Consider the following 113,235-nt stretch of genomic DNA (forward strand, 5'->3'; position numbering starts at 1 on the left):
GGCCGCCCGCAGATGATCGCCTGCCGCGGCTTGACGGCGCGCAAGGCCAACGGGTGCAGCGGGTTGTCCGGAACCGGTGCGGTCGGCTCGGCGACGGTCGGCAGTCCGGCCAGTTCCGGGTTGGCCCCGGCGCCGTGGCCCGCGATGACCACGGTGTCGAGACTCAGATCGATCGGCACCGGGATGTCGAGCCGGCCGGCCGGGGCGTAGGTCCACGGCTGGCCGTCGGGGCGGCCGGCGAAGGCGCCCAGATCGGCGTCGGACGGGTCCTGCGGGTCGGGGACGAGCGGTTCGCGCAGCGGGATGTCGAACTGAACGGGGCCGGCGTTGCCGGTGCGCGCGCCGCGGGCCGCGGCCAGAACCCGGCCGACCGCCGAGCGCCACTGACTGTTGGTGTCGACGCCGTCCTCGGCGAGTCCGATGCTGATCGCCGCGCGCACCTGGGTGCCGAACAGCCCGAACTGCTCCACCGTCTGATTGGCCCCGGAACCGAGCAGTTCATACGGACGGTTCGCGCTGACGACGACGAGCGGGACCCGGGCGTAGTTCGCCTCGAAGACCGCGGGGCTCACGTTGGCGACTGCGGTTCCGCTGGTCAGCACGATGGGCACCGGTCGACGTGAGGACACCGCGAGGCCCAGTGCGAGGTATCCGGCGGATCGCTCGTCGATGCGCACGTGCAGCCGGATCCGCCCGGCGGCGTCGGCGGCGTGCAGCGCGAAGGCCAGGGGCGCGTTGCGCGAACCGGGGCACAGGACCGCGTCGGTCACGCCACCGCGGATCATCTCGTCGACGATGACCCGGCCCTGCAACGTCGACGGGTTGATCGGCATGGCGTCCAGTCTGGCACGCGCCGGGACTAGGGTTGCGGCGTGGTTTCCGCTCTTCTCTCGATCACCTTCGCCTGCGGCTTGTTCATCGCCGCGGCCCACGTGATCAACCGGCGATTCGTCGCGCCCGTCTACGACGTGCTCGCCAACCTCACCGCCTTCGCGTGCGCATCGGCCGCCTCCGCCCTGCTCCGGCACTGGGTGCCGGCGGCCCTGTCGGCCTTCGCCTTCCTCTGCTGGGTGGCCTTGGCCGTCCGAACCTTCACCCACCTGCGCGGTAGTCGATCGATCTGAGGTGGTCGATCCGGGGTGGTCGAGATCTCGATACGACCGCTCCTTCGTCGCGGTCACTCGATCCGGCGGTGGATCCGAGGCGCCAGCCGAGGAACCGTATCGAGACCCCGCCAGCCGAGGAACCCGGAATCCCCGGACCGCAGGGGCCCGGGCGCCCACAATCAGAGCATGGGTTACTACGAGGACCACATCCTGCCGCACGTCGTCCAACTCACCTGCGGGATGCCGGCGATGCGCAAGATCCGCCGCAAGGCGACCGTCGGGATGAGCGGCGACATCATCGAGATCGGTTTCGGCGCGGGCAACAACGTCGGTTGCTATCCCGACGAGGTGACGTCGGTGACGGCGATCGAGCCGTCGGACACCGCGTGGGAGATGGCTGCCGACGCGGTGAAATCCAGTTCCGTGCCCATCAGGCGTGGCGGGCTCGACGGCCAACGACTGCCCTTCGACGACGACGTGTTCGACGCCGCGCTGTCGACCTACACCATGTGCACGATCCCCGACCTGCCCACCGCCCTGGCCGAGTTGCGCCGCGTCGTCAAACCGGGCGGCTCGCTGTATTTCCTGGAACACGGCCGTGCCCCCGACGAGAAGGTGCGGCGCTGGCAGCGCCGACTGGAGCCGCTGCAGAAACGTCTGGGCGGCGGCTGCCATTTGACCCGCGACATCCCGGCCCTGCTCGCCGACGCCGGATGGGAGCCGGTCAACCTGGAGCAGTTCTACGCGACCAAGACGCCGAAGACTTTCGGCGCGTTGTCGCTCGGCGTGGCATCGGCCGCCTGACCCGGGCGCACCCGGATCTCCGCCCCGGGTAGGACGCGCCCCACCGACGCGGCCGATAGGGTGACGGCCATGAGTCGCGAATTCGACATCGTTGTCTATGGCGTCACCGGCTTCGTCGGTGAGCTGACCGCCCGCTATCTGGCCGGGGCCGCCCCGGCGGGAACCCGGATCGCCCTGGCCGGGCGTTCGGAGGAGAAGTTGGCCGCCGTCCGGGAGCGGCTCGGCGCCGCCGCCGCGCAGTGGCCGCTCATCGTCGCCGACTCCGACCGGCCCTCGACGCTCGACGCGATGGTGGCCCGCACCCAGGTGATCTGCACGACCGTCGGCCCCTACCTGCGCTACGGCGAGGCGCTGGTCACCGCCGCCGCGTCGGCCGGCACCGACTACGTCGACCTCACCGGCGAAGTCCCGTTCGTGCGCTACTCCATCGACAAGGCCGGCGAGACCGCCGCGGCCACCGGCGCCCGGATCGTGCACGCCTGCGGCTTCGACTCCATCCCCTCCGACCTCGGCACCTATCTGCTGCACCGCCAGGCGCAGGCCGACGGCGCGGGCACGCTGGGCGATACGACGATGGTCGTAACCTCGATGCGCGGCATGGCGTCGGGCGGCACCATCGACTCGGTCCGCGTCATCGCCGAGCAGGCCCGCGACGCCGCGACGCGCAATCTGCTGCTCAACCCGCAGGCCCTCTCGTCGGGACCCGGCGAGATCCCGCGCGCCGACCGCCGCTCCGAGCCGAGCGACGCGGCGCTGGTGCGGGCGTCGACCATCGATTCGTCGCTGCGCGGGACCTGTGCGCCGTTCTTCATGGCCTCGTTCAACACCCGGATCGTGCGGCGCTCCGGCAGCCTGCTCGATTACGGCCCCGACTTCCACTACGGCGAGGTCATGTCCACCGGTCGCCTACCCGTGGTGTCGACGATCGCGTCGGCGGCCGTCGCCGCCGGCCTGGGCGTCGGACTCGGCGCGATGTCCTTCCGGCCAACCCGTGCCCTCCTCGACAAGGTGCTGCCCAAGCCGGGCGAGGGACCCGACGAGAAGTCCCGCGACAAGGGCCATTTCGCGGTGCAGACCTTCACCACGACGTCGAGCGGGCGCCGCTATCGCAGCGAGATGGTGGCCCAGGGCGATCCCGGGTACAAGGCGACGTCGGTGATGCTGGGCGAGTCGGCGCTGGCGTTGGCCCTCGACCGCGACAAGCTGCCCGAGCGTTCCGGGGTCCTCACCCCGGCCGTCGCGATGGGCGATGTCCTCGCCGATCGGCTCCAGGCGGCCGGCTTCACCATCGGCGTGCGCGAACTCTGACTTCCTCCCGCACTTTTCGCTTCCTCCCGCAGAAGTTTCGTCGGGAAGAACGGAAAAGTGCGGGGGGAACGCGACCTTACGGCTGACCCGGCCGCAGGGCGATGAACAAGGACTCGAGGTCGGCGCACAGGCGGTCGCCGTCGTGCAGCGTCCCGGCGATGAACAGCTTGCGGTCGTCGCGCTTATCCACCCAGGTGCGCATCGTCAGCTTGGTGTCGAGCGGGGTGAGCGAGCGGTAGTTCACCTTCAGGTACGCGGTGCGGCAGACGCCGTTGACGGCGAGGGCGCCGGCCATCCCGCCGAGATCGTCGAAGGCGAGGGCGACCTGACCGCCGTGCGCGACGCCGTTGCCGCCGAGGTGGTAGGGCCGGAACCACACCGTCGCCTCCACGCCGTCGGGGCTGGCAGCGGTGACCTCGTACGGCGGGAGCGTGATGTTGCCGCGCGCGGGCAGGTCGATGCGAGTGCCCGCCGGGCTGGTCCATTCGTCGACGAGGTGCTCGTCGAGTTTGGCGTTCAGATCGCGCAGCGTGGCGACGGCCTCGACCGCCAGCTCGTCGGTCGGGCAGGCATAGCGCACCTTGTCCATGAGGGTGCGGACCTGCTCGCTGAACTCGGCGTAGTGCGGCCCGCCGCGCTCGGTGGAGACGTCGAGCACGGCCCGGAAACCGCCCTCGTGGGGGGTTTGTGGCGACGTGTCACTCATTTCCCCACGTTAACGCCACGGCTCGACGGCTCCCACCCAGGCCCCCGGTCATTGCCCGATAGGCTGGGCGCATGAGCGATTCCAACCCGTTCGATCCGTCCCAGTGGCAGCCGGTCGACGGCTTCGAGAACCTGACCGACATCACCTACCACCGCCACGTCGGGGAGGGCCGGGCCAACGGGATCGTGCGCATCGCCTTCGACCGGCCGGAGGTCCGCAACGCCTTCCGACCGCATACCGTCGACGAGCTGCACCGCACCCTCGACCATGCGCGCCGCACGCCGTATGTCGGGACGGTGCTGCTCACCGGCAACGGGCCGTCACCGAAGGACGGCGGCTGGGCGTTCTGCAGCGGCGGCGACCAGCGGATCCGCGGCCGCTCGGGATACCAGTACGCGACGAGCCACGACGACGACGTGGCGGCGGCGGGCAGCGATACCGTCGACCAGGCGCGCGTGAAGGCCGAGGGCGGGCGGCTGCACATCCTCGAGGTGCAGCGCCTGATCCGCACCATGCCCAAGGTCGTGATCGCCGTCGTCAACGGATGGGCGGCCGGCGGCGGGCACTCACTGCACGTCGTCTGCGACCTCACGCTCGCCTCGCGGGAGCACGCCCGCTTCAAGCAGACCGACGCCGACGTTGGTTCGTTCGACGCCGGGTACGGCAGCGCCTATCTGGCCAAACAGGTGGGACAGAAATTCGCCCGCGAGATCTTCTTCCTCGGCGAGTCCTACGACGCGGAGACCATGCACCGGATGGGGGCGGTCAACCGCGTCGCGGACCACGCCGAGTTGGAGAACACCGCCATCGAGTGGGCGCGGGCGATCAACTCGAAGTCGCCGACGGCGCAGCGCATGTTGAAGTTCGCCTTCAACCTGGCCGACGACGGGCTGATGGGCCAGCAGGTCTTCGCCGGGGAGGCGACCCGCCTGGCCTACATGACCGACGAGGCCGTCGAGGGCCGCGACGCCTTCCTGGAGAAGCGGCCGCCCAACTGGGACGAGTACCCCTACTACTACTGAGTTCCACTGTTCGAGCCGCTGCTGCCGGAGTTGAGACCGAACCCACAATTGGCAGGTCGGAACGGTTAGGTTAGCCTGACCGACATGACTTCGCATCTGAATCGCGCATCCGCGGCAGCACTCGCCCTCGCCGCGACCCTGTCCCTCGGCTCCATCGCCGCCCCGGTTGCCGACGCTGCGCCCGCACCGGCCCGTCCCGGACCCGCGGTGCCGCAACCGGCCGGCTACACCATCAACGGCTACAGCGTTGGCGTCGGCAACGAGCGCGGCGGCAACTACCGCGGTGCCATCGACCAGCAGACCGGCGACCTGTGGATGACCCAGGTCGAGCCGATGAGCGGTCCCACCCGGTCGAGCCTGTTGAGGATCAACCCCAACACGATGGCCGTCAAACAGCGGTTCAACGTGCTGGAGCCCGCCAACACCGGCGGTCATGGCAAGTACGGCGTCCAGTACGAGATCAACGTGCCCAAGACCGGCAACGTCGTCTGGACCACCGCCGCCGCCGCCAACCGCGGTGAAGCCAACGTGTGGGACAAGACCACCGGCAAGCGGGTCGCCCGCCTGACGAACCTGCCGCACGCACACTGGGTGGAGTTCGCTGAAGGGCTTCGCGTCGCCATCATCTCCACGACCACCGGCCTGGCGTTCTTCGACATGGACACCTACCAGCGCATCGGCGACTGGGCGTTCCCGGGCAGCGGCAAGAAGCTTGGCGCCGGTCTGGCCGTGACCAACGCCGACGCCAATGACGCCACCATTTCGGTCACCTCGTACTACCGCGATCTCGCCCAGCTGCGCATCACCCGCAGCGGCGGCAGGGTGGAAACCAAGCTCAATTGGAATACTCGGCAGGCCATCGCCCAAGGCCACGGCAGCGTTGTCGCCGACACCAAGACCAACCGGCTGTACGTGAACAACCTGATGGCCCCGGTCGGCGGCCTGTCGGTGTACAACCTGGCCACCGGTCAGCACATCACCGACGTGAACACCGGCATCGGCACCAACTCGATGCTCATCTTCAAAGGCAAGGTGTACGTCGCGAACTACTTCCTCAGCTTCCTCTCGGTGGTCGACCAGAAGACCTTTGCCGTCCAGCAGGTGATGACCACCGGTCTGCTGCCGAACCAGCTGTTGGCGTGGAAGAAGGACACCTTCCTGGTGATCAACAAGAGCTCGGCCATCTCCGAGCTTCCGACCAGCATGGTCGGCGTCAAGCTGCCTCCACTGGCCAGCGGCGACTACGTCTACAAGGTCCGCCGCGTCGGCTAGCCTCGCACCACAACTGTGCGGACGTTTGTGACCACATACCGGTCACAAACGTCCGCACAGTTCGTTTGTAGTGGCCTGAGTCAGCCGATGATGTCGGCTAGGGCTTCCATCGTTTCGACGCGCTCGGTGTGGGAGCCGGCCACCGGGGAGGCCAGGATGACGCCCACCCCGGCGCGGGCGAATGCCTCGAGGCGCTCGGCGACGACGGAGCGCGGGCCGATGAGGCTCATCGCCCGCACCAGCTCGTCGGGGACCGCCATCGCGGCCTCCTGCTTCTTCCCGTCGAGGTACAGGTCCTGGATGAGCTTGGCCTCCTCGACGTAGCCGTAGCGCTGGACGAGCGAGTTGTAGAAGTTCTTCCCCCGCGCGCCCATCCCGCCGATGTAGAGCGCGGCGTGGTGCCGCACACCGGCCAGCGCGTTGTCGATCGCGTCAGCGTCCTCGGTGATCAGCGCCGCCGCCTGCACGACGATCTTCAGATCGCCCAGCGACGGGTCGCGGCGCGCCTTGCCCGCGGCCAACGCTTCGCCGAAAGCGGCGTCGACGTACTCGGGGTGGAACAGGAAGGGCTGGAACTCTTCGAACAGCTCGGCCGCGAGTTCGACGTTCTTCGGGCCGATGGCGGCCAACAGCATCGGGATCCGCTCGCGCACCGGATGGTTGATGATCTTCAGCGCCTTGCCCAACCCGCTGCCGCCGTGCTCCGCGTCGAGCGGAAGGGTGTAGTGCTTGCCGTGGAACTCGACCTTCTCGCGGCGCCACACCTTGCGGCAGATCTCCGCGTGCTCGCGGGCCCGGCCGAGCGGGTAGTCGTATTTCACGCCGTGGAATCCTTCGATGACCTGCGGTCCCGACGCCCCGATGCCCAGGATCGCGCGGCCGCCGGAGATGTAGTCGAGTCCCGCCGCGGTCATGGCGAGGTTCGTCGGCGTGCGCGAATACATCGGCAGGATCGCGGTCTGCAGTTCCATCTTCTCGGTCTTGGCCGCGATGAATCCGAGCTGGCTCACCGCGTCGAAGCTGTAGGCCTCGGGCACCGCGATGCGTCCGACCCCGGCCGATTCGAAGTCGGCGAGGTTCGCGATGGTTTCGCGGAAATCGCCCGCGTAGTTGATGGGCATGCCAAGGGTGATCGCAGTCATGTCCGCGATTCTGACACGGCGCGGTCACCCAGATTCGGTTGACACAGGACGACACAATGGTGAACACCAGGTGAACACCACTGCAACACATGAAAGCCGCAGGTCAAACGCCTAAATCCGCGCGTACGAAGTTAGGCGTATCGGCATTTCACCCGCCATGATCATTCTCATGACCGTAGAGATGCTGATCCTTGTGCTGCTCATCGTCACCGCACTCGGATTCGATTTCACCAATGGCTTCCACGACACCGGCAACGCTATGGCCACGTCGATCGCCACCGGCGCCCTCAAGCCGAAGGTGGCCGTCGGCCTTTCCGCGGTACTCAACCTCGTCGGCGCCTTCCTCTCCGTCGAGGTCGCGGCCACCATCACCAAGGACGTCCTGAAGATCCAGGGCAAGCACGGTGAGCTGATCCCCGGCCTGGACCCGACCAAGGCGCTGCTGATCATCTTCGCCGGCCTCGTCGGCGGCATCCTGTGGAATCTCTTCACCTGGCTCTTCGGCCTGCCGTCGAGCTCCTCGCACGCCCTGTTCGGCGGCCTGATCGGCGCCGGCCTGGCGGCCATCGGCACCTCGGGCGTCAACTGGTCGGGCATCACCGCCAAGGTCATCGTCCCCGCGCTGCTGGCTCCGGTCATCGCCTGCATCGTCGCGACCGCCGGCACCTGGCTGGTCTACAAGATCACCGACTCGCTGGCCGCCCACCAGAAGGACGACGGCTTCCGCTACGGCCAGATCGCCACCGCCTCGCTCGTCTCCCTCGCCCACGGCACCGGTGACGCGCAGAAGACGATGGGCGTCATCGCCCTGGCCCTCATCGCGACCGGCCACCTCTCCGCGGAGAGCGTCGGCCACGGCCTGCCGATCTGGATCGTCTTCACCTGTGCCGCCGCCATCGCGCTGGGCACCTACCTGGGCGGCTGGCGCATCATCCGCACGCTGGGCAAGGGCCTCGTCGAGATCGCCCCGCCGCAGGGGATGGCCGCCGAGGCCAGCTCGGCCGCGATCATCCTGACCTCGAGCGCCGCCGGCATGGCGCTGTCGACCACCCACGTGGCCACCGGCTCGATCCTGGGCACCGGCGTCGGCAAGAAGGGTGCGCAGGTCCGCTGGCAGGTCGCCGGTCGCATGGTCGTCGCCTGGGTCACCACGCTTCCGGCCGCCGCCGTCGTGGGCGCGGTCTGCTACGCCCTCGCCCACCTGCTGGGCAATCTCGGCGGTGCGATCGCCATCTTCGTTGTCCTCGTCGCCCTCTCCGGCTACATGTACTGGCACGCGCAGCAGAACAAGATCGACCACAACAACGTCAACGCCGAGTGGGACGAGGAGGCCGGTCTGATGCCGGCCGACGAGACCGCCGCCGCCCCCGAGCGGGCCAACGCCTAACCGCGGCGCCCATCCGCTCGCGCCAACCAAAGGAAGACAATGACCGTCGCAGAATCCATCCTCCGGGTCTTCATCATCGGCCTCGTCTTCGGCGCCGGCTTGCCCGCCCTGTTCGCACTGGGCCTCCGGTTCTGGGCCAACGGCTACAACGCCGACGGCACCGTGACCAACCACAACCCGGCCCTCAAGGCCCTCGGCGCCTTCCTCTTCGCCTTCGTGAGCCTGGCGATCATCGTCGGCATCCTGTGGATCACCCGACAGACGATCCTGTACCACTTCCACGTCAAGATCTTCCCGTTCGGCTACAAGTAACCGAAAGCAGAGAATCTCCTCATGGCTACGTTCGATTCGATCGTCGGCTGGATCCGTCAGGGCTACCCCCAGGGCGTGGATCGCACCGACTTCCCTCCCCTGCTGGCCCTGCTGACCCGCGTCCTCGACGAGAAGGATGTCACCCGCGTGGCGCAGACCCTCGCCGACGAGGCCGGCATCCCCACCGTGACCGAGCAGCAGATCCACGACGCGATCGAGCGCGTCACCGATCAGTCCCCCACCCCCGAGGAGATCAATCAGGTCGCCTCACGCTTGGCGGCGGGCGGGTGGCCGCTCGCGGTCACCGTCGCCGACTCCTGACCGGCCTATAATCGTGGCACTGCGCCGAGCGAGAGGAGTAGTCGTGGACAGGCCCCAGTTGCTGGCGTCGGTCGTCCGGTGGCTGCGCGCCGGCTACCCGAACGGCGTCCCCTCCGGCGACTACATCCCGTTGGTGGCCATCCTGCGCCGCCAACTCTCCGACGACGAGGTCCAGGAAGTGGCCAATTCGCTCGCCGCCGAGGCGGCCGCGGCAGCCGCCCCGGAGCCGCCGAGCACCGTCGTCACCGATGTCCCGGAGATCACCCGGATCGACGCCGGCGTCGAGATCAACAAGCTGACCGACGAGCTGCCCAGCGAATCCGACCTCGACCGCGTCCGCTCGGTCCTCGTCGGCGCCGGCTGGCCCTTCGACGACGAGCCGCTGCGCCGACGCGGGTCGGACGACGCCGACCCCGAGTAGACGCCGTGCCAGTCCTGGCCGCCCTGCCCCTCCCGTTGGGCCCGGAACTCGCCGAATCCTTCGCCGACCTGGTCGCGATGGCCGCCGGCGCACACTGCTTCCTGCCGGTGGTCGACGACTCCACCGCCCCCGACCGGGTGCTCCTCGAAACAGCGCTGCGCGTGGGCGAGCCGGTCGACGACCCGCTGGCCTGCCTCGTGGTCGCGACGTCGGGGTCCACCGGCACCCCCAAGGGGGCGGTGCACACCCCGGCGACGCTGGCGGCCTCGGCCGACGCCACCCACGCACGGCTCGGCGGTCCGGGCAACTGGTTGCTCGCCCTTCCCCCGCACCACATCGCCGGGATCCAGGTCATGCTGCGGGCGCTGCGGGCCGGTTTCACCCCGATGATCGCGGATCTGCGCGACGGCTTCGACGCCCGGCGCTTCGCCGCCGACGTGGCCCTGTTGCGCGGCCCGCGCCGCTACACCTCACTCGTCCCGACGCAGCTCGTCGCGGTGCTGGAATCACCCGAGGCCACCGCCGCCACGGCCGAACTCGACGCGGTGCTCCTCGGCGGGGCCACCACCCCGGCCCCGTTGCTGAGGCGGGCGCTCGCGGCGGGGATCCCCGTCGTGACGACCTACGGCATGAGTGAGACCGGTGGCGGCTGCGTCTACGACGGGGTGCCGCTCGACGGGGCGTCGGCATCCATCGTCGACGGGCGGGTCGTGCTGTCCGGGCCGATGGTGGCGCACGGCTACCACCTGCTCCCCGACCATCCGGCCTTCGCCGTCCCCGGATCCTTCCGCACCGACGACCTGGGCAGCGTCGACGACGGGATGCTGACCATCCTCGGACGGGCCGACGACGCGATCAGCACCGGCGGGCTCACCGTCGTGCCGCAGGTCGTCGAAGAGGTGTTGGCGCAGGACCCTTCGGTCGCGGAATGCACCGTCGTCGGCCTGCCCGACGACCGGCTCGGCGAGCGGGTCGTCGCCGCCGTCGTCGCCGCTCCCGGCGCCGTCCCCGACACCGCCGCGCTGCGCGCCCTGGTCGCTTCCCGCCTGCACCGCCACGCCGCCCCGCGCCAGATCGTCGTCCTGCCATCCCTGCCCCGGCGCGGACCGGGCAAAGTGGACCGGCGAGCACTGCGGGAAATCCTGGCCGCGACGTTGCGGACGGGTGCCGCGGCGGCCGCGGATTGAGACGCCGGGCATGGTTGAATGACCGGGTGGCCACTGTCTCGCAATGGATCAACGGCGCTCGACCGCGCACCCTGCCCAACGCCCTGGCACCGGTGATCGCCGGTATCGGCGCCGCCTACCACGTCAACCGGCACCCCGATTGGGTACACGTCCTGGCCGCGTTCGTGGTGGCGATTGCCTTGATCATCGGGGTCAACTACGCCAACGACTACTCCGACGGTGTGCGCGGAACCGACGACGACCGCGTCGGCCCGGCCCGACTGGTCGGTTCCGGCACCGCATCCCCGAAATCGGTGCGGACCGCGGCCGTCTTCGCCTTCGCCGTCGCGGCTGTCGTGGGAGCCTGGCTGTCGCTGAACACGCACTGGTGGTTGATCCTCGTCGGCGCGGCGTGCATCGCCGCGGCCTGGTTCTACACCGGCGGCTCCCGCCCCTACGGCTATGCCGGCTTCGGCGAAGTGGCCGTATTCGTCTTCTTCGGCCTGGTCGCCGTCTGCGGCACCCAACTCGTCGTCGGCGGCAAGATCGACCTGATCGGCGTGCTGATCGCCGTCGCGGTCGGCTCCTTCTCCGCCGCGGTCCTGGTCACCAACAACCTGCGCGATATCGACACCGACGAAGTCGCGGGCAAGAAGACGCTGGCCGTGCGTCTGGGCGACTACTCCACGCGCTACCTCTACGCCTTCCTGATCACCGTGCCGTTCGTGATCACTGTGCTGCTGGCCTTCCACCACCCGTGGGCGCTGGTCGGCCTGTTCCTGGCCCCGTTCGCCAACGGCGTGGGCCGCACCGTCGTGGGCGGCGCGAACGGCCCTGCCCTCGTGAAGACGCTCGGCCACACCGGTCTCATCATGTTCGGTTGGGCGCTCGTCACGGCGCTGGCGTTCATCTGGGGCCTCGACGGCGGGCCGCACGCGGAAATCCTCTGATCCTCTAGACGGCAAGGCGCCCGCCCCGAGATGTTCGGGGCGGGCGCCTTGTCTTTGCGCGGTTGATCGCCGCGCCGGGTCGATCCGGCGCCTACCGATCAGGCACTGGCACCGGAACTCAGTTGCGCGGCAACGGCGTCGATGAGCGCCTTCTCGTCGGGGGCGAGGGCCATGATCGCGCGGACCGGCGGCGTCCCCACGCGGAAGGCCGCGAGGATGACATGCCCGGTCTCGATGGTGCGACCGCCGTCCTCGGAGGAGAGGAAGCGCGCCCCGGCGACGGTGTCCTTCGCCGCCCGGCTGAATCGGGCGCGACGGCCACGGGGACCGCGACGGCCGCGTCCGTGATCCCACGGACCCTCGGCACCGGCGAAAGCGAACGGATCGAACTCGCCGCGGTCGAAGTCGCGGGGATCGAATCCCGGGCCCCAGGGACCCCGGCCGGCGAAGTCGCGGGGATCGCCGCCCCATTCGCGCGGTCCGCCGCGTCCGTGCGGGCCGCCTCGACGACCGTGCGGTCCGCCGCGGTGCTCGCGATCGTGATTGTGCGGGCCGCCGCGTCGGCCGCGGCCGCGCGGGTCGCGCCGTCCCCAGCCCGACGACAGGTCGTCGCCGAAGTTCTTGGCGACGGCGTCGCGGACCTTGTCGAGGTCGATGCCGAGCATCTTGAGCGCATCGCGGTCGGCGGTGTAGCGCTCCTCGTCGGAATCGGACTCGTCCTCGTCGGAGGGATCGATGCCACGGACCGCATCGCGTGCCGACTCGAGGGTGATGTTGTGCTCGGCGAGCACCCCGACCAGCGGGTCGCGGTTGTTGCAGAGCACGCCCAGGATCAGGTGTTCCGGGCCGAGGGCGGAGTTGCCGAGGTCTTGGGCCTCGGCGATGGCGAAGGGGAAGGCCATTCGCGCATCGGAAGAGATTCGTGAGCCAAACATGTGGCACTCCTTCTGTGGTTGGTGGATGGACTTGTGGTGACGGTTGCCGATGGCAGGGAGGGGCTCAGGAGCACCGCGAGCATCACGACGGGGTATCCCCCTCGTCGCGTCGCGCGTGCTTCTGGTGCACGGCTTGGCGGCTGATCTCCAAGATTTCGGCGATCTGCTGCCAGCTCCAACCGGCCCGCCGCGCGTTGTCGACGTGGATGTCCTCGAGGCGGTCGGCCAGGGTGCGCAGGGCGCGTACCGCGGCCAATCCGCGAGCGGGGTCTGTGTCGGCGACCGCGTCGGCGGTCGGGTTGATTTCCTCAGTCACGATGTCAGGTTATGTTGACATTTAAGAGTTGTCAAGAATTATTGACAGATCGCTTTCGTTCCCGCCAATCGCCGACTGGGCACCCCACCCCCGCCGAGCGCCGGGTCGAGTGACCGCGACGAAGGAGCGGTCGTATCGAGACCTGGGCACCTCACCCCCGCCGACTGGGCAGGTGGACAATGGGAGTCGTGACCGACTACCGCACCGCCACCACCGTCGACGACTTCCGGGCCAACCTCGCGGCCGTGCGTAACCGGATCGACGAGGCGGCGCGCGCGGCCGGTCGCGACCCCGCCGAGGTCCGCCTCCTGCCGGTCTCCAAGACGGTGGAGGCCGACCGTCTGCGCAACGCCGTCGAGGCCGGATGCGATTGGTTTGGGGAGAACAAGGTGCAGGAGGCCAAGCGCAAGCACGCCGACCTCGACGACACCGGCGTGAAGTGGGCCGTGATCGGCCACTTGCAGACCAACAAGGCGAAGGATGTCGCCGCGATCGCCGACGAGTTCCAGGCCCTCGACAGCCTCCGTCTCGCCGAAGCCCTCGACCGGCGGCTGCAGCTGCTCGGGCGCGGACTGGACGTGTACGTGCAGGTCAACACGTCGGGCGAGGAGTCGAAATTCGGCTTGGCCCCCGACGACCTGCCCGAGTTCCTGCGCGCGGTGACCGCTTTCGAGACGCTGCGCGTGCGCGGACTGATGACGTTGGCCGCCCTTTCCGCCGACGAGAAGCGGGTCCGTGGCTGCTTCGCGTTGCTGCGCGAGTTGCGCGACCGGGCGCGCGAGGACGATCCGGCGTTGATCGGGCCGGGCGAGCTCTCGATGGGGATGTCGGGGGACTACGCGCTGGCCATCGCAGAGGGGTCGACCTGCGTCCGCGTCGGGCAGGCGATCTTCGGCGCCCGCGCCACGCCGGACAGCCACTATTGGCCGAGCTGAACCGGGGCCTCGACGCTCCGATTTCGTCTGACGGGGTCTCGATACGAATTCTCGGCTAGCTGTACTTCCCCGACACGTTGTGAACGGGTGAGGTGAGGCGAAGACCTCCGGGCAGGATGTGGGTTACCACACTCACCATCTCGCCACGGAGGTCTTCATGACCCACGCTAATGCACCTCTGACTCCTACGGGCCGTCGACGTCTGGCTGTGCTGGTTGTTGATCAGGGGTGGTCGTTGCGGCGTGCTGCTGAACGGTTTCAGTGCTCACCGGCAACGGCCAAACGCTGGTCTGACCGCTACCGGGCGGGGTTGCCGTTGACCGATCGCAGCTCCCGACCCCAGTCCTCACCGCGGCGGCTGGCACGCAAGGTCGAACAACGAATCATCGGTCTGCGGTTCACCCGCCGGTGGGGGCCACATCGGATCGCCTATCACTTAGACCTGAACCGGTCCACCGTTGGCCGAGTGTTAGAGCGTTATCAGATGCCGTTGCTGGCCCATCTCGATCAAGCCACCGGACTCCCGGTGCGCCGCCCGGCCCCGGTCCGATACGAAGTCGACCGGCCCGGGCGGCTGGTGCACATCGACATCAAGAAGCAAGGTCGAATCCCCGATGGCGGTGGTTGGCGCGCCCATGGCCGAGGCTCGATACAAGACCGGGCCGCAGACACCGCCCGGGAAAGAGCCTGCCGCGCGGGGGCGAAAAGCTCGCGCGGCTACCGCTATCTGCATCACGCCGTCGACGACTACTCGCGGGTCGCCTATTCCGAGATCCTCGACGACGAACGTAAAGAGACCGCCGCAGGGTTCTGGTTACGGGCCAGCGAGTTCTTCGCAGGTATCGGCGTCACGGTCACCGCGGTGATGACCGACAACGGTGCCTGCTACCGCTCCCACGCCTTCGCCGACGCCCTGGGACCCACGATCAAGCACAAGTGGACCCGCCCGTATCGACCGCAAACCAACGGGAAAGTCGAACGCTTCAACCGCACCCTGGCCGCCGAATGGGCCTACGCCCGGCCCTACTCCAACGAAACCGAACGCGACGCCGCCTACACCGCCTGGCTACACCACTACAATCACCACCGACCCCACACCGGCATCGACGGCCAAGTCCCCTCAGCCCGCGTTCACAACCTCACAGGGAAGTACAGCTAGCGCCTCGAATTCACTCGACCACCGTTGAACCCACCGTTGTCAGCACTCGACCACCGGCACAGGACCACCACCTGCTGCAGTCGACAGTCGCGCTATTCGTCGACTAGCGATTCGGAGATGTTGAGTCGGGCCGCGCGCATCGCGGGCGTGAGGGCTCCGACGAGGCAGAGGCCCACCGACACCGCGACGTAGAGGACGGTCGACGCCTGGGGTGAGTACTGCACCGCGATCGACGTGCTGGCGGCGAGGATCTTGTCGCTGAGCAGGTGCAGGAATCCGCCGAGGACCAGCCCGACGAGGGAGCCGACGACGGCGATCGCCACCGCCTCGGCCAGCACCATCGCGAACACGAAGCGCCGCGACGCCCCCAACGCCCGCAGCACCGCCAATTCGCGTCGGCGCTCGATGACGCTCAGCAACAGGGTGTTCAGCAGGGCCACCGCCGCCGCGACCGCGACGATCCACTGGATGGCGACGGTGAAGGCGCCGGACTGCTCGACGGTCGCCCGGGTCGCCTCGATCGCCTCCTCCCCCGAGTACACGTACAGGGGCAGCCGGTCGTCCGAGTAGTGCGACGCGACGGATTCCAACCCGGCGCGCACCTGCGCGAGGTCGGCGCCCGGCGCGGTATCCACCTGCAGGAAGGTCGATCCCGGCCGGTGGAACCACTCGCGCAGCAGGTTCAACGACATCGCCGCGCTGCCGGAGTCGATGGCGATGTAGTCGACGACGTCGCGCACCACCAGCGAGTGGTAGCCGGTCGGCGTGGCCAGCCGCACCTCGTCGCCGGTCCGGTATCCGAGATTGCGGGCCAGTACCGAGGAGAGCACGATCCCGTCGCCGTCGAGAATCTGCCGCAGCGCATCCGGCGCCGTCTTGTGCATGAAGGGGGCGCTGAGCCCGTCGGCAAGCCCCTGGACCATGATCCGCGCGTCGCCGACGTTCACCGTCGCCCACTGGGATCCGCGCACCGTCTCGACGCCCGGGACGGCGCGCGCCGCATCGACGACCTCGTCGCCGAACACCGGCCCGACGGGGATGCCGTCGCGGCTCGACGTCGACAGATAGAACCCCGGGTCGCCGAGCCCCTGCAACGAACCGGAGATGGACGCCACCATGTTCTGCAAGGCCCCCGACGTGCCCATCCCGACCGCGATGGCCACGGCGACCGTCATGATCGTCGCCCACACCCGGCGCGACGCCCGCGCGGTGTTCACCGCGGCGAGGGTGCCGGCCGGTCCGAAGAGCCCGGCGACGGCAGTGGCCGCTCGGACCAGCACCCCGGTCAGGGCGAAGCACAGCAGCAGACCGCATGCGCCGTAGACGGCACCGGCGATGATCGCACCGCGGCCGGGCACGGTGGTGGCCAGCACCCAGGACGCCGCGATGCCGACGAGTCCGCCCACCCCGGCGATCACGACGATGCGACGGGACAACGGTCGGTCGACGTCCCCGCCGGCCGCCGACATCGCCTCCACCGGCGCCACCGAGAACACGGTCCGCGCCGCGAGCGCGGTCGCCGCGACGCAGGCGAGCACGCAAGCGCCCAGCGCCACGAAGGGTGCGAACACCGGCAGGTGGTAGCTGACCGCGGCGCCGACGGAGTTGACCGTCATCTCCGGCAGCCGACCGATGGCCCACCGGCCGGCAAGGATGCCCACCGGGATACCGATGAGCCCGCCGACGAGACCGAAGACGGTTGCCTCCCAGAGCATGTCGCTGACCAACTGCCCGCGGCGGGCACCGAGGGCGCGCACCATCGCCAGGGCCGCACGCCGCGACGCGACGGCCATGTTCATCGTGTTGAAGACCAGGAATCCGGCGATCACCAGGGAGATCACCGAGACCAGCAGCGTCGAGTCGCGGGTGACGGCGGTCGCCGTCTCCGCCTGCTTCATCCGGAAGGCGGGGTCGACGACGCTGGCCCGCCCGGCGACGATCTGCTCGGCGCGAGCGCGCACGGCGGCGACCGAGGCACCCGGCTTCGCGACGATCATCAACGAGTCGACGCGGTCGGTGAGCCCGGTGATCTGCTGGGCCAGCGGCAGGAAGGCGAAGAGGAAGTCGCCGCGGTTCAGCGCCTCGGTCCCCTGGCTCGGCGCGATGGCGAGCACCTCCGCGTCGACCCCGTTGATCCGCACGCGGTCACCCCGGTGCAGCCCCGTACCGGGTCCGGCGATCACCCCGGTCCGCAACGCGTCCAGGTCGAGTTCGTCACCGCCGGTCTGCCCGCGGCGCAGCGCATCCCGCAGCTGCGGCGACATCTCGGTGACGCGCTGGTCGGAGCCGATCAGCAGGCTCACCCGCGGTGCCGCTTCTGGGGCGGCGCCCATCCGATCCACCCGCACCTGGGCACGGATCATCGGCACGACGGCCTTCGCGCCGTCCAGGTCGGCGCGCAGTTGCCCGGCGATATCCGCGTCGAGCCCCGAGTCGGAGACGGCCGCGACCTCGAGGGCGGCGTCACCGGTGAGCGCGGCGGTGAGGTCGCGGACCGACCCGGTGAGCGAGCCGAACGTGCCGAACACCGCTACGAGCAGCGCCGAGGCGACCACGATCACCGAGAGCGACGTGACGACTCGCAGCCGGTGGGTGACGATCTCGCGCAGGTTCATCAGCCGCACGCGGGTCAGCCCGGCGCGCAACCTGCGACCGGCCCCGGCCACCCCCGTCACCTGGTCAGGACCCGTCCATCGCGCACGGTGATCACCTGGTCGGTGACGGAGGCCGCGTTCGGGTCGTGGGTGACCATGACGACCAGGCGGTCCGGCCGGTCGTGCGCCAGGGTGGCGAGCAGTTCCAGGACGGCCTCGCCGGTGCGGCTGTCGAGGTTGCCGGTGGGTTCGTCAGCCAGCAGGATCGCCGGGTCCATGATGAGCGAGCGCGCGATGGCCACGCGCTGCATCTGCCCGCCGGACAGCTCACCGGGCCGGTGATCGACCCGGTCGCCGAGGCCGACCAGGTCAAGCAGCTCCAGGGCCCGCGGCTTCGCCTTGCGCAACGACCGGTTGTCCAGCAGGCGCGGCAGCGCCACGTTCTCCCACGCCGACATCGTCGGGACGAGGTTGAAGAACTGGAAGATGAATCCGACCCGGCGGCGGCGGAACTCCGAGGCGGCCGCATCGTCGAGATCGGTCAGCGACACCCCGTCGACGACGATGCTGCCCGAGGTCGGCTGGTCGAGTGCGCCGAGCACGTGCAGCAACGTCGACTTGCCCGCGCCGGAAGGGCCGACGATGGAGACGAATCGCCCACCGGCGAGGTCGAGATCGACGCCGTCGAGCGCGCGCACCTTCGTGTCGCCGAACTCGTATTCGCGCACCAATCCGCGGGCACTCACCAGCGGCGGACGGTTGGCGTGCGCGACGACGTTCGGGCTCACGCGCGCCCCGCCCCCACCTCGTCGCCACCCGGCCACCGGCCGTCGGCCCAGAAGGCGCGCAGCTGCGCCGATTGCTCGTCGGCGGTCAGCCCGTGCTCGGCCAGCCACTCGTCGTCGAAGTAGGTGGACCCGTAGCGCTCCCCGGGGTCGCACAGCAACGTGACCACCGAACCGGGTCGTCGCGCGGCGACCATCTCGGCGACGACGGTCAGCGCCCCGTGCAGGTTGGTGCCCGTCGACGGCCCGACGCGCCGGTCGATCAGTTCCGAGAGGAAGCGCATCCCCGCGATCGACGCGGCGTCGGGAACGGCGATCATCCGGTCGATGACCTGCGAGACGAAGGACGGCTCGACGCGCGGGCGGCCGATCCCCTCGATGCGCGAGCCACCGTGGCCCGCCGCGGCGCAGAGGCTGCCGTCACCGGCCTCGTATGCGGGGTAGAAGACGGAGCGCTCCGGGTCGACCACGCAGAGCGACGTGTCGTGGCCCTGGTAGCGCAGGTAGCGGCCCAGGGTGGCCGACGTGCCGCCGGTGCCCGCGCCGACGACGACCCAGGTCGGCACCGGATACCGCTCGGCGGCCATCTGCTCGAAGATGGATTCGGCGATGTTGTTGTTGCCGCGCCAGTCGGTGGCCCGCTCGGCCATCGTGAACTGGTCGATGTAGTGGCCGCCCAGCTCCTTCTCGAGTTCGGCGGCGACGGCGTAGACGTCGGCCGGGTTGTCGACGAAGTGGCAGCGCCCGCCCTGTCGCTCGATGAGCCGGACCTTCTCCGGCGACGTGGCCGCCGCCATGACCGCGACGAAGGGCACGCCGATCAGCTTGGCGAAATACGCCTCGGAGACGGCGGTGGACCCGGATGACGCCTCGATGACCGTCGTCGTCTCGGTGATCCATCCGTTGCACAGGGCGTAGAGGAACAGTGAGCGCGCCAGCCGGTGCTTGAGCGATCCGGTCGGATGCGTCGACTCGTCCTTCACGTAGAGGTCGACGCCCGCGGGACGGCCGTCGTCGTCGGTCCAGCGCGCCCAGGACGGGAGGTCGACGCGCAGCAGGTGCGTGTCGGCCGAACGACGGGTGTCGGCCCCGATCAACGCCACCGCGCGATGCACCCAGGCACGGTCGGCGCGGTGTTCGACGCTGCGGGCCATCGCGGGGCCTACCGGCCCGTTCCGCGCAACCGGCCGTGCAGTTCCTCGCGACGTCGGGCCCGCACCTCGTCGTATCCGGTGATCTGCGCGTTGACCCGCTTGCGCAGGGACTTGAACAGCAGCATCCCCAGCGGCAGGGCGATCACGACGGCGAAGGCCGCGGCGACGATCGGCGGGATCGTCACGTGCACGAGCGATCCGACGCCGTAGATCGCGAGGGCGACGAGGGCGACGAGGACCAGCCGGGCGCCCGCATAGGCGACCACTGCGCCGATCAGCGAGGCCAGGGTCGGCTCATGCGCCTGCTTCTCGTCGGGGATGTCTTGACCAGTCACGCCTTCACCCTAGCCTGGCCGCGTATCGCGGCAGCCGCGCCGCCGTAGAACGGCCCGGGAAATCACGAAATTATGCCAAACCGGACAATTTGACCATTTCTTTACTTATCGATGACGGTTCGAACAACCGGTAGTTGTCCCTGTAGAACGGTCGCAGCAGCGAATTTCGACCACGAAGGGAAATCCCATGACGATCACCGCTCACGAGCCGTCGACGATCACCGCCGCCAACGCCACCCAGTTCAACCTCAAGCCCGCCGACGTGGCAGCGATGTTCAGCGTGAACCCCAAGACCGTGGCCCGCTGGTCCTCGGCCGGGATCCTCAAGTCGATCCGCACCCCCGGCGGACACCGGCGCTACCGCGAGACCGACGTCGTCGCACTGCTCAACCACCGCGACGACCTGCCGCTGTAACCACCGGCGCGACGTCGGCAAACAGCCGACGGAGCGTAGGCGGGCCTCGCGTATCCTGGGACGGATAGGAGGTCCGCCGTGCACTATCTGCTCTTACTCATCCTCGTCGTGGCCCTGGGCTACGTCCTGTGGCATCTGACGCGCAGCCCCGGCGACCCCGCGTCTCGTGCTCCGCGCCCCGCATCCCGCCCGTCGGCGCCGCGCGGCCCGATCGGACCCGACGACGATCCCGACTTCCTCCTCGACCTGCGTCGCAAGAACCAGGATCGCGACTCCTAAGACCCTCGGCTCGTCCTCTTAGGTGTTTGGTCCGGATTCCGGACCGAACACCTAACAGATCGCGCGCCTAGCTGCCGACGCCCGCGTAGGAGTGCAACCCGCTGATCACCAGGTTGATCGCGAACAGGTTGAACAGCAGCGTGGCGAAGCCCGCGACGTTGATGGCCGCCGCGACGTTGCGCATGTTGGCGGTCGCGCGCGCGTGCAGATAGGCGGCGTAGACGACCCAGGCGACGAAGGAGACGACCTCCTTGGGGTCCCAGGCCCAGTAGCGACCCCACGCGGACTCGGCCCAGATCGCGCCGCAGATCACGCCCAGGGAGAACAGCGGGAAGGCGAAGACGACGCAGCGGTAGGCGACGCGGTCGAGCCGATCGGCGGCCTCCGGGCCGAACCAGCCGAAGCGCTGGTTCAACAGGTAGAGCATGCTCGCGATCCCCGAGACCAGCAGCACACCCGAGCTGATCGAGATGATCGAGACGTGGATGACCAGCCAATACGACTTGAGCGGCACCGTGAGCTGGTGGCTGGTGGGGGTGGCCAGGAACTTGTCGTTGATGACCAGCATGATCACCACGGCGGTCAGGACGAAGCCCAGGTACTTGCGGTTGGCCGGCGCCCGCAACGCGATGAGTCCGCCGGCCACGCAGGCCGCCATCGTCAACGCGATGAACTCGTACATGTTGCCCCAGGGGGCGCGGCCGGTCGCGAACCCGCGGGTCACGATCGAGCCGACGTGGGCCAGCGCGCCGACGACGCCGACGGCGTAGCCCATGTTGATGACCCGCTGGCTGTTGGACTGCTTCTCGGCGGGCAGCACCCGACCGGGGCCGACCTCGTCGACCGCGACCGTCGGACCGCCGACCTGCGCCATCGCCGGCATTTGCCCGACGACCCGCCTGCTCGCCGCATAGCCGGCGAAGAGCAGCAGGATCGCGATCGCGTACACGATGATCGCGGTGCCGTAGAGCACGCTGGAGTAGCGGGTCATCGTCTCGTTGACGTGGATCGCCACCTCGGGATCCGCCAGGACCTGTGTCATACCCATCACCTCTTGCCGATCAGCTCTTGTCGCCGGAGCGCGACACCAACTCGCGTGCCTGCTCGGAGAAGCCGTCGCCCCATCCCGCCTGATCGGTGCGGGCCAGGCCGGCCACCGTTACTACAGTACGTCGTTGACCGTCGGCGCCGTCATCGACCACCCGGATACGCGCCCACACGCGGCGGCGTTTCACCAGCAGCGAGACGACCAGACCGGCGACCATGACCAGCGCGGACACCAGCACCCACAGCTGCGCCGGGTCGTTGGAGACCTGGATCGAGATCCACCGCTTGTACCCGTCGAAGGAGACGGTGGTGCCGTCGTCGAGCCGCAGCACCGAGCCGGGCCCGGTGCCGGGTTTCAGGTTCGCCTGGCCGACGCGCTTGAGCTGGCCGCTGTGCATGAGGTCGGTGTCGAGTGCGTAGGCGTTCTGCGGGCGCCCGGAGTCGAGTCCGGTGTCGCCGCGGTAGACGCGGATCGCGACATAGGGGTTGCGCGGCTCCGCCGTCGACGAGGACAACAGCGTTCCGTCGAACTTGGCGGTGGGTGCGAAGATGCCCTCGATGCCGATCTGGTTGCGACGGCGGACCTTCTCCTCCGGGTACATCCCGCCCGGCGGGTCGACGCGGACCGCTCCCGACGAGAGCATCGTCGCCAGTTCGTCGGGGGCGAACGGCGTTGTCTGCGTGCGCTTCTCACCGTTGGGGAAGGTCACCGTGAACGTCGGGGCGAAGCCGTGGCCGAGCAGGTAGACGCGGCTGCCCGCCAGGCGCAGCGGCTTGTTCACGCGGACGTCGGCCAGCGGCCAGGTGCCCGGGTCGGTGGTGGGCGAGCCGTCGGTGTAGCGCATCTTGCTGTCGAACATGGCGGGCTGACCGTCGGGGGTGTAGGAGACGGTGAAGTCGTCGGCCCGGATGCAGAACGGCTGCAGGTCGGTCCCGTCCACCAGACGCCCGCCCCGGAAGGAGTCGTACACCGCCGTCGACGTGTTGCACAGGCCTTGCTCGCCGTCGGCGACGAGGATGCGCGTGCCCTCGTAGCCGTACATCTTTCCGACGGCGATCGCGATGAGCAGGCTCAACAGCGCGAAGTGGAAGACGAGGTTGCCGAACTCGCGCAGGTATCCCTTCTCCGCGGACACCTCGTAGGTCCCGACCTTGCTCTCGTCCGGCGAGTAGACCGTCTTGCGCCAGCCGCGCAGGTTGGTCTCGATGCGCGCCGCGAGTTCGGCCGGCTCGACGTCGCCGTCGACCTCGATCTCCTCGTGTCGCGGCATACGGGCGAGGTTGCGCGGCACCGGGACCGGGCGGGCGCGCAGGCTGCGCAGGTGCTCGGCCAACCGCGGGAGCAGACAGCCGACGAGTGAGACGAACAGCAGCACGTAGATGGCCGTGAACCAGCCACTGGCGAAGACGTCGAACAGCTGGAGTTTGTCCATGACCTGCCCGAGCCGCCCGTGCGCCTCGATGTATTTCTGCGTCTTCGCCGCGTTGAGCGGATGCTGCGGCAGCAGCGCGCCCGGCACCGCCGCCAGCGCCAGGAGGAACAGCAGGGCCAGCGCGGTGCGCATGGACGTCAACGAGCGCCACGTGTTGCGCACCGGGGCGATGACGTAGCGCTGCAGCGGCGACGGCGTGAACCCGCGGTTGGGCTCGCGCGACTCTTGCTTCGGCGATTCGACGACGGTCACAGCGACAACCCCGCACTCGTTCCGAACTGCGTCTGCAGCCACACGATGAAGTGATCCCAGATCCCGGTCAGCACGGCGAATCCGACGACGATCAGGGCGATGCCGCCGATGATCTGGATGGTCCGGGAGTGGGCGCGCACCCAGCCGAGGCTGCGCACCGCCCACGCCGAGGACATGGCCAACAGGAGGAACGGGATTCCCAGTCCGAGGCAGTAGGCGACGACCAGCACCACACCGCGCGCGGCGGTCGCCCCGTCGGTGACACCGGCGGTGGAGATGACCGCGCCGAGCGTCGGGCCGATGCACGGGGTCCAGCCGAGGGCGAAGACCGCGCCCAGCAGCGGCGCGCCCAACACCCCGGCGGAGAACCGGGTCGGCGCGAAGCGACGATCGGTCTGCCAGATGGGGACGACGCCGATGAACACCAGGCCCAGCAGGATCGTCACCAGTCCCCCGACGATGCGCAACCAATGCTGGCCCTGGGTGCCGACGCCGACCGCGTCCTTGAGGCCGAGCACCGTCACGGTGACCGCCAGGAACACGGCGGTGAAGCCGAGGACGAACAGCAGCGCCGCCCCGACGACGAGCCAGCGCCGCGACTTCCGTTCGGCGCGCGCCTCGTCGACGGTCACCGCCGGCGCCTGGGCGCCGACGAGGCCCGCCAGGTAGGAGAGGTAGCCGGGGACCAGCGGCACCACGCACGGCGACGCGAAGGAGACGAAACCGGCCAGCATGCAGGCGAGCACGGCGAACACCAGCGGCCCCGACTCGGCCGCGGTGGAGAAGATATTCGACGTGGACACTGCTCGACTCAGCCCGCCGGGTTCGGGGCGGGCACGGGAGCGGGGGCGGGAGTCGGTGCGGGCTCGGCGGCCACCTTCTCGACGGCGGCCTTGAGTTCGAGGGGTTCCACGGCCCGCAGGTACACCGCGGCCGGGCGGTGCAGGCGGTCCAGGATCACCGTCGTCGGCACCACCGAGGTCGGCGTGGTCAGCGCGGCCAGGTGCGCGCCGGAGAAGTCGTAGATCGACGGGTAGTCGATGCCGCGGTCCGTCGCGAAATCACGCGCGGAATCCCGGTTGTCGCGCAGGTTGATCCCCAGGAAGGCGACCCCCTGCCCGCGGGTCTGGTGGTAGGTGCGCAGCAGCCCGTCGGCCTCGCCGCGGCACGGCCCGCACCACGACGCCCACACGTTGACGACGACGACCTGCCCGTCGAAGTCGGTGAGCGCCACCGGTTTTCCGGTCTCCAGGTCTGGACCGGAGAGGGGGGCGACCGGCTTGCGCTGGGCGGGGTCGTAGGTGATCACGGTTTTGCCGCCGGGCGAGACGAACTGCCAGGTGTCGCCCTGTGCGACCGCGTCCTTGCCGGTGCCGCACCCGGCGAGCAGCGCGCCGCCGAGCAGGGTCCCGGCGAGCACGGCACCCAAGCGGATCACGCGACTGCGGCGGGCAACACGGTCGGTCACGCTCACGCCCCCATGACCATCGGGTCGGAGGCGCCGGCGGGCTCGGAGTAGACGATGTCGATCAGCGCGTCGCCGTCGTAGACGAGGCTGGTCACCGAGGCCAGCGAGCACTGTCGCTGGCGCGGATCGTGCCAGAGCCGCTGGCCTTCGAGGAAGCGCCGCAGCGTGTAGACGGGCAGCTGATGGCTCACGCAGACCACCTCGTGACCGCGCGCGGCGTTGCGGGCGGTCGTCGCGGCACCGAGCATCCGGTGCGCCAGCTGGATATAGGGCTCCCCCCACGACGGGGTGAACGGATCGCGCAGCTTGGGCCAGTGCCGCGGCTTGCCGAGCACGCCGTCGCCGCCGATCGACACCTTCAACCCCTCGAAGACGTTGTCCGCCTCGATCAGGTCGTCGTTGGTGACGATCTCCAGGCCGTGTGCCGCGGCGACCGGGGCCGCCGTCTCCTGGGCGCGCTGCAGCGGGGAGGCGAATACCGCGGTGATGTCGTGGTCGGCGAGGGTGTCGGCCACCGTCTGCGCCTGCGCGCGGCCGGTGTCGGACAGCCGGAAGCCGGGCAGGCGGCCGTAGAGGATGCCGTCCGGGTTGAAGACCTCGCCGTGGCGCATCATGTGCACGACGGTCTGCTCACCGGTGCGCTGCCCGTTGCCGCGCCTGGTCTTGTCGGTCATCGGTTCTCCCCCTGTGCTGGCGCGGACGCCGCCGCGGCGGCCGCGGCTGGCAGCGCGGCGGCGATGGTCTCGAAGGCGTCGTCGTCGAGGGCGGTGGAGACGAACCACGCCTCGAAGGCGCTGGGCGGCGGGTAGACCCCGGCGTCGAGCAGCGCGTGGAAGAACGGGGCGAACCGGTGGGTCTGCGTGGCGCGCACCCCGTCGTAGTCGGTGATCGCGACGTCGGGTTGATCGGTGAAGAAGACGCTGAACAGGTTGCCCGCGTACTGGACCCGATGGCTCACGCCGGCGGCGCTCAGCGCATCGCCCACCAGCGCGCCCACCCGCTGCGCGTTGGCGTCGAGCGTCGCGTAGGCCGCCGCGTCGGCGGTCCGCAAGGTGGCCAGACCGGCGGCGACGGCCACCGGGTTACCCGAGAGCGTCCCCGCCTGGTAGACCGGGCCGGTCGGCGCGAGGTGGGCCATCACGTCGGCGCGACCGCCGAACGCCGCGGCGGGCAGCCCGCCGCTCATGACCTTGCCGAAGGTGTAGAGGTCGCCGCCGATCCCCTCGAGACCGAACCAGCCGGCCGGGCTGACCCGGAATCCGGTCATCACCTCGTCGATGATCAGCAGCGCCCCGTGCTTGGAGCACAGTTCCCGCAACCCCGCGTTGAATCCGGCGCCCGGGGCGACGGCTCCCATGTTCCCGGCGGCGGCCTCGGTGATCACCGCGGCGATCTGGCCGTCGTACTCCTCGAAAGCTGCGGCAACGGCGGCGAGGTCGTTGTAGGGCAGCACGATCGTGTCGTGCGCGGCGGCACCGGTCACTCCGGGGGAGGTCGGCAGGCCGAGGGTTGCGACGCCGGACCCGGCCGCGGCCAGCAGGGCGTCGACGTGGCCGTGATAGCAACCGGCGAACTTGACGATCTTGGGGCGCCCGGTGAACCCGCGGGCGAGGCGGACCGCCGACATCGTGGCCTCGGTGCCGGAGTTCACCAGCCGTACCTGCTCGACGGGGTCGACGCGGGAGACGAGTTCCTCGGCGAGTTCGACCTCCGCCCCCGTCGGCGCGCCGAAGGAGAGCCCGCCGGTCGCGGCAGTGCGCACGGCGTCGACGATGGCCGGATGCGCGTGGCCGAGGATCATCGGACCCCACGAGCAGACGAGGTCGACGTAGACGTTGTCGTCGACGTCGGTCAGCCGACAGCCCTGCGCCGAGGCGATGAACCGCGGGGTGCCGCCGACGGCGGAAAAGGCGCGCACGGGCGAGTTGACCCCGCCGGGGATGACGTGGCTGGCCCTGGTGAACAGTTCCGCCGACGCGGCAACAGCATTCGCACGTTGGTCGGGGTGAACAGTCACGGCCTCCAGTGTGGCAAAGACCCCGGCCAAACCCCAATTCGCTCAGCCGCGTCTAAGGTACGGGCGCCGGGTGACGGCAATGGCCCGGCGGTCAGCGCAACGCCGCCGTCACCGCGTCGGCCATGGCACGCTGACCTGCGGCGTTGGGATGCACGGTGGTTCGGATGCGCGATCCCATCATCGGCTCCACCCACCGCTGCTCCAGCCCCGCACAGGCGTCGTGCCCCTGCGACACCGACCACATGTCGACGTAGGTCGCGCCGTGGGCCCGCGCGGCCGTCGCGATTGCCCGATTGAGCCGCACCGCCACCTCGTTCACATAGGCCACGTCGCCCGTCGCGATCCGCATCACCGGAAAGCAGCCGCGGTGTTCGGGCAGGATGCGCGGATACCCGACGACGAGCAGCCGGGCATGCGGCGCACGGCGGTGGACGAGGGCGACGGCATCGTCGAGCGCGGGCGCGACGTCGTCGTCGACCCGCTCGTCGAAACCGTTCCCGAACTTGGCGCGGCACGGCTGGCCCAAGAGGTCGTCGACAGCGGCCGACGCGCAGTCCGCGACCACGTCGGCGAACAGGCGGTCGTCGTTGCCGCCGATCAGGAGCGTGACCAGTTCGGTCCGCGCGCCCAGCACGTCGACCTGCGGGGGTACCCCGAAGAACTGGTCGGTACTCAACGCGGCCGTCGTCGCCGCCCCGCAGGAGACGTCGGCGAAATCGGCCGGCGCGACGCCGCGACGGGCGGCGACGAGCCGGCCGAAGTTGAGTTGGGAGCGCAGACACATCGCCGGCGAATCCGGCACCGTGGGATCGATCCCGGAACCCGCCGCGAAACTGTCACCGAGATGGGCATAGCGGGCGCCGGCGGACTGGGTGGGCGGCGTCCCCGTCGACCGGTCCGACGCGGGCGCGGCGGTGCGGTCACCGTCGTCGCCGCAGGCACCGACCAGTACCGACACCGCGGCCACCGCAGCGATGATTGCCGTCCGCCCGATCCGCACATCGTCGAGGGTAGGCCGCCGCCGGTCCGGTTAGGCCACCCCAACCCCGCTTTGCGCATACGGTAGGAGCATGGCTGCCGAATCGGACACCGAGACCCCCGACCCGACGACCCCCGACCAGCACACCGACAAGACCACCGTCGACGGTCTGCGCGCCGCACTCGACGGTCCGTGGGCCCAGACCCGCGACGAATTGCGGGAGGCCCTCAACCGGCGCGACCTGCTGGCCGACCCCGCCCTCGACCTCGGACCCGCGCGGGCGAAGATCCTCGCCGAGATGAAGGAGCTCGCATCGCACAACTTCGCCGCGGCCGGGTTCCGCACCGAGCACGGCGGCACCGGCGACGTCGGCAAGGCCATCGTCGGGATCGAGATGCTCGGCTACGCGGATCTTTCGCTGATGGTCAAGTCGGGCGTGCAGTGGGGGTTGTTCGGCGGGGCCGTCGAGAACCTGGGCACCGCGCGCCACCACGACAAATACGTCGCCGACCTCATCGACCTGAACCTGCTCGGCTCCTTCGGCATGACCGAGACCGGGCACGGCTCCAATGTGCAGGCGCTGGAGACCACCGCGACCTATGACCCGGCGACGCGGGAATTCGTCATCGACTCCACCACCGAGCTGGCCCGCAAGGACTACATCGGCGGGGCGGGTGAGCACGCGACCGTGTCGGCGGTGTTCGCCCAGCTGATCACCGGTGGGCCGGGCGAGGAGCCGCACAGCCGCGGCGTGCACTGCTTCTTCGTCCCGATCCGGGACAAGAACGGCAAGGACCTGCCCGGTGTCACGACGTCGGACTGCGGCTATAAGGGTGGGCTGCGCGGCGTGGACAACGGCCGCATCATCTTCGACAAGGTCCGCATCCCGGCGGAGAACCTGCTCAACCGCTACGCCGACGTCGCCGAGGACGGCACCTACCAGTCGCCGATCGAGAGCGACAACCGCCGCTTCTTCACCATGCTCGGCACGCTGATCCGCGGCCGCGTCTCGGTCGGTGCGACGGCGGGCGCTGCTGCCCGCAAGGCGCTGACCCTGGCGATCCGCTACGCGTTGATCCGACGGCAGTTCGACGCCCCCGACTCCACGCACGAGGTGACGATCCTCGACTACCGCGCCCACCAGCGCAAACTGCTGCCGCTGCTGGCGAAGTCGTATGCGGTGGCGTTCGCGCAGAACGAGTTGACCGCCGAACTCCACGACGTGCAGTCGCTGGACCCCGACGACGTCGAGCCGCACCGCCAACGCCTGCTGGAGAGCTGGGCCGCCGGCCTCAAGGCCTACGGCAGCAGCCACGCCAGCCACACCATCAACGTGTGCCGTGAGGCCTGCGGCGGCGCCGGCTACATGGACGAGAACCAGCTGCCCATCCTGCGCGGCGACATCGACGTGTTCACCACCTTCGAGGGCGACAACACGGTGCTCACCCAGCTCGTCGGCAAGGAGATGCTCGGCCTCTACTCCGAGGAGATGCGCGGGCTCAACGCCGCCGGGTGGGTCAAGTTCGTCGCCGGTCTCGTCGGTGACGTGGTGGCCGAGAAGACCGCCGTGCGCCAGGTGGTGCAGACCCTGCTCGACTCGTCGGACGAGAACCCGGACAAATCCGATCTCACCGACCGGGCGACGCAGATCCGGCTGTTCCGCAACCGCGAGGACCACCTGCAACGCACCTGTGCGCAGCGCCTGCGTCGCGCGGCCGACGCCGACGACCCGTTCGCCGTCTTCAACGACGCGCAGGACCATCTGTTGAAGGCGGCCAACGCCCATATCGAACGCCAGGTGCTGGAGAGCTTCATCCAGGCCATCGACGACTGCGACTCCAAGTCGGCGGCCGAGTTGCTCGGCAAGGTCTGCGACCTGTTCGTCTACTCGGCGCTGGAGGCCGACCTCTCCTGGTTCCTGATGCACCGCCACGTGTCGGTGGAACGCGCCAAGGCCATCCGACGCGGGGTCAACGAGCTGTGCGAAGACCTGCGCCCGCATGCCCGCGGTCTCGTCGACGCCTTCGGTATCCCCGAGGAACTCCTCGTCGCACCGATGCTCGAGCACGGCTGAGAGTTCCCCGGGTCGGACTACTTCTTGCCCAGGAGGTCGAACATCGCGTAGGAGGCGAGCTTCGCGCCGTGCGGGATGGCGGCCAGGTCGACCACGTAGTGCGGGTTGTGCGCGTAGGGCATTTCCTTACCCGCTTTGCGCGTCTGCGCATACACCTCGGGATCGGCGACGCCGACGAACATGTAGTTGAGTTCGATGTCCTCGTGGGGGCCCTTGAGCAGATGGGCGTCCTCCGAACCCATCCCGGGCGGGAAGTCGGTGATCACCTTGTCCTCGCCGAGGATCGCCCGGAACATCTTGGCCTGCGACAACGCGAGCGCATCGGAGTTGACCAGCGGCGTCGACCCGCCCTTTTCGGTGTATACCGGCATGAGGTCGTCGCCGACGTTGTAGGTCCGCGCGATGCCGTCGGAGACCGCGTGAATCCCCTTGAGCAGCGTCTCGCGCACGGCCGGCGAGAACCAGCGGGTGTTGATCTTCAACGTCACCGACTCCGGGATGACGTTGTTGTCCGCACCGCCCTGCACCGAACCGACGGTCAGCACGGCGGTCTCCTGGGGAGTCACCGTCCGCGAGACGACGGCCTGATACTGGGTGATCGCCATCGCCGCCATGAGCACCGGGTCCTTGGTCAGCTGCGGCATCGAGCCGTGGCCGCCGACACCGCGGAAGGTCACGTCGAGCTGGTCGGTGCCGGCGAGCTTCGTCCCCGGCGAGGACAGCATCATGCCGATCGGCGCCGGCGCCGTGTGGAGGATGACGATGGCCTCCGGCTTGGGCATCTTGTCGTAGAGGCCGTCGTCGATCATGGCCTGGGCGCCGGTGATCGTCTCCTCGGCGGGCTGGCCGATCAGCACCGCCGTGCCCGCCCACTTGTCTTTCAGCTCGACGAGCACCTGTGCCATCCCCAGCATCCACACCACGTGCGCGTCATGGCCGCACATGTGGGCGACGGGGACCTCCGCACCGTCCTGTCGCACCACCCGCACCTTGCTCGCATAGTCCAGGCCGGTTTCCTCGGCGACCGCGTTGGCGTCCATGTCGGCGCGGTAGGCCACCGTCGGGCCGTCGCCGTTGCGCAGGATCCCCACGACGCCGGTCTTGCCGATCCCCGTCTTCACCTCGAAGCCCAGCTTGCGCAGCCCGTCGGCGAGGATCTTCGACGTCCGCTCCTCCATGAACGCGAGTTCCGGATTCTGGTGGATGCCTTTGAAGATGTCGACCAGGCGGTCCTTCTCGCCGTCCACCACGGCGTCGACGGCCGCGACCGTCGCGGGCGGGACGACGCCGTGCGAGATGGTCTTGGTCATGTCGACTCCTTGCGGTGCTGCGGAGGGGGCGGAGGTGAGACCGAGATCCTCGTCGTCGCCGCGACTGGCGATCTCGTTGACCGCGACCACGCCGACGGGAACGGCGGCCGCGGCCGCCGCAATCGAGATCATCTGACGGCGGCTCAAGTCGGCCAATTCGTTCTCCTAGGATTCACCGCTGCCGGGAAGTGGCGTGGCAGGTTGACTGTTGAAACTGCAATCTTGGGCTCGGTGAAACTATACCTGCGCGGAGTCGGCCTACAGCCCCATCTGCACGGCCATGTGGGCCTGGGTGAGTTCGGTGCGCAGGCGGTCGACGTCGCGGGCCCAGGCCTGCGCGAGCTTGCCGCTCGTCGTCTTGATTCCGATGCCCTTGCGACCGCGCGGCACGGCGGGCAACTCGCCCAGGGCCGGCGCCTTCTGCCAATCCTCGACGGCACTGCCGCGGGCCTCGGGATAGATCACGGCGATGTCGGACAGGTTGATCCGACGAGTCCCGCAACGCAGCGTCTTATCGGTCAGCTCGACACTGGCGTAGGTGCGGGCGGCGGTGATGAACATGTAGGCCGAACCCGTGATGATGACGAAGAAGATGCCCATCACCACCCAGTGGACCTGTCCCGGTCCGAGGATCTCCATGAGGAGGATGGCGCCGATCAGCACCGGGCCGATCGCCATCGCCCACCAGCCGCTGCCCGGCTCGGCGAACAGTACCTCGCCGACGTCCTCGGGGACGGGTGTGAGCGAGCCCTGCTCCTCGTCGGATGGCTCCTGCTCCTGGGCGTCACTCACGCGGACCTCCCGAATCCTGCTGCGGCGGCAGCTGTGGCGGCATCGGCCAATGTCCGACGGGTGGCTGCGGCGTCCGGGCCGCGGCGCGGAACTCGGTCATCTCACGACAGTAGGTGTCCGCGTCGCGGCGCATCAACATGAACAGGGCGAAGAGCGCGCAGGCCCCGGCGATGATCTCGGGCGCCTGCGTCCAGGTGCGCGGGCCGAAGAAGGCCATCAGCGCCCCGACGACGACATAGGCACTCAGGCCCGACAGCAGCAACCGCGCCCAGTTGCGCCCGTCGCGGACGAAGTACATGGCGACCAGCGCGATCGCCGCGCCGATGACGACTCCGACCACCAGCGAGGCGATGACCATGCCGGTGGAGCTCATCAACTCGAGCGACCGGCGCTCCGCGTCCGGTGCGTCCTTGGGCAGCTTCTCCGCGTATTGCAGCACCGTGTCGCGGGCCGTGCGATAGGAGCCGATCTGCGCGACGGACAGCGCCGCGATGACGACGAGCCACAGTTCGGTGGCGATCGCGATCGAACCCGCGAGCACCGGCCGATCCGGCTTCGGATCGACCGGCCGTGGCTGGCCCGGCTGCGGCGCCCAGGGTTGGGGAGAACTCATGGTTCCAGGCTACTGATCGCGCAGCCATCCGGCGGCCTCGGCCGCCCAGTAGGTCAGCACGATCGACGCGCCGGCGCGCCGGATGGCGGTCAGCGACTCGGTGACGGCGGCCCGGCGGTCGATCCAGCCGCGCTCGGCGGCCGCGGTGATCATCGAATACTCGCCGCTGACCTGGTAGGCGGCGACCGGGACGGTCACGTCGGCCGCCACGTCGGCGAGGATGTCGAGGTAGGCCATCGCCGGTTTGACCATCACCATGTCGGCACCCTCTGCCAGGTCGAGGTCCAGTTCGCGCAGCGCCTCGGCGCGGTTCGCCGGGTCCTGCTGGTAGCTGCGACGGTCACCGGTCAACGAGGAGTCGACGGCGTCGCGGAACGGCCCGTAGAAGGCGGACGCGTACTTGGCCGTGTACGCCAGCAGCGCGGTATCGGCATATCCGGCCTCGTCCAGGGCGGTCCGGATCGCGGCGACCTGGCCGTCCATCATTCCGCTGGGCCCCAGCACGTGCGCACCGGCGCGCGCCTGCGCGACCGCCATCGCGGCATACCGCTGCAGCGTCTCGTCGTTGTCGACGCGACCGGCGGAGTCGAGCACGCCGCAGTGACCGTGGTCGGTGAACTCGTCGAGGCAGGTGTCGGCCATCAGGACCGTCGAATCGCCGAGGTCGGACCGCAGCGCGGCGAGCGCCCGGTTGAGGATTCCGTCGGAGCGGTCGGCGCCCGACCCGACGGCATCCTTGTCCTCCGCCCGCGGGACGCCGAACAGCATGAGGCCCCCGACCCCGGCCGAGACGGCCTCGGCGGCGGCGGCGCGCAGCGAATCGACGGTGTGCTGAACGACTCCGGGCATCGAAGAGATCGGCTTGCACTCGGCGATCCCGTCGGCGACGAACATCGGCAGCACCAGGTGCCGCGGCGCCACCTCGGTCTGCGCTACGAGGCGGCGCATCGCCGGGGTCGTGCGCAGGCGGCGCGGACGGATCGTTGGTTCGGGTGTCACAGCGTCGAGCCTAGTCGTGCGCCCCGCCGACCGGTGCCGACGTCAGCGCGGCCCGCAACCCGTCGGCATCGACCGCGCCGCGCGCGCCGATCAGAACGAGCCGACTGCGCGGCACGTCGTCGGCACCCCATTCCCCGCCGACGACGATGCGCGCCTGGCGGCCGGTGGCCTGCAGGATGCACCGGGACCGCGGCACCTGGGACAGGTACACCACGCCCTTGACCCGGTACACCCCTTCCGGGACCCGGGAGAGGATGGCTTGCAGGCGTGCGAGGTCGAGCGGTTCGTCGATCTCCACGAGCGCCGACTCGAAGACCGCCCCGGCCTGCCCCGATCCGTTGCCCTCATCGGCGATGTCGCCGTCGGGACGTTCCAGCCCCAAGACCACGTCCAGCGGCACCTGTGCCTCGACCGCGTTGATCGTGCGGGCCCGCGGCGCCGTTCGCCTCACCTCGTCGGCGCGGACGGTCAACGTCTCCTCGTCGACGGTGTCGGCCTTGTTCAGCACGACCAGGTCGGCGACGCCGAGCTGCCGCGCGACGAGACCGGCGACCGCCGGGTCGTCGTCGATACCCGCCCCCGCGTCCACCACCGTCACGACGCCGTCCGTATAGGCGTGCCGCGCGACCTCCTCGTCGGCGAGCAGGCGCAGGATCTCGCCGGGGTCGCTGACCCCCGACGCCTCGACGATGATCGCCTCCGGGGCCGGGTCGCGCAGCACGACGCGACGCAGGGCCGCGAGGAATCCGGCGGCTGTGCTGCAGCAGATACAGCCGTTGGCCAGCGCGACCACCTCGTCGCCCGCGACGCCGCCGAGCAGTTCGGCGTCGAGGTTGATCTCGCCGAAGTCGTTGACCAGGACCGCGAGCCGACGGCCGTTCGCCTGGGTCAGCAGCGAGTTGAGCAACGTCGTCTTGCCCGCGCCGAGGAATCCGCCGACCACCGTCACCGGGACCGGCGCCCGATCCCCCACTATTTCGCGTCGCGACGAATCGGCTTGCCCGGGCGGGCCTCGGCGATCCGATTGCCGTCGGCGATGATCGGCGTCCCGTTCACGACGACGTGCCGCATCCCGGTGGACAGCTGGGCCGGTTGGGTGAACGTCGCGTTGTCCTTGATCGTGTTCAGATCGAAGACGATGACGTCGGCGTCGGCCCCCACCTGTAGGCGGCCCTTGCGCCGCATCTGCGGCACCGACGACTCAAGGACCCGGGCCGGGAAGAGACTGGTCTTGGCGAGCGCGTCCGGCAGCGGGATCACCTTGCGCTCGCGCACATACTGCGAGATGAACTTCGAGAAGCAGCCGGCCGAGCGGGGATGCGCGAACGCCCCCTCGGGCAGCGGCCACACGTCGCCCTGCACCACCCGCCCGGTGGTGTCGATCCACGGCATCCCGTCCGAGGCGATCGAGCCGCCCGGGTACAGGACACTGGCGTCGAGGATGTCGCCGTCGCCCTGCGACTGATCCGGGCGCAGGAAGTGGATGACGATCGTCGTGCCCGGGGCTTCCTTCTGGAGCTGGTCGATCTCGGCCTGCGTCAGCGGCCTCCCGTTGAGTTCCATCCAGGAGGCGTCGGGCACTCCCCAGCGCTGCACCCAGTCGTCACCCCGGAACTGCTCGGCGCCGACCGTCGACGACCCGGCGCCGAACGGGTAGGCCTCGACGGTGACCGGTGCACCCGCGGCCTGCGCACTCTTCACGAACTCGACGCAGTCGTGCCCGTCGCGCGCCGACGTCGAGTTCAGGTGGCAGATGTGCATGTGGGCCCCGGTCGACGTGGCGATGGCGACCAACTCCCCCAGCGCCTCGAACGTGCTCTGCGGCTCGATGACCGAGAGGTAGCGCACGTGCGTGTAGGTGGGCACCTCGTAGCGCTTCGCCAGCTTGGCCAGCGCCCAGTACTCCTTGCGGTTGTTGCCGGGCGCGTATCCGGCGTTGATACCGATGCCGAGGCCACCCTCTTTGAGGCCCTGCTCGACGCGCGCGATGATCGCGTCGATCTCCTCCGGCGTGGCCAGCGAGTTCTGCCACCCCGGCTTGGCGAACGCGGCCTGGAACCATTCGATGGTGCCGTCGGGCTCGAGGCCCTCCTTCTCGGCGATCCGGGCATAGGTCCACGCGGCCGAGGCGCCGTAGTTGATCGGACGCCCCTCCTCCGCGACCAGTTCGTAGTACCGCGAGATGGGCAGCAGCCCGGATTCGAGTTCGAGCGCCGTGGTGACACCGTCGAAGGCCTGCACCCACGCGGCAGGCAACTGCTGGCCGTGGGCGTGCAGGTCGATGAATCCGGGGGCGACGACCTGTCCGTCGGCATCGATGGATTTCGGCGCGTCGAGCGGCTGCTCGGAGATCGAGGCGATCTCGCCGTTCTTGATGCCGATGTCGCGCACGCCGTCGAGCCCGGTTTCCGGGTCGACCACCCGTCCGCGGCGGATCACGAGGTCGTAGGGGCCGGGCCGGTTCGGCTCGAGGACCTTCTTCGTCGAGGGCCCCGGCTGAGCGCCCGTGGGCTGACCGTCGTCATCGGTGGAACAGGCTGCGACGGCCGGCACGACGGCGGCGGTCACCGCTGCCGCGGCGAGGAATCCCCGTCTGCTCACTCCACGAATCTGTCCCTGCTGGCCCACTGCGCTCTCCTTCGACGGCTCCCGATCACACCTGACCCGGGGGCCAACGCTACCCCGAACCCATGCGGAGTCGGGCAAGCGAGAAGCGCGGGGCCGTCAGGACCGCGAGCGGCGCGACTTCTTCCGCGGCGGGGGCAGTGCACCCTCGGCGCGCAGTCGCGCGGCGTGGGCGGCGAGGGCCTCGACCAGGTCCGGCACGGACGCGGTCTCCGGGCGCACGTCGACGCGCAGCCCGAACTCGACGGCGGTCTCGGCCGTCTTGGGTCCGATGCAGGCCACGATGGTCCGCGCGTGCGGCTTGCCGGCGATCCCGACGAGGTTGCGGACCGTCGAACTCGAGGTGAAGCAGACCGCGTCGAAGCCGCCGGTCTTGATCATCTCGCGCGTCTCGGCGGGCGGCGGTGCCGCGCGCACGGTGCGGTAGGCGGTGACGTCGTCGATCTCCCAGCCGCGTTCGCGCAGCCCCTCGGCGAGGGTCTCGGTCGCGATGTCGGCCCGCGGCAGCAGCACGCGGTTGACCGGGTCGAAGACCTCGTCATACGGCGGGAAGTCCTCGAGCAGGCCCAGCGACGACTGCTCGCCGGACGGGATCAACTCGGGCTCGATGCCGAAGGCGCGCACCCGCTCGGCGGTGGCCTCGCCGACGCAGGCGATCTTCACGCCGGAGAACGCACGGGCGTCCAGACCGAACTCGGCGAACTTCTCCCAGACGGCGCGCACCGAGTTCGTGGAGGTGAACACCACCCACTGGTAGCGGCCGTCGACGAGGCCCTTGACGGCGCGCTCCATCTGGGCTGGCGATCGCGGCGGCTCGACGGCGATGGTCGGCACCTCCTTGGGGATCGCGCCGTGCCCGACGAGGCGTTCGCTCATCTCGGCGGCCTGCTCCTTGGTGCGCGGCACCAGCACGGTCCAGCCGTACAGGGCCCGCGACTCCCACCAGGAGAGCTTGCCGCGCTGGTTGACGACCTTGCCGATCGTCAGCAGCAGCGGGCCGACGAGTTCGCCGCCCAGCTCGGCCGCCGTCTCCAGCGTGGCCTCGATGGTGCGCTGGGCACAGGTGGTGCCGTTGACGGTGATGGCCACCGGGGTGGACGCGGACAGGCCGTGTTCGACGAGCGAGGCGGCGGCCTGCGCGAGGTGGCTGGCGGTGCCGTGCAGGACCAGCGGCGCCGGGGCGGCGGCGAGGCCGGCCCAGTCCACGTCGCCGCGCATGTCGGCGACGGTGTAGCCGGAGCCGAGCGGCATCCCCGCGTAGCTGGGGACGACGGCGGCCGCGGGCAGCCCGGGCAGCACCTCGAAGGTGACGACGGTGCGCGCGACGGCGGTGACCTCGGCGAGAACCGCGTTCGAGGTGAGGGGGTCTCCGGCGACGACGCGGACCACGTCGACACCGGTCTTCGCCGTGGTGACGAGCGTCTTGGCGACCTCGGCGGGTTCGCCGAGCGCGGGATGGACGTGCACCGGGCTGGCGGTCGCCTCGTCGGCCTCGTCCGGCTGCGCCTCGTCGGCCGCGGCCCTGGCCGCCTCCGCCGCCGCGTCGACGTCGGCCTTCGCCTTCGACCGGCGCGCGGTGGGCGCGGCCTCGGGAAGGTGTGTCCGGCCGATCAACTCGACGACGCCGCTGGGGACGTCGGGATCGATAAAGGCGGTGGTGGCGTTCACCAGGGCGCTGCGCGCGCGCACCGTCAGCAATTCCGGGTCACCGGGCCCGGCGCCAACGAACAGGATCCGCCCCGGGGTGACCTTCTTAGTCGTCCGGCTCATCAGTCGCACTCTCCTACCCCCTACGGGGTGGTAGTTCGTCTGCTAGGCCAGAAGCGACGCGGCTCCTGACTCCAGCATTTCCGCTGCGAGCGCGCGCCCCACGTCGGCCGCCTGCGCGACCGGCCCGACCACCGAACTCCGGATCACATCGGATCCGTCGACGGCGGCGACCGCCGCGCGCAGCGACAGCTCGAGGAAGATCCGACCGTCGTCGTCGAGTGACTCGACGACCTCGGCGTAGGCCCCCACCGGCGCGGTGCAACCGGCCTCCAGGGCCGCCAACAACGCGCGCTCGGCATCGACCGCGGCACGAGAGGACGGATCGTCCAACGTGGCGAGCGTGCTCACCAGCTGGGCATCGTCTGCGCGGCATTCGACAGCCAGGGCGCCCTGAGCCGGTGCCGGTAGCAGCACCACCGGGTCGAATGCCTCGGCGACCTCGTCGGTCCTGCCGATGCGAGCCAACCCGGCCCGGGCGACCACGACTGCGTCGAGTTCACCGTTGGCGACTTTGCCCAACCGAGAATCAAGGTTGCCTCTTAGGGGGCGAATTTCCAAACCGAGACCCAATGCTCTAAGCTGCGCGATCCGTCGCGGGGCCGACGTGCCGACCGTCGCCCCGACCGGCAGCTCGCCCAACACCCGATTTCCGGCGCTGACCAGGGCATCTCTGGCATCTTGACGCGTCGGGACGGCCGCGATCACCAGGTCGTCCTCGGGGGCGGTCGGGAGATCCTTGTACGAATGCACCGCGACGTCGATCTCGTCGTTGCGCAAGGCGATGCGCAGCGCGGTCGTGAACACACCGACGCCGATCTGCTCCACCGGCGCGGCCGAGAGATCCCCCTCGGTCTTGATGATGACCAGCTCCGCGGGGTGCCCGGCATCGACTAGGGCCTGCGCGACGTGGCCCGCCTGGGTGGTCGCCAACAGTGAACCGCGGGTCCCGATGCGCAGCACCGGTGGCGTCATCGATGACCGTCCCGGTCGGCCTGTTCGCCCAGTGCGGCCGGCTCGACATCCGGCGCGGCCACCGACTCGGCGGCACCCGGGCGCAACTCGAACAACTCGCGCAGCGCCTCGGCGTACTGATCGCCGTTGGCCGTGGCCGCCAGCTGTTTCACGCGCACGGTCGGCGCGTGCAGGAGTTTGTCGACGACGCGGCGCACGGTCTTGGCGACCTCGTCGCGCTCGGCGTCGGACAGGCCGGGCAGCCGCGCGTCCAGCCGCATGATCTCCGCGTCGACGACCTCGCTGGCACGTTGGCGCAGCGCGGTGACCGTCGGCGTCACCTCCGCGCGGCGCTGGGCGGCGAGGTAGTCGGCGAGCTCGGCCGCCACGATGGCGCGCGCCCCGACGACGTCGGCCTCGGCGGCCTGTGCCTGCGAGTCGCCGCGCAACCCCTCGATGTCGATGAGTTCGACGCCGGGCAGCCGCGCGGCCGCCGGATCGACGTTGCGGGGCAGTCCGAGGTCGCAGATCACCAGCGGCGTCGTGATGGTCCGTGCGGCCAGCGCGTGGTGTACCTCGGCGACGGTGACGACCGAGCCCACCGAGCCCGAGCAGGTCATCATCACGTCGGCCTGCGCCATCGCCGCGGGCAGCGCGTCGAGTCCGACGCCGACGGCGGTCACGCCCGGGTGGTTGGCGTTGATGTTGTCCGCGAGCCGCTGGGCCCGCTCGACGCTGCGGTTGACGATCGTGATCTGGTCGACGCCCTCGCGCGCCAGGTGGGCGGCCGAGAGCCCGCCCATCGCACCGGCGCCGAGGACGACTCCGCGCCGGGCGTGCGCGCCGACGGAGTCGAGCACGCCGTGGGCCCGGTGCAGGGCCACCGAGACCACCGAGGCCCCGGCCCGGTCGATACCGGTTTCGGTGTGGACGCGTTTGCCGACGCGCAGCGCCTGCTGGGCCAGCTCGTGCAGGACCCGGCCGGCGGTGCGGTGGGCGTCGGCGCTCGCATACGCGCCGCGGATCTGGCCGAGGATCTGTTGTTCGCCGACGACGAGGGAGTCGAGCCCGGCGGCGACGGTGAAGAGGTGTTCGGCCGCCGACTCCGAGTAGCGGACGTAGGCGTGCGCGGTCATCTCGTTGATGCTCAGGCCCGAGTGCTCGCCCAGCACGTTGCCCACGGCTTCGAGCGCGGGGTGGAAGGCGTCGACGACGGCGTAGATCTCGATGCGGTTGCAGGTCGAGACGACCATGGCCTCTGACATCGTCGGCGCGGCTAGCAGCTTGTCCACGATCTTGGGCCGATCGTGCTCGGATATGGCCAACCGCTCCAGCACCCCGACCGGGGCGCTGCGATGCGAAACGCCGAACAACAGCACACTCACAACGGATTCACCTGTTCCCCGCCGCTGCGAAGGACAGCAGCTGTAGTTCCAAGGCTAGGTCAATCTGCCGGATCGACAGGCCGTCTTGGGGTGTCAGAGACACCGGCGTGACATTGAGGATCTGCTGCACACCCGCCGCGGCGAAGGCGTCGCACGCCGGTTGGGCGTCGTGGTCGCCGGTCGCGATGACCCCGATGTCGAAGGGTTCGCCGTCGGCGCCGAGCCGCGCGATCTCCGACAGCGGCGCGATCACCGGGCCGTCGACGTCCAGGCGGGTGCCGACGAGGGCCGGATCGTCGTCGAAGAGGGCGTTGACGGCGAACCGCGGGTCGCGGGCGGTGTGTGCCAGCAGGGCGCGGCCGAGCGAACCGACCCCGGCCAGGGCCACGACCTGCACGGCGTCGCTGTGCAGCGCGGTCGCGACGGTGGCGATGAGTTTGTGGACCTGGTAGCCGACTCCGCGGACGCCGTGCCCGCCGACGTAAGAGAGGTCCTTGCGCAGGATGAGCGGGTTGACTCCGGCCGCCTGCGCCAGATCGGCGCTGGAAATGACCGTGACGCCGCGCTCGGCGCGCTCGCGCAGCGCGGTCAGGTAGTTCGCCAAACGAGCCACCGACGGGCCGGGAATCTTGGCCGTCGGTCTGCCGTGCGACAGCGACGTCATTGGTCCAGGGTATCCAGTCGCCGTCGAGGGTCCGCCTCAGGGGCCGCTGGCGCCCCCGTTGCGCCGTGTGCGGCTACCGCGCGAGATCGGCGCGCAGCCGCGCCTCGTCGACGGTCCAGTAGCTGTGCTCGGCCCCGTCCAACAGGACGACGGGGAGCCGGTCGCCGAACTCGCCGCGCAGTGCCGGGTCGCCGGCCGCGGCCTGCGCGTCGACGTCCAATTCGTCGAACCCGACGCCAAGTTCGCCGCAGATGCGCGCCAATTCGGTCCGGGCCGTCGCGCAGGCGGAGCACCCCTCGCGGGTCAGCAACACGATTCGCATGTCGCCCTCCTCACGTCCCTCAGTCTGCCATTGCGGTTAATCTGGGTGAGGCAGCCAGACTATGGCGACCTCCAGCGACCACCGGAGTGAGCGACGTGAGTGACCAGGCCAACGGGGCGCCGGAAGATTTCCCCATCCGGGATCGTGATCTGGATCCCGAGCCCGACGCCGCCTATGACCCGGGTGCCGACCCGGATTTCGAACCGGAAGCGCAAGCAGACGAACCGCACCCGGAGACACCCGAACCCGCCGACGTCGTCGACGACGACGACGATGACGATGACGCCGACGACACGACCGACGGGGAATCCCGGGAGGCGGAATCCGAGGGCGACCGGCGCGTCCGCGAATGGGTGTCCGTGGCGGGCGGGCGGTTCCGCCAAACCGCCGCCGAACTGCGCCAGAACCTCGCCGGCGAGGCGGCCGCCAAGGCCGCGCTGGAATCGCTGGCACAGCGCGCCGAGACCCGCCCGGACGGCGCCGATCTGACCGCCGCGGCATTCTTCGACGTCGACAACACGCTGGTCCAGGGCGCGTCGATCGTGCATTTCGCCCGCGGCCTCGCCGCCCACAAGTACTTCTCCTACAGCGACGTCACCTCCGCGCTGTGGGCGCAGATCAAGTTCCGCATCACCGGCAAGGAGAACGCCGAGGACGTGGCGCAGGGTCGCGACAAGGCGCTGAGCTTCATCGCCGGGCGGCCCACCGCCGAACTCGTCGAACTCGGCGAGCAGATCTACGACGAGTACATCGCCGACAAGATCTGGCCGGGCACACGGGCACTGGCGCAGCGGCATCTCGACGCCGGGCAGCAGGTGTGGCTGGTGACCGCCACCCCGGTCGAGTTGGCCCAGACCATCGCGAACCGCCTGGGGCTCACCGGCGCACTGGGGACCGTGGCCGAGTCCGAGGACGGCATCTTCACCGGACGCCTCGTCGGCGACGTGCTGCACGGGCTGGGCAAGGCGCACGCCGTCCGGTCGCTGGCGATCCGCGAGGGGTTGAACCTGCAGCGGTGCACCGCCTACTCCGATTCCCACAACGACGTGCCGATGCTCTCGCTGGTGGGAACCGCGGTCGCGATCAACCCGGATTCGGATCTGAAGGAGATCGCCAAGGTGCGCGGGTGGGAGGCCTACGACTTCCGCACCGCCCGTAAGGCCGCAAAGTACGGTGTGCCGACCGCGGTCGCCCTCGGGGCCCTCGGCGGCGGTGCCGCCGCCGCATTGCGACGCGGTCGCAGGTCCTGAACTGGGCAGATAGCACCGGCCAACAAATCCTACACCAGTCACAAAATTCCTACACGAGTAACAGATCCTTGATCTCGCAAGGTACTTCCCGAATTCTCAACCGCTGGAACCGAATTGGGGACTAAGGTCTCGCTCGTGAAGCCGATTATCACTGGAGTGATGTCGCTGGGCATTGCCGCCAGCCTCCTGTTACCCGTTACGACCGCCGCCGAAGCCGCGAGCCCGGCCAACCACCGACAGGGCCATCGCGGCCCGGTATCGGTCCCCTCGCCGCGATGGACGTTCATCCCCGCCGACAAGACGTCGGCACCGCTATTCCGCTCACTTCCCGGACTACCCGTGGGCGCCACCCCCGTGGCGGAGACCAAGCCCGGGCAGCCCGGCCACTCGTTCAAAGATCCCAAGAACCCGCCGGTGCCCTACGGCTATTCGACCAACGAGAAGGAGCAGGCCGAGGCCGGTGCGCGCGCCGGAGCGATGCGCGGCCTGGTCGACGGGGCGATCGCCGGCGCCATCACCGGCGGCATCATCGGCGCACTCCCGGGTGCCGCCGTCGGCGGTGTCATCGGGCTGCCGGTCGGCATCGCCCTCGGTACCGCCATCGGACTCCCGCTCGGGACATTCGTCGGCACCGCCATCGCCACCCCGATCGCGACGGTCATCGGCGGAGCCATCCCCATTATCGGGCCTCTGATCATCGCCCCGGCGATCATCGCGGCCGGCGGTGCCATCGGCGGCGTCGTCGGTGCCATCGGCGGCGCAGTCGTCGGCGGTGTCGCGGGCGTCGTCGTCGGCGCCATCATCGGCGGAACCGCCGGATTCCTCGTCGGCGCCCTGATCGGCGCGCCGATCGGTGCCCTGTTCGGTGCCGCCGGAGGCGCGGCCCGCGGCTACGCCGACGGTGTCGACCGGGCCCGCCGGTACAAGAACGACCTGGACTACCGCCACCAGCGTCTCCACATGCGGATGCGCCACGAGAAGAAGGCCCCGACCCGGGCGACCACCATGCAGGCCGGGGTCGGGCTGCCCGGTGCCCCGGCCGTGACCTTGCAGCTGCCCAAGCCGGTCGCCAAGCAGGTCACCGACGCCCGGCTGGCCAGTGCGAACCGCGGCGTGCAACGGGCCATCGCCGACATGCAGCGCAACCCGCAGCGCGGGATGGACGAACTGAACAAGTCGGCCCTCGACCTGGGCCGCGCGCTCGGCGTCGTGCGCTAGCGGAGTCCGCACCGACAAGAAACTCGCCGTCCCGATGACTCATCGGGACGGCGAGTTCCTCTGTATGGGTAACCGGGCCTGCGGCGGGACGTCAGCCCAGGTAGACGCTGCCGCGGCGGCTGAGCATGCGGAACAGCGTCTGCTGGATCTCCTCGCGCACGTGGTCGGTGAGGTCGAAGACCACCAGCGGGTCGTCGGCTGCCGCCTCGTCGTAGATGTCGGTGGCGATCGGCTTGCCGAAGTGGATATGCCACTTCGACGGCAGCGGGATCACGCCGAGCGGGCCCAGCCAGGGGAACAGCGGGGTGATCGGGAAGTAGGGCAGGCCCAGGACCTTGGCGAGCGGCTTGAGGTCGGCGAGCATCGGGTAGATCTCCTCCGACCCGACGATCGACACCGGGATGATCGGGGCGCCGGTGCGGATGGCGGTGGTGACGAAGCCGCCGCGACCGAAGCGCTGCAGCTTGTAGCGGTCCCGATACGGCTTGCCGATGCCCTTGTAGCCCTCCGGCCACACCGCGGTGAGTTCACCGGCGCGCAGCAGGTGCTCGGCGTCGTTGTTACACGCCAGCGTCGCGCCGATGCGACGGGCGACCTCGCCGATGAACGGGGAGTCGAAAGCCATGTCGGCCGCCAGGATTCGCAGGTGGCGATGCCGCGGGTGGTTGTCGTGTACCGCCACCGACGTCATCAGCGCGTCGATGGGGATCGCGCCGGCGTGGTTGGCGACCAGGAGCGCTCCCCCGTCGTCGGGGAGGTTTTCGATACCGGAGACCTCCACCCGGAACCACTTGTCGTAGACCGGGCGGATCGCCGGGAACCACACCGAGTCGGTGAAGTGCGGGTCGAAGCCGAAGTCGTCGACCTCGTAGTCGCCCGCGAGGCGCTCGCGCAGGTAGCCGGCCGTCCCGGTGAGGGTGTCGGCGATGCCGGTGCGCAAACCGTCCAGGCTCAGCAGCGGACTGGGCTTCGACGGCCCGACGTGCTCGACCCCCAGCGACTCGTTGTGGATGCGGGCATCGTCGCTGATCGGCGTGACCTCGGCGGCCTCGCTGCCGAAGCCGTCGGTGTTGGGATGTCCGGCCTGCGACGGGTGGCGGCGCTTGCCCGACTGGCGCCGCGCCGCGGCATCGGAGACGGGTGCGGAACCCGGCGTCGCGTACAACTGGATGACTTTCGCCGTCCGCGGATCGGAGGCTCGGTTACCGGACACTGGATTCACCCCGTTTCATGCGCGAGACCCGAAAATTCGACGCGATTGCGCCATTGCCCTCCAACCTTACGGGCCGCCCCGCGCCAGCGGGAGTGTTGGACCCGACCCGTAGGAAAGATCACATCGCCCGTTCAGGCAATCGGCTGGCGAATCACAGCAACTGGTGTGCCGTGGAGACCAGCCGATGCTCCAGGTCGCGCCAACGCTGCGGGGCGATCACCATGTCGGAGGCGCCACGTGCGATGAAGTCGTCGAGGGTTTCATTCGTCGTGAACCGGGGCTCGAACCCCAGGGTGGTGCGCATCCGCGAGTTGTCGACGACGCGGCCGTAGGTCAGGTAGTCCATCTGCGACGAGCGCAGTCGCGCGGATCGGACGTCGGAGAAGACGCCGGTGATCGGGGTGACCAGGCCGGTGGGAACCGGCAACTCGATGCGGCCGGCTCGGCGGATCGCCTGCGTGAGGGTGATGACGCCGTCGCCGGCGATGTTGAACGTCCCCGCGGGCGCGGCGAGCGTGATGTGCTCGAATGCGGCGAGCGCGTCCTCCTCGTGGAGGAACTGCAAGCGCGGCTGGTAGCCGATCACCGTCGGCACCACCGGGGTGGAGAGGTAGGAACCCATCCGCGTCTCGATCTGCGGGCCGAGGATCGCCTGGTAGCGGGCGATGGTGACGCCGATATCCGGCCGGCGCCTGGCCAGTCCGCGCGCGTACCCCTCGATGTCGAGGAGGTCGCGGCCGTATCCGGCGGTCGGCTCGCGCACCGCGCGATCCCCCTCGCTGAAGGCGACGGGGTCTTTGCTGCTCGCGCCGTAGACCATCGCGGTCGAGCGCAGGACGAGGCGCTTCACCGACGGGCTGCGCTGACAGGCCGCGCAGACCTGCATGGCGCCGACGACGTTGAACTCCTTGATCGCCGCCGAATGGGCGGTCATATCCATGATGGAGGTCGCCGCGTGGACGACGGTGTCGACCTCGTGGGCGGCGATCGTCTTCGCGATCACCGGGCGCCGGATGTCCAGGCGCAAGAATTCCGCGCGCCCCATCCGGCGCAGCAGCGCCTTGCTGGGAACGCGCGAATCGACCGCGAGAACCTTCTCGATCTCGGGGTTGGCGGCCAGCCGGGCGACCAGGTGGCCGCCGAGGAAGGTCGACGCACCGGTGACGAGGACGACGCGCGGGACGGCCGCCTCGGTCTTCGTTTCGTCAGCCATGCGGGTTGCCCCTTACGCCACTAGATGTTCCGACAGGCGGTCGCCGTGATCGCTTACTTGCCGAGTTTGCGCCGCTGAACGCGGGTGCGGCGGAGCAGCTTGCGGTGCTTCTTCTTCGACATGCGCTTGCGGCGCTTCTTGATCACAGAACCCATGGGAACGCTTCCTAACGTTTGCTCATTCTTCTCCGCGGAGCGGCCGCGGCGGGAATGCCGCTACTTTACCGGTCCGCCGGGGACCGGCCCTAATCGCCCGCTGCTAATCACACTGATCGCCCAACCGCCGCACGATGTCGACACGACGGAACCCCGGCCCTCCACCTTCCTAGGTAGATAGGTATATAGGTAGGCTAGACATTGCGTATTTAGTGGGGCTAAACTATAGTCATGGTCAAGCCGATGAAGTACAACGAACTCGCCGCGAAACTGCGGGCCGCCGGGTTCACCTCACGGCAAGGCAAGGGCGATCACCAGGTCTGGTCGAAGGGGAAGCACACCGTCGTCTTGACTCAAACCCGCGAAGTCTCACCCGGCCTGGTCCGCAAGGCACTCAAAGCCATCGAGGAGGAGGACAAGTGAACATCACCGCGACCGCACACCGTTGGGATCACGGATGGGAACTCTGGCTCAACGACGAAGCCGCCACCCAGGTCACCACCCTCGACAACGCCGTTGAGCAGGTGCGCGACTACCTCGACACCGTCGACCCGGACACCGATCACAGCGATTGGGAGATCACCATCGAACCCGCCATCGGCGACCTCGCCGACGCGGTACGTGCCGCACGCTCCGCAACCGTGCACGCATCTGAGGCTACCGTCGAAGCGGCTGCGAAGTCCCGCGCAGTCGCGCGCCAGCTTCGTGACGCCGGCTTCTCTGTCACCGATTCCGCGGCAATCCTTGGGGTCTCACGAGGACGCGTCTCCCAACTGGTCAAGACCTAAGACGTTTGAATGCCCACGCAGAACACACCCAGAGGCTGAGGCTGGCGCGCCTTCCCCTGCGTGGGCTGTCCTGGGTGGATGTCGACACGACGGAACCCCGGCCGAACACGGTGGCCGGGGTGGTCGAGGAGAAATAGTGTCGGCGTGCTTCTAGCCGACGTCGAAGTACGACGTCTCCAGATAGTCGTGGACCGCCTTGGCGTGTACGCGGAACGAACGTCCGACGCGCACGGCCGGGAGTTCGCCGTTGTGAACCAGGCGGTAGACGGTCATTTTGGAGACGCGCATAAGCGCGGCGACCTCGGCGACGGTGAGGAACTGCGATCCAGCCGCGTTGCCACCGTTGCGGTCACCAGAGTCTGCGGGTGCCATTGATACTCATACCTCTCACAGCACGAGTCGTGGCCGTTGGCTTCCCCTCCGACGGACATCTGACACGCACGTGCTGAAGGCAGCTTAGCGTGGCTGATGTGAAAATAGCGACGGGAGTTGCGGACAAGTATTGATTTGTTGCCGGAGTGTGGCCATTCTCGGCGAGTCACCTGGGACTTTGCTCGATTCCCTGCTATGTGCGGCCGTCGCGCCCATCTCCGCCGTTACCTGCGGAACCCTCAAGTTCTGATCGACGGCTGAGTTGAGCGCTCTTCGCCGCCGCCGCCGCGGTCGCCGAGTACATCGACGACCGCAGGCCGCCGCGCTCCAGCTCGATGATCGCCGCGGCCGTCGTACCCCCGGGCGAGGTCACCGCGGCCCGCAGGTCCACCGACGTCATCCCCGACTCGGTGAGCATGGCACCCGCGCCGCGGATCGTCTGCTTGGCCAACTCGGCCGCCTGGGCTCGCGAGAGCCCCAGGGCCACGCCGGCGTCGATCATCGACTCGGCCAGCAGGAAGACATAGGCCGGCCCCGACCCGGAGACGGCGGTGACCGCATCCATCAGACGCTCGGGCACCACCATCACCTTGCCCACCGCGGAGAGGAGGGAGCTGACCAGCTCGATCTGCTCGTCGGTCACGTAGCGGCCCGGCGAGATCGCGCTCATCGCCTCGTTCACCAGCAACGGCGTATTCGACATCACCCGGATGACCGGGGAGCCGGCCGGCAGGGCGTTCTCGTACTTGGCGGTCGGCAGCCCGGCGACCAGGGTGACCGTGACGCGCTCGGCGTCGTTGTTGTCCTCCACCCGCCCGATCTCGGCGAGCACCCCGTCGACCGCCTCGGGCTTCACCGCGATCACGACCACGCGCGCGTTCTCCACCGCGCCCGCGACGTCGGTGACCAACACCTTGTACTCGTCGGCGAGTTCGGCGGCCCGCGCCGCCGACCGCTCCACGACGACCAGGTCGCGGGCCTGCTTCCCGGCGGCCAGCAGCCCGGCGAGCAGTGCCTCGCCGATCTTGCCCCCGCCGATGATCGCGACGCGCTCCGACATTGACTCTCCGTTCCCCGGTTGCCTGATTCCGCTACACCCTAGTCCGACGGCGGCGTCTGCGGCCCGTCGACGGGCTTGGCCGGGATCAGCGCGAGCTGTCGCGACTGCCCCACCACCATGCCGGCCGCGTCCAGAACGGTGTGGTCGGACTCGAACATCCCGGCACCCACCTCGACGCTCGAGTTCTCGAAGCGGAGCCATCCGCCGTCGGGTTGGGCCGGGATGCGGCGCAGATAGGTCGAGAGCGTCACCGTCGGCGCCCAGCCGAACAGCCCCAGATTCATCACCACCGGCGGCGAGATGTCGCACATCATGGTGACGAACGGGAGGTCGGCGGCGCCATCCTTCGGCCGCACCCATCCGCGGATGGTCGGTGCGCCCTTCCCGCCCGACGCCGCGGGGAAGGTCGTCGGATCGAGGGCGAACTCGACGACCGGGTGCATGTGCATGACCGCCGTCATCGGGGAGCCCTCCAGGTGGAAGGCATCCGCGGGCGGCGCCGGCGGCATCTCCCGTAGTGGATGCGACGCCTGATCGCGCGGTTCCCCGCTGTCGAGCATGCCGAAGACCACCGACGAGGTGATCATCGCCGCCCCCTCCTGCACGAGGTCGACGTCGACGACCGAGACCGTGCGCCCCTGTTTCACCAGCCGGGCGACCAGCTCGACGTCGGCGGGGGCGGGCGCGCTGAGATAGGTGCTGGTGACCGCGACGGGCACCGGGGTCGTGCCGTCGGCCATCCGCAGCGGCGGGGCATCCAGACCGGCCCACTGGCAGTAGGCCGCGTGCGCCGCGTTGACGATCATCATCTGCGCCGACCCGCCGTGGACCTTCGGGCCGATCGTGAACACCGGGTCGATCGTCGCCCGATAGGTGAGTTCGCGGTCGGCCCGCGCGGCGACGGTCAACGCCAACACGTCGTCGAAAGGGCTCACGGGCGCCACTCCTGCAGGCTCAGATCGGGGCCGTCAACCACTCCGGGCCGCTTCAGATGGGTACGCGCGAAGTCCAGGGAGCGGGCCAGCATCGCGGCGCGCTCGTCCCGGGACCGCGCGCTGCTGGTGGTGACCTCGAGGACCACCGCCCCGTCGAAGTCGCTGGCCGCGATCCGACGGCAGATCTCGCCGCACGGCTGACCGCCGTCGCCGGGGATCAGATGTTCGTCATGGGCGGCACCGTCCCCGTCGGTGAGGTGCAGGTGCCGCATCCCCGAGGCCATCCGCTCGAACAATGCCAACGCATCCATACCGGCAGTGGCCGTGTGCGAGAGGTCCAGCGTGTAGTTGGCGTAGCCGTCGTCGGTCGGATCGATCGACTTGCCGAAGGCCGACGCCGACAGCCCGGCACTCCCGCCGCGGGCCTGCAGTCGGCGCACCGAGCGCTCCCCCGCGCCGAAGAACCGGTCGGCCCGCAGCGGGAACATGTTCTCCACGGCGACGGCGATGCCGCTGTCGGATTCCAATTCGCCCACCAGGTCGGAGAACGCGGCGACGTAGGCCCGCTGCCACCGGAACGGCGGATGGACGACGACGGTCGGGGCGCCGAGGGCGTCGGCGGCCTCGACGCATCTGGCCAGCTTGCGGATCGGGTCGCGCCCCCATACCCGCTGCGAGATGACCAGGCACGGCGCATGTATCGAGAGCACCGGCATCTGGTAGTCGTGCGAGAGCATCTCGACGCGGCGGATGTCCTGGCTGATGGGGTCGCCCCACACCATGACCTCCACCCCGTCGTATCCGAGGTCCGCGGCGTAGCGGAACGCCGCCTCGATGCCCTGCGGGTAGACCGAGGCGGTGGAGAGCCCGACCGGCACTTCCTCCAGGATCACGAGGTCGCCAGCAGGATCAGCGGCCCGATGGTGATGAAGAGCCCGACGCCCAGCGCGAGCAATGTGGTCGACAGGTCGTGCCTGCGGCGCACGACGTGGACCAGCGAGACGATGCCTGCGATCACGATCGCCGACAGCACCAGCGCGAAGTAGACGTTCCACCGCCACAGCTGGACGAAGCCCCAGAAGGCGGCCGCTCCCAGGACCAAGCCCGCGAGCATCTGCCCGATGACGATGACCCACTGCGTGCTGGCCGAGTGCTTCGACGCCAGGGGTGCCTCGTCGACGACATCCGCGGTCGACTTGCGCGCGAGGCGTCCGGAATCGACCGTCTCGGCTTCGGCCCGTCCGGCCCGCACCCGACGGGAGCGCCGCGCGTCCCGCGACTGCTCAGCCTGCTCCGTCTGGACGTCGACGATCTCCTCGTCGTCGGTCGTCGCCGCCGCATACACGGGCGGCGCGGTGGTGCGCTTGGTGCGCGACGGGGTGATCGCCGGGGCCGAGTCATCGGCGGCGGGCTCGGGCGACCGCCTGGGCTCGGCCGCCTTCGGTGCGACGAACCGGCCGGTGACGGGGTCGACGAGGGGTTGGTCCACCACCGGGATCGCATCCTCGTACAGGTCCTCGGCGTCGACCGGCACGAGCGAGGTGGTCTCCTCGGACGACGACGGGATCGCCCCGGTCGGCACCGCCGGAATGGCATTGGTCGTCTCGGCCGTCACCTCGATCACCGAGTCGGTGAACAGCGCGGTCGACTCCGGCTCCGGCTCGCCACCCGCGTCCTTGCCGCGTTTGCGCCGGCCGAACAGCCCCCGCTTGCGCTCGCCGGCGGACTCCTCGGTGGCGATCACATCGTCGAAGTTGCGATAGGACTCGAAGTCGACGTCCTCGTCGGTGCGCAGGAACGACCCCGTCTGCGGTTCTTGCGACGCCTCGACGGCCGCCGTCTGCGCCGTGGCGCCCTCGACGGCCGGGATGATGCCGGTCACCCGGTTCGACTCCTCGACGCTGGGCTCGCCCTCCTGGCCCGCCGCGGCGGCGGGTTGCCGATAGGCGGGCATCCCGCTGGCCGTGCGGGGCTCCACCCGCGCGGCCGGTGCGGCCGGGCCCGGGTCCGGCTGGGGTCGGACGGCGCGTTGCACCACCGGGTTGGCCGATCGGGGGAAAGCGACGCGCGGGATCTCGCCGGTGTCCGCAGCAGCGGCGGCAGCCGCGTCGCGGGTGCGTGCCAACAACTCCGAGACCGGGATGGGTCGGGACTCCGGATCATCCTTGGCCATTCGCCTACATCCTCACTTGTCGTCGGTCATCGCGGGCTGGTCGAGTCGAGCACGGGCAGTTCGTCGTCGAACGCGTCCGAATCCAAGCGGCGCAGAATCACTCCTTCTCGAAGCGCCCACGGACAGATATCGAGTGTATCTAGATCGAGCGCCCGCATAGCCGCCTCGGCGACCAGCGCGCCCGCCACCAACTGTCCCGCCCGACTCGCGTTGACACCTTCGAGATCGGCCCGATCGGCACGGGTCATCCGGGAGATGAAGGCGATGAGCTGACGCAGGCCGCTGGCGGTCAGTTGCCGCCGCACCCGCAGACCTGCACTCGACGGTGCCGCCCCGGTCAGGCGCGCCAGGCTGCGGAAGGTCTTCGACGACCCCACCGCCAGGTCGGGCGGGCCGGGGGCGCGCAGCTCGGCGGCCACCGGCTTCAGCTCGGCGTCGAGCCAGTCGCGCAACACGTTGATGCGCCGCCGGTCGGGCGGGTCGCCGGGTAGCCAGTCCCGGGTGAGGCGCCCGGCGCCCAATGGCACCGAGAGCGCGACGTCGGGCTCCTCGTCGACCCCGTTGGACATCTCCAGCGAGCCGCCACCGATGTCGAGCGCCAGGATCCGCCCGGCACTCCAGCCGTACCAGCGCCGTACCGCCAGCGACGTGAGCCGGGCCTCGTCGCGCCCGGACAGCACGCTGATCTCGACGCCGGTCTTCTCGCGGACCTCGGCCAGGACGTCGTCGCTGTTGGTGGCGTCGCGGACCGCCGAGGTCGCAAAGGCCATGACCTGCTCGCAGCCGGAGGTGCGCGCGATGCCGGTGAATTCGCCGATCGCGGTGATGAGATCGGCGGAGGCCTCCTCGGCGAGCCGTCCGTCCGGCTCGATCCGCTCGGCCAGCCGGAGCAGTGATTTCGTCGAACTCATCGGATTCGGGTGTCCCCCGCGGTGCGCATCGACCACCAACAGGTGGACGGTGTTGCTGCCGATGTCCAGAACTCCTAGTCGCACGTCTACCCACGGTAGTGGCTCGGCGGCGCCGACCGTGATTTGCCCGGGCGTGTCTCACCGACGGCATCATCCGGTCCGCACGGCACTAAGTTGGTGGGGTGCAGCCCGAAGCAGACCTCGATTTCCCGCGCGAATGGTATGAGTTCGCCGATCCCGCCGATCCCGAGCACTGGGTCCGGGCCGACCTGACGTGGTTGTGTTCGCACTGGACCTGCGTATTCGGCACCCCCGCGTGCGCCGGGATCGTCGCCGGCCGCCCCGACGACGGGTGCTGCACGCACGGCGCCTACCTGTCCGACGCGGACGACCGGGCCCGCCTGGAAGCCGGTGTCGCGATGCTGGCCCCCGACGACTGGCAGTTCGCCGACATCGGCGGCGGCGCGGACCCCCTGGGCCCGGACGGCTACCTGATCGAGGACGAGAACGACGGCGAGCCGGCCCTCAAGACGCGGGTCCACGAGGGGGCGTGCGTCTTCCTGAACCGTCCCGGGTTCGCACGCGGTCCCGGGTGCGCGCTGCACGCGATGGCGCTGCGCAAGGGTCTCGAGCCGCTGACCGTGAAACCCGACGTGTGCTGGCAGCTGCCGGTGCGGCGGACCCAGGAGTGGGAGGAGCGCCCGGACGGGACGCAGATCCTCGTCGACACCATCACCGAATACGACCGCCGGGGCTGGGGCGAGGGCGGGCACGATCTGGCCTGGTACTGCTCCGGTTCGCCCGACGCGCACGTGGGCGCGAGCCAGGTGTGGGAGTCCTACGCGCCCGAACTCACCGAGCTGATCGGCGCCGCGGCCTACGCCGAACTGGCCGCGGTCTGCCGTCGCCGCGCCGGGCTGGGCCTGATCGCCGTGCACCCGGCCACCGCCGCGGCCACCGATCGGCGCGAGACCGACATCAAGTACGAGATCCTCTAGGCGCGGGTCGCCACCGCCGAGCCCTGCCCGGCGGCACAGGTACGGGCCGTCCCGTCGGGCGCGATCTCCTCGACGGTCACGGTCGCGACCGCGCGCCGCCCGGCATGTGCGGTGACCGTCGCGGTGGCGCGCAAGACCCCGTCGCGTGCGGCGGCGAGGTAGCTCACCGTCAGCCCCGCGGTGACGATGCCCGCCCCCAGCACGGTGCCGCAGGCGAAGGTCAGCGTGTTGTCGACGAGGTAGGACAGCACCCCGCCGTGCACCACGCCGAACTGTTGGCGGTGGCGATCGGCGATGTCGAGCTCCAGCACGGCCTCGCCCGGTTCGAAGCGGGTGAGCCGCGCGCCGATCAGGTCGTTGAACGGCTGGGCGGCGAGGATCTCCTCGCCGACGCTCAGTGGAATAGCGGTCATTCGTGCACCCTCCCAATTTTTAGAGTGTTAACTCTATAACTGGTTCAGAGCATACACTTCACGCATGGGTCGGCCGGCGAAACACAGTGCCGACGACCTGATCGACGCGGCGATCGAGATTTTCGCGGCGCACGGCATCCGCGCCGTGACGTTGGGCGCCGTGGCCGAGGCGACCGGGGCGTCGAACGGCTCGGTCTACCACCGATTCCCCGACCGACCCTCACTGCTGGCCCAGATGTGGCTCCGCACCTCTCGCCGCTTCCAGGACGCCTACCGCACCCGGCTCGGCGAACCGACGATCGAGCGGGGTATCGCGACCGCGGCATGGGTCGTCGACTGGTGTCGGGACAACCCGGCCCAGACCCAGGTGCTGGCGGCCGGCGCGCGGACGTTCAACCCCGACGAGTGGCCCGAATCGGCGCAGACCGGCGACGACATCGAGCAGGTGGTGCGGGCATACGGCCGCGACGTCATCACGGCCCTGGCCCCGCATACGCGGGCGACTCCCGATCAGATCCTCTTCGCGCTGCTGGAACTACCCATCGCCGTCGTCCGCCGCGCGCTGCAGAGCGGCCACACCCCCGGCGAGCGCGAAGAGGAACTGATCCGCGGCCTCGCCGAGGTCATCCTGCGCCAGCCGGGCTGACTCTCAAGCCTCGAGCTTGTACCCCAGCCCGCGCACGGTCAGCAGATAGGTGGGCGACGACGGGTCCGGCTCGATCTTCGAGCGGAGCCGTTTGACGTGGACGTCGAGCGTCTTGGTGTCGCCGACGTAGTCCGCGCCCCAGACCCGGTCGATCAGCTGCCCGCGGGTGAGGACCCGCCCGGCGTTGCGCATCAAGAACTCGAGCAGGTCGAACTCCTTGAGCGGCAGCGTGATCGACTCGCCGTTCACGCTGACCGTGTGCCGGTCGACGTCCATCCGGACCGGACCGGCCTCCAACACGCCGTCGACGAGCTCGTCGTCACCCACGGCATCATTGCCGCGGCGCAGCACCGCGCGGATCCGCGCGATCAGTTCGCGCGCCGAGTACGGCTTGGTCACGTAGTCGTCGGCGCCGAGTTCGAGCCCGACCACCTTGTCGATCTCGCTGTCGCGGGCGGTCACCATGATGACCGGCACCGACGAGCGGGCGCGCAACGCCTTGCACACCTCGGTACCGGACATCCCGGGGAGCATCAGGTCGAGCAGGACGATGTCGGGGTTGACGCGGTCGAAGGCCGTCAGGGCGGCCGCGCCGTCGTTGATGACGCTGGCCTCGAACCCCTCCTTGCGCAGGAGGAACGCCAGCGGGTCGGCCAGCGATTCCTCGTCTTCGACGATGAGAACGTGGGTCACAGAACTTCCTCTTCTCTCAGATGGCTGGTTGTCTCCGAGGCGTCGGACGCGTCGTCGGCGTCCACCGGTGCCTGCGGAACGGTGAGGGTGAAGGTGGAGCCCGTCCCGGGACGGCTCCACACGCTGATACTGCCGGAGTGGTTCGCGGCGACGTGCTTGACGATCGCCAGCCCCAACCCGGTGCCGCCGGTCAGGCGCGACCGGGCCTTGTCGACGCGGAAGAACCGCTCGAACACCCGCTCCTGGTCGGCCGGAGCGATCCCGATGCCGCGATCGGTCACCGCGATCGCCACCATCGGCTCCTCCCCGTCCTCGGCGGGTTCGACGACCCGACGGCTCACCGACACCACGGTGCCGGCCGGCGAATAGGCGATCGCGTTGGACAGCAGGTTGGTCAGGGCGGTGATCAGCAGCGGGCGATCGCCCATCACCGCCATCCCCGACGACTCGTCCTGCGTCAGCGTGATCTGGGCGGCCTCCGCCGGGATCTGCGAGGCGTCCAGCGCCTCCCCGATGAGGGAGTCCACATCCACCGGCTCGAACTCCGGGGTCTCGCCGCCCTGCAGACGGGACAGGGCGATCAGCTCGGAGACGAGGTTGCCCATCCGCTTGCTCTCCGAGGCGACGCGCGAGCCGAAGTGCCGGACCGATTCGGGGTCGTCGGCCGATTCCAGCAGTGCCTCGGCGAGCAGTCCGATCGCCCCGACCGGCGTCTTGAGTTCGTGGCTGACGTTGGCGACGAAGTCTCGTCGGGTGGCCTCCACGCGCACGTTCTCGCTGTCGTCGTCGCCGAAGACCAGGATGAACCGCACCCCGGCCCGCTCGACATACCGCGCGAGACAGCGCACCGAGAGAACCGGGTGGGCCGCCGCCGCACGGGCGGTGGCCAGGAATCCGGCGGTGGTCGGCGGCGGGACGAACTCGAAGCGCACATCCTCGCCGGAGGCGAGCACCTGCGCTGCCCGCTCGGCGACGACCTCGTTGAGCTCGTTCTCGACGACCAGGCCGAGCTTGACCGCGGCCTCGTTGAACAGCGAGAGGTCGCCGCTCTCCTCCACCACGACGACGCCGTGCTCGGAGCGCCGCACGATCATACGTAGCAGCTCGCTGCGGTCCTGCGGGGTGAGGCTTTCGGGCTGGGGCGGAGCCGCCGGGAGCACGGAAAGCGGCGTGATGGGCTCGTCGAAGAGGAAGACGGGCTGACCGAAGACGAGCCGACCGATGGCGAAGCCGACGAGCACAGCGGCGATCGCCGTGACGATCAGGACAACGGTCACACCACAAGAGTACGACGGGAGGTGGCGCAACTCCCAGCCGGAAAGGCTAAATTCGACCCCCGTTTACCCGCCGTTGGCGCGGTGGTCAGCCGCGCTCGCGGACCAGGTCCGCATACTCGGGGTGTTTGGCGACATACCCCTGGATGTAGCTGCACACCGGCACGATCTTCTTGCCGTTGGCACGGGCGTCGTCGAGGACGTACTTGGCCAGCTCAGCGGCGAATCCGCGGCCGCTGAACTGATCGTGGACGACGGTGTGGGTCAACACCAGGGTGTCCGGCTCGCTCATGTAGTCGATATACCCCACCGACAGATCCGAGCCCCCCTCGTCGAGGTGAGCCTCGTAGCGTTCGCGGGCAGGTTGGTGCTCGATACGAAGGTCAGCCATAACGCCACCCTAGCCGCACACAAACGGTGTCGCCAGAGCTACTTCTGACCCTGCGCGGCAACCGCGGCGGCACCGGCGGCGGCGGCCTCCGGATCGAGGTAGACACCCTTTCCGGTGGGCCGGCCGGCATCGTCGAAGTCGTAGCGCAGCGGGTTGCCGGTGGGGATGTTGAGTTCGGCGATATCGGCGTCGGAGATGCCCTCCAGATGCTTGACCAGGGCGCGCAGCGAGTTGCCGTGCGCGGCGACCAGCACGGTCTTGCCCGCGCGCAGATCCGCGGCGATGACCTCCGTGTAATACGGGATCAGGCGGGTGACCACGTCCTTGAGGCATTCGGTCAGCGGCACCTGCGGCAGGTTCGCGTACCGGGGATCACCGGTCTGGCTGTACTGCGAATCCGGGTCGATCGGGGGCGGCGGGGTGTCGTAGCTGCGGCGCCACAGCATGAACTGCTCGTCGCCGTACTTCTCCTTGGTCTCGGCCTTGTTCAGCCCCTGCAGCGCGCCGTAGTGGCGCTCGTTGAGGCGCCAGTCGCGCACCACCGGGATCCAGTGGCGATCGGCCGTGTCGAGGGCGATCTGCGCGGTGATGATCGCGCGGCGCAGCAGCGACGTGTAGAGCACGTCGGGCAGCAGGTCGTGCTCGACGAGCAGTTCCCCGGCCCGGACCGCCTCGGCGCTGCCCTTCTCGGTCAGCGGGACGTCGACCCAGCCGGTGAACTGGTTGGAGGCATTCCACGCGCTCTCGCCGTGGCGCATCAAGATCAGGGTGCCGTTGCTGCTCATGGCTGTCATCTTCGCACAGCGCGATCAGGCGGGCGGGGTGGGCCGGTACTGCTCCGGCAGCGGCTCGCCCGGTGCGGGCAGCGATTCCTTGTCGATGAGATGCTCGAAGGCGAGCAGGTTGTGCAGGGGTTCGCGCCGCGACACCCGCCAGGCCCATTCGCGCCGGATCGACGTGGCGAACCCGAGTTCGAGGAGCACGTTGAAATCGCCGTCGGCGGCCTCGAGGACCTGGCCGAGCACCCGGTCCAACTCGTCCGGGGTCAACGCCTCGGAACTGATCTGCCCGACGAGGTAGACGTCGCCGATGTTGTCGACGGTGTAGGCCACCCCGTACAGGCGGCGGTTGCGCTGCAACAGGTACTTGTACACGCCGACGTGGTTCTCGTCGGGCTGGCGGCAGACGAAGGCCTCGACCCGCGCACCGTGCCCGGTGGCCGTCAGCAGCACCGTCGTCTTCAGCTTCTTCTCCCCCGGCAGTTCCAGGACGACGTGCTCGCCGTCGGGTCCGCCCGACGACTTGCGGCTGTACTCGATGTCGCGCTGCGTCAGCGCCGATTCGAGAAGTCGGAGGTTGCCCGCGGCGTCGGTCATAGCTGAACTCCTTGTCGGCCGCGCCGGCGCCACCGCACGCGGGCGGGTCGACCCGGCCCCGGGTGCGCGGCGCGGGACTCGACGGCATGTGCGTACGACGCCAACAGTCCGTCGGCGGTGCGATCCCACGAGAACCTTTCCGCATGCTCCCGGGCGGCGATCCCCATCGCCGCCAGCCGATCACGGTCGGCGAGCAGCTTCTCCAGCGCATTGCTCCACTGCACCACCCCGTGGCCGTCGACGAGGACGCCGGTCCGCCCGTCGGCGACCGCCACCCCGAGTCCGCCGACGTCGGCCGCCAGCACCGGGGTACCGCAGGCCTGCGCCTCGATCGCGACGAGGCCGAAGCTCTCCGAGTAGCTGGGCACCGCGACCACGTCCGCGGCGCGGAAGACCTGCACCAGCTGCTGCGGCGGCTGCGGCGGCAGGAAGGTCACCCGGTCGGCGATACCGAGTTCGCCGGCCAAGTCGGCCAGCGCCGTCGGGTGTTCGCGCCCCGTTCCCGACGGGCCGCCGGCGATCAGCACCCGCAGCGGCACGCTCCCCCGCTGCCGGGCGGCCTCGATGAGCGGAGCGGCCGCGCGCAGCAGCACGTCGGGGGCCTTGAGGGGTTGGATGCGTCCCACGAAGGCCACGACCGCCTCGTCGGGATCCAAACCGAGCGCGGCGCGCGCCCGCGCCCCCGACCCCGGTGTGAAGCAGTCCAGATCGGCCCCCGGGGCCACGACGTCGATCTTGCCCGGATCGGCGTGGTACATCGACTCGAGTTCGCCGGCCTCGGTCGCGGTATTGGCGACCAGGCGATCGGCGACGTCGACGACCTGCTGCTCCCCGATGATCCGCAGACGCGGCTCCTCGGTGTCCCCGTCGGCCAGGGCGGCATTCTTGACCGCGGCCAGGGTATGGGCCGTATGCACCAGCGGCACCCCCCAGCGCGCCGCCGCCAGCCATCCCACCTGGCCCGAGAGCCAATAGTGCGAGTGCACGAGGTCGTAGTAGCCGCTGGCCTGGGCCGCCTCCGCGCCGAGGACCTCGGCGGAGAAGCCGCACAGCTGGGCGGGCAGGTCCGCCTTGTCGAGACCCTCGAACGGACCGGCCTGGACGTGGCGCACCAGGACACCCGGGGCGGCGTGCACGAGAGGTTCGTCCGACGAGGAGGTCGCCCGGGTGAAGATCTCGACGGCGACACCGCGACGCGCCATGCGCAGCGCCGTCTGCCACACGTAGACATTCATCCCGCCGGCGTCGCCGGTCCCGGGTTGCGCCAGGGGCGAGGTGTGCACCGAGATCACCGCGATCCGGCGCGGTAGCGCGCTAGGCATGGATCCACCTTAGCGCCGCGCCCCGGATCAATCCGGTTCGCTCGCCCGGCGCCGAGGAGACTAGGCCCGCTCGCTTCGCTCCCGGCGCGCAAACGGTTCGGCCCGCTCGCTTCGCTCCCGGCGCCGGGTCCACCAGAGGGTGACGGCGAGGGTCGCGAGGAAAATCAGCAGATACGAGGCGGAGCCGAGGACGGCGAGCACCGCCTTTCCGCCGTGGGCGGCCGGATCCCACAGCACCCGGTAGCTGCCCACCCGCCACACCAGGCGCCCGTTGAGCGGGAGTTGCACCCGCCACACGAAGCCGCCGATGCCGATGCCGATCGGCGCCAGCCACCAGGCCCACGTCCGCGGGCGGTCGCGGTGCGCCGCGTCGCCGGCGGTGACCACCGCGATGAGCATCAGCGGGACCAGCCACACCCAGTGGTGGCCCCAGCTGAACGGCGAGACGGCACAGGAGGTCATCCCGGCAACGGTGATGCCGAGCATCGTCGCGCCGACCCGATCGGCCCGCCAGACCGTGTAGAGCCCCACCACGGCCGCCACCGCGGCGGCGAAGACCCAGGTCCAGGTCGGCACATGCCACAGGCCGAGTTCGGACATCCGGGCGAATACGCCGTGGATCGACTGGTTCGGCGGATCGGATTCGACACCGATGTGGTCGGTGTCGTCGGCCGAGCGGGTCCAATAGCTCCACGCCTGGCCCCGCAGCACCACGAGGCCGATCACCACCGTCGCCGCGAACACGCCCAGCGCGGTGACCGCCGCGCGCCACCGGCGGGTGACGGCGAAGTAGGCCACGAAGAACAGCGGGGTCAGCTTGATCCCGCCGGCCAGACCCACCCCGATGCCGCGCCACCGGCCCATCGGCAGCGTCAGACACCCGACGACGAGCACGGCGAGGAACAGGTTGACCTGGCCGTTGTAGATCGTGGTGTGCACCGGTTCCAGCAACGTCGACGCGATGGTGGCCGCGACGGCGGTGACCCAGAACCGCCGATCGGCCCGGAAGCCGAGGGCGCGCAGGATGAGGACCACGAAGACGAACAGCGCGACGCCGTTGAGCACCTGGACGAGGCGCACGGCGTGGAGTTGGCTGATCAATCCGAGCGGCACCATCACCAGCGCGGCGAAGGGCGGATAGGTGTACCACCACCAGCGGTACACCGGCTCGTTGTAGAGCGAACGGCCGTCGAGGACGGCACGGGCGCCGCCCCGGTACACCCGGGTGTCGACGCCGTTGGTGAAGATCCCGTAGCCGTGGGTCAGCGGGATGACCAGCAGATGCCACGCGAGCGCGGCGACGGCCGCCGCACAGACGACGGCGACGACGCCCGTCGTCAGCGTGCGCAGCGCAGGGGCCTGCCCGTCGATCCTGGTCACGGCGCGAGAATACGCCGCTCGCACGCCGCGTTCAGCGGTGGACGCGCACCATTGACACTTTTAGCGATATGTCTTATTTTTCAGACATGAATACCATTGTGTCCCACGACACACCGCGCTACCGGCTGCGGTCGGCGGACACCTGGCGCGATCCGTTCCCCATGTACGACGAGCTGCGGGCCGACGACCCGGTGCATCGCGTCACCACGCGGACTCGGCGCGCGGGCGACCCCGGCGAGTACTGGGTCCTCACCCGCCACGCCGACGTCTGGGCGGCGGCCAACGATGCCGCCACCTTCTCCTCGGCCGACGGTCTCACCGTCGCCTATGGCGAACTCGAGGCCATCGGAATGGTCGACAACCCGCCGCTGGTCATGCAGGACCCACCGGCGCATACCGCGTTCCGCAAGCTGGTGGCCCGCGGATTCACACCCAAACAGGTCGTCGACGTCGAGCCCCGGGTACGCGCTTTCGTCACCGAGCGCCTCGACGCGATCGCCGACCGCCGCGACGCACCGGCCGACATCGTCGCCACCCTGTTCAAGCCGCTGCCGTCGATGGTGGTCGCGCACTACCTGGGCGTCCCCGAGGAGGATTGGCCGCGGTTCGACGGGTGGACGCAGGCGATCGTCGGCGCCACGTCGAGCGGCACGCCGACCGGCGCCGGGGACGCGACCGCCGAGATGCTGGCCTACTTCGGCGAACTCGTCGGGTTCCGCCGCAGCCATCCGGGCGACGACACCGTGTCCGCACTGGTGGACGCCGGCCTCGCCGACGACCCGCAGGGTCTGGTCTCGATCCTGGCCTTCGCCTTCACGATGGTCGCCGGCGGCAACGACACGACGACCGGGATGCTCGGCGGCAGCGTCGAACTCCTCGCCGCACATCCCGCGCAGCGGCGCCTGCTCGTCGACGATCCGGCGCGCACCGGCCCGGCCGTGGAGGAACTGCTGCGACTGACCTCCCCGGTGCAGGGGTTGGCCCGCACCACCACCCGCGACGTCGACTATCCCGACACCCCGCGCGGACCGGTCACCATTCCCGCCGGCCGCAAGGTGCTGCTGTGCTACGCGGCGGCCAACCGCGACCCGGAAAAATTCGGGCCCGACGCGGCGCAGCTGAGGGTCGAGCGGGAACCCCGGTCGATCCTCACCTTCAGCCACGGCAACCACCATTGCCTGGGGGCCGCCGCGGCACGGATGCAGTCGCGGGTGGCGCTGACCGAGCTGCTCGCTAGATTTCCCGATTTCGACGTCGACCCGGACGGGATCACCTGGGCGGAGGGCAATTACGTCCGACGCCCGGACTACGTGCCCTTCTATCCGGGAGCCCGTCGGTGACGACCGACGCCACCACCGACGACCGCTGGCGGACCCGGCGCACCGATGCCGCCGCACAGCGCATCCTCGACACCGCCGAAGAGCTCTATGCCGTGCACGGCGTCGACGGGGTGACCATGCGCGCACTCGCCGAGGCGATCGGCTGTTCCCGGGCCACGCTCTACCGCTATTTCCCCAGCCGCGAAGCCGTGCAAGCCGCCTTCGTCGAGCGCTCCGCCCGCCGCGTGGCACGTGCGGTCGCGAACGCGCCGGCGGCGACGGACCCGGGCGAACGACTGGTGGCGGCGGTGACGACGGCTCTGCGCCTCGTGCGCGGCAATGCCGCCTTCGCCAACTGGTTCTCACCGGACGCGCCCGCCACGGGCGCGGCCATCGCCGCCCTCTCCCCGGTGATCGACGAACTCGCCCGCGGCTTCCTGCGCGGCATCGACCCGGGGATGGACGAGCCGGTACTCGCGCAGCGCTCGCGCTGGCTGGTCCGCGTGATGCTCTCGCTGCTGGGCAACCCGGGGGGCACCGTCGACGAGGAGGCCGCGCTGCTGCGCACCTTCGTCGTGCCGGTCGTCGTCGGGCGCGACGTATAGGCGCGGACCTATTTGTGCGCACCCCGGGCGGCCACTATCTTCGGGAACGGTTTTCATTTAGCGGTTCCCGCCCGGGCCGTTACCCCTTGAAGTGAGGTTCCAGTGCGTCGTTCCGTCCGCCTCTCCGCCATCGCCGCCGGCGCGGCCCTGCTGCTCACCGCGGCCGTCTCGGGTTGCTCGAGTACCGACAACTCCAACACCTCGCCCGCCACCGGCCCGGTCATCGTGACGTCCACCGATGTCTGGGGGGCGATCGCGAAGTCCGTCGCGGGCGACCACGCCACCGTCAAGGTGCTGTTCACCTCTGCCACCGGCGACCCGCACGAGTTCACCCCGTCGGCAGCCGATTCCGCCCAGATCGCCGACGCGAACATCGTCCTGCTGAACGGTGCGCACTACGACCAGTACCTGACCGACGCCCAGAAGGGTAAGGACGCGACGGTCATCGACGCGGCCGCCTTCGCCGGGATCACCGGCGCCGACCACGCCGACGAGCACGGCGCCCATGTGCACCACGGCTCGAAGCAGCCCAACGAGCACGTCTTCTACAACTTCACCGCCGTCCGCCGCGTCAGCGGCGCGCTGGCCGACGCGCTGAGCAAGCGCGCCCCCGACCACGCCGCCGACTTCCGCCGCAACGCCGAGGGCTTCGGCAAGGAGATCGACGGCCTGCAGGCCAAAGTCGACGCGATCGCGGCGAAGCACCGCGGCACCAAGGTCGTCCAGACCGAGCCCCTCGGCGGTTACCTGCTGCAGGCCGCCGGCCTGGTCGACGCCGCTCCCCCGGCCTTCACCGCCGCCGTCGAGGAGGGCGAGTCGCCCTCGGCCGCCGACCGCGCCGCCCTCGACGACCTGCTGACCTCGCACACCGCCAAGGCGCTGCTGTACAACGCCCAGTCCACCGACGACGTGACCGTCGCCGTGCGCACCACCGCCGAGAAGGCCGGCGTCCCCGTCGTCACCATGACCGAGACGCTGCCGCAGGGCGTCACGTCGTACACGCAGTGGCAGGGGGCGCAGATCGACGCCCTCGCCCAGGCTCTCGACAAGTGACATCCGAACCGAATAGCACCGGAAACCCGGTAGCGCGACTCGTCGACGTCGATCTCGACGTCGGCGGTCGCGTGTTGTGGCGGGGTCTGACCCTGTCCATCGCGCGGGGCGAGTTCATCGCGGTCCTCGGCCCGAACGGGTCGGGCAAGACCTCGCTCCTGCGTCTGCTCCTGGGCCAATTGGAGCCGGCCGCCGGCTCCGTCGAAACCACCGACCGGATCGGTTACGTCCCCCAGCAGCACGCCGACGACGCGGATCCGCTGGCCGTGCGCGGTCGCGACCTCGTCGGATTCGGGGTCGACGGCGGCGCCTGGGGCATCGGGCTGCGCGGCAAGACCCGTCGTCGCAGACTCGTCGACGACGCGCTGGCGCAGGTGGATGCCGCGGCCTTCGCCAACCGGCCGTTCGGCCTGCTGTCCGGCGGCGAGCAGCAGCGGCTGCGCGTCGCGCAGGCCCTCACCCGCGACCCCGAGCTGCTCCTGTGCGACGAACCGCTCTCCAGCCTGGACCCCGGGAGCGGACAGCGCGTCCTGGAACTGCTCGACCAGCGCCGCCGCAGCGCCGACACCTCGCTGATATTCGTCACCCACGAGATCAACCCGGTGCTGCCCTACGTCGACCGCATCCTGTACCTGGCCGGCGGTCGTTTCGTGATCGGCACCCCCGACGAGGTGATGACCACCGAGGTGCTCTCGGCGCTGTACGGCAGCCGGGTCGACGTGACCCGCATCGGCGGTCGCCTGATCGTGTTGGGCGCGGAGGACGCGCACCACTGCGAGAACGAGGCGGCGGGTGTCTGACTTCTTCGACTTCGCGACGACGTGGGATCTACTCGGACGCGACTTCGTCATCCAGGCGATCATCGCGCTGGCCCTGCTGGGCCTGCTCGGCGGTGTCCTGTCGCCGCTGATCGTCACCCGGCAGATGTCCTTCGCCGTCCACGGCATCAGCGAGTTGACGGTGACCGGTGCGGCCGCGGCCCTGCTGGCCGGGGTGAGCGTGAACGCCGGCGCGACCGTCGGCGCGATAGCCGCGGCGCTGACATTCGGCCTGCTCGGCAACCGGGCGCGGGAGCGCGATTCGGTGATCGGCGTCGTCATGGCCTTCGGCCTCGGTCTGGGCGTGCTGTTCCTGGCCCTGTACGGTCGCGGCGCCCAGGCGGGATTCGCACTGCTCACCGGTCAAGTCGTCAGCGTCGGCAGTGAGGGCGTGGTCGCGATCGCGATCACCACCGCGATCGTGCTCGCGATCCTCGCCGTGATCTACCGACCCCTCCTGTTCGCCTCGGTCGACCCGCGCGTCGCCCTGGCCAACGGCGTGCCGGCGAAGACGCTCTCGGTCGTCTTCGCGTTCGCGATGGGCCTGGCCTGCTCCCAAGCAGTCCAGGTGATCGGCGCGCTGCTGGTCATGTCGCTCGTCATCACGCCGGGTGCCGCCGCGATGCGCATCTCGTCGAATCCCACCGTCGTCACGCTCGTCGCCATCGTCTTCGCGGAGGTGGCGGCCATCGGCGGCCTGATCCTCTCCCTGGCACCGAGACTCCCGGTATCGGTCTTCGTCACGACGATCTCGTTCCTGATCTACATCGCCTGCCGCTGGCTCGGCCGCAACCGCGTCCGCGGCCGGACCTAGCCCTCCCCGAGGCGTTCGCGCAGGATCGGCACGCCCGGACCCGACAGCGCGTCGGTCACCCCGCGCCGGCCGGCCACCGCCATCAGGATGGCCTCGCCCGGGCCGGCCACCGCCGGTCCGCGGCCCGCCCGCCAGGCGAGGTCCTCGGCGACCAGTGTCAATCCCCGTGTCCGACGCCGGGCGTGGATCGGCGGCGCGAACAGGGCGAAGTCGAGTGCCGGGACCAAACGCTCGGCGGGGATCTCCCGCGGCCTTCCAAGTGGGCGGCGGATGTCCTGTTGGTGGATCATGCAGTCCAGCAACGCGATTCGGCTGCCGAACGCGGTGGGCAATCCCGACGGCGTCAGGTGTCGCCGCAGCAGGTCCAGCAGCTGCTCCGGTCCGACGCCGACCATCGCGTCGAGCCCGTCGTCGTTGGCGCGGTCGAACCGGAAGAGGTTCCGCCCGAACCTGGCCACCATCGCGGCGGTGGTCAACTCGTCGTAGCTGAGGTGATGGGCGACGACGTCACGGACCGACCACCCCGCGCACAGCGACGGTGAATCCCACTCCTCCTCCGTCAGGGAGCCGAGCAACTCGGCCAGGCTGGAGCGCTCGTCTCGGGCGAGCTTCTTCACGCTGCGCATCGTCGGGAGGTGGCGGGTCACGCTATTCCTCCGGCGCGCCCGGGTTGCATCGCGAGGCGATCATCTGGTCCTCGGTGACCACCGGCCGCGTCGGCTCCAGATTCCACGACGGCTTGTCGGGCTGCACCGCACGCGCCCACACCCAGTGGCAGTCGAACTGAGCCCGCATACCGGGCGAATGCGCCGAGAACTGCTCGTAGCGCCCCGACTTGGCAAGCACCTCGCGCCAGGCCTTGCCCTGCGCGTCGGGCGAGGTGACGCGGCGACCAGCGGGAGTCGGATACACCTGCAGGCTCGGGCCCACCGAGGTCTGCACCCATTGCGTCCGCGCGATGTAGGGCGGCGGGAGGTAGACGACCGTCGAGGACGATGCGTCGACGCCGGTGGAGGCGGGTGCGGCAGCGGGCCCGCCGCCGATCGTCGTGTCGACCGGGTCCCGGTCCGACGACCCACCGCACCCGGCTAGCACCCCCGCCGCCAGGAGGAGGGCGCCGACCGCGGCCGCCTTCGCCGCCATCAGGCCGGGACGAGCCCGTGCGCCCGCATCCACGCCTCGCGGCGCTGCGGGTAGGGGTCGCGCACCATTCGCGAGTGGATGTCGAAGACCATCGTGTCCCGGTGGCCCGCGTCGTAGCGCGACCACTGCAGCTCCGGCGATCCGGTGCGCGCGAAGGCGGTCCAATGCCCCTGCATCACGCGCGTCATCTTGCCCGTCGCGCGCCAATCGCCGACGGCCAGACCCGCGCCGATCGCGGTGCGGAAGGCGCCGAAGACGGAGAACAACTCGGTGGCGTGGGTGGCCCGCATACCGCTGGCCCGCAGCACCTTGGTGTCGAAGTCGTAGCGGTACACGTAGGTCGGGTTGCCCGCCGCCGCGTGTCCCTCGGCGAAGGCGATCGCCGGTCCCCAGAACACCGAGTCGCCCAGCATGTGGACCGGGTCGCCGCCGCGGTGCCCCTCGCTGTAGGCGGCCATCAGCGCGGCGCGGTGCTCGACGTCGTTGACGCCGAGGAAGACGTCCTCGCCCTGCGGGAAGATGCCCTCGAGCTGGTCGCGGTCGTCGCCGGGCAGCATGGCCGCGCCGCGGGTGAACAGCAGCGCCTCGTCCCGGTTGGTGCCGATGATCAGCGGCACCCGGTGGGTGTTGCCGTCGCGCGCAGCCTGGTTCGGCTCCTGCGGCAGATACTCGGTGCCGAAGGTCGGGCCGAATGGGAGGAATTCGCCGGTACCCGACTGCGGCGAGTAGGCAGTCAACGCCTTGCTGACCTTGTGCAACTGCCACGCGGTCGCGCTGTGCAGCAGTTCGCGCGCACGCTGCGGGTCGACGGGGGCGCCGCCGCTGCCCGCCCGGTAGGACGGGTCGTCGAGCATCTTGACGAACTCCTGCCCGAAGTGGGCGGCGGCCTGCGCCGAGATGTTCAGCTCGTTGGCCGGGCTCTGCGCGATGGCCCGGTGGAACAGCCCCTTCGCCGCCGGCGTCGCGAGCAGCGCGGTCACCGACGATCCGCCCGCGCTCTCACCGAAGACGGTGACGTTGTCCGGGTCGCCGCCGAACGCGGCGATGTTGGCCTGCACCCATTCCAGCGAGGCCACCTGGTCGCGCAGGCCCAGGTTGTCGTCGATCGGGCGGTCCGGCGAGCCGAACTCGGTGAAGTCGAGGTAGCCGAACGGGCCGAAGCGGTACTGGACCGTCACGACGACCACGTCGCCGGCCTTCGCCAGCAACGACGCGTCGTACAGCGGTGTGGCCGTCGCGCCCAGGAGGTACGCGCCGCCGTGGATGAAGACCATCACCGGGCGCGGTGCCGCGCTGATCCGATCCGGCGAGAAGACGTTGAGCGTCAGGCAGTCCTCGCCGGTGGGCTGGAACCGGCCGGGGCCGACCGCCGTGTAAATCTTGTCCTGGACTTCGGCCGTCCCGTACGAGTCGGCGGCGAAGGTGCCCGACCAGGGCTGCGCGGGCTGGGGGGCGCGGAACCGCAGCGGCCCGACCGGCGGAGCGGCGAAGGGGATGCCCTTCCAGCTGATCGTCCCGGCCCGAGTGCGCTTGCCGCGCACGCCCACCACCGGGCCCTGCGCCGTGGTGATGGTGTCATTCATCGCTGTCATGGTTATCCAGGGTAATCCCCCTATCATCGGAAGGCGTGGCCCGCACTATCGATTTGAACGCCGACCTGGGTGAGGGCGTTGGCGACGACGAGGCGATGCTGACCGTCGTGACCAGCGCCAACGTCGCATGCGGCTTCCATGCCGGGTCGCCGACGATCCTGTCCAGAACGTGTCGGGCGGCACACGGCGCCGGGGTCGCGATCGGGGCCCAGGTGTCCTATCCCGACCGTGCGGGATTCGGACGCCGGCACATGGCGATGGACGCGGAGGACCTGCGCGCGGACGTCGTCTACCAGATCGGGGCGCTGCGGGCGCTGGCCGCGACGGCCGGTGCGCCGGTCAGCTACGTGAAGCCGCACGGCGCGCTCTACAACACCGTGGTCTCCGACGAGGAGCAGGCCGCGGCCGTCGTCGCCGCGGTGCTCGACGTGGACCCGGCCCTGGCGGTGATGGGGTTACCGCAGTCGACGATCCTGGCCCTGGCCCGCGACGCCGGTCTGCCGACGATCACCGAGGCCTTCGCCGACCGCGGCTACCGGCCCGACGGCACGCTGGTCCCGCGCACCGAGCCGGGGGCGTTGCTCACCGATTCGGCGCTGATCTCCCGCCGGGTCGTCGACCTCGTCACCACCGGGACGCTCGTCGCCGTCGACGGTTCGACGATCACCGTCGACGCGGAGTCGATCTGTCTGCACGGCGACACCCCTGGTGCGGTCGAGCACGCCCGTGCGACCCGGGATGCGCTGCGGGCCGCCGGGGTCGATCTGGCGCCGATCCGGCGCACCTGAGCTAGGCCTGGCGGCGCTGGCGGGCGAAGTCGGCCAGCACGACCCCCGCGGCGACCGAGGCGTTGAGGCTCTCGACGTCGCCGGCCATCGGGATGGCCAGGACCGAGTCGCAGGTCTCGCGCACCAGGCGGGACAGCCCCTTGCCCTCGGAGCCGACGACGACCACCGTCGGGCCGGTGCCGTCGTAGTCGTCGAGGCTGACCGCGCCCTCGGTGTCGAGGCCGACGATCTGCGCCCCGGACTTCGCCCAGTCCTTGAGCGTGCGGGTCAGATTCGGCGCCTGCGCGACGGGCAGCCGCGCCGCCGCCCCCGCGCTGGTCCGCCACGCCACCGCGGTGACGCTGGCGCTGCGCCGCTGCGGGATCAGCACGCCGTGACCGCCGAAGGCGGCAACCGAGCGGATGACCGCCCCCAGGTTGCGCGGGTCGGTGATGTTGTCCAATGCCACCAGCAGCGGCGGCCGGCCGGAGTCGATCGCCGCGGCCATCAGGTCGTCGGGGTGGGCGTAGGAATACGCCGGCACCTGCAGGCCGATGCCCTGGTGCAACCCGTTCGACGACATGCGGTCGAGTTCGTTGCGGGTGACCTCGAGGATCGAGATACCCTTTTGTCCGGCCAGCTGCACCGCCTCGGTGACCCGCTCGTCGGCCTCCATGCCGGTCACCAGGTACAGCGCGGTCGCCGGGACGCCCGCGCGCAGGCACTCGACGACGGGATTGCGGCCGAGCACGTACTCGGGGGCGTCGTCGTCCCGGGCCGGGCGTCGGCGGTTCGGCGCCTGCTTCTGCGCCGCGACCTTGCGCTTGTGAGCGGCGTGGTAGACGCGGTCCTCCGCCTTCGGGGTGGCGCCGCGCGCCTCGAGTCCGCGGCGGCGCTGACCGCCCGATCCGACGACCTGCCCCTTCTTCGTCCCCGACTTGCGCACCGCGCCGCGCCGCTTGGAGTTTCCGGCCATCACGCACCTTCCTTCGGTTTACCGGCGCGAGCCGAGTCGTCTGTATGCAGCGACCACTGGGCGCCGTCGGGGGTATCGGTCACTTCGACGCCGGCCGCGGCCAGGCGGTCGCGCACCTCGTCGGCGACGACCCAATCCTTGTCGGCCCGCGCCTTTGCCCGACGGTCCAGATCGGCCCGCACGAGGACGTCGAGGGCGTTGTGTGCCGCCGGGTCCTCGCGTCCGTTGGCCCAGTTCGCCGCCATCGGGTCGACGCCGAGGATGTCGCACATCGCGCGCACGGAGGCCGCCACCTCAATGGCCGCGTCGGTGTCGCCGTTCTCCAGGGCGGTGTTGCCCGAGCGGACGGCGTTGTGGATCACCGCGAGGGCCGCCGGTACGCCCAAATCGTCGTCGAGCGCCGCGGTGAACTCCGGTGTCACGGTGCCCACCGGTACCGATCCGCACCGCGAATCCACCCGTCGCACAAAGGCTTCCAGTCGACGGTAGGCGGTGGCCGCCTCCTGCAGCGCCCCCTCCGAATACTCCAGCATGGAGCGGTAGTGGGCGCTGCCCAGGTAGTAGCGGAGCTCGACGGGGCGCACCTTGCGCAGCATCTCCGGGATGGCGACGACGTTGCCGAGCGACTTGCTCATCTTCTCGCCGCTCATCGTCACCCAGCCGTTGTGCAGCCAGTAGCGGGCGAACGGGTCGCCGGCGCCGACGCTCTGGGCGATCTCGTTCTCGTGATGGGGGAAGACCAGGTCCATGCCGCCGCAGTGGATGTCGAACTCGGGACCGAGCAGCCCGGTCGCCATCGCCGAGCACTCCAGGTGCCAGCCGGGGCGTCCCGGACCCCACGGGGTGTCCCACGACGGCTCGCCTGGCTTGGCGGCCTTCCACAGCGTGAAGTCGCGCGGGTCGCGCTTGCCGGTGCCCGCGCTCTCCCCCTGGTGCACGTCGTCGAGCTTGTGGCCGGAGAGGGAGCCGTAGGAGGGCAGGCTCTGCACGTCGAAGTAGACGTTGCCGTCGGCGACGTAGGCGTGGCCGCGGTCGATCAGCCGCTGCATGTAGACGATCATCTGCGGCACGAAGCCGGTGGCGCGCGGTTCCGCCGACGGCGGCAGGACTCCGAGCGCGCGATAGGCGTCGTCGAAGGCGCGCTCGTGGGTTGCGGCCCACTCCCACCACGGGCGGCCCGCCTCGTCGGCCTTGCGCAGGATCTTGTCGTCGATGTCGGTGACGTTGCGGACGAACAGCACGTCGTTGCCCTGATGGGCGAGCCAGCGGCGCAGCACGTCGAAGGCGATGCCGCTGCGGACGTGCCCGATGTGCGGCACCCCCTGCACCGTCGCCCCACACAGGTACACCGTCACCCGTCCGTCGTGCAACGGGCGGAACTCGCGCAGCTCGCGCGCAGCGGTGTCGTACAGGCGTAGGGTCACGACCTGCGATCCTACCGGGCGTCGCGGGTCGCGCGCGGGCCCACCGCCGTCAGTGCTCGGCGGTGCGCGGCGCCGCGTCGACCAGGGCCGTCGCCATCGCCGCAATGCCTTCGCCGCGCCCGGTCAGCCCGAGGCCGTCGGTCGTCGTCGCGGAGACCGAGACCGGCGCCCCCAGCGCCGCCGAGAGAACCCCCGCGGCCTCCTCGCGGCGGGGACCGATCCGGGGCCGGTTGCCGATGACCTGCACCGCCCCGTTGACGACGACGAGTCCCGCCTCGCTCACGAGTGCCGCGACGTGCTCGAGCATGCGGACCCCGGAGACGCCGTCCCATTCGGATCGACCTGTACCGAAGACGCTGCCGAGGTCGCCGAGCCCGGCGGCGGACAGCACCGCGTCGCAGAGGGCGTGGGCCCCGACATCCCCGTCGGAGTGCCCCTCGCAGCCGTCGTCGTCGGGGAAGTGCAGGCCGACCAGCCAACAGGGCACGCCCCGCGCGATCTTGTGCACGTCGCTACCGATGCCGACTCGCATGTCAGTCCCACCCTTTCGCCATGGCGCGCGCCAGGCGCAAATCCCACGGGGTCGTGATCTTGAAGGCATCGGGGTCGCCGTCGACGACGACCACGGGAATCCCGGCCCGCTCGGCCAGCCCGGCGTCATCGGTCGCGACATCCCCATCGCCGGCGTACGCGCGCACCAGGGCGTCGGCGTGGAATCCCTGCGGGGTTTGGATCGCGCGGAGTTCGGCGCGGTCCACGGTGACGACGACGCCACCGTCGGAATCGGTCTTCTTGAGGGTGTCGACGACGGGCAGCCCGGGCACGACGGCGGGGTGACCGGCGCGCAGGGCCGCGACGACGCGGGCGAAGACGGCCGACGGGGTGAAGGGCCGCGCGGCGTCGTGCACCAAGACGAATTCGCCGGTGCTGTGCGCCAAGCCGGCGCGAACGGAATCGGAGCGCTCCGCACCGCCGGCCACGACCACGATCTCGCAATCGGCCTCGGGCAGCTCGGCTCGCGTCCGCTCGACCAGCTCACCGGGTACGACGACGACGATGCGATCCACGTCGAGTCCGGGCGCGCCGGTGATCGAGCCGACCGTGCGGGCCAAGACGGTGGCACCGCCGACGTCCACGAACGCCTTGGGTCGGTCCTCGCCCAGCCGGACGCCCGATCCCGCAGCCGGGATGATGACCGATGTCGACAACTGCGGCTGCTGGGAGTGGGTTACGAAGCGGCGGCCAGCACCTCGTCGAGAATGGTCGATGCCTTCTCGTCGTCGGTGTTCTGGGCCAGCGAGAGTTCGTCGACGAGGACGCGGCGCGCACGGGTCAGCATGCGCTTCTCCCCGGCGGAGAGTCCGCGGTCCTGCTCGCGACGCCAGAGGTCGCGCACGATCTCGGCGACCTTGATGATGTCGCCGGAGATCAGCTTCTCCTGGTTGGCCTTGAAGCGGCGGGCCCAGTTGGTGGGTTCCTCGGTGTGCGGCGCGCGCAGCACCTGGAAGACCTGGTCGAGTCCCTCTTCACCGACGACGTCGCGAACACCGACGTACTCCAGCTTCGACGAAGGGATCTGAACGGTCATGTCACCGTCGGTCACCTTCAATACGAGGTATTCGACCGGCTCGCCCTTGATGGTGCGGGTGACGATGTCTTCGACCCGCGCGGCACCATGATGGGGGTAAACAACGGTGTCGCCAACTTTGAAATTCATGAACGTAGCGCCCCTTTCAACTGAGGTAAGTCTAACACGCGGCTCCGACAGCCATTTCTCAACGGTGCAGGTCAAAAGGCTGATCGAGGCCCTTTGCGCTGGCCAGGGCGACTATCGAGCCTCTACTACAGGCTGTGGTACAGCCCACTGGACAATGCCGGTTGTGGTCTGCGCACCGGAGTTTCTCCGACGAATCTCACGACCCCGCGGGACGTGGGGGCACCGCGCCCACTACGCTGCGTAGTGAGGTTCCCGTGCCCGTGGTGCGGGAACACGAAGACCACCAGCTGGAGGATTCACGGTGACCCTGCTCTCCCAGTCCGCGTTCACGTCCGGACTCGTCAAGTCCGCGCTCGCCGTCGCGATCGGCGCCGCCGTCGTCGCGACCGGCACCGCCTGCGGTTCCGGCCAGGTGTCGCAGACCGCGACGCAGGCGCCGGCCATCAACGGGGCCGTCGTCCGCGACGGCAACCTCACCCTGAACGACGTGCAGGTCATCTACCCGACCGCCACCGACTCCACGGCGGTCTTCGCCGCCGGCGGCCCGTACAAGCTGGCCTTCGTCATCAGCAACGACGACCCGGTGAACAACACCAAGCTGGTCTCCATCACCGCGCCGACCGGAACCGTCGCCCTCGACGGCGACACCACGGTCCCCGCCGGGTTGGCGCTGCGCGCGGGCGAGCCGGCCGGGATGACGCCGACCGAGGGGCAGAAGTTCCTCAGCGCCACCCTCAGCAACGCCGGACAGACCGTCTCGCCCGGCCTGACCGTGCCGCTGACCTTCAACTTCAACACCAACGGCAAGGCCACCAGCGTCAAGGTGGACACCCCGGTCGACGCCGGCGCACTCATGGAGCGCAAGGACAAGGATCCGTCCGACTCGGCCGAGACCGAGCACTGAACCGTCCTCGTCACCGCCGCACCGCCGACTGTCCGACCCCGCCCCTAGGCTGAGCCGGTGGCAGTCAAGACTCGAGCCGTCTATCGGTGCAGCGCCTGCGGGCACCAACCCGCCAAGTGGGTGGGCCGCTGCCCGGAATGCGGTGAGTGGGGAACCGTCGACGAGGCCGTCGCCGCGTCGACGTCCAAGAGCCGCGGAACCGTCGGCGTCGCGCCGTCGAGCCCGGCGCGCCGCCTCACCGAGGTGGGTTCGGAGGCGGCCAAGGTCATCCCGACCGGGATCGGCGAATTCGACCGCGTCCTGGGCCGCGGGGTGGTCCCCGGATCGGTGATCCTGCTGGCGGGTGAACCGGGCGTCGGGAAGTCGACCCTGCTCCTAGAGGCCGCCAAGCACTGGGCCGGCGGCGGTCGGCGCGTCCTATACGTCACCGGCGAGGAATCCGCCGGTCAGGTCCGGTTGCGGGCCGAGCGCACCGACGCGGTCCACGAGAACGTCTACCTCGCCGCCGAATCCGACCTCGCGACGGTCCTCGGCCACGTCACCGAGGTCGACCCGACCCTGCTCATCGTCGACTCGGTGCAGACGATGGTCGCCACCGACTCCGACGGCGTGCACGGCGGCGTCACCCAGATCCGGGCGGTCACCACCGCACTCGTCTCGTTGGCGAAGAACAGCGGCACCGCGGTCATCCTCGTCGGGCACGTCACGAAGGACGGGGCCGTCGCCGGGCCGCGCTCGTTGGAACACCTCGTCGACGTCGTGCTCAGCTTCGAGGGCGACCGGCACTCGCCGCTGCGCATGGTCCGCGGGATCAAGAACCGCTTCGGCGCCGCCGACGAGGTGGGCTGCTTCGAGCAGCGCGACAACGGTATCCACCAGGTCACCGACCCGTCCGGGATCTTCTGGCACCAGCGCCAGGGCGACGTCACCGGCTCGGCCGTGCTGGTCACGATGGACGGCAAGCGCGCCCTCGTCGGGGAGATCCAGGCGCTGGCGAATCCCACCGAGATGAACATTCCGCGCCGCGCGGTCTCCGGGTTGGACAGCGCACGCGTGGCGATGGTCCTGGCGGTGCTGCAGGCCCGATTGGGCTTGAAGAAGATCGGCACGTCGGAGGTCTACGCGTCGACGGTGGGCGGCATGAAGGTCACCGAACCGGCCGCCGACCTGGCGATCGCGATGGCGGTCGCCTCGGTTGTCGACGGTCGCGCCATCCCGTTCACGACGGTCGCGATCGGCGAGGTCGGCCTGGCCGGCGAGGTCCGCCCGGTCAGCGCGTTGACCCGCCGGGTCGCCGAGGCGAAGCGGCTCGGCTTCCGCCATGCCGTCATCCCCGCGGCGGGCGCCGACCGTGAGGACCTGCCCGGCGGCATCCGCATCACCCGGGTCTCCAACCTCGCCGAGGCCGTCGACGCCTGCCTGCACGGCAGTGGCCGCGGTCCGGTAAACCCCGACTTCTGACGTCGCGTTGGTCGAGTGGATCCGAGCCCCTGGGCGAGGAACCGTATCGAGACCCTGGGCACCCCAACCATGCCGAGTGGGCACCCCAACCCCGTCGAGTGGGCAGTCCCGGCGACTACGGGCTCGAGTACTTGGTCCAGCGCTGGTGCTCGTCGGGACGCTGCGAGTTGGCCACGTGGGAGGCGAAATGCTCTCGTGGATCGATACCGATGAACAGGGCACGGCTCGTCGCGACCGGCTCCGCGGCGGTTTCCGGCCCGTCGACGAAGGCGGCGGCGCGGGTGTAGATCTTGCGCCGATCCCGGCCCAGCACCTCTGCGGTGAACCGCAACGACGACTCGATCGGGATGGGCCGCATGAAATCGATCTCCAGGTGGCCGGTGACCACCGGGACACCGATGAGAAGGGCCGTCGTGCCCATCACCTCGTCGAAGGCCGCCGACAGGATGCCGCCGTGGATCACCCCCGGCCCGCCTTCCATCCACGATCGCACCTGCATCGTCGCGGTCGACGCCACGCCCTCGCCGGCCGTGACGGTGACGTGCAGCCCGTTGACCGCGTCGTCGCCGCAGCCGTAGCAGAGGGCGTGGTGATAGCGCATCGCCTCGCCCGGTCGCCTGGCCTTCGGGTGACGGCTGACCGACTCGAGGTCGTCGGGTATCGCGAATGGTGTTCTCACAGACCGATAGTCTAGTTTCTGACGCATCCCTGCTCGTGTCTGGAGACGCCTTGACCGCCCCGATGTCAGACCTGACCCGCGAAACGTTCGCCCGTGTCGCGCCGGGTACCGGGCTGCGCGACGGCCTGGAGCGAATCCTGCGCGGCGGCACCGGCGCACTCATCGTCATCGGGCACGACAAGGACGTGGAGCAGATCTGCGACGGCGGCTTCCACCTCGACGTCGACTTCGCGCCGACGCGCCTGCGCGAGCTGTCCAAGATGGACGGGGCGGTCGTCCTGTCCACCGACGGGACGCGCATCCTGCGCGCCAACGTGCAGCTGATGCCCGACCCCACGATCCCCACCAGCGAGTCCGGCACCCGGCATCGCGCGGCCGAGCGCACCGCGGTGCAGACCGGATTCCCGGTGATCTCGGTCAGCGCGTCGATGTCGATCGTGAGCGTCTACGTCGACGGCGCCCGCCACGTCGTCGAAGACCCCGACCCGATCCTCTCCCGCGCCAACGTCGCTCTCGCGACCCTCGAGCGGTACCGATCGCGGCTCGACGAGGTGCTCGGCCAGCTCTCGCGCTCGGAGATCGAGGACGACGTGACACTGCGGGATGTGGCCAGCGTCGCCCAGCGCATGGAGATGGTCCGGCGCGTCGCCGACGAGATCGACCTGTACATCCTGGAGCTGGGCACCAACGGTCGACAGGTCCGTCTGCAGCGCGAGGAACTGATCAGCGACAACGACGTCATGCGCGAGTTGCTGGTGCGCGACTACTACGCCTCACCGGAGCCGCCCACCCGCGAGGAGCTGCAGAGCTCGCTGGCATCCATCGGGGAGCTGTCCGACACCGACCTGCTGGACCTCTCCCTCATCGCGCACTGCTTCGGCTACCCGACGACCGTCGAGGCCCTCGACATGACGATGAACCCGCGCGGCTACCGGGTGCTCTCCCGGATCTCCCGGCTGCAGTTCGCCCACGTCGAGCGCCTCGTCGCGAGCTTCGGATCGCTGCAGGCATTGCTGGCGTCGACGGCTGCCGACCTGCAGGGCGTCGAGGGGATCGGCAGCATCTGGGCGCGGCACATCCGCGAAGGGCTGTCCCGGCTCGCCGAGACCAGCCTCGACCGGTTCTAGCTACGGCTGCTGGGCCGGCGCGACCACGTTGAACGTGATCGGAGCGGATTCGCGCTCGCCGATCTTCGCGATCGCCCGGTAGGCGCCCGGCGGGATCGGCTGACGCGGCGTCTGGCATCCGGGGGTGGAGGTGGTGCCCGACCAGTTGACCGTGTCGCGCTCCTGCTGGCCCGGCTGGAAGACGACGTTGTTGACCGAGCGCAGCGGCGAGCAGTCGCGCGCCGACCACAGGGTGCGCGTGCCGTCGAGTGAGCGCACGATCACGTTCTGCGCCGACTTGCCGATGTCGCGGGTGCACTCGGCCAGGCCGCCGTTGGTCACCGCGAGGGTGAACACCGGCTGATCGCCGACCTTGTACGTCGGCTTGTCGGTGTACAGCACCACCGAGAGGCTCTGGTCGGTGCACAGGTTCTGCGCGGGCACCGGTGCGGCGGCGTTGGTCGGCGCCCCGGGTGCCTGCGGCGCGGCCTGGTTGTCCCCGGGCGCGGTGTTGCCCGGCTGGCCGGCTTGGTTGTCGGTACCACCCTGACCGTTGCCGTTGTTGCCCTGGTTTCCCGCGGCTCCGTTGTCGGTGTTGCCGTTGCCGTTGCCGTCGCCGGCCGACGGGGCCGGGACGGGTTGCTTCTGCGTCGACGGCGGTGGAGCCGGGGTGGACGCGGTCGCGGCCACCTGCTTGCCGTCGTCCTTGGACGGGAGCGCCGAGAAAATGAGCAGGATGACCAAACCGACGAAGGCCAAGCCGCCGACACCGGCGACGATTCGCCGGCGCCAGTAGATCTCCGGCGGCAGGGGGCCCTGTGGTTCGATCACGGCCCCTACGCTAACTGCCAGCGACGATACGACCGTTGAGGCTGTCCGGCGTGTCGCGATTCGCCCTGGTCAGATAGAACACATCGTCCACTCGCAATAGGTGTGGCCTACGGCTCGACGGGATCCCCCGGAACGTCCCCGATCTCACCGAGCGCGCTGCGCAACGACACCCGGCCGTCGGCCAGGTGATACGTCAACCCGACGATGGCGACCTCGCCGCGGTCGACCCGCTCCTTGATCAGCAGGCTGCGCTGCAGCAGCAGGCGCCCGGTCTCGATGACGTGCTCGGCCTCGAACTCGTCCAGGCGCGTCTTGCCCTTGGCGCGGGCGGCCAGGATGCTCGGGCCGACCCGCTCCACGATGTCGCGGATATACCCCGACGGGATGGTGAGGTCCTCGAGCGATTTCACCGTCGACCCGACGGCGCCGCAGGAGTCGTGTCCGAGGATCGCGATCAGCGGGACGTTGAGCAGTTCGGTGGCGAATTCCAGCGAACCGAGCACCGAGGAGTCGATGATGTGTCCGGCCGTGCGCACGACGAACATGTCGCCGAGACCCTGGTCGAAGATCATCTCGGCGGCCACCCGCGAGTCGGAGCAGCCGAACAGCACCACGTTGGGCGCCTGTCCCTCGGCGAGGCCCGACCGTCGGTCGATACTCTGATTCGGATGTTCCGGATTCCCAGCCACGAATCGTTCGTTCCCGGCCTTGAGGTTGTGCCAGGCCTGGGCGGGGGTGAGTCGTGCTGAGGGAGTGGGCATGACTCTGAGTATGCCATCGGCCGCATTGGTCACCTGGTTCGACGCCCACGGACGCGATCTGCCGTGGCGACGACCCGAGGCCACCGCCTGGCACATCCTGGTCAGCGAGTTCATGCTCCAGCAGACACCGGTCGCGCGCGTGCTGGAGCCGTGGCACGCGTGGGTCTCCCGGTGGCCGACACCGGCCGACATGGCGGCGGCCAGCGGCCCCGACGTCCTGCGGGCCTGGGGCAAGCTCGGCTATCCGCGACGCGCACAACGACTGCACCAGTGCGCCAAAACCGTTGCGGCACACCATGAAAACGTTGTCCCCGACGACGTCGACGCGCTGCTCGCGCTGCCCGGCGTCGGCGAGTACACGGCCCGCGCGGTGGCCTGTTTCGCCTACGACCGCGCGGTCCCCGTCGTCGACACCAACGTGCGGCGCGTCATCGCGCGCGCCTGCCACGGCCTCGCCGAACCGCTCGGGCCCCGTCGCACCGACCTCGACGACGCGGACGCCCTCGCGCCCCGCTCCCCCGACGGCTCGCCGGCCCCGTCCGCGACCCGGTTCTCCGCCGCCCTGATGGAGCTCGGCGCCCTGGTCTGCACCGCGCGCAACCCACGCTGCGACGTCTGCCCGATCGTCGACTCCTGTGCGTGGTTCGCGGCGGGGAAGCCGGCGTCGGCGGCGCCGCCCAAACGCACCCAGCGGTACGAGGGGACCGACCGGCAGGCCCGCGGACGACTGCTCGACGTCCTGCGCGAGCGGAGCGGACCGGTGACGCGCGACCGACTCGACGCGGCCTGGCCCACCGATCCCGGACAGCGATCGCGTGCCCTCGACTCGCTGCTCGTCGACGGGCTCGTCGAGATCACCGACGACGGTCTGTTCCGCCTCGGCGGCTGACCGTTCCTCCCGCAGATTTCGCCTCCTCCCGCAGATATTTCTGCGGGAGGAAGGGATTCATGCGGGAGGAAGCGCGGCGAGGAAGGCCTCGACGGCGCCGCGGAAGAACTCCGGCGCGTCGTCGTGGACGAGGTGGCCGGCGTCGGGCGCAACGATGTGCTGCGCAGACGGGTTGCGCTGCGCCATCTGTGCCATCTGCCCGGGCGGCGTGACGGTGAACCCCGCTTCGACGAGCAAGGTCGGCACGTGGACCGCGCCCCAGGCGTCCCAGTAGTCGCGCAATCCCCACTGATCGGCGATCGCGGTGAAGACGCCGAGGTCCCCGTGCAGCCGACCGTCGTCGAAGGCCTCGTAGAAATAGCGCCCCGCCACCTCGCCGAACATCTCCTGCGCCTGCCCGACCGAGGCGAAGCGCTCCGGCCACGTCTCGAACCAGGGCGTCCAATTCCGCGTCGTCTGCCCTTTGAAATCCGGGGCCATGTCTTCGACGACGAGAGCGCGCACCAGCTCCGGATGCGCCGCGGCCGTGCACCAGGCATGCAGCCCGCCCATCGAATGCCCGATCAGAACCGCCGGATCGTCGCTGCCCATGCGCGCGCCGACACGCCCCAGCACGTCGACGATGTCGGCGACGAACCGCTCGGTGCCCAGCGCCGCGGGATCGACGGAATTCGGATCGTCGATCGGGCCGGTGTGCCATGCCGCGTCGACGGTGAACACTCGTCCGTAGCGGCGCAGCCAGCCGACCTGCCGCTGCCACGTCCGCCCACGCCCCATCAGGCCGTGCAGGAGCAGGATCGGCGGGCCGTGTCCGCCGTGGTCGGTGAGGGCGTCGGCGCCAACCGCCCCGGTCTCCGCGGTCATGGCAGCCGACTATAGCCGCGACCGTCCGCCCCTGTCCGAGTCCACGTCGCGCGGATAGTCTGGGGTTCATGGCAGTTGTGAAGATCAATGCGATCAGCATCCCCGAAGGCGCCGGCCCCGAATTGGAGAAGCGGTTCGCCAACCGTGCGCACACCGTCGACTCGTCGCCGGGCTTCCTCGGATTCCAGCTCCTGCGTCCGACGTCGGGCGAGGACCGCTACTTCGTCTACACCCAGTGGGAGACCGAGGAGGACTACCAGAACTGGGCCAACGGCGACGCGCGCAAGGCACATGCCGGCGAGCGCAAGGGCAACACCGTCGCGTCGGGCGCGAACCTGCTGGAGTTCGAGGTCGTGATCGACGCCAAGCCGGCGTCGGGCGCGTAGCGACCGTCGGTCCCGCCCCGGGATTGCTCCGCACGGGTTGATCGGATCTGATCGACCCCTGGTCGACAACTAGAACGTGTTCTAGTATCGAAGGTGAACCAGATCACCGACCTTGGAGCATCCATGACCGAGACCGCGACCGCCGCACCCACCCTCGTCGGCGGCGGCGACCAGCCCAATCTGTACATCGGCGGGAAGTGGGTCGCACCGCACTCCACCGAGCGGATCGACGTGATCTCCCCGTCGACCGGCGAAAAGGTCGGCTCGGTGCCCGCTGCCGACGCGACCGACGTCGACGCGGCGGTCGCCGCCGCGCGCGCCTCCTTCGACGCCGGCGTGTGGGCGAACAAGACCCCCGCCGAGCGGGCCGCCGTCCTCCGTCGCGCCGCCGAACTCATCAACGAGCGCGGCGCCGACATCGGTGGCCTCATCTCCGCGGAGATGGGCGCATCGGCCACCGACGTCGCGACCCTGCAGCAACTCCCCGGCACCGGCGTGCTCGGCGCCTACGCCGACGCCGCCGAGGCCTACCCGTGGGAGGAGAAGCGCACCGGACTGTTCGGCGAGAGCCTCGTCGTGCGCGAGCCCGTCGGCGTCGTCGGCGCGATCATCGCCTGGAACGTGCCGCTGTTCCTGATCTGCAACAAGCTCGGCCCGGCGCTCGCCGCCGGCTGCTCCGTCGTGCTCAAGCCCGCGCCCGAGACGCCCCTGGACTCCAACCTGCTCGCCGAGCTCTTCACCGAGGCCGGGGTCCCCGAAGGCGTGCTCTCGGTGGTGACCGGCGGCCTCGAGGCCGGCCAGGCCCTCGTCGAACATCCCGATGTCGACAAGATCACCTTCACCGGCTCCACCGCCGCCGGACGGATCATCGCCTCGCGCTGCGGCGAGCTGCTGAAGCGGTGCTCGCTGGAGATGGGCGGCAAGTCCGCGGCCATCGTCCTCGACGACGTCGACCTGCCGTCGAGCATCCACATGCTGGTGTTCTCCGGGCTGCTCAACAACGGGCAGGCCTGCGTCGCGCAGACCCGCGTGCTGGTCCCCCGCTCACGCCACGACGAGATCGTCGAGGCGATGGTCGAGACGGCCAAGACCTTCACCCCCGGCGTCCCGTCGGACCCCGAAGCGAAGCTCGGCCCGATCATCACCGAGAAGCAGCGCGCCAAGGTCGAGGGCTACATCGAAAAGGGTAAGACCGAGGGCGCCACCGCAGTGCTCGACGGCGGTCGTCCCGAGGGCCTCGACTCCGGTCACTTCGTCGCGCCGACCATCTTCACCGGCGTCACCAACGACATGACGATCGCCCGCGAGGAGATCTTCGGCCCGGTCATCTCGGTCATCGCCTACGACACGGTCGACGAGGCGATCGCGATCGCCAACGACTCCGACTACGGCCTCGCCGGATCGGTGTGGACCTCCGACATCCCCCGCGGTGTCGAGATCGCCAAGAAGGTCCGGACCGGGACCTACGGCATCAACTGGTACGCCATCGACCCTGCGTCGCCGTTCGGCGGCTACAAGAACTCCGGCATCGGCCGTGAGAACGGTCGCGAGGGCCTCGAGTCCTACCTCGAGCACAAGTCGATCCTGATGCCGATGGGCTACTCGTCGCAGTAGTCGCGGAGGTGCCCACTCGGCCGGGTTGAGGTGCCCACTCGAGCTACTTTAGGTGCCCACTCGGCCGGGTTGAGGTGCCCACTCGAGCTACCTTGGGTGCCCACTCGGCGGGGTTGAGGTGCCCAGTCGGCGGTCGACGCTAGTTGGGGGCCGGAGCGGGAGCGGGAAACGACGGGGCCGGGTCTTTGACCTGGCGCTCCACCACGTTGCGCAGCGAGTCGTCGGTGAAGATGCGGATGTCGTTGATCTTCCACTTCCCGCCGTGGCGCGCCATCGTGAACTGGACGCGGCTCGGGTCGACGCGGACCTTGGGCTCGGCCGAACTGGTCACCGACTGGTTGAGGAAGAGCAGGACCGTCGACGTGGTGCGGGTGTTGGTCACCACGCCCGCGTCGGCCACCGAGAGCTTCGAGATGATCCGGTTGCCCTTGACGTTCTGCGACATCTTGGCCTGCAGCACCTGCTCGTCGAACTCGCGCCGGGCATCGTCGACGAGGAAGCCCTGCGACTTGGTGATCTTCGCGTCCACCGTCTCCGGGTCGTAGGTGAACATCGTGTTGGCGTAGTCCTTGGCCGCCGCCAGCGACGAGCTGCGCGCCGACTCCACCGATTGCAGGCGGAAGTAGCGGAACCCGAGGAAACCGGTGACCACGATCAACGCCGCCAAGACAGCGGCGACGACCCACCAGCTCTTCGGGATCGGTCGTTCTTCCCCGCCGCTCTTCACGGCCTCGCGCGTCTTCGCCACGTCAGGACACCCAATCGAATTTCGTCAGCTTCAGTTCACCGTTGATGCGGCGCATGTCGACCTTCCAGCGGAACACCTGGCGCTCCACGTCGTCCTTCTTGTTGGACAGCCGCTGGGTCCAGCCGAGCACCATCAACACCTGCCCGTAATCGGGATCGGCCACCGTGACGGCGCGCGACATGACTTCGCCGTTGGTCTGGATGCCGTACTGCTCGATCTGCGTGATGATCTGCTGGGTCACCAGTTCCAGATTCTGCTGCGCGGTGCCGCTGGTCTTGTCGAGCAGGGTCTTGCGGATGTTGTCGACGTTGCCCGCGTTCAGGGAGGTCAGATTCACCGTCACCTGCTGGGCGAAAGCGTCGTATTCGGCCCGCAGGTCGTTGAGCCGCTGCAACCGGTAGGCGCCGATGCCGAGCAGCGCGGAGGCGGCGATGAGCACCACCGCCAGCACCGCGGCGCCGATCCCCAGCAGCGCCGAGCGCGGGTCGACGCGGTCGACGGTCCGATAGGGCGACGACGGGGCCGGCCTGGGCTCGCGCGTCCGCTCGCGCTCGGTCCACGACGCCGTCGCCGCCGGATTCTCGACGGTGTAGACGTCGGCGGTCGACTCGTCGACGGCTTCCTCGTCGGTCGACGCCGGTTCCGGCTCGGCCTTCGCCGCGAGCGGTTTGATCTTGCGGCGCCTGCTCAGCGGTGCACTGCGGACGGGAACGGCCTTCGGTGCGTCGACCGGTGCTCCCGACGATGGGGCCGGGTTCACCGGACCTTCGGATTGATCATCTGTTGCCATGAAGTCGTTTTTCCTTGCGCGTCCCTACCGAGGCCCGCGTTGTAGATCTTGCCGTCGGGTCCGACGTAGTCACCCGTCTTGGGGTCGTACGTCGTCGAATAGACGGCCGGTTTGTCGCCGTCCTTGCGATATTGCGCGGGCGTCGCCGGCACCACGGTACCGGTGGGACCGGGGTCGTTGTAGGCCGCCGGGGCCACCCCCGGGCCGCTGCCCGGACCCTGCCATTTCAACCCGAAGGGCAATCCGTTGGGGAACGGGACGTTTTGCTTGGCCAGCGGCTTGTAGCCGGTCCGGCATTCCGCCGGTGTCGGCGCGCGGCGGCCGGGGAACTCCACGCACGGGAAGTTGCGGCTGCCGCGCACGGCGAGGTTCTGGTCCTGCGGGACGCGGCACAGCAGCCCAGGCGGCAGTTCGCGCGCCGTCGTCGCCGATCCCGGACGCCATTGGCTGGCCGGCAGGAATCCGACCGTACAGGTGCCCGGGTCCTGGAAGCCGAGGGCGAAGTCGGCGTTGGCGCCGTAGCGCTCCACGTCGCCGGTGTTGACCGCGGTGATGAGCACGTCGAGCAGCCGCGGGTAGAGGACGAGGATCTGACGCATATTGGGCTCGTAGACGGCCAGGGTCTTCGACGCGACGCCCAGATTGTCGACGAGCAACGGCAGCGACATCTTCATCGAGTCGAACAGCTGCTGTGAGGAGTTGGTGACCCCTGGGCCCTTGGCCAGGATCCCGGTGATCTCCGGCTTGTTGGCCCGCAGCTGGTCGGTCACCTTCGTCATATTCGACGTCCAGGAGCGCACCGAATCGGCCGTCTGGTTCTGCGTGGACAGCACGTCGCCGGCCTGGCGGACCAGGGCGATCATCTGATCGGAGTTCTTGTAGGCGTCGTCGGTGAGCAGGGTCATCGAGTCGAGGAGCCGCTGCAGCTCCTCCCCGGTCCCGTTGAAGGCCTTGAACGCCTCGTCCATCACCGAGCGCAGCTTGGAGCTGCCGACGTTGGTCAGCAGGCTGTCGGCCTGGTCGAGCATCGCCGAGATCTCCACCGGCACGTCGTCGGTGCGCACGGTCGAGTTGTCCGACAGGTGCTCCGACGACGGCTGCGCGGGCGGCACGAAGTCGACGAACTGCTCGCCGACCGCCGACACCGACTGGATCGACGCCGCCGAGTTGTCCGGGATCTTCGCATCCGAGTCGATGGTGAGGCGGGCGCGCACCCCATCGGAGGTGAGGCGCACCGAGTCGACCTTGCCGACGTTGGCGCCGCGGAAGCTGACGTTGGCGTTCTCGTAGAGCCCGCCGGTGCTCGGCAGGTCGAGATTGACGTGATAGACGCCGACCCCGAACATCTGCGGGATGCGGACGTAGAACACGGCCATCGCCACCACCGAGATCACCGAGACGATCGCGAAGATGATCAGCTGGGCGCGGACGAAACCGGTGACTTTCATCGTGGGCCCCGTTTCTTCGGCGGGCGAGGCGTCGCACCGGGGGCGCCCTCGCGCTGCATCGGCGACTGGAACGGGTTCAGGCCACGACGGGCGGCCCCGGCGGGACGTCCGGCCAGCGCCTCCGGGCCGAGGATCCGGCTGCCCATCACCGAGGAGAACAGGGTCTTGTCCAACCGGGCGAAGGTCAGGTCCAGGTTCAGGTCGGTGTTCACGTAGTCACCCCGGACGACCTTGTCGATCGCCCCCTCCGGGAACGGGAAGGCAGCAGCACCGACAGCGACTGGCTCAGCGAGAGCCCGGTCGACTGGAGTTGGTCGAGCGTGGCGTCCAACGACTTCACGGCGAGGCGGATGTCGTCGCCGTTGGCCTTGAGGATGTCGTCGGCGTTGCGGGAGAGCCGACCGATCGCGCCGAGGGCGTCGACGAGGGGCTGGCGCTGGTCGACGAACAGCTGCAGGATCTTCGGGCCGTCGGCCAGGGCCTTCTCGATCGTCGGGCGCTGGGCGTTCATGGTGTCGGTCAGCCGGTCGAGCCCCTCGATGGCCCGGATGATGTCGCCGCGCTGGTTGTTGAGGGTGCCGACGAGTTGGTTGAGCCGGGGCACAAGTTTCGTGATGGTGTCCTGGCGCCCGTTGAAGACCTTGTTGACCTCGGAGACGATGTCGCCGAACTGGGCGAGGCCGCCGCCGTTGAGCACCACCGAGAGCGAGCTGAGCACCTGCTCGGTGGTCGGGAAGGTACAGGCCGAAACCTGTTGCGCGACACTGACGTCGGGGATCGCCGGGCCGCCCGACGCCGGGGACAGGTTCTCCTGTTCCGGGCACTTGGCGAGCGGGATGGTCGCCCCCGCGGTCAGCATCGCCCCCGACGGGTTGTCCGGCTGCAGGATCGCCAGGTGCGAGGAGCCGAGGACGCTCGTCATCCCGACCATCACATGCGACCCGCTGGGGATCCGGGTGCCCTTGTCCAGGCGCATCTCGACGCGGGCATTCCAGTTGTCGACGGTGATCCGCCCGATGGAGCCGATGGTCGCGTCGTCGAGCATGATCGGCGCGTTGGTGACCAACCCCGCCGCGGTCGGGATGATCGCGCTGATCCGGTACGCCCCATCACCGGTCCCGGGGGTGCCGGGAACGGGCAGGGTATTGGCGCCGCCGAAGCCGCAGCCGACCAACCCGACGGTCAGTGCGGTGCCGAGCGCCACCACGGCACCGGCGCGACGGGCGCGCGCGGCACGGCGGGTCGTCGCATCCATCGGCGCGCCCCTCATCCTTCCGCCCCGTACGGCACGAGCATGTTGCCCAGCGGGCTGGGCAGGTTGTTGCGCTTGCGCGTCTGCGCGTCGAGCTGGCGGATACCCGCGCGGGCGCGCGCCTGCACGTCGCCGTTCTGGTACTTGATCTGATCCGGCCGGGCGACGGCGCCCTGCACCGGGTTGATCAGGAACGGCGGGTAGTTGATGATCATCGACTTGAGCACCGGGGCCAGCACGTCGACGCATTTGTCGACCTCGGCCTGGCTCTGGCCGGGACGGTTGTTGGCCTGCATCGTGCCGCACAACAGCGTGATCAGGTTGGTTCCCATGCCGAGGCCGAAGATGCCGCCGAGCGAACCCGTCATCGGGTTGTAGATGTTGTAGAAGTTCGAGAGCTGGGTCGGCGCGGAGTGCAGCAGTCCCCGCACCTGCTCGTCCTTCTCCCGAAGGATGCTCGTGGCGTTCGCGATCTGTTGCATCGAGCGGGTCATCGCCGCACCGTTGGTGTCGAGGAATTTCTTGATCTCGACCATCGCCGAGTCCAGGCCGGTCAGCGCGTCGTTGAGCCCGGCGGTGTCGGAGAGGACCGACGAGACCGAGGCGATCCGCCCGTTGAACTGGACCAGCTGGTCATGGCTGGCGGAGAGCGACTGGGTCAGCTGTTGCAGGCTGCGCACCGTCGAGAACAGGTCGTCGCGCCCCGCGGAGAGGGTGCCGGCCACCTTCGACATCTGTTGCAGCGAGCGGTTGATGGACTCGCCGTTGCCGTCGAGGTTCTGATTCGCCACCCCGAGCGCCCGCGTGGCCGCGCTGTCGCCGGCGGAGTCGGGTCCGACGGCCTCGGTGAACCGGGTCAGCTGCTTCTTCAGGTCGTCCCACTCCATCGGGACCGCGGTGCGCTCCATCGGGATGTCCGCTCCCGCGGCCAGCTTGGGGCCCTTGGTGTAGACCGGTGCCAGCTGGACGAAGCGACCCGACACCAGCGACTGCGCGACGATGACGGCGCGCGCGTCGGCCGGGATGTCGACTGACTTGTCCAGGCGCATCTTCACCTCGACCGCGTCGGGCTTGGGGGTGACCGACACGACCCGGCCCACCGGGACGCCGATGACGCGGATCGAGTCGCCGGCGAACAGGCCGCTGGCCGAACGGAAATAGGCGGTCACGGTATCGGTGGTGACCGTGCGGAACCCGAAGTACCCGACGATGCCGAGCAGTGCCACCAGGAGCACGGCCATCGCCGAGACCCACATGCGTTTGCCGTTCATCATCGCTATCCCCCCTGCCCGTTCGGCTGCTCGATCTTCGGTGCGGGCGGACGCGGCTTGTTCGGGTCGTACCCGGGCGCGGTGTACCACTTGTTCGGCAGGAAGGTCGAGTTGGTGAAGTCGTAGGCCTGCCAGATCTCCGGGTACTTGCGCTGTAGTGCCTTCATGAAGACCGCGGTGTAGTCGCCGAAGGTCGGGACACCGACCAGCGACGAGAAGTACGGACCGGAGGAGACCGCCTCGCCGAGCAGGTTCGCGTACGGCCCCAACCGGTCGATGGCGTTGGTGAGATCGCCCTTCTTGTCGATGAGGATCTGCATCACCCGGTCGACCTTGCCGAGGACCGGCGCCAGCTGGGCGTTGTTCTCCTTGATGAAGCCCTTGATCTGCGTGGTCACGTCACGCGCACCGCTGATGATCTGCGAGAGAGCGTCCGAGCGGGTCTGCAACTCGCCCAACAGCGCGTTCGCGCCGACCAGCAGCCGGTTGACCTGCTCGTTGCGATCACCGATCACCCCGCTGATCCGGTTCGCGCGGCCCAACAGTTCACGCAGGGACTTGTCCCGGTCCGCGATCGCCGCCGAGAGCCGCGCCACCCCGTCGACCGCGCCGCGCACCGACGTCGGCGTCGACGCGAAGGTCTGCGACATCGCGTTGATCGCGGTGCGCAGCTGGTCGGTGTCGGTGTCCTCCAAGGTGCTGGTCGCGTTGTCCAGCGCGTCGGTCAGCGAATAGGGGGCGACGGTGTTCTCGTTGACGATCTGCCCGCCGGGCAGGATGCGGCCGGGGCCGTGCGGGATGAGCGTGAGGTTGCGTCGGCCCAGCACCGTCTCGGTCTTGATCGCGGCCTGCGTGTCGACGCCGAGGTTGACCGAGTCCTCCAGGCGGAACTTGACGGCCGCCTTCTTGCCGTCGGCGGTATCGGCGAGCGAGATGCGCTCGACCTTGCCGACGGTGACCCCGGCGACCGAGACGACGTCGCCCGGGATGAGCCCGCCCGCGTCGTCGAAGTAGGCGCGGTAGGTGCTCACCGGGGAGAGGAAGGGCAGGTTGTTCATCTGCAGCGCCGTCACGACGACCAGCGCGATGACGGCGAAGCCGATGACACCGGTCTTGGCCCGGCTGCGCTGGCCGCGGGCGGCGTCACGCTCGACGTCGGCGGCGTTCGACCCACTGCGCTGGGTCACGGCCTCGGGGGTCATACCTGACACCTCCCGCCGGCCTTCTGCGTGCCACCGAGTGCGTCGATCGTGGGGATGATGAGCTGCGGGGTGCCCGGTGCGCCGAAGATCAGCCGCTGACGACAGATCCAGATCTGCAGCCAGGCGCCGTAGCTGCCCAGGTTGGAGAGCTTCTTGAAGTCGCCGGGCAGACGGGACAGCAGCGGCCGGATGTAGGACTCGCCGCGCAGCAGCTGCTCGGAGGTCTTGCCCATGTTGTCGATCATGCTGTGCAGCCCGGGACGCGTGTCGCCGAGGAGGCGCGCCATGTCGGTGGCGACCGCGGCGGTCGACGTCAACGACGACCCGATGACGTCCTTCTGACCCGCCAAACCGGTCATCAGCGTCTCCAACCGGTCGATGCTGTCGATGAGGCCGACGCGATCACCGTCGAGGGTGGCCAGCGTCGAGTTGAGGTTGTCGATCACCGACCCGATCAGCCGGTCGCGGTCGGCGAGCGCATCGGTGAGCTGCGCGGTCATCTGCAGCAGCTGGTTGAGCGACGGGCCCATGTTCTCGTCTTGGAACACGTGGATCAGGCTGCTCGACAGCTCGTTGACCTGTTTGCCGTCGAGGGTGCGGAACAGCGGCTTGAACCCGCCCAGCAGCTTGTCGAGGTCCAACGCCGGCTCGGTCTGCGAGAGCGGCACCGTCGCCCCCGGCGACAACAGGGCGTTGGGGTCGCCCGCGCCGCGCCGCAGTTCGAGGTAGCGGTCGCCGGTGAGGTTCTCGTAGCGGATGAACGCCTGCACCGATTTGGGCAGCGGGAACTTGCGGTCCACCGAGAAGCCGAGGCGGGCGGTGTTGTCCTTGGTCAGCCCGACGTCGCGGACGGCGCCGACGTCGACGCCGGCGATCTTCACCTTGGCACCCGGCTTGATCGCCGAGGCGCTGGTGAACTCAGCTTCGTAGGTATTGGTTCGGGTGCCCTGGAAGCGGCTGAACACCGCGACGAGGGCGGCGAACACCAGCAGCATGGCCACGGTGAACGCGCCGAGTTTGATACAGGTCGCCCGGAATCGGCGTGCGCGATTATCCACGGGGCGGCGCTCCGAACAGGAGTTGGAAGACCTTGGTGGTGCTGACCTTGGCCTCGGTGCGCGGCTGGTAGGGCCGCGGCGCGTTGTCGATCACCAGGAAGTTCGCCTTCTTCGTGGTCCGCGGGTTCGAGAGCCCGTTCTCACAGGTCGGCGGCGCGGAACCGCGCACCCACGGCAGGTCTTCGGGGTACTCGTAGGGATCCTTGCCAGGCAGCAGGCCGGCGTTGAGCTTCAGCAGGCCGTCGTTGAGACCGAAGATCGGGGCGCCGATCTTGTTGCCGACCGCGGCGGTGCGGATGAAGCAGGCGATACCCGGCGCGTTGTAGCCGAGCAGCGCCATCGTCGGGTTCGAGTTGTTGAGCATGGCGATGATCTGGGCCTTCTTGGGCTCGATGAGCCCCGAGCCCGCGCTTGCCATCCCGGTCGCCCCAACCAGCAGGGCATCGAGGTTGTCCGAGTCGGCCAGGACCGTGTTGCCGAGGAAGACCGCGTTGTCGACGGTCCGCATGAGGTTCGGCATCGCGTCGGCGTACAGGTTCATCGACGCCGAGGTCTCGGTGAGCAGCGCGGTGAGTTCGGGCAGATGGGGGTTGGTCTTGCCCAGCAGTTTGGACAGGCTGTCGACGCCGCGACCGATCGACTCGCCGTTGCCGTCGAGCGCGGTCGTGATGGCGCCGACCGCCGCGTTGAGCTTGTCCGGCTGCAGGGCGGCCAGGACGTCGACGAGGCGCTGGTAGACGGTGTTGAGCTCAACCGTGACGTGGTCGGCGGAGATCTTGGCGCCGGACTGCAGCGAGTACCCGACGGACTCGGGGGGCTCGACCAGGAAGACCGCCTTGGCGCCGAAGATGGTGTTGGACTTGATGTCGGCGCGCACGTTGCCCGGGATCTGCCCCAGCTGACCGGAGTTGATCGCCAGGGTGAGCACCGCGTGGCCGTTCTCCTGCGAGATCGACCGCACCCGGCCGACCTCCACGCCGCGCAGCTTCACCTTCGCGTCGGGATTCATCACCAGTCCGGCGCGCGGCGCGACGACGGTGACCGGCGCGGTCGACTTGAACCACCCGAGGAATTGACCGGCCGCCAAGGCGACGATCAACGTCAGCACGCTCACCATGATGACCGCGGCCGTCTTGCGGACCGCGGTGCTGCGCTCTTCCCGTCGAACCATCCCTACCCCGCCAGGTTGAATTTGCCGTCGGCGCCGTAGATGGCGAGGGAGGTGAGCAGGGTGATGACGACGACGACCACCAGCGAGGTGCGCACGGCGTTGCCGACGGCCACGCCGACGCCCACCGGCCCGCCCGAAGCCGTGTAGCCGTAGTAGGTGTGGATCATCATGACGGCCACCGCCATGCAGATGGCCTGCACGAAGGACCAGAGAATGTCCGACGGTATGAGGAAGGTGTGGAAGTAGTGGTCGTAGACGCCCGGCGACTGGCCGTAGAGGAACACCGTGGCCATCCGGCTGGCGATGAACGAGGCGAGTGCGGCCAGCGCGTACAGCGGGATGATCGCGACGAGGCCGGCGATGATCCGCGTCGACACCAGGTAGGGCACCGAGGAGATGGCCATCGTCTCAAGCGCGTCGATCTCCTCGCTGACCCGCATGGCGCCGAGCTGGGCCGTGGCCCCCGCGCCGATCGTCGCGGCCAGGGCGATGCCCGCGATGACCGGCACGGCGATGCGCACGTTGATGAACGCGGAGAAGAAGCCGGTCAACGCCTCGACGCCAATGTTGGCCAGCGAGTTGTACCCCTGCACCGCGATGGTCCCGCCGGTGAACAGGGTGAGGAAGCCGACCACCACGACGGTGCCGCCGATCATGGCCAGCGCACCCGTGCCCATCGAGATCTCCGCGATCAGGCGCAGCGTCTCCTTCTTGTAGTGCCGCAGCGCCCGGGGGATCGAGATGATGCTGTCCCAGTAGAACAGCGCCTGGTCGCCCAGCCGGGCCCAGCCGGTACCGGAGCGCTTCAACGCGCTGCGGGTCCGTCGGAGATTCGTGGAAGGCACCATGCTCAGCTCCCCGTCGCCGTCAGGCCGACCGCGGTCACCACGATGTTGACCACGAACAAAGCCATGAACGAGTAGACGACCGTCTCGTTGACGGCGTCGCCGACACCCTTGGCACCGCCGGATACGTTCAACCCCTGGTAGCACGCGACGAGGCCGGCGAAGAGGCCGAACAGTGCCGCCTTGATCATCGAGATGACCAACTCGCCCAAGCCGGTGAGCAGTGTCAGGTTCGCGAGGAAGGCACCGGGGTTGACGTCTTGCAGGTACACCGAGAACACGAATCCGCCGCCGATGCCGATGGTGCAGACCAGGCTGTTCAGCAGCAGGGCCACGCCAGTCGACGCGATGACGCGCGGGACCACGAGCCGGTGGATCGGATTGATGCCCAGCACCTTCATCGCGTCGATCTCTTCGCGGATGGTGCGGGCGCCGAGGTCGGCGCAGATGGCGGTCGCACCGGCTCCGGCGACGATCAGCACGGTGACGATCGGCCCGATCTGGGTGATCGTGCCGAGTGCGGCACCGGCACCGGAGAGGTCTTGGGCGCCGATCTCGCGCAGCAGGATGTTGAGCGTGAAGCTGACGAGCACGGTGAACGGGATCGCGACCAGCAACGTCGGGACCATCGATACCCGCGCAATCGCCCAGGAACACTCGATGGTCTCGCGCCACTGGAACGGACGGCGGAGCAATTCCCGCGATGCTTCGGTGGCGAGTGAGAAGAAGTCGCCGAAGGCAGCGAAGGGCGTCGCTAACTTGGTGAGCACCGTCACCCCCTCCCCAGTGGCTGTCGCGAACCTACCATGTGTAGTACCAACGCTCGGTCAGTTCGCCAACGAGCTGGCCGAGAAGGTCACCTGCGGGTCTCGCGTCTCGAAGTAGCTGGTCAACGCTGTATCGAGTTCGTCGCCCGCCCAATCGTCGCCGCCGGCGGAAAACACCTCGGCGATCTCCGGGGCCGCCATCAGGGTGACCCGAGGACCGTACACGACGAACAGTTGGCCGTTGACCGCGGCCGACGACGGCCCGGCGAGGTAGGTGACGAGCTTGACCACGTGCTCGGGTGACAGCGGATCGACGCCGTCGACCGGTGCATCGCCGAAGACGTCTGCGGTCATCGCCGTGCGGGCGCGCGGACAGATCGCATTGGCGGTGACCCCGTAGCGGCCCAGCGCGCGCGAGGCCGAGAGGGTCAGGGCGGTGATCCCCGCCTTGGCCGCGGCATAGTTCGCCTGTCCCGGCGGGCCGAACAGACCCGCCTCCGACGAGGTGTTGATCAGCCGACCGTAGGTGGTGCCGTCACCGGCCTTGGCCGCCGCACGCCAATGCGCCGCCGCGTTGCGGTTGAGCAGGAAATGGCCGCGCAGGTGGACGCGCTGGACGAGGTCCCACTCGTCGTCGGTCATGTTGAACAGCATGGTGTCGCGCACGACGCCGGCGTTGTTCACGACGATGTGCAGGCCGCCGAGGTCGTCGACGGCGGTGCGCATGATCTCGCTCGCCGTCTCCGACGCCGAGATGTCGCCGGGTACCGCGACGCCGCGGGATCCGACGGCGGCGATCTCGTCGAGCACGTCGCTGTCGGCCAATGCCGGTGCGAGGTCGTTGACGACGACGGTGGCCCCGGCCCGCGCGAGGCCAACGGCCTCGGCGCGACCCAGTCCGGCACCGGCTCCGGTCACCACGGCCACGCGGCCGCGCAAAGATTCACTCACGGGTTTTCCTCGGCTGTGTTCGATCTGACCGGCTCGCTCGCTCGGTCAAAAACTAGAACCTGTTTCAGTGACCATACAGGTTCACTACCGGGCGTGGGCTGACACCCGGGAAAGTCTTGCGGCGTCTACTCGTGCAGGGTCAGTGCCGACTTGGGGCAACTCGCGACGACCTGACGCATCTCCTCCGCGCGGGCCGGCGGGAGATCTTCTTGCAGGATGACCAGGTAATCATCATCGTCGAGCTCGAACACGTCCGGGGCCATCCCCACACAGATCGCATTGGACTCACATAGGTCGAAGTCACAGCTGATGCGCATCGAACCTCTCCTCTCGTCCGGGACCGCCACGGTTGACGAACCCGCCCGTTCAGGTTAGAACGTGTTACAGAAACTAGCGAGCAAACCCTCCAAATGAAAGCGGGATCGCGATGCGCATCGCCTATTCCGATGAGCAGGAAGCCCTGCGCCGCGAGCTGCGCGCCTACTTCGCGGCCCTGATGACACCCGAGCGCCGCGCCGCGCTCACCTCGTCGGACGGCGAAATCGGCGAGGGCGACGCCTACCGCGACGTCGTACGCCAGATGGGGGCCGACGGATGGCTCGCCCTGGGGTGGCCGGAGGAGTTCGGCGGCCAGAACCGCTCGATGATGGACCAGCTGATCTTCACCGACGAGGCGGCGATCGCCGGTGCGCCGGTGCCGTTCCTGACGATCAACTCGGTCGCCCCGACGATCATGCACTTCGGCACCGACGAGCAGAAGAAGTTCTTCCTGCCCAAGATCGCCGCTGGTGAGCTGCATTTCTCGATCGGCTATTCGGAGCCGGGCGCGGGCACCGACCTCGCCTCGCTGCGGACGACCGCCGTCGCCGACGGCGACGAGTTCGTCATCAACGGCCAGAAGATGTGGACCTCGCTGATCCCCTATGCCGACTACGTCTGGCTCGCCGTGCGCACCGACCCGGAGGCCAAGAAGCACAAGGGCATCTCCATGCTCGTCGTGCCCACCACGGCCGAGGGCTTCTCCTATACGACGGTCCACACGATGGCCGGCGTCGACACCTCGGCGACGTACTACTCCGACGTGCGGGTGCCCAAGACCGCCCTGGTCGGCGAGCTCGGCGGCGGTTGGCCGCTGGTCACCAACCAGCTCAACAACGAGCGGGTCGCCCTGTGCAGCGCCGCACCGATCCAGACCGCGCTGCGCGAGACGACCCAGTGGGCGCAGCAGACCAAGACCCCGGGCGGCGACCGGGTCATCGACACGCCATGGGTGCGGTCCAACCTGGCCCGCGTCCACGCCGGCGTCGAGTTCCTCAAGCTCATCAACTGGAAGATCGCCTCGCAGGCCGGTTCCGGCGAGGCGCCGAGCCCGGCCGACGCGTCGGCGACCAAGGTCTACGGCACCGAATTCGCCACCGAGGCGTACCGCCTGCTGCTGCAGGTGATCGGACCTGCCGCGACGCTGCGCCAGGGCTCGACCGGCGCGCACCTGCTCGGGCGGCTGGAACGGTTCCAGCGCTCCTCGCTGATCCTGACGTTCGGCGGCGGCACCAATGAAGTCCAGCGCGACATCATCGCCATGCTCGCCCTCGGCCAGCCCTACCGGCGATAGGAGAAACCATGGATTTCAAGTCGGACGAGACCACCACCGAGCTGACCGGCCTGGCCCGCGACATCGTCGCGAAGGTCGCCACCCCGGAACGGATCGCGGAGCTCGAGGCACAGGCCGCACCGCTGCACGCCCAGCTGTGGCGCGAACTCGGCGCGGCGGGACTCATCGGCCTGGAACTGCCGGAGGATTTCGCCGGTGTCGGCGGCGGCCGCAGCACGGTCGACACCGCCGCCGTCGCGAGCGAACTCGGCCGCGCGCTGGCGGTCGTGCCCTATGCGTCGACGGCGATCGCCGTGCTCCCGACGCTGGCCGGCTGGGCCGCGGCGGATCGCGACCAGTGGATCGCGCGGGTCGCGGCGGGTGAGGCCCTGATCGCCGCCGCCGTCGACGAGGACACCGTCTACGACCCCTTCTCCCCCGCGGCGACGACGCTGCACGACGGGCGCCTGCGCGGCACCAAGGTCAACGTGGCCTTCGCCGTCGCCGCCGACGCGCTGCTCGTGACCGCCTCCGGCGAGAGCGGCCCCGTCGCCGTATTCGTCGAAGCCGGCGCCCCGGGACTCACCGTCACACCGGCGCCGTCGACCGGCCTCCTGCCCACCGCACAGGTCGATTTCGACGACGTCGCCGTCGGGCCGGAACAGATCGTCGGCCACGGCGCCGATGCCGTCGCCGCGCTCGTGCAACGCCTCAACCTCGCCGCCTGCGCGGAACAGCGCGGGATCGTCGACGAGGCGCTGGCGCGCACCGCCCAATACGCCGCCGAGCGTGAACAGTTCGATCGCAAGATCGGCTCCTTCCAGGCCGTGGCCCAGCGACTGGCCGATGCGTACATCGACGCGCAGGGCCTCTCGCTGACCACCACCCAGGCGGCCTGGCTGCTGGCCGAGGGACTCGACGCCGGTGCGGCCATCGACACCGCGAAGTTCTGGGCCGGCCAGGCCGGACACCGCGTCTCCCACACCGCGGTCCACGTCCACGGCGGCGTCGGACTCGACACCAGCCACCCGACGCACCGCTACTTCCTGCGCGCCAAGCAGAACGAGTACGCCCTCGCCGGTGAGCCGATCGTGCTGGCCCGGCTCGGTGACCGGATCGCCGCCGAACCGGCCTGACGATGGTCGAGTCGACCCGAACCCACCCAACGCTGGTCGAGTCGACCCGAGCCGACCCAACGATGATCGAGTCGACCCGAACCCACCCAACGCTGGTCGAGTCGACCCGAACCCACCCAACGCTGGTCGAGTCGACCCGAGCCCACCCAACGCTGATCGAGTCGACCCGAGCCCACCCAACGCTGGTCGAGTGGATCCGAGCCCCTGGGCGAGGAACCGTATCGAGACCCCCGCAGGACAAGCAGTGAATCCAGGCCCCGTGCCCTCGGTCGGCGATCCACGTTCGCTCAGCGAGCTGCTGGGCGGGCTGACCGAGGTGACGGACCGGGGGCTGCGCTGCGGCGACGAGTACGTCTCCTGGCACGACCATCTGCGCGACGCCGCCCGCATCGGGGCTGCTCTCCGCTCCCTGCTCGACCCGGACCGTCCGCCGCACGTCGGGATCGCGTCGGCCAACTCCGTCGAATACTGCGCATTGCTGGCGGCCGCGGTGATCGAGGGTTTCGTCGTCGTCGGGTTGAACACCACGCGGCGCGGCGCGGCCTTGGCCCGCGACATCGTCACTGCTGACTGCCAGTTGGTGCTGGTCGACGAGGGTTCCCGCCCGCTCGTCGACGATCTCGGGCTGACCGTGCCGGTACTCGGTCTGGCCGATGACCGATGGACGGGTCTCGTCGCGGCCCAGCCCCTTCCGCCAGCCGTCGCGATCCCGCCGCGCGACCCCGACGACCTGGCGATGCTCATCTTCACCTCCGGCACCACCGGCGACCCGAAGGCCGTGCGCTGCTCGATGCGCAAATTCGCCGCCCCCGGGGTGATGCTCGCGCAACGCTTCGGCCTGGGACCCGACGACGTCGTCGGCCTATCGATGCCGTTGTTCCACTCGAACGCGACGGTCGCCGGCTGGGCCGTGGCCTTGGCCGCCGGGGCCTCGATCGTGCTCCGCCCGTCGTTCTCGGCCCGCGGCTTCGTCGCCGATCTCCACCGGCACGGCGTGACCTACGCGAACTACGTCGGCAAGCCGTTGCACTACATCCTCGCCGTGCCACCCGATCCCCGCGACGGCGAATGCGCGCTGCGGATCATGTACGGCAACGAGGCGAGCGCCGCCGACCGCGACGAATTCGCCCGACGATTCGGCTGCACGGTCGTCGACGGCTTCGGCTCCACCGAGGGCGGGGTGGCCATCTCACGCACGCCGGAGACCCCGGCCGATGCACTCGGACCGTTGGTCGCGCCGGTCGCCGTCGTCGACCCGGAGACCCTTCTCCCGGCGCACGCCGGCGAGGTGGGCGAGATCGTCAACACCGCGGGTCCCGGCCTTTTCGACGGTTACTACAACGACGCCGACGCCACCGCGGAACGGCTGCGCGGCGGGATGTACCGCACCGGCGACCTTGGCTGGGTCGACGAGGGCGGGTTCGTCCACTTCGCCGGACGCCGCGGCGACTGGGCGCGCGTCGACGGGGAGAATCTCGGTACCGCGCCGATCGAGGCGATCCTGTTGCGCCACCCCGACATCGACGCGGTCGCCGTGTACGGGGTCCCGGTGGAGATCGGCGACGAGTTGTGGGCCGCATTGGTGGCGCCGAAACTCACCCCCGATGCGCTGGGCGCCTTCCTCGCGGCGCAGGACGACCTGGGCCCCAAGCAGTGGCCGAGCCACATCCGGCTCGTCGACGAAATCCCGCAGACCGCGACGTTCAAGACCGTCCGCCAGGGCCTGCGATCAGCGGTGACACCGCCGGATTGGTCACGATCCCCGACGGGCGGCTACACCCGATAGACCCCTGTGTGCCACGTCACAACCCTGGTCGCCCGAGTGTTATATTTAATGCACAGTCAGCCGGGTCGGTGTGGCCCGGGAAGTGTGTCGACCCTCCGGTCGATCGGAGGCGTGAACGTGACGAGATCCCCTGCGCGGCCCGCGGCCGTCGAACGTTCGCTGGCACGGTCCCGCCGCGCCGGAATCCAGATGTCGTCGATGCCTGCCGCTCGACCGACCGACTATGCGACCGACAGCGGCTTCACCCGCGCCGCGGCACCCGTCCTCGACCGGGTCCGTGAGGAATACGACGGGGTGCCGCTCGGCTTCGTCGTGGCCGATCACGAGGCCCGCATCGTCGAGGTCGCCAACTCCGCGCCCGGCGTCGGGTTGGCCATCAACAACGCCGGCGTCGAGTGCGGGTCGCGGATGAGCGAGGACGAGGTCGGCACGAATGCCGTCGGCACCGTCCTGGAGGAGCGCCGCGGCATGCTCGTCCGCGGCCGCGACCACTATCTGACCGCCTTCCAACAGTTCACCTGCTACGGGCAGCCCGTGGTGAACCCGATGACCCGGCGCGTCGAGGGAGTCCTCAACGTCGGCGGCGGGACGGACGAGGACGAGCGCTTCTTCGCCCCGGTGGCGCGCCGGATGTCCAAGGACATCGAGGATCTGCTGGTACAGAATTCGCCGGTGGCGCAGCAGCGCCTGCTGTCGGCCTTCCACGCGGCGGCCCGTCGGCGCGGCCAACCGCTCATGGTGCTGGGCGAGGGGCTCGTCCTCGCCACCCCCGCGGCGCTGAGCCTGCTCGACCCGGCCGACCACGCCACGATCCGCGCCTACGCCGACGACGAGGAGGCGCACCGCCGCGACGAGGCACGGATCGTGCTGACTTCCGGCCAAGCCGTCGACCTTTCCTGTCTGCCCGTCGAGGGGACCGACGGCGTGCTGGTGAATCTGACCATCGTCGGACGCAGTCGCGGCGCGGCGGCCACCAGCGACGTCGCGTTCCCCCTCCTCGTCACCGGCGAGCCGGGCAGCGGGCGGACCACCGAGGGGAGGCGGCGCGTCGGGGGCGAGGCCGCGACCATCGACGCCGCCGACATCGCCCGTCGTTCCGAAGAGGGATGGCTGCGCCGACTCGACGAGGTGGCGGGGATGGACGGACCCGCGCTCATCATCGAGAACATCCACCTGCTGCGCGCGTCGGCCGCGACCGTCGTCGCGCGGCTGCTCTCCTCGTCGCCCCGCGACGTCGTCCTCACCGCGACCACCGACAACGACGGCCCGCCTCCGGCGCTCGTCGGGATCTGCCAGTCGCGGATCGAGACCGCGCCGCTGCGCCAGCGCCGCCACGAGATCCCCCGGTTGGCGAACGAGATCCTCGCCGAGTTCGCCGCCACCTCCAGCGTGCGGCTCTCGGTGGAGACCCAGCGGCTGCTGGCCGCCCACCCCTGGCCGGGCAACCTCGCCGAGCTGCGGCGCGTGATGGAGTCGGCGGCTCGCGCGCGCTCGGCCGGCGACATCATTCCCGCCGATCTGCCCGAGGCGTACCGCAACCGCCTGGCCGCCCTCTCGCCCCTGCACATGGCCGAGCGCGATGCCATCCTCGGCGCGCTGCGGGCCGCCGACGGGAACAAGGTCCGCGCCGCGCGGGCTCTCGGCATCAGCCGCGCCACGCTCTACAACCGCATGCGCACGCTCAAGATCGGCTGAACCGGCAAGCACACGAATGGAGACTCCCCCGTCGACCGTGGTCGACGGGGGAGTTGCTTTGTCGGGCGATTCGAACCGCCGCGGCAGCGGGTCAGCCCTCGGTCAATCCGGCGATCTCGTCGTCGGCGAACCCGTATTCGGCGAGCACTTCGCGGGTGTGCTCGCCCAGGCGCGGCGCCGGGTAGCGGAGTTGCGGCTGATCCTCGCTCCAGGTCTGGGGGATGCCGAGCGAGCGCAGCCTCCCCTCGCTCGGGTGGTCCTCGTCGAGGAAGAACCCGACGGCGTTGAGATGTGCGTCGTCGACCACCGAATCCGGGGTATGCATCGCGATCGCCGGGATGTCGGCCGCCTGCAACACCGAGACCCAATCGGATGTCGAGCGCGTCGTGAAGATCCCCGAGAGCAATCCGTACAGCTCGCCGATGTTCTCGGTGCGCCCGTGGATGTCGGTGAAGCGGGGATCGGTCTTGAGCTCCGGGCGTCCGACGATGTCGAAGAAGTCCCGCCAGTGCCGGTCGGTGTAGACCGCGACGCTCACGTAGCCGTCGGCGGTCTCGAACGGGCGGCGATCGGGATTCATCATCCGCGCATAGCCGGTCTCCCCCAGCGGCGGTTCGAAGGTCTTGCCGTACAGGTGGTCGCCGAGGACGAAGTGGGCGAAGGTCTCGAACATCGGCACCTGCACCTCCTGCCCGCGCCCGGTCCTCTCGCGGCGGTAGAGCGCCATCGCGACCGCGTTGGTCAGCGACATCCCGACGATGCGGTCGGCGACGGCCGACGCGACGTATTCCGGCCGCCCGCGTTTGCGGGCCTGCAGGACCGGCATCCCGACGGCGGCCTGGATCAGGTCGTCGTAGGCGGGGAGGTCGGCATACGGGCCCGTCTGCCCGAAGCCGAAGGCGCCGCAGTAGACCAGTCGCTCGTTGACTTGGCGCAGCGCGTCGTAGGAGAGGCCCAGGCGTGCCATCGCCGAGGGGCGCAGGCTGTACAGGAGGACGTCGGCGCCGGCGACCATGCGCAGCAGTGCCTCGCGCCCGGCGTCGGATTTGAGGTCGAGCACCACACTGCGCTTGTTCCGGTTGAGGTGGAGGAAGACCGCACTCATCCCCGGGTTGCGGCGCGGTCCGACACCGCGCGTCGTGTCGCCGGAGGGGGATTCGATCTTGCAGACGTCGGCACCGGCGTCGGCCAGCAGCAACGAGGCGTAGGGCCCCATGAAATTGGAGGTGAGGTCGAGGACTCTGACCCCGTCCAGCGGGCCGCTCATTCCTTCTCGCTTTCTTACCGCACATCTCGACGCGCGACGCTGCCCCGGAGTTCCGACGTCGTCTGACGCCGACCGAATAGGTCGATGTCTTCAACGTAGGGCTCCGGGGCAGCGGTGCCAATTGGTCATTCGTGAAGCCGCGTTTTACGCGGCACGAATCGACGTCGACGCAGGTCAGACGCCCAGCGGGTCGAAGTAGTGGAAGGCCGGCTCACCGTCGAGCAACTCCAGGAGTTCGGTGATGACACCGGTCTCCTCGCGCCACTGGAGGTACTTCTCGAAGTCGGCGCGGCTCTCCCACTTCTCCAACAGGAAGATGCTGTCGGGCTTGTCCTGGTTCCGCCAGGATTCGACGACCATGTTGCCGTTGAAGTTCCGCGTGCCGGCGATGTGGTTGACCATCCACTCGCGCAGCTCGTCGAATTTGCCCTTCTTCGCGGGCAGGTCGATCGCTACCTGTACTCCCATGTCTTTCTCCTTCTAGTCGGGTTGATTGGTTCCCTGGGTTCTTCAGGCCGGCGGGGTGCCGAGCACCAGTCCGTAGGCCTTCGTCTCGACACCGCCGGACAGGTCGAGGGTGATCGACTTGTCCTGGGTGAATTCGTCGATGCAGTCCGGGCCGAGTTCACGGCCGACGCCGCTCTGCTTGTAGCCGCCGAACGGCAGGTTGGCGTCGATGTTGTGGTAGTCGTTGATCCACACCGAACCGGCCTCGATCCGGTTCGCCACGTCGAGGGCGCGCTGGTTGTCGCGGCTCCACACGCCGGCGGCCAGGCCGTACTCGGTGTCGTTGGCGATCTTGATCGCCTCGTCGACCGAGTCGTACTTGAGTACCGAGAGCACCGGCCCGAAGATCTCCTCGCAGGCGATCGGCATGTTGTTGGTGACGTTGGTGAACACGGTCGGCTCCACCCAGTAGCCCTTGTCGAAGCCGGGGCCCTCGGGCGACTTGCCGCCGACGACGACGGTGGCGCCGGCCGCCTTGCCCTTCTCGATGTAGCCGAGCACGCGGTCGCGCTGCGCCTCGTTCATCAACGCTCCGATGTCGGTCGACGGATCGAGCGGGTTGCCGATCCTCAGCGTCTTGATCCGGGCGACCAGGCGCTCGACGAACTCGTCGTGGATCGACGCCGGGAGCAGCAGCCGCGAACCCGACTCACAGGCCTGTCCGGCGTGCAGCAGGAAGGCGTAGATGGAGCCATCGACGGCCAGGTCGAGGTCGGCGTCGTCGAGCACGATGTTCGGCCCCTTGCCGCCGAGTTCGAGCAGGACGCGCTTGACGTTCGACGAGGCGTCGGCCATCACCCGGCGGCCGGTCGCGGTGGAGCCGGTGAAGGACACCAGCCGGACGTCGGGATGCTTGACGAGGTGCCCGCCGACGGTGGGTCCGTCGCCGACGACGACGTTGAAGACACCGTCGGGCAGACCAGCGTCGCGCAGCATGGCGGCGAACTCGAGGGCGAAGACCGGGGTCTTCTCGTCGGTCTTGAGGACGACGGTGTTGCCGGCGAGCATCGCGGGCACCGACTTCCACACGGCGATCAGCGCCGGGAAGTTCCACGGCACGATGCCGGCGCAGACGCCGATCGGCTCCTTGCGCAGGATGCCGGCGTGCAGTACCTGACCGGAGACCGGGGTGGGCAGTTCCCACTTGAACTCGCGCGCGATGTCGAGATAGTGCTGCATGTGGACGATCGGGAATCCGACGCCGATCGCGGTGGCGACCCGCAGCGGCATGCCGGTCTCCCGGCAGCTCAGCTCGGCGAGTTCGTCCATCCGCCCGGCGAGGGCGCCGATCACCTGCTCGAACAGTGCGATCCGCTGCTGCGGCGGGGTGTTGCGCCATTCGCCGCCCTCGTGGGCGGCCTTCGCTGCGGCGACGGCGGCGTCGACGTCGTCGGTGGAGGCCAGGGCCACCGTGCAGACGGTCTCCTCGGTCGCCGGGTTGATCACGGGGATCGCCGACGCGGAGTCGACGAACCGGCCCCCGATGAAGAGCCGGTAGTGGGTGGCCCCGTCCTTCTCGACGGTGGGCCCCTCGGTGATTGTCGCGGTCATGTTCTCGCCCTTCCTCGGCTAAGTGCGCGCCGTGTTGCGCGGCGCCCGGTGTGCTTTCCCCTCCGAAGCTAAGTGGCCCAGGTCACAGATGTTGTCTAACTTTCTTGACACCGGAATCCCCCGGCCGGGGGCGGCCCGGGGCTGGGTGGGAGCACTTTCTCCCAGGCACGAGGGCGGGTGATCGGGCTACCGTTTGAGTCATGGCCGATCGACCACCGCACCTGCGCGAACTGGGTGAATTCCTCAAGGCACGGCGATCAGAGCTGACGCCGGCCGCCGTCGGGCTACCCGAATACGAGCACGCACCGCGGCGGGTGGCCGGTCTGCGCCGCGAGGAGGTGGCGCAACTCGTCGCCATCAGCACCGACTACTACACGCGGATCGAGCAGGGCCGCCTCGCGCCGTCGGAGCCGGTGCTGGCCGCGTTGGCCGGCGCCCTGCGACTGACCGACGACCAGCGCGACTACGCCGAGAATTTGGCGCGCCTGGCCGAGCGCCGGACCCCGGCCCGTCGTCGCCCCAAGCTGGTCCGCCCGCAGATCCAGCGGCTGCTCGACCAACTCACCGACACCCCCGCGATGGTCTTCGGCCCGCACCTGGACATCCTCGGCTGGAACGACCTGGCGTCGACACTGCTGACCGACTTCGCCGCCATCCCGGCGGCGCAGCGCAACTACGTGCGGATGGTCTTCACCGACCCGGCGATGCGCGAGCTGTACCCGGAGTGGGAGTCGGTGGCCCGGACCTGCGTTTCCATCCTGCGCATGGACGCGGCCGCCAATCCGACCGACCCCAAGCTCTCGGCCCTGGTCGGCGAGCTGTCCATCGCCGACGAACAGTTCCGCCAGTGGTGGGCCGCGCGGCACGTCGCCCATCAGGAGTTCGGCAGCAAGCGGCTGAATCACCCGGCCGTCGGCGAGCTGACCCTGGACTGGGACACCTTCCGCTACACCGGCGACCCGGAGCAGCAGTTGGTCCTGTGGTCGGCCGAACCGGGCAGCACCTCGCACGACAAGCTGCGAATCCTCGCGTCGTGGAGTGCGACGAGCGCGGCGACAGCCCCGTCCGGCTCCTCCGGCTAGGCCGGGTTCTCCGCGAACACCGGCGTGGTGTCGACGAAGGGGACGAACTCCATCCGGCTGATCTTCCACTCGCCGTCGACCTTGACGAAGTCGAGGTTGTACCCGCCCGAGAGCAGGCAGTTGACGCCGTCGGCGGTGAGCCGGAAGTAGAACACATCGGTGACCGCCGACGCCCTGTCGCCGTTCACCTCGATGATCGGGTTGGTGATGTGGTGGTGGCACTTGGTCACCTGGGTCCACACCTTGCGCACCAGCGCCAGCACACCCTCGGTGCCCTTGCCCTCGCCGCGCGGGAGGATGTACTCCGCGTCGTCGGACCAGATGCTCATGAAGAGCTCTTCGTTGTGCTTGTCGATGCCGTGGCAATACTTCGCCATCAGCTGCTTGATCTCCTCGACGGCGATCACCCAGTCGATCTTGCCGTTGTCGGCCATTTCTTCTCCTCTGTCCGGTGTTCGGTTGCGTTGTGTTCGCGGTTCCCCGCGCCGGCGCTCAGCGCAGGACGCCGGTCGATCTCAACTCCGCGATCCGATCCGCGGAGAATCCCCAGTCGGCCAATACCTCGTCGGTGTGCTCGCCCGGTTCGGCGGGCGGGCGGCTGATCGCCCCCGGGGTGCGGCTGAAGCGGGGTGCGGGGGCCGGTTGGACGACGCCGTCGACGTCGACGAAGGTCTGCCGCTCGCGCAGATGGGGATGCCGCGGCGCCTCGGACAGCGACAGAACGGGCGCGAGACAGACCTCTTCGCCGTCGGCGAGGGCGCACCACTCGTCGCGCGTCTTGGTCGCGACGGCCGCGGCGACGCGCTCCTTCATCGCCGGCCACGTCGACTTGTCGTGCTGGTCGGTCATGCCTTCCTCGTCGACGCCGAGCAGGCGCAAGGTGTTGCGCCAGAAGCGGGTCTCGTTGGAGCCGACGGCCAACCAGCGGCCGTCGGATGTCTCGTATACGTCGTAGAAGGGGGCACCGGAGTCGAGCCGGTTCGACGCGCGGGCGTCCTCCCAATAGCCGGCCGCGTGGAACCCGAAGAACATCGTGAGCAAGGAAGCCGCGCCGTCGACCATCGCCGCGTCGACGACCTGCCCGCGCCCGGAGGTGTGCCGTTCGAGGAGTGCCGCCACGACCCCGAAGGCCAGGTAGAGCGAGCCGCCGCCGAGGTCGCCGGCGAGGTTGAGCGGCGGCACCGGCCGCTGCGCCGTGCCGATCGCGTGCAGCGCGCCGGTCACCGCGATGTAGTTGATGTCGTGCCCGGGTGCCTGCGCCAGCGGGCCGTCCTGCCCCCACCCGGTCATCCGTCCGTAGACCAGTCGCGGGTTGGCGGCCATGCACTCCTCGGGTCCGAGGCCCAGGCGTTCGGCCACGCCGGGCCGGAAGCCCTCGACGAGGACGTCGGCCGCGCGCACCAGGTCGAGCACGGCAGCGGCCGCCCCCGGATTCTTCAGGTCGACGGCGGCGCTGCGCCGGCTCCGATTGGTCAGGTTGAACCGCGCCTCGATCGGCGCGCCGCCGTCGTAGCCGGGCGGCCGGTCCAAGCGGATGATGTCGGCCCCCAGATCGGCCAGCAGCTGACAGGCGAAGGGGATCGGTCCGACCCCGCCCAGCTCGATCACCCGGATGCCGACCAGTGGACCCGACCCGCTCACGTTTCCCCACCTCCGCGCATGGACCTCGTCGCGCCAGGGATGGTCGCGCCTAGACCTCGGACGCTAGCCAACGACGGGGGGAAAGTCTCTTGAAGAATTCCGAAGCGACGATTCGGGGGATCGGAAACATCGGCGGGCGGCAATCCGCGCCGGTTGCCGCGCCGGGTCTACTGCGACGGGGAGTTCTGGCCGTCGGCCTCGTCGGATTCGTCGGCCGGGCGGATCAGCAGGTATTCGACGAAGGCCCGGGCCGCCGGGCTCAGGGCGCGGCCGGCCGGGGTGGCGAGGTGGATCCGCCGCACCGCCCACCGCTCCTGCAGTTCGAGCACCGCGACCCGCGACGACATCTCGTGGTCGAGCGTGCTCTCCGGCACGATCGACACCCCGATGCCGGCTTCGACGAGGGAGGTCGCGACCTCGGCGCTGCGCACGTTGTGCGGTGACTCGAAGTCGCGCCCGAGGCGGGTGGCCGCGACCTGCAGGGCGGCCGTCAGCGCGCGCGGCGCGACGAGCGGGTACGCGACCAACTCTTCGAAGGTGACGGTCGCGGTGCCCGCGAGTACATGTCCCAACGGCACCACCGCGACCAACCGGTCCTCGCGATAGGGCAGGACGTCCACCCCGGACAGGTCGAGGTCGGTGGCGGCGGCGAACACCCCGACGTCGGAGTCGCCGCGGGACACGCGCGCGATGATGTCGGTGTTCTCCGTCTCGGTGACGGCACTGTCCACCAGCGGGTACTCCCGTCCGAAGGCGGCGAGTTCGCGGGCCAGGAACGGGACGATGATGGAGCGCGCGGAGGAGATGGTCAGCTCGCCCTGCACGCCCTCGGTCAGCGCGGCGACCTCGGCGCGCATCTCGTCGATGTTGGCGAAGACCTGCCGCAGGTACCGCTCGAGCACCTCACCCGCCCGGGTCGGCACCACGCCGTGCGGGGTGCGCTCCAGCAATTCGACGCCGGCGATGTCTTCGAGCACCTGAATGCGCTTGGTGGCGGTCGACGCGGCGATGTTCTCGCGGATCGCCGCCAGCCCGATCTGCTTCTCCTCGATCGCCGAGAGGAACAGTTGCAGGGTGAAGAGGTCGACCTGACGGATCAGGTGCAGTCGGTTGAACGTCGCCACCGGTGCGAGGCTACTCGCTGCGCCATTTGGCGATCCGGGCTTCGTGCTCCGGATCGAGGTGCGCCAGCGGCTGCATCGCGGCGGCCAGGCCGAGCACCGAGTCGAGGGAGCCCGACTGCGACTCCTGCATGAGGCGCTTGGCCATCCGCAGCGCCTCCCCCGGATTATTCGCGATCCGCCCGGCGAGCGCATCGGCCTGCGCCATCAGGCTCTCGTGCGGGACGACCCGGCTGACCAGTCCCCATTCGAGCGCGGTGGCGGCGTCGATCCGCTCCCCGGTGTAGGTCATCTCGGCGGCACGCTCCCACCCGATGGCGCGCGGCAGGAACCAGGTCCCGCCGTCGCCGGGGATCAGTCCGATCGAGACGAAACTCTCCGCGAAGGACGCCCGATCCGAGGCGATCCGGATGTCGCACATCATCGCCAGGTCGAGCCCGGCGCCGATCGCGGCCCCGTTGACCGCGGCGATGATCGGCACCTCGAGCCGCCGCATGGCCCGCGGGATGCGCTGGATGCCGGCGATGTAGGCGCGCCGCTTGGCCCGCTCGTCGACGCCGAACATGCCCTGCTTGTCGGCCATCTCCTTGACGTTCCCGCCGGCGGAGAAGATCTTGCCCTCACCGGTAAGGATGACCGCGCGGATGTCCGGGTCGGCGTTGCACGCGTCGACGGCGCCCTCGATCGCCTCGATCACGTCGAGTCCGGTGATCGCGTTGCCGATCTCCGGCATGTTGAGCGTCCAGATCTGGATGTGCTCGACGGTGGCGATGTTCAGCGGACTCATCGGGGCCTCCGGTGCTGGGGTGTCGGTCGGATCAGTTCGCGGCCTGGTCGACGGCGCGCGGCAGCCGGTAGGTCACCCCGGTCATGCGCTCGGACTCCTCCCACAGGCGCTTCCACAGCTTGCGGTCCTGCGAGAGTTTCGACGACGGGGCGCTGCGCACCGGGCCGCGCGACTGGCCGATGCCCCCGGTCGGCCCCCAGTATTTGTGCGGGTCGATGTCGGGTTCGGTCGCGCCGAACAGGATCGACTGCGCGGCCTTGCGCGGCTCGTGGCCCCACACCGCGGCGAATCCCTTGCCGACGAGGTCGACGGGGGTCTCGGTCTTGGTGAACAGGTCCGTCCCGGAGACGCCCGGGTGGACGGCGTAGGAGCGCAGCGGTGAATCCGCCTCGTCGAGGCGGCGTTGCAGTTCGCGGGCGAACATCAGGTTCGCGAGCTTGGACTGCGCGTAGGCGAGGTTGCGCTGATAGCGGCGGTGCGCATAGTTGAGGTCGTCGATCCACAGCTTCGGCGTCTGCCGATGCGCGATGCTCGCGACGGTGACGACGCGGTCGGAGATCTGGTTGAGCAGCAGCCCGGTGAGCGCGAAGTGGCCGAGGTGGTTGACCCCGAACTGCATCTCGAACCCGTCGGCGGTCCGTTTGAGCGGCAGGTTCATCAGACCCGCGTTGTTGATCAGCACGTCGAGATCGCCCATCCGCGCGGCGAAGTCGCGCACCGACGCGAGGTTGGCCAGGTCCAGCGGCTTGACGCGCACGTCGCCGGAGATCCCCTCGGCGATCAGCTCCGCCCTCTTCGTGTCGCGGCAGGCCATCACGACCGTCGCCCCCCGCTCGGCGAGTACGCGCGTCGCGACCTCGCCCAATCCGCCGTTGGCGCCGGTGATCACCACCGTCACCCCGGTTTGGTCTCGCATGTCGTCGATCGACCAGGCCATCTTGAACTCCTCCCCAATGCGCGCCCGCTACTGATCTGCGGCGCTGCCGTCTGCGTCAATTCGACCACATCAGCCCAGCCCGAGGGGACAAAGACGAGGCCCGGCACGTCGACCGACAGCGGTGGGCCCGGTTTCGTCGCTATTGCGAATCCGAGCGAGTCCATGTATACATGTCACCAACGTGTTGTTCGACGAGAGGGTCGTTGTGGAGTGGGGGGCGTGGCGGGTCGTGCTGGCCGTTGCCGTATCAGCAGGATCGATCATTGCGGCCGACGCCGGTCACGCGGCGGCCGACACCATCGTCAATCCATCGCATCGGCGGATCTGGACCACCGACGACGGGTGGCGCGCGGCCGTCGCCGCGGACCGCGAATCAATCGTCCGCATCCAGCCGTTGAGCGGTTCCGGACTCTCGCGCGAGGCCTATGTGAATCTGCGCGCCTGGGCGGGGATCTCGCGTAAGCGCCCGCCGGCGCCCGGATCCAAGATCACCGCGACGCTCGAGTCCGGCTATCAGATCGGCTGCATGACGACGCTGAACGAGGTGACGCCCGCACTGAGCGGCAGCTTCGGCCTCGGCGGCAACGGCGGCATCCAGACCGGCCCGGTCTTCCTGATCAGCCCGCAGGCGCTGATCCAGCCCGGCATCCAGGCCTCGCTCTCACCAGGCAAATCCATCATCGTGTCGCTGGGCAAGAAGCCGCTGGAGTCGGACAGTTCGAGCGTCACCATCCGCTCCGGACACATCACCGTCGACGGGTGCATCGGCCCCGCGACGATCCGCAGCTTCTCGGTCCTGTCGATCCGCACCAACAAGGTCGACGACCAGAACGCCGTCTACGGACGGGTCATCCAACTCTGAGGACCCGTCACGAAGGCTCGCACAGTCGAACGCAACGGGCGTTCGGGCGACACCCCGATGAAAGGAAGATTGCTGTGAAGATGTGGGAGATCGAAGATCAGCTCAACGGCCGCGGTCACGTCACCGCCGCCTCGGTGGGCACCGGCCCGCTGGCCGCCGCGGTTCCGCAGCGCACCGCGATGATGTCCAGCCTGGCGCAGTCGTCCGACGTGATGACCTCGCTGGCGTCGGTCAGCGCGTCGATGGCGAGCATCTACGCGCTCGCCAACTCCGGACATCGTCCCTAGCCGAATTGGAGACGGTTTCCACCGCAGAGGGACACCCTCCCGGCACGGGTCACTACTCCGCGTCACGCACGATGGCTGGCGTGGCGCGGATAGTCGACGGCGCTGCCGGACTCCGAGCCCGCGATGGCTATCGGCGCACCGGCCTTCTCGCCGGTCGTTTCGCCGATAGCCATCCGCGTTTCTCCCAGCGCTGGCCGCGTCTGGCCAAGGCCGTCGACTCGCCGCAGACCGCGGTCGTCGGCGACGCCCTCAAGATCGCCCTGGGCATCGGCATGTGCGCCGCGCGCAACCATCCCCGCCGCCAGGGGCTGCTCGCCGTCACCGACATCGCCGTGGACCGGGTCCTCGTCGCGCGCACCAACCTGGGCCGCGAGGGCTCCGACGACATGATGGACACCCTGTCGGTCATCGCGGCACTCACCGCACTGGAAGCCGACGAGGCCCCGGCCCGCTACCTGACCGCGCTGAACGTCCAACTCACCCTGTCCTACGTCATGGCCGGCGTGGCGAAACTCGCCTCCTACGAGTGGAACAGCGGCGAGGCCATCCGGATGATCATGAGCACCGAATCCTTCGGCGATCCCGGCCTGCACCGGTGGTTCACCGAGCACCGTCGCGCCGGGCAGGCCGTGACGTGGGCCGTTTCGGTGGGCGAGGTGCTCTACCCGGCGATCTACCTGGTCCCCGACCGGCGTCTGGCCCGCACCCTCGCCGCCGCCGGCATGGGCTTCCACCTGGTGGTGGCGGCCAAGATGTCCCTGCCGCAGTTCATCTACGCCTTCGGCGCGGCCTACCCGGCGGTGTTCTGGGCCATCGACCGGCTCGGCGCGCGGCGGGCGGTGGCGAAATGACCTCGTCGGGAACCGACGGCCCCGGTGCCGTCCGCCACTACCTCCTCACGCCGGAGCTCCCCGCCTCCGTCGACACCCTGGTCGTGCTGGACACCGAGATCGGGATGCCGCCGCAGAGCTGGCACTTCCTCGTCGCCGAGCTCGCCGACCGGGGCCTCCCCTGCCTCGTGCGGGTCCGCCCCGGCTATGCCTGGTCCCCCGGTCGGGGTGGGGCGCCGGTCGACGGGGCGCTGAAGCCGATCGTGGCGAACGCCCACCGCGTCGTCGCCGTCGCCCATTCTTTCGCCGGTCTGCTCGCGCTGCGCAGCGCGGCCGGCATCCTCGTCGCCGAGCGCCCGGCCGACACGCTGGTCCTGCTCGACGCGGTGACACCGCAGATGGTGTCCGAGGTCAGGCAGAACCGGATGGCCCTGGGAAACATCCGCAGGTCGTTCGGGATCACCACCTTCTCGACCGCGCTCGGACTCGGCCCGCTCTCGAACCTGATCCACCAGCCCTCCCGGTGGTATCCGCCGCAGGTCCAGCGCGGCTACCGGAGATTCCGGAACGACCCGCGCAACGCGCTGGCCGCCCAACGAGAGTTCAACCGCGTCATCGCCGACGACGCCGCGTCGGCCCCGTTTCACCCTCCCGCCCACACGGTGCTCGTCCACTCCGAACTGGGCCTCCCCAACGCCGAGGGATACGCGGCCTACCAGCAGCAGATGGCCCGGGACCTCGGCTTGCCCGAATCGGCGATCGTCGCCGTCGCCGGGGTGGCGCAGAAACGCTTCCTCACGTCGCCGAGCGCGATCAGCGGTCTCGTCGAAACCATCCAGCACGGCCCGGCGATCCTCGGAGGGCGGCAGTGAACCCCAGGATCAAACTGGTGCCCCGAGCGGTGCTGTGGGCGTGGATCGCCGGCACCGCCGTCTACACCATGCCCGGCGATCAGACGAAGGTCTACCGGCTGTTCGGCAAGGCCGGCATCCCGGTGCCCAACTGGAAGTTCTTCGCACCGGTGCCGGCCACGACCGATCTCGTCATCGTCTACCGCGACCTCGACGCCGACGGCGGTGGCCAAACCCCGTGGAAGACCGTCGCGATGAACCGTGCGCGCGGGATCGGGACCTTCTGGCCGCCACCGAACCGCGACCGCAAGGCGTACTCCGATCTCACCCAGGAGATGCGCCGCGCCTACTCCGAACACGACAACGACCAGGCCGTGATCCGGGCCCTGCCCGCCTACCGGCAACTCGCCGCCTACGTGTGCGGCCTGCCGCGGCTGTCGGAGACCGCGGCCCGGCGCGAGTTCATGGTCGTCGAGGCCCACACGAGCATCGACTCCCCCACGATCGTGCCCCTCATCGTTTCCGAGGTCTTTGACTTGCCTGCCGAATCACCGGCGGCATCGCTTCACCCCCATCCGCAGATCACTAGAACGGAGCCAGCTTCCCGATGATCGGAAAACTCCTGGGCGAATTCCCCCGGCCGCGCACGATCGCCTTGGTCGGCATCGCGCCGTGGGCCCTCCTCTCCGTCCTGTGGATCTACCGCACCTGGACCAGGACCTCCTACGACGACTGGTTCGTCTTCACCACATTCGGGGTGGGGGTGATCCTG

The 113,235-nt window shown here is 69.5% G+C and carries 122 protein-coding genes (2 of these 122 cut by a window edge); 45 read left to right on the forward strand and 77 right to left on the reverse strand.

Annotation, left to right across the window (positions count from 1 at the left end):
- Positions 1-833, reverse strand: partial view of a 2-succinyl-5-enolpyruvyl-6-hydroxy-3-cyclohexene-1-carboxylic-acid synthase gene (menD, locus tag HUN08_RS15115; RefSeq protein WP_124249094.1) — the beginning only. The gene continues 853 nt to the left of window position 1, outside the view; 833 of the gene's 1,686 nt are visible here — the first part of the coding sequence; its start codon is at positions 831-833; its stop codon lies beyond the left edge, outside the window.
- Positions 834-872: 39 nt separating this feature from the next.
- Between menD and HUN08_RS15120 the strand changes: the two genes are divergently transcribed.
- From HUN08_RS15120 to HUN08_RS15130, 3 genes are all read left to right on the forward strand, one after another.
- Positions 873-1,124 carry a hypothetical protein gene (locus HUN08_RS15120; RefSeq protein ID WP_124249095.1) on the forward strand — a complete coding sequence of 84 codons (252 nt, stop codon included), beginning with the start codon at positions 873-875 and terminating at the stop codon, positions 1,122-1,124.
- Between the two features lie 168 nt (positions 1,125-1,292).
- Positions 1,293-1,910 carry a class I SAM-dependent methyltransferase gene (locus HUN08_RS15125; protein WP_124249096.1) on the forward strand — a complete coding sequence of 206 codons (618 nt, stop codon included), beginning with the start codon at positions 1,293-1,295 and terminating at the stop codon, positions 1,908-1,910.
- Positions 1,911-1,979: 69 nt separating this feature from the next.
- The gene (locus tag HUN08_RS15130) at positions 1,980-3,218 is read left to right on the forward strand and encodes a trans-acting enoyl reductase family protein (RefSeq protein WP_124249097.1); all 1,239 of its coding nucleotides are present in this window, start codon (positions 1,980-1,982) and stop codon (positions 3,216-3,218) included.
- A gap of 76 nt (positions 3,219-3,294) precedes the next feature.
- Here HUN08_RS15130 and HUN08_RS15135 read toward each other — a convergent pair whose 3' ends face one another.
- Entirely contained in the window at positions 3,295-3,924 is a 630-nt protein-coding gene (locus HUN08_RS15135; RefSeq protein ID WP_124249098.1) for a PaaI family thioesterase, read from the reverse strand.
- Positions 3,925-3,995: 71 nt separating this feature from the next.
- On the opposite strand from HUN08_RS15135, the gene HUN08_RS15140 reads away from it, so the two are divergent.
- Complete coding sequence (locus HUN08_RS15140) at positions 3,996-4,946, forward strand: 1,4-dihydroxy-2-naphthoyl-CoA synthase (protein WP_124249099.1); 951 nt, start codon at positions 3,996-3,998, stop codon at positions 4,944-4,946.
- An 84-nt stretch (positions 4,947-5,030) separates the two neighbouring features.
- A complete protein-coding gene (locus HUN08_RS15145) occupies positions 5,031-6,218 on the forward strand; it encodes a YncE family protein (protein WP_124249100.1) in 1,188 nt (395 codons plus the stop codon).
- 80 nt (positions 6,219-6,298) lie between these two features.
- On the opposite strand, the gene HUN08_RS15150 is transcribed toward HUN08_RS15145, so the two are convergent.
- Positions 6,299-7,360 (reverse strand): LLM class F420-dependent oxidoreductase, encoded by a 1,062-nt coding sequence (locus HUN08_RS15150; RefSeq protein ID WP_124249101.1) that lies wholly within the window; start codon positions 7,358-7,360, stop codon positions 6,299-6,301.
- A gap of 169 nt (positions 7,361-7,529) precedes the next feature.
- On the opposite strand from HUN08_RS15150, the gene HUN08_RS15155 reads away from it, so the two are divergent.
- From HUN08_RS15155 to HUN08_RS15180, 6 genes are read left to right on the forward strand one after another with little or no spacing between them, the layout of a single operon-like run.
- The gene (locus HUN08_RS15155; RefSeq protein ID WP_124249102.1) at positions 7,530-8,747 is read left to right on the forward strand and encodes an inorganic phosphate transporter; all 1,218 of its coding nucleotides are present in this window, start codon (positions 7,530-7,532) and stop codon (positions 8,745-8,747) included.
- Between the two features lie 39 nt (positions 8,748-8,786).
- A complete protein-coding gene (locus HUN08_RS15160; protein ID WP_124249103.1) occupies positions 8,787-9,059 on the forward strand; it encodes a hypothetical protein in 273 nt (90 codons plus the stop codon).
- A 21-nt stretch (positions 9,060-9,080) separates the two neighbouring features.
- Entirely contained in the window at positions 9,081-9,380 is a 300-nt protein-coding gene (locus HUN08_RS15165; RefSeq protein WP_124249104.1) for a DUF3349 domain-containing protein, read from the forward strand.
- 43 nt (positions 9,381-9,423) lie between these two features.
- Positions 9,424-9,801 carry a DUF3349 domain-containing protein gene (locus tag HUN08_RS15170; protein ID WP_124249105.1) on the forward strand — a complete coding sequence of 126 codons (378 nt, stop codon included), beginning with the start codon at positions 9,424-9,426 and terminating at the stop codon, positions 9,799-9,801.
- Between the two features lie 5 nt (positions 9,802-9,806).
- Positions 9,807-10,988 carry an o-succinylbenzoate--CoA ligase gene (gene menE / locus HUN08_RS15175; RefSeq protein WP_124249106.1) on the forward strand — a complete coding sequence of 394 codons (1,182 nt, stop codon included), beginning with the start codon at positions 9,807-9,809 and terminating at the stop codon, positions 10,986-10,988.
- A gap of 26 nt (positions 10,989-11,014) precedes the next feature.
- Complete coding sequence (locus HUN08_RS15180) at positions 11,015-11,917, forward strand: 1,4-dihydroxy-2-naphthoate polyprenyltransferase (RefSeq protein ID WP_124249107.1); 903 nt, start codon at positions 11,015-11,017, stop codon at positions 11,915-11,917.
- Positions 11,918-12,015: 98 nt separating this feature from the next.
- Here HUN08_RS15180 and HUN08_RS15185 read toward each other — a convergent pair whose 3' ends face one another.
- Together HUN08_RS15185 and HUN08_RS15190 are read right to left on the reverse strand one after the other, a co-directional pair.
- Positions 12,016-12,819 carry a Clp protease N-terminal domain-containing protein gene (locus tag HUN08_RS15185; RefSeq protein ID WP_165353503.1) on the reverse strand — a complete coding sequence of 268 codons (804 nt, stop codon included), beginning with the start codon at positions 12,817-12,819 and terminating at the stop codon, positions 12,016-12,018.
- Positions 12,820-12,934: 115 nt separating this feature from the next.
- Entirely contained in the window at positions 12,935-13,168 is a 234-nt protein-coding gene (locus HUN08_RS15190; protein ID WP_124249109.1) for a helix-turn-helix domain-containing protein, read from the reverse strand.
- Positions 13,169-13,347: 179 nt separating this feature from the next.
- Here HUN08_RS15190 and HUN08_RS15195 point away from each other — a divergent pair, with 179 nt between their 5' ends.
- Together HUN08_RS15195 and HUN08_RS15200 are read left to right on the forward strand one after the other, a co-directional pair.
- Positions 13,348-14,103: a YggS family pyridoxal phosphate-dependent enzyme gene (locus tag HUN08_RS15195; protein ID WP_124249110.1), complete on the forward strand. Its 756-nt coding sequence runs from the start codon at positions 13,348-13,350 to the stop codon at positions 14,101-14,103.
- Positions 14,104-14,260: 157 nt separating this feature from the next.
- Complete coding sequence (locus tag HUN08_RS15200) at positions 14,261-15,262, forward strand: IS481 family transposase (RefSeq protein WP_174900943.1); 1,002 nt, start codon at positions 14,261-14,263, stop codon at positions 15,260-15,262.
- A 92-nt stretch (positions 15,263-15,354) separates the two neighbouring features.
- Here the strand turns inward: HUN08_RS15200 and HUN08_RS15205 are convergent, their stop codons facing one another.
- The 4 genes from HUN08_RS15205 to HUN08_RS15220 are packed head-to-tail and all read right to left on the reverse strand — an operon-like array spanning position 15,355 to position 20,130.
- The gene (locus HUN08_RS15205) at positions 15,355-17,877 is read right to left on the reverse strand and encodes an FtsX-like permease family protein (protein ID WP_124247157.1); all 2,523 of its coding nucleotides are present in this window, start codon (positions 17,875-17,877) and stop codon (positions 15,355-15,357) included.
- Between the two features lie 56 nt (positions 17,878-17,933).
- Positions 17,934-18,644 carry an ABC transporter ATP-binding protein gene (locus HUN08_RS15210; RefSeq protein ID WP_124247131.1) on the reverse strand — a complete coding sequence of 237 codons (711 nt, stop codon included), beginning with the start codon at positions 18,642-18,644 and terminating at the stop codon, positions 17,934-17,936.
- Complete coding sequence (locus tag HUN08_RS15215; RefSeq protein ID WP_124247130.1) at positions 18,641-19,795, reverse strand: PLP-dependent cysteine synthase family protein; 1,155 nt, start codon at positions 19,793-19,795, stop codon at positions 18,641-18,643. Before HUN08_RS15215 ends, HUN08_RS15210 begins: the two co-directional genes overlap by 4 nt.
- An 8-nt stretch (positions 19,796-19,803) precedes the next feature.
- Positions 19,804-20,130, reverse strand: coding sequence for a DUF4229 domain-containing protein (locus HUN08_RS15220; RefSeq protein WP_124247129.1), 327 nt, complete (start codon positions 20,128-20,130; stop codon positions 19,804-19,806).
- 187 nt (positions 20,131-20,317) lie between these two features.
- Between HUN08_RS15220 and HUN08_RS15225 the strand changes: the two genes are divergently transcribed.
- Positions 20,318-20,545, forward strand: coding sequence for a BldC family transcriptional regulator (locus HUN08_RS15225; RefSeq protein WP_124247128.1), 228 nt, complete (start codon positions 20,318-20,320; stop codon positions 20,543-20,545).
- Between the two features lie 78 nt (positions 20,546-20,623).
- The gene (locus HUN08_RS15230) at positions 20,624-20,824 is read left to right on the forward strand and encodes a hypothetical protein (RefSeq protein ID WP_124247127.1); all 201 of its coding nucleotides are present in this window, start codon (positions 20,624-20,626) and stop codon (positions 20,822-20,824) included.
- 67 nt (positions 20,825-20,891) lie between these two features.
- Here the strand turns inward: HUN08_RS15230 and ccsA are convergent, their stop codons facing one another.
- The 7 genes from ccsA to HUN08_RS15265 form a co-directional block, all read right to left on the reverse strand.
- Positions 20,892-21,866 carry a cytochrome c biogenesis protein CcsA gene (gene ccsA / locus HUN08_RS15235; RefSeq protein WP_124247126.1) on the reverse strand — a complete coding sequence of 325 codons (975 nt, stop codon included), beginning with the start codon at positions 21,864-21,866 and terminating at the stop codon, positions 20,892-20,894.
- Positions 21,867-21,885: 19 nt separating this feature from the next.
- Entirely contained in the window at positions 21,886-23,490 is a 1,605-nt protein-coding gene (locus HUN08_RS15240; protein ID WP_301547006.1) for a cytochrome c biogenesis protein ResB, read from the reverse strand.
- 62 nt (positions 23,491-23,552) lie between these two features.
- Entirely contained in the window at positions 23,553-24,359 is an 807-nt protein-coding gene (locus HUN08_RS15245) for a cytochrome c biogenesis CcdA family protein (RefSeq protein ID WP_301546752.1), read from the reverse strand.
- Positions 24,360-24,367: 8 nt separating this feature from the next.
- Complete coding sequence (locus HUN08_RS15250) at positions 24,368-24,991, reverse strand: TlpA disulfide reductase family protein (RefSeq protein ID WP_124247154.1); 624 nt, start codon at positions 24,989-24,991, stop codon at positions 24,368-24,370.
- A gap of 35 nt (positions 24,992-25,026) precedes the next feature.
- Positions 25,027-25,698, reverse strand: a complete 672-nt coding sequence (locus tag HUN08_RS15255; protein ID WP_124247125.1) for a histidine phosphatase family protein — start codon at positions 25,696-25,698, stop codon at positions 25,027-25,029.
- Entirely contained in the window at positions 25,695-27,041 is a 1,347-nt protein-coding gene (hemL, locus tag HUN08_RS15260) for a glutamate-1-semialdehyde 2,1-aminomutase (protein ID WP_124247124.1), read from the reverse strand. The genes HUN08_RS15255 and hemL overlap by 4 nt, the downstream gene beginning before the upstream one ends.
- Before the next feature lie 91 nt (positions 27,042-27,132).
- Positions 27,133-28,041, reverse strand: a complete 909-nt coding sequence (locus HUN08_RS15265) for an SGNH/GDSL hydrolase family protein (RefSeq protein ID WP_301546753.1) — start codon at positions 28,039-28,041, stop codon at positions 27,133-27,135.
- A gap of 70 nt (positions 28,042-28,111) precedes the next feature.
- Here HUN08_RS15265 and HUN08_RS15270 point away from each other — a divergent pair, with 70 nt between their 5' ends.
- Complete coding sequence (locus HUN08_RS15270) at positions 28,112-30,094, forward strand: acyl-CoA dehydrogenase (RefSeq protein WP_124247123.1); 1,983 nt, start codon at positions 28,112-28,114, stop codon at positions 30,092-30,094.
- Between the two features lie 17 nt (positions 30,095-30,111).
- Here the strand turns inward: HUN08_RS15270 and HUN08_RS15275 are convergent, their stop codons facing one another.
- From HUN08_RS15275 to HUN08_RS15325, 11 genes are all read right to left on the reverse strand, one after another.
- Positions 30,112-31,560, reverse strand: coding sequence for an amidohydrolase (locus HUN08_RS15275; RefSeq protein WP_301546754.1), 1,449 nt, complete (start codon positions 31,558-31,560; stop codon positions 30,112-30,114).
- A gap of 102 nt (positions 31,561-31,662) precedes the next feature.
- Positions 31,663-32,196, reverse strand: coding sequence for a DUF3093 domain-containing protein (locus HUN08_RS15280; RefSeq protein WP_124247122.1), 534 nt, complete (start codon positions 32,194-32,196; stop codon positions 31,663-31,665).
- Entirely contained in the window at positions 32,189-32,809 is a 621-nt protein-coding gene (locus HUN08_RS15285; protein WP_124247121.1) for a hypothetical protein, read from the reverse strand. Before HUN08_RS15285 ends, HUN08_RS15280 begins: the two co-directional genes overlap by 8 nt.
- Before the next feature lie 9 nt (positions 32,810-32,818).
- Complete coding sequence (gene hemB / locus HUN08_RS15290; protein WP_124247120.1) at positions 32,819-33,808, reverse strand: porphobilinogen synthase; 990 nt, start codon at positions 33,806-33,808, stop codon at positions 32,819-32,821.
- 10 nt (positions 33,809-33,818) lie between these two features.
- Positions 33,819-34,781: a GTP-binding protein gene (locus HUN08_RS15295; RefSeq protein WP_124247119.1), complete on the reverse strand. Its 963-nt coding sequence runs from the start codon at positions 34,779-34,781 to the stop codon at positions 33,819-33,821.
- Positions 34,781-36,409: an amidohydrolase family protein gene (locus HUN08_RS15300; RefSeq protein ID WP_301546755.1), complete on the reverse strand. Its 1,629-nt coding sequence runs from the start codon at positions 36,407-36,409 to the stop codon at positions 34,781-34,783. Before HUN08_RS15300 ends, HUN08_RS15295 begins: the two co-directional genes overlap by 1 nt.
- 123 nt (positions 36,410-36,532) lie before the next feature.
- On the reverse strand, positions 36,533-38,203 hold the full coding sequence (locus HUN08_RS15305) for a bifunctional uroporphyrinogen-III C-methyltransferase/uroporphyrinogen-III synthase (RefSeq protein WP_124247117.1): 1,671 nt from the start codon (positions 38,201-38,203) through the stop codon (positions 36,533-36,535).
- Positions 38,204-38,245: 42 nt separating this feature from the next.
- The gene (gene hemC, locus HUN08_RS15310) at positions 38,246-39,175 is read right to left on the reverse strand and encodes a hydroxymethylbilane synthase (RefSeq protein WP_124247116.1); all 930 of its coding nucleotides are present in this window, start codon (positions 39,173-39,175) and stop codon (positions 38,246-38,248) included.
- Positions 39,172-40,539, reverse strand: coding sequence for a glutamyl-tRNA reductase (locus HUN08_RS15315; RefSeq protein WP_124247115.1), 1,368 nt, complete (start codon positions 40,537-40,539; stop codon positions 39,172-39,174). The genes hemC and HUN08_RS15315 overlap by 4 nt, the downstream gene beginning before the upstream one ends.
- Before the next feature lie 7 nt (positions 40,540-40,546).
- Positions 40,547-41,203 (reverse strand): redox-sensing transcriptional repressor Rex, encoded by a 657-nt coding sequence (locus HUN08_RS15320; RefSeq protein WP_124247114.1) that lies wholly within the window; start codon positions 41,201-41,203, stop codon positions 40,547-40,549.
- Positions 41,204-41,276: 73 nt separating this feature from the next.
- Positions 41,277-41,525: a glutaredoxin family protein gene (locus HUN08_RS15325; protein WP_124247113.1), complete on the reverse strand. Its 249-nt coding sequence runs from the start codon at positions 41,523-41,525 to the stop codon at positions 41,277-41,279.
- A gap of 95 nt (positions 41,526-41,620) precedes the next feature.
- On the opposite strand from HUN08_RS15325, the gene HUN08_RS15330 reads away from it, so the two are divergent.
- Positions 41,621-42,775 (forward strand): HAD family phosphatase, encoded by a 1,155-nt coding sequence (locus HUN08_RS15330; RefSeq protein WP_124247112.1) that lies wholly within the window; start codon positions 41,621-41,623, stop codon positions 42,773-42,775.
- A 135-nt stretch (positions 42,776-42,910) separates the two neighbouring features.
- On the forward strand, positions 42,911-43,993 hold the full coding sequence (locus tag HUN08_RS15335; protein ID WP_124247111.1) for a hypothetical protein: 1,083 nt from the start codon (positions 42,911-42,913) through the stop codon (positions 43,991-43,993).
- A 91-nt stretch (positions 43,994-44,084) separates the two neighbouring features.
- Here the strand turns inward: HUN08_RS15335 and HUN08_RS15340 are convergent, their stop codons facing one another.
- From HUN08_RS15340 to HUN08_RS15350, 3 genes are all read right to left on the reverse strand, one after another.
- A complete protein-coding gene (locus tag HUN08_RS15340; protein ID WP_174900945.1) occupies positions 44,085-45,215 on the reverse strand; it encodes a lysophospholipid acyltransferase family protein in 1,131 nt (376 codons plus the stop codon).
- A 142-nt stretch (positions 45,216-45,357) separates the two neighbouring features.
- Positions 45,358-46,419, reverse strand: coding sequence for an NAD-dependent epimerase/dehydratase family protein (locus HUN08_RS15345; protein ID WP_124247109.1), 1,062 nt, complete (start codon positions 46,417-46,419; stop codon positions 45,358-45,360).
- Between the two features lie 53 nt (positions 46,420-46,472).
- Complete coding sequence (locus HUN08_RS15350; RefSeq protein ID WP_003402602.1) at positions 46,473-46,574, reverse strand: AURKAIP1/COX24 domain-containing protein; 102 nt, start codon at positions 46,572-46,574, stop codon at positions 46,473-46,475.
- 231 nt (positions 46,575-46,805) lie between these two features.
- Here HUN08_RS15350 and HUN08_RS15355 point away from each other — a divergent pair, with 231 nt between their 5' ends.
- Positions 46,806-46,997: a type II toxin-antitoxin system HicA family toxin gene (locus HUN08_RS15355; RefSeq protein WP_124247108.1), complete on the forward strand. Its 192-nt coding sequence runs from the start codon at positions 46,806-46,808 to the stop codon at positions 46,995-46,997.
- Positions 46,994-47,362, forward strand: a complete 369-nt coding sequence (locus tag HUN08_RS15360; RefSeq protein ID WP_124247107.1) for an antitoxin HicB — start codon at positions 46,994-46,996, stop codon at positions 47,360-47,362. The genes HUN08_RS15355 and HUN08_RS15360 overlap by 4 nt, the downstream gene beginning before the upstream one ends.
- A 150-nt stretch (positions 47,363-47,512) precedes the next feature.
- On the opposite strand, the gene HUN08_RS15365 is transcribed toward HUN08_RS15360, so the two are convergent.
- The 6 genes from HUN08_RS15365 to HUN08_RS15390 all read right to left on the reverse strand — a co-directional run bounded on the left by HUN08_RS15365 (position 47,513) and on the right by HUN08_RS15390 (position 52,897).
- Positions 47,513-47,734, reverse strand: a complete 222-nt coding sequence (locus HUN08_RS15365; protein ID WP_124247106.1) for a helix-turn-helix domain-containing protein — start codon at positions 47,732-47,734, stop codon at positions 47,513-47,515.
- Positions 47,735-47,927: 193 nt separating this feature from the next.
- Positions 47,928-48,794 (reverse strand): pyrroline-5-carboxylate reductase, encoded by an 867-nt coding sequence (gene proC / locus HUN08_RS15370; RefSeq protein WP_124247105.1) that lies wholly within the window; start codon positions 48,792-48,794, stop codon positions 47,928-47,930.
- A gap of 38 nt (positions 48,795-48,832) precedes the next feature.
- Entirely contained in the window at positions 48,833-49,729 is an 897-nt protein-coding gene (locus HUN08_RS15375; RefSeq protein WP_124247104.1) for a thioesterase family protein, read from the reverse strand.
- Positions 49,726-50,622, reverse strand: a complete 897-nt coding sequence (locus HUN08_RS15380) for a sugar phosphate isomerase/epimerase (RefSeq protein ID WP_124247103.1) — start codon at positions 50,620-50,622, stop codon at positions 49,726-49,728. Before HUN08_RS15380 ends, HUN08_RS15375 begins: the two co-directional genes overlap by 4 nt.
- Positions 50,619-51,902 carry a hypothetical protein gene (locus HUN08_RS15385; RefSeq protein WP_124247102.1) on the reverse strand — a complete coding sequence of 428 codons (1,284 nt, stop codon included), beginning with the start codon at positions 51,900-51,902 and terminating at the stop codon, positions 50,619-50,621. The genes HUN08_RS15380 and HUN08_RS15385 overlap by 4 nt, the downstream gene beginning before the upstream one ends.
- Before the next feature lie 26 nt (positions 51,903-51,928).
- Entirely contained in the window at positions 51,929-52,897 is a 969-nt protein-coding gene (locus HUN08_RS15390) for a Ppx/GppA phosphatase family protein (RefSeq protein ID WP_165353468.1), read from the reverse strand.
- A gap of 98 nt (positions 52,898-52,995) precedes the next feature.
- On the opposite strand from HUN08_RS15390, the gene HUN08_RS15395 reads away from it, so the two are divergent.
- Positions 52,996-53,811, forward strand: a complete 816-nt coding sequence (locus HUN08_RS15395; RefSeq protein WP_124247101.1) for a hypothetical protein — start codon at positions 52,996-52,998, stop codon at positions 53,809-53,811.
- Here HUN08_RS15395 and HUN08_RS15400 read toward each other — a convergent pair.
- Positions 53,808-54,224 carry a PaaI family thioesterase gene (locus HUN08_RS15400; RefSeq protein ID WP_124247100.1) on the reverse strand — a complete coding sequence of 139 codons (417 nt, stop codon included), beginning with the start codon at positions 54,222-54,224 and terminating at the stop codon, positions 53,808-53,810. The genes HUN08_RS15395 and HUN08_RS15400 overlap by 4 nt on opposite strands.
- Positions 54,225-54,288: 64 nt before the next feature.
- Here HUN08_RS15400 and HUN08_RS15405 point away from each other — a divergent pair, with 64 nt between their 5' ends.
- The gene (locus HUN08_RS15405; protein ID WP_124247099.1) at positions 54,289-54,870 is read left to right on the forward strand and encodes a TetR/AcrR family transcriptional regulator; all 582 of its coding nucleotides are present in this window, start codon (positions 54,289-54,291) and stop codon (positions 54,868-54,870) included.
- 3 nt (positions 54,871-54,873) lie between these two features.
- Here the strand turns inward: HUN08_RS15405 and HUN08_RS15410 are convergent, their stop codons facing one another.
- From HUN08_RS15410 to HUN08_RS15440, 7 genes are all read right to left on the reverse strand, one after another.
- On the reverse strand, positions 54,874-55,563 hold the full coding sequence (locus tag HUN08_RS15410; RefSeq protein ID WP_124247098.1) for a response regulator transcription factor: 690 nt from the start codon (positions 55,561-55,563) through the stop codon (positions 54,874-54,876).
- Positions 55,560-56,840: a cell wall metabolism sensor histidine kinase WalK gene (locus HUN08_RS15415; RefSeq protein WP_174900946.1), complete on the reverse strand. Its 1,281-nt coding sequence runs from the start codon at positions 56,838-56,840 to the stop codon at positions 55,560-55,562. The genes HUN08_RS15410 and HUN08_RS15415 overlap by 4 nt, the downstream gene beginning before the upstream one ends.
- A gap of 85 nt (positions 56,841-56,925) precedes the next feature.
- A complete protein-coding gene (locus HUN08_RS15420) occupies positions 56,926-57,228 on the reverse strand; it encodes a GNAT family N-acetyltransferase (protein ID WP_124247097.1) in 303 nt (100 codons plus the stop codon).
- Between the two features lie 38 nt (positions 57,229-57,266).
- The gene (locus tag HUN08_RS15425; protein ID WP_301546756.1) at positions 57,267-58,022 is read right to left on the reverse strand and encodes a phosphoglyceromutase; all 756 of its coding nucleotides are present in this window, start codon (positions 58,020-58,022) and stop codon (positions 57,267-57,269) included.
- 15 nt (positions 58,023-58,037) lie between these two features.
- Entirely contained in the window at positions 58,038-58,604 is a 567-nt protein-coding gene (locus tag HUN08_RS15430) for a YbjN domain-containing protein (RefSeq protein ID WP_124247095.1), read from the reverse strand.
- Positions 58,601-59,926: a D-inositol-3-phosphate glycosyltransferase gene (gene mshA / locus HUN08_RS15435; RefSeq protein ID WP_124247094.1), complete on the reverse strand. Its 1,326-nt coding sequence runs from the start codon at positions 59,924-59,926 to the stop codon at positions 58,601-58,603. Before mshA ends, HUN08_RS15430 begins: the two co-directional genes overlap by 4 nt.
- A gap of 60 nt (positions 59,927-59,986) precedes the next feature.
- Positions 59,987-61,306 (reverse strand): glycosyltransferase 87 family protein, encoded by a 1,320-nt coding sequence (locus tag HUN08_RS15440; RefSeq protein ID WP_301546757.1) that lies wholly within the window; start codon positions 61,304-61,306, stop codon positions 59,987-59,989.
- Between the two features lie 86 nt (positions 61,307-61,392).
- On the opposite strand from HUN08_RS15440, the gene HUN08_RS15445 reads away from it, so the two are divergent.
- The 5 genes from HUN08_RS15445 to HUN08_RS15465 all read left to right on the forward strand — a co-directional run bounded on the left by HUN08_RS15445 (position 61,393) and on the right by HUN08_RS15465 (position 65,915).
- Entirely contained in the window at positions 61,393-62,646 is a 1,254-nt protein-coding gene (locus tag HUN08_RS15445; RefSeq protein ID WP_124247093.1) for a cytochrome P450, read from the forward strand.
- Complete coding sequence (locus tag HUN08_RS15450; protein ID WP_124247092.1) at positions 62,643-63,230, forward strand: TetR/AcrR family transcriptional regulator; 588 nt, start codon at positions 62,643-62,645, stop codon at positions 63,228-63,230. The genes HUN08_RS15445 and HUN08_RS15450 overlap by 4 nt, the downstream gene beginning before the upstream one ends.
- A gap of 102 nt (positions 63,231-63,332) precedes the next feature.
- The gene (locus HUN08_RS15455) at positions 63,333-64,283 is read left to right on the forward strand and encodes a zinc ABC transporter substrate-binding protein (protein WP_124247091.1); all 951 of its coding nucleotides are present in this window, start codon (positions 63,333-63,335) and stop codon (positions 64,281-64,283) included.
- 71 nt (positions 64,284-64,354) lie between these two features.
- Positions 64,355-65,083, forward strand: coding sequence for a metal ABC transporter ATP-binding protein (locus tag HUN08_RS15460; RefSeq protein ID WP_301547007.1), 729 nt, complete (start codon positions 64,355-64,357; stop codon positions 65,081-65,083).
- A complete protein-coding gene (locus HUN08_RS15465; protein WP_124247089.1) occupies positions 65,076-65,915 on the forward strand; it encodes a metal ABC transporter permease in 840 nt (279 codons plus the stop codon). The genes HUN08_RS15460 and HUN08_RS15465 overlap by 8 nt, the downstream gene beginning before the upstream one ends.
- On the opposite strand, the gene HUN08_RS15470 is transcribed toward HUN08_RS15465, so the two are convergent.
- From HUN08_RS15470 to HUN08_RS15480, 3 genes are read right to left on the reverse strand one after another with little or no spacing between them, the layout of a single operon-like run.
- The gene (locus HUN08_RS15470; protein WP_124247148.1) at positions 65,912-66,541 is read right to left on the reverse strand and encodes a maleylpyruvate isomerase family mycothiol-dependent enzyme; all 630 of its coding nucleotides are present in this window, start codon (positions 66,539-66,541) and stop codon (positions 65,912-65,914) included. The genes HUN08_RS15465 and HUN08_RS15470 overlap by 4 nt on opposite strands.
- 22 nt (positions 66,542-66,563) lie before the next feature.
- Positions 66,564-67,058 carry a DUF2599 domain-containing protein gene (locus HUN08_RS15475; RefSeq protein WP_124247088.1) on the reverse strand — a complete coding sequence of 165 codons (495 nt, stop codon included), beginning with the start codon at positions 67,056-67,058 and terminating at the stop codon, positions 66,564-66,566.
- Entirely contained in the window at positions 67,058-68,650 is a 1,593-nt protein-coding gene (locus HUN08_RS15480; protein ID WP_301546758.1) for a carboxylesterase/lipase family protein, read from the reverse strand. The genes HUN08_RS15475 and HUN08_RS15480 overlap by 1 nt, the downstream gene beginning before the upstream one ends.
- A gap of 35 nt (positions 68,651-68,685) precedes the next feature.
- Here HUN08_RS15480 and HUN08_RS15485 point away from each other — a divergent pair, with 35 nt between their 5' ends.
- Positions 68,686-69,438 carry a LamB/YcsF family protein gene (locus HUN08_RS15485; protein ID WP_124247087.1) on the forward strand — a complete coding sequence of 251 codons (753 nt, stop codon included), beginning with the start codon at positions 68,686-68,688 and terminating at the stop codon, positions 69,436-69,438.
- A gap of 1 nt (position 69,439) precedes the next feature.
- On the opposite strand, the gene rlmB is transcribed toward HUN08_RS15485, so the two are convergent.
- The 5 genes from rlmB to HUN08_RS15510 are packed head-to-tail and all read right to left on the reverse strand — an operon-like array spanning position 69,440 to position 73,534.
- Positions 69,440-70,393: a 23S rRNA (guanosine(2251)-2'-O)-methyltransferase RlmB gene (gene rlmB, locus HUN08_RS15490; RefSeq protein ID WP_124247086.1), complete on the reverse strand. Its 954-nt coding sequence runs from the start codon at positions 70,391-70,393 to the stop codon at positions 69,440-69,442.
- Complete coding sequence (gene cysS, locus HUN08_RS15495; RefSeq protein WP_124247085.1) at positions 70,393-71,817, reverse strand: cysteine--tRNA ligase; 1,425 nt, start codon at positions 71,815-71,817, stop codon at positions 70,393-70,395. Before cysS ends, rlmB begins: the two co-directional genes overlap by 1 nt.
- Before the next feature lie 49 nt (positions 71,818-71,866).
- On the reverse strand, positions 71,867-72,349 hold the full coding sequence (gene ispF / locus HUN08_RS15500; protein ID WP_124247084.1) for a 2-C-methyl-D-erythritol 2,4-cyclodiphosphate synthase: 483 nt from the start codon (positions 72,347-72,349) through the stop codon (positions 71,867-71,869).
- Position 72,350: 1 nt separating this feature from the next.
- Entirely contained in the window at positions 72,351-73,025 is a 675-nt protein-coding gene (gene ispD, locus HUN08_RS15505; RefSeq protein WP_124247083.1) for a 2-C-methyl-D-erythritol 4-phosphate cytidylyltransferase, read from the reverse strand.
- Between the two features lie 20 nt (positions 73,026-73,045).
- The gene (locus HUN08_RS15510) at positions 73,046-73,534 is read right to left on the reverse strand and encodes a CarD family transcriptional regulator (protein ID WP_124247082.1); all 489 of its coding nucleotides are present in this window, start codon (positions 73,532-73,534) and stop codon (positions 73,046-73,048) included.
- Between the two features lie 301 nt (positions 73,535-73,835).
- On the opposite strand from HUN08_RS15510, the gene HUN08_RS15515 reads away from it, so the two are divergent.
- On the forward strand, positions 73,836-74,438 hold the full coding sequence (locus HUN08_RS15515) for a hypothetical protein (protein ID WP_124247081.1): 603 nt from the start codon (positions 73,836-73,838) through the stop codon (positions 74,436-74,438).
- A 57-nt stretch (positions 74,439-74,495) separates the two neighbouring features.
- Complete coding sequence (gene radA, locus HUN08_RS15520; RefSeq protein ID WP_124247080.1) at positions 74,496-75,899, forward strand: DNA repair protein RadA; 1,404 nt, start codon at positions 74,496-74,498, stop codon at positions 75,897-75,899.
- A 115-nt stretch (positions 75,900-76,014) separates the two neighbouring features.
- On the opposite strand, the gene HUN08_RS15525 is transcribed toward radA, so the two are convergent.
- A complete protein-coding gene (locus HUN08_RS15525; protein ID WP_301546759.1) occupies positions 76,015-76,578 on the reverse strand; it encodes a PaaI family thioesterase in 564 nt (187 codons plus the stop codon).
- Between the two features lie 62 nt (positions 76,579-76,640).
- On the opposite strand from HUN08_RS15525, the gene disA reads away from it, so the two are divergent.
- Positions 76,641-77,705: a DNA integrity scanning diadenylate cyclase DisA gene (gene disA / locus HUN08_RS15530; protein ID WP_124247078.1), complete on the forward strand. Its 1,065-nt coding sequence runs from the start codon at positions 76,641-76,643 to the stop codon at positions 77,703-77,705.
- Here disA and HUN08_RS15535 read toward each other — a convergent pair whose 3' ends face one another.
- Together HUN08_RS15535 and HUN08_RS15540 are read right to left on the reverse strand one after the other, a co-directional pair.
- Positions 77,706-78,515, reverse strand: a complete 810-nt coding sequence (locus HUN08_RS15535; RefSeq protein WP_124247077.1) for a hypothetical protein — start codon at positions 78,513-78,515, stop codon at positions 77,706-77,708. It lies immediately after the preceding gene.
- 107 nt (positions 78,516-78,622) lie between these two features.
- Complete coding sequence (locus HUN08_RS15540; RefSeq protein WP_124247076.1) at positions 78,623-79,276, reverse strand: carbonic anhydrase; 654 nt, start codon at positions 79,274-79,276, stop codon at positions 78,623-78,625.
- On the opposite strand from HUN08_RS15540, the gene HUN08_RS15545 reads away from it, so the two are divergent.
- Positions 79,275-80,165, forward strand: coding sequence for an A/G-specific adenine glycosylase (locus HUN08_RS15545; RefSeq protein ID WP_124247075.1), 891 nt, complete (start codon positions 79,275-79,277; stop codon positions 80,163-80,165). The two genes, HUN08_RS15540 and HUN08_RS15545, sit on opposite strands and share 2 nt — an antisense overlap.
- 57 nt (positions 80,166-80,222) lie before the next feature.
- On the opposite strand, the gene HUN08_RS15550 is transcribed toward HUN08_RS15545, so the two are convergent.
- The gene (locus tag HUN08_RS15550) at positions 80,223-81,029 is read right to left on the reverse strand and encodes an alpha/beta fold hydrolase (protein ID WP_124247074.1); all 807 of its coding nucleotides are present in this window, start codon (positions 81,027-81,029) and stop codon (positions 80,223-80,225) included.
- A 68-nt stretch (positions 81,030-81,097) separates the two neighbouring features.
- Here HUN08_RS15550 and HUN08_RS15555 point away from each other — a divergent pair, with 68 nt between their 5' ends.
- Complete coding sequence (locus HUN08_RS15555) at positions 81,098-81,415, forward strand: antibiotic biosynthesis monooxygenase (protein WP_124247073.1); 318 nt, start codon at positions 81,098-81,100, stop codon at positions 81,413-81,415.
- 123 nt (positions 81,416-81,538) lie between these two features.
- The gene (locus tag HUN08_RS15560) at positions 81,539-83,029 is read left to right on the forward strand and encodes an aldehyde dehydrogenase (protein ID WP_124247072.1); all 1,491 of its coding nucleotides are present in this window, start codon (positions 81,539-81,541) and stop codon (positions 83,027-83,029) included.
- A 139-nt stretch (positions 83,030-83,168) separates the two neighbouring features.
- Here HUN08_RS15560 and HUN08_RS15565 read toward each other — a convergent pair whose 3' ends face one another.
- From HUN08_RS15565 to HUN08_RS15620, 13 genes are all read right to left on the reverse strand, one after another.
- Positions 83,169-83,777, reverse strand: coding sequence for a hypothetical protein (locus HUN08_RS15565; protein ID WP_124247071.1), 609 nt, complete (start codon positions 83,775-83,777; stop codon positions 83,169-83,171).
- Position 83,778: 1 nt separating this feature from the next.
- A complete protein-coding gene (locus tag HUN08_RS15570) occupies positions 83,779-84,537 on the reverse strand; it encodes a hypothetical protein (protein ID WP_124247070.1) in 759 nt (252 codons plus the stop codon).
- Positions 84,534-86,015, reverse strand: coding sequence for an MCE family protein (locus tag HUN08_RS15575; RefSeq protein WP_124247069.1), 1,482 nt, complete (start codon positions 86,013-86,015; stop codon positions 84,534-84,536). The genes HUN08_RS15570 and HUN08_RS15575 overlap by 4 nt, the downstream gene beginning before the upstream one ends.
- The gene (locus HUN08_RS18430) at positions 86,012-86,227 is read right to left on the reverse strand and encodes a hypothetical protein (RefSeq protein WP_301546760.1); all 216 of its coding nucleotides are present in this window, start codon (positions 86,225-86,227) and stop codon (positions 86,012-86,014) included. The genes HUN08_RS15575 and HUN08_RS18430 overlap by 4 nt, the downstream gene beginning before the upstream one ends.
- On the reverse strand, positions 86,224-87,270 hold the full coding sequence (locus HUN08_RS15580) for an MCE family protein (protein WP_301546761.1): 1,047 nt from the start codon (positions 87,268-87,270) through the stop codon (positions 86,224-86,226). The genes HUN08_RS18430 and HUN08_RS15580 overlap by 4 nt, the downstream gene beginning before the upstream one ends.
- Before the next feature lie 11 nt (positions 87,271-87,281).
- A complete protein-coding gene (locus tag HUN08_RS15585) occupies positions 87,282-88,541 on the reverse strand; it encodes an MCE family protein (protein WP_124247068.1) in 1,260 nt (419 codons plus the stop codon).
- 2 nt (positions 88,542-88,543) lie between these two features.
- Positions 88,544-89,740: an MCE family protein gene (locus HUN08_RS15590; protein ID WP_124247067.1), complete on the reverse strand. Its 1,197-nt coding sequence runs from the start codon at positions 89,738-89,740 to the stop codon at positions 88,544-88,546.
- Positions 89,737-90,798: an MCE family protein gene (locus tag HUN08_RS15595; protein ID WP_124247066.1), complete on the reverse strand. Its 1,062-nt coding sequence runs from the start codon at positions 90,796-90,798 to the stop codon at positions 89,737-89,739. Before HUN08_RS15595 ends, HUN08_RS15590 begins: the two co-directional genes overlap by 4 nt.
- Positions 90,791-91,969 carry an MCE family protein gene (locus HUN08_RS15600; protein WP_124247065.1) on the reverse strand — a complete coding sequence of 393 codons (1,179 nt, stop codon included), beginning with the start codon at positions 91,967-91,969 and terminating at the stop codon, positions 90,791-90,793. Before HUN08_RS15600 ends, HUN08_RS15595 begins: the two co-directional genes overlap by 8 nt.
- Before the next feature lie 2 nt (positions 91,970-91,971).
- The gene (locus HUN08_RS15605; protein ID WP_124247064.1) at positions 91,972-92,817 is read right to left on the reverse strand and encodes an ABC transporter permease; all 846 of its coding nucleotides are present in this window, start codon (positions 92,815-92,817) and stop codon (positions 91,972-91,974) included.
- A gap of 2 nt (positions 92,818-92,819) precedes the next feature.
- Positions 92,820-93,584 (reverse strand): ABC transporter permease, encoded by a 765-nt coding sequence (locus HUN08_RS15610; RefSeq protein WP_124247063.1) that lies wholly within the window; start codon positions 93,582-93,584, stop codon positions 92,820-92,822.
- A 57-nt stretch (positions 93,585-93,641) separates the two neighbouring features.
- A complete protein-coding gene (locus HUN08_RS15615) occupies positions 93,642-94,532 on the reverse strand; it encodes a 3-oxoacyl-ACP reductase (protein ID WP_124247062.1) in 891 nt (296 codons plus the stop codon).
- A gap of 125 nt (positions 94,533-94,657) precedes the next feature.
- On the reverse strand, positions 94,658-94,849 hold the full coding sequence (locus tag HUN08_RS15620; protein WP_124247061.1) for a ferredoxin: 192 nt from the start codon (positions 94,847-94,849) through the stop codon (positions 94,658-94,660).
- A gap of 110 nt (positions 94,850-94,959) precedes the next feature.
- Here HUN08_RS15620 and HUN08_RS15625 point away from each other — a divergent pair, with 110 nt between their 5' ends.
- From HUN08_RS15625 to HUN08_RS15640, 4 genes are all read left to right on the forward strand, one after another.
- The gene (locus tag HUN08_RS15625) at positions 94,960-96,144 is read left to right on the forward strand and encodes an acyl-CoA dehydrogenase family protein (RefSeq protein WP_124247060.1); all 1,185 of its coding nucleotides are present in this window, start codon (positions 94,960-94,962) and stop codon (positions 96,142-96,144) included.
- A gap of 8 nt (positions 96,145-96,152) precedes the next feature.
- Positions 96,153-97,259 carry an acyl-CoA dehydrogenase family protein gene (locus tag HUN08_RS15630; RefSeq protein ID WP_124247059.1) on the forward strand — a complete coding sequence of 369 codons (1,107 nt, stop codon included), beginning with the start codon at positions 96,153-96,155 and terminating at the stop codon, positions 97,257-97,259.
- A gap of 244 nt (positions 97,260-97,503) precedes the next feature.
- Positions 97,504-99,045: an AMP-binding protein gene (locus HUN08_RS15635; RefSeq protein ID WP_124247058.1), complete on the forward strand. Its 1,542-nt coding sequence runs from the start codon at positions 97,504-97,506 to the stop codon at positions 99,043-99,045.
- 117 nt (positions 99,046-99,162) lie between these two features.
- Positions 99,163-100,740, forward strand: a complete 1,578-nt coding sequence (locus HUN08_RS15640; RefSeq protein WP_124247057.1) for a sigma-54-dependent Fis family transcriptional regulator — start codon at positions 99,163-99,165, stop codon at positions 100,738-100,740.
- Between the two features lie 91 nt (positions 100,741-100,831).
- Here HUN08_RS15640 and HUN08_RS15645 read toward each other — a convergent pair whose 3' ends face one another.
- The 3 genes from HUN08_RS15645 to HUN08_RS15655 all read right to left on the reverse strand — a co-directional run bounded on the left by HUN08_RS15645 (position 100,832) and on the right by HUN08_RS15655 (position 104,065).
- Entirely contained in the window at positions 100,832-102,007 is a 1,176-nt protein-coding gene (locus tag HUN08_RS15645; RefSeq protein ID WP_124247056.1) for a CaiB/BaiF CoA-transferase family protein, read from the reverse strand.
- 174 nt (positions 102,008-102,181) lie between these two features.
- Positions 102,182-102,475, reverse strand: coding sequence for a putative quinol monooxygenase (locus HUN08_RS15650; protein WP_124247055.1), 294 nt, complete (start codon positions 102,473-102,475; stop codon positions 102,182-102,184).
- A gap of 42 nt (positions 102,476-102,517) precedes the next feature.
- Positions 102,518-104,065, reverse strand: a complete 1,548-nt coding sequence (locus HUN08_RS15655) for an aldehyde dehydrogenase (protein ID WP_124247054.1) — start codon at positions 104,063-104,065, stop codon at positions 102,518-102,520.
- A 200-nt stretch (positions 104,066-104,265) separates the two neighbouring features.
- On the opposite strand from HUN08_RS15655, the gene HUN08_RS15660 reads away from it, so the two are divergent.
- On the forward strand, positions 104,266-105,147 hold the full coding sequence (locus HUN08_RS15660; protein ID WP_124247053.1) for a helix-turn-helix domain-containing protein: 882 nt from the start codon (positions 104,266-104,268) through the stop codon (positions 105,145-105,147).
- Here HUN08_RS15660 and HUN08_RS15665 read toward each other — a convergent pair.
- From HUN08_RS15665 to HUN08_RS15685, 5 genes are all read right to left on the reverse strand, one after another.
- A complete protein-coding gene (locus tag HUN08_RS15665; protein ID WP_124247052.1) occupies positions 105,144-105,581 on the reverse strand; it encodes a nuclear transport factor 2 family protein in 438 nt (145 codons plus the stop codon). The genes HUN08_RS15660 and HUN08_RS15665 overlap by 4 nt on opposite strands.
- Before the next feature lie 58 nt (positions 105,582-105,639).
- Positions 105,640-106,788: a CaiB/BaiF CoA-transferase family protein gene (locus HUN08_RS15670; RefSeq protein ID WP_124247051.1), complete on the reverse strand. Its 1,149-nt coding sequence runs from the start codon at positions 106,786-106,788 to the stop codon at positions 105,640-105,642.
- Between the two features lie 167 nt (positions 106,789-106,955).
- A complete protein-coding gene (locus HUN08_RS15675; protein ID WP_124247050.1) occupies positions 106,956-107,912 on the reverse strand; it encodes a LysR family transcriptional regulator in 957 nt (318 codons plus the stop codon).
- Between the two features lie 10 nt (positions 107,913-107,922).
- Positions 107,923-108,696 carry a crotonase/enoyl-CoA hydratase family protein gene (locus HUN08_RS15680; RefSeq protein WP_124247049.1) on the reverse strand — a complete coding sequence of 258 codons (774 nt, stop codon included), beginning with the start codon at positions 108,694-108,696 and terminating at the stop codon, positions 107,923-107,925.
- A 31-nt stretch (positions 108,697-108,727) separates the two neighbouring features.
- Positions 108,728-109,633 carry an oxidoreductase gene (locus tag HUN08_RS15685; protein WP_124247048.1) on the reverse strand — a complete coding sequence of 302 codons (906 nt, stop codon included), beginning with the start codon at positions 109,631-109,633 and terminating at the stop codon, positions 108,728-108,730.
- Positions 109,634-109,838: 205 nt separating this feature from the next.
- Between HUN08_RS15685 and HUN08_RS15690 the strand changes: the two genes are divergently transcribed.
- From HUN08_RS15690 to HUN08_RS15715, 6 genes are all read left to right on the forward strand, one after another.
- A complete protein-coding gene (locus tag HUN08_RS15690) occupies positions 109,839-110,495 on the forward strand; it encodes an MspA family porin (protein WP_124247047.1) in 657 nt (218 codons plus the stop codon).
- Between the two features lie 74 nt (positions 110,496-110,569).
- On the forward strand, positions 110,570-110,782 hold the full coding sequence (locus HUN08_RS15695; RefSeq protein ID WP_124247046.1) for a hypothetical protein: 213 nt from the start codon (positions 110,570-110,572) through the stop codon (positions 110,780-110,782).
- Positions 110,783-110,853: 71 nt separating this feature from the next.
- On the forward strand, positions 110,854-111,633 hold the full coding sequence (locus HUN08_RS15700; protein ID WP_301546762.1) for a hypothetical protein: 780 nt from the start codon (positions 110,854-110,856) through the stop codon (positions 111,631-111,633).
- Positions 111,630-112,484, forward strand: coding sequence for an alpha/beta fold hydrolase (locus tag HUN08_RS15705; protein ID WP_124247044.1), 855 nt, complete (start codon positions 111,630-111,632; stop codon positions 112,482-112,484). Before HUN08_RS15700 ends, HUN08_RS15705 begins: the two co-directional genes overlap by 4 nt.
- A complete protein-coding gene (locus tag HUN08_RS15710) occupies positions 112,481-113,074 on the forward strand; it encodes a hypothetical protein (RefSeq protein ID WP_124247043.1) in 594 nt (197 codons plus the stop codon). The genes HUN08_RS15705 and HUN08_RS15710 overlap by 4 nt, the downstream gene beginning before the upstream one ends.
- Positions 113,071-113,235: the 5' end (the start) of a M23 family metallopeptidase gene (locus HUN08_RS15715; protein ID WP_124247042.1), read on the forward strand. The gene runs 747 nt beyond the window's last position; the window shows 165 of its 912 coding nt (coding positions 1-165); its start codon is at positions 113,071-113,073; its stop codon lies off the right edge, out of view. The genes HUN08_RS15710 and HUN08_RS15715 overlap by 4 nt, the downstream gene beginning before the upstream one ends.

This window comes from Gordonia sp. X0973, from assembly GCF_013348785.1.
Lineage (GTDB): Bacteria > Actinomycetota > Actinomycetes > Mycobacteriales > Mycobacteriaceae > Gordonia.

Coding starts and splice junctions, on each gene's coding strand:
- HUN08_RS15125 (WP_124249096.1), top strand. CDS start 1,293: ATGGGTTACTACGAGGACCACATCCTGCCGCACGTCGTCCAACTCACC.
- HUN08_RS15130 (WP_124249097.1), top strand. CDS start 1,980: ATGAGTCGCGAATTCGACATCGTTGTCTATGGCGTCACCGGCTTCGTC.
- HUN08_RS15135 (WP_124249098.1), bottom strand. CDS start 3,924: ATGAGTGACACGTCGCCACAAACCCCCCACGAGGGCGGTTTCCGGGCC.
- HUN08_RS15140 (WP_124249099.1), top strand. CDS start 3,996: ATGAGCGATTCCAACCCGTTCGATCCGTCCCAGTGGCAGCCGGTCGAC.
- HUN08_RS15145 (WP_124249100.1), top strand. CDS start 5,031: ATGACTTCGCATCTGAATCGCGCATCCGCGGCAGCACTCGCCCTCGCC.
- HUN08_RS15150 (WP_124249101.1), bottom strand. CDS start 7,360: ATGACTGCGATCACCCTTGGCATGCCCATCAACTACGCGGGCGATTTC.
- HUN08_RS15155 (WP_124249102.1), top strand. CDS start 7,530: ATGACCGTAGAGATGCTGATCCTTGTGCTGCTCATCGTCACCGCACTC.
- HUN08_RS15160 (WP_124249103.1), top strand. CDS start 8,787: ATGACCGTCGCAGAATCCATCCTCCGGGTCTTCATCATCGGCCTCGTC.
- HUN08_RS15165 (WP_124249104.1), top strand. CDS start 9,081: ATGGCTACGTTCGATTCGATCGTCGGCTGGATCCGTCAGGGCTACCCC.
- HUN08_RS15185 (WP_165353503.1), bottom strand. CDS start 12,819: ATGGCCTTCCCCTTCGCCATCGCCGAGGCCCAAGACCTCGGCAACTCC.
- HUN08_RS15195 (WP_124249110.1), top strand. CDS start 13,348: ATGGGAGTCGTGACCGACTACCGCACCGCCACCACCGTCGACGACTTC.
- HUN08_RS15200 (WP_174900943.1), top strand. CDS start 14,261: ATGACCCACGCTAATGCACCTCTGACTCCTACGGGCCGTCGACGTCTG.
- HUN08_RS15205 (WP_124247157.1), bottom strand. CDS start 17,877: ATGAACCTGCGCGAGATCGTCACCCACCGGCTGCGAGTCGTCACGTCG.
- HUN08_RS15215 (WP_124247130.1), bottom strand. CDS start 19,795: ATGGCCCGCAGCGTCGAACACCGCGCCGACCGTGCCTGGGTGCATCGC.
- HUN08_RS15225 (WP_124247128.1), top strand. CDS start 20,318: ATGACGATCACCGCTCACGAGCCGTCGACGATCACCGCCGCCAACGCC.
- ccsA (WP_124247126.1), bottom strand. CDS start 21,866: ATGACACAGGTCCTGGCGGATCCCGAGGTGGCGATCCACGTCAACGAG.
- HUN08_RS15255 (WP_124247125.1), bottom strand. CDS start 25,698: ATGACCGACAAGACCAGGCGCGGCAACGGGCAGCGCACCGGTGAGCAG.
- HUN08_RS15270 (WP_124247123.1), top strand. CDS start 28,112: ATGGCTGCCGAATCGGACACCGAGACCCCCGACCCGACGACCCCCGAC.
- HUN08_RS15285 (WP_124247121.1), bottom strand. CDS start 32,809: ATGAGTTCTCCCCAACCCTGGGCGCCGCAGCCGGGCCAGCCACGGCCG.
- HUN08_RS15305 (WP_124247117.1), bottom strand. CDS start 38,203: ATGAGCCGGACGACTAAGAAGGTCACCCCGGGGCGGATCCTGTTCGTT.
- hemC (WP_124247116.1), bottom strand. CDS start 39,175: ATGACGCCACCGGTGCTGCGCATCGGGACCCGCGGTTCACTGTTGGCG.
- HUN08_RS15320 (WP_124247114.1), bottom strand. CDS start 41,203: ATGACGTCGCTGTCGCACGGCAGACCGACGGCCAAGATTCCCGGCCCG.
- HUN08_RS15325 (WP_124247113.1), bottom strand. CDS start 41,525: ATGCGAATCGTGTTGCTGACCCGCGAGGGGTGCTCCGCCTGCGCGACG.
- HUN08_RS15345 (WP_124247109.1), bottom strand. CDS start 46,419: ATGGCTGACGAAACGAAGACCGAGGCGGCCGTCCCGCGCGTCGTCCTC.
- HUN08_RS15350 (WP_003402602.1), bottom strand. CDS start 46,574: ATGGGTTCTGTGATCAAGAAGCGCCGCAAGCGCATGTCGAAGAAGAAG.
- HUN08_RS15355 (WP_124247108.1), top strand. CDS start 46,806: ATGGTCAAGCCGATGAAGTACAACGAACTCGCCGCGAAACTGCGGGCC.
- HUN08_RS15365 (WP_124247106.1), bottom strand. CDS start 47,734: ATGGCACCCGCAGACTCTGGTGACCGCAACGGTGGCAACGCGGCTGGA.
- proC (WP_124247105.1), bottom strand. CDS start 48,794: ATGTCGGAGCGCGTCGCGATCATCGGCGGGGGCAAGATCGGCGAGGCA.
- HUN08_RS15385 (WP_124247102.1), bottom strand. CDS start 51,902: ATGGCCAAGGATGATCCGGAGTCCCGACCCATCCCGGTCTCGGAGTTG.
- HUN08_RS15400 (WP_124247100.1), bottom strand. CDS start 54,224: ATGACCGCTATTCCACTGAGCGTCGGCGAGGAGATCCTCGCCGCCCAG.
- HUN08_RS15405 (WP_124247099.1), top strand. CDS start 54,289: ATGGGTCGGCCGGCGAAACACAGTGCCGACGACCTGATCGACGCGGCG.
- HUN08_RS15420 (WP_124247097.1), bottom strand. CDS start 57,228: ATGGCTGACCTTCGTATCGAGCACCAACCTGCCCGCGAACGCTACGAG.
- HUN08_RS15425 (WP_301546756.1), bottom strand. CDS start 58,022: ATGACAGCCATGAGCAGCAACGGCACCCTGATCTTGATGCGCCACGGC.
- HUN08_RS15430 (WP_124247095.1), bottom strand. CDS start 58,604: ATGACCGACGCCGCGGGCAACCTCCGACTTCTCGAATCGGCGCTGACG.
- mshA (WP_124247094.1), bottom strand. CDS start 59,926: ATGCCTAGCGCGCTACCGCGCCGGATCGCGGTGATCTCGGTGCACACC.
- HUN08_RS15445 (WP_124247093.1), top strand. CDS start 61,393: ATGAATACCATTGTGTCCCACGACACACCGCGCTACCGGCTGCGGTCG.
- HUN08_RS15470 (WP_124247148.1), bottom strand. CDS start 66,541: ATGCGCAGCGTGAAGAAGCTCGCCCGAGACGAGCGCTCCAGCCTGGCC.
- HUN08_RS15475 (WP_124247088.1), bottom strand. CDS start 67,058: ATGGCGGCGAAGGCGGCCGCGGTCGGCGCCCTCCTCCTGGCGGCGGGG.
- HUN08_RS15480 (WP_301546758.1), bottom strand. CDS start 68,650: ATGACAGCGATGAATGACACCATCACCACGGCGCAGGGCCCGGTGGTG.
- rlmB (WP_124247086.1), bottom strand. CDS start 70,393: ATGGCCGGAAACTCCAAGCGGCGCGGCGCGGTGCGCAAGTCGGGGACG.
- ispF (WP_124247084.1), bottom strand. CDS start 72,349: ATGCGAGTCGGCATCGGTAGCGACGTGCACAAGATCGCGCGGGGCGTG.
- HUN08_RS15510 (WP_124247082.1), bottom strand. CDS start 73,534: ATGAATTTCAAAGTTGGCGACACCGTTGTTTACCCCCATCATGGTGCC.
- disA (WP_124247078.1), top strand. CDS start 76,641: ATGTCAGACCTGACCCGCGAAACGTTCGCCCGTGTCGCGCCGGGTACC.
- HUN08_RS15545 (WP_124247075.1), top strand. CDS start 79,275: ATGACTCTGAGTATGCCATCGGCCGCATTGGTCACCTGGTTCGACGCC.
- HUN08_RS15540 (WP_124247076.1), bottom strand. CDS start 79,276: ATGCCCACTCCCTCAGCACGACTCACCCCCGCCCAGGCCTGGCACAAC.
- HUN08_RS15550 (WP_124247074.1), bottom strand. CDS start 81,029: ATGACCGCGGAGACCGGGGCGGTTGGCGCCGACGCCCTCACCGACCAC.
- HUN08_RS15555 (WP_124247073.1), top strand. CDS start 81,098: ATGGCAGTTGTGAAGATCAATGCGATCAGCATCCCCGAAGGCGCCGGC.
- HUN08_RS15560 (WP_124247072.1), top strand. CDS start 81,539: ATGACCGAGACCGCGACCGCCGCACCCACCCTCGTCGGCGGCGGCGAC.
- HUN08_RS15575 (WP_124247069.1), bottom strand. CDS start 86,015: ATGAAAGTCACCGGTTTCGTCCGCGCCCAGCTGATCATCTTCGCGATC.
- HUN08_RS15580 (WP_301546761.1), bottom strand. CDS start 87,270: ATGGATGCGACGACCCGCCGTGCCGCGCGCGCCCGTCGCGCCGGTGCC.
- HUN08_RS15585 (WP_124247068.1), bottom strand. CDS start 88,541: ATGATGAACGGCAAACGCATGTGGGTCTCGGCGATGGCCGTGCTCCTG.
- HUN08_RS15590 (WP_124247067.1), bottom strand. CDS start 89,740: ATGACCCCCGAGGCCGTGACCCAGCGCAGTGGGTCGAACGCCGCCGAC.
- HUN08_RS15600 (WP_124247065.1), bottom strand. CDS start 91,969: ATGGTTCGACGGGAAGAGCGCAGCACCGCGGTCCGCAAGACGGCCGCG.
- HUN08_RS15605 (WP_124247064.1), bottom strand. CDS start 92,817: ATGGTGCCTTCCACGAATCTCCGACGGACCCGCAGCGCGTTGAAGCGC.
- HUN08_RS15620 (WP_124247061.1), bottom strand. CDS start 94,849: ATGCGCATCAGCTGTGACTTCGACCTATGTGAGTCCAATGCGATCTGT.
- HUN08_RS15625 (WP_124247060.1), top strand. CDS start 94,960: ATGCGCATCGCCTATTCCGATGAGCAGGAAGCCCTGCGCCGCGAGCTG.
- HUN08_RS15630 (WP_124247059.1), top strand. CDS start 96,153: ATGGATTTCAAGTCGGACGAGACCACCACCGAGCTGACCGGCCTGGCC.
- HUN08_RS15645 (WP_124247056.1), bottom strand. CDS start 102,007: ATGAGCGGCCCGCTGGACGGGGTCAGAGTCCTCGACCTCACCTCCAAT.
- HUN08_RS15650 (WP_124247055.1), bottom strand. CDS start 102,475: ATGGGAGTACAGGTAGCGATCGACCTGCCCGCGAAGAAGGGCAAATTC.
- HUN08_RS15655 (WP_124247054.1), bottom strand. CDS start 104,065: ATGACCGCGACAATCACCGAGGGGCCCACCGTCGAGAAGGACGGGGCC.
- HUN08_RS15660 (WP_124247053.1), top strand. CDS start 104,266: ATGGCCGATCGACCACCGCACCTGCGCGAACTGGGTGAATTCCTCAAG.
- HUN08_RS15665 (WP_124247052.1), bottom strand. CDS start 105,581: ATGGCCGACAACGGCAAGATCGACTGGGTGATCGCCGTCGAGGAGATC.
- HUN08_RS15680 (WP_124247049.1), bottom strand. CDS start 108,696: ATGAGTCCGCTGAACATCGCCACCGTCGAGCACATCCAGATCTGGACG.
- HUN08_RS15685 (WP_124247048.1), bottom strand. CDS start 109,633: ATGGCCTGGTCGATCGACGACATGCGAGACCAAACCGGGGTGACGGTG.
- HUN08_RS15700 (WP_301546762.1), top strand. CDS start 110,854: ATGGCTGGCGTGGCGCGGATAGTCGACGGCGCTGCCGGACTCCGAGCC.
- HUN08_RS15705 (WP_124247044.1), top strand. CDS start 111,630: ATGACCTCGTCGGGAACCGACGGCCCCGGTGCCGTCCGCCACTACCTC.